Genomic DNA, 114,453 nt, shown 5'->3' with positions numbered 1-114,453 from the left:
CCCGCTGCTGGATCTTCGGTAGCTTTCACGCCATGACTCGTTGGGGCATCCTCGCCACCGGCCACATCGCCGCCCGCTTCGCCGAGGACCTCCGGCTGGTGCCGGGGGCCGAACTGGTCGCGGTCGGCTCGCGCACCGCCGAGAGCGCGGAGCGCTTCGCGGAACGGCACGGCGCACTTAGGGCGTACGCCTCCTGGGCGGAACTGGCCGCGGACACCGACCTGGACGTGATCTACGTCGCCACCCCGCACGCCGCCCATCACGAGGCGGCCCTGACCTGCCTGAGCGCCGGCAAGCCGGTGTTGCTGGAGAAGCCGTTCACCCTCGACCTGGCGACCAGCACCGAGTTGATCGACACCGCCCGCGCTGCCGGGGTCTTCCTCATGGAGGCGATGTGGATGCGGTGCAACCCCCTCATCCAGCGGGTCTGCCAACTGATCGCCGACGGCGCGATCGGCACGTTGACCGGTGTCCGGGCCGACTTCGGTGTGGCCGGGCCGTTCCCGCCCGAGCACCGGATGCGCGCCCGGGCGTTGGGTGGCGGCGCCCTGCTGGATCTCGGCGTCTATCCGGTCAGCCTGGCCCATCTGCTGCTGGGCGTGCCACAGCACGTGCGGTCCTGGGCGAAGCTGGGCCCGGAGGGCACGGACGAGAACACCGGGTTGGTCTTCGGGTACGACTCGGGAGCCGTGGCCACGTTGAGCTGCGGGATGGTCGGTGCCACCGGGCTGACCGCCTCGATCACCGGCACCGACGGACGGATCGACCTGCCCGAGCCGTTCTTCCGGCCGGGCGGTTTCACCCTGTACCGCGCCGGTGCGGAACCGGAGACGATCAACGATGAGCTGGTGGGCTCGGGCTATCAGTACGAGGCCATGGAGGTGCAGCGTTGCCTGGCCGAGGGGCTGACCGAGAGCCCGCTGGTGCCGCACTCGGCCACTCTGGAGATCATGGGCCTGCTGGACGACATCCGCGCCCAGATCGGCGTCTCCTACATCTGAGATTTTGTTAAGAAGGGCCCCCTGTACCACGCCAGGCGTTAACAGGGGGCCCTTCCTTACACCTCAGCTGAAGATCGGCCGGACCAGGAAGTACATCAGGGCACCGATCGAGCCGGCGGCCGGGAAGGTCAGCACCCAGGCGCCGATGATGTTGCCGGCCACGCCCCACCGCACGGCGGAGAGCCGCTTGGTGGCGCCGACGCCCATGATCGCCGAGGTGATCGTGTGCGTGGTCGAGATCGGTGCGCCGAGCACCAGGGCGTTGAAGTAGAGGACGCTGCTGGCCACGGTCTCGGCCGCGAAGCCCTCCGGCGGGCGCAGGTCGATGATCTTCCGTCCGAGGGTCCGGATGATCCGCCAACCGCCGGCGTACGTACCGGCCGCCAGCACGGCCGCGGAGGTCCAGAACGCCCACTCGGGGATGTAGGTGGCGTCGTCCTGGTAGCCGCCGACGAACAGGGCGAGCACCACGATGCCGATGGTCTTGGCGGCGTCCTGCATGCCGTGACCGACGGACATGGCCGCCGCCGAGGCGGTCTGGGCCCACCGGAAGCCCCGGTTCAGCTTGCCCGGGTGCCCGTGTCGGAAGATCCACTGCACGGCGATCATCACGATGTAGCCGAGGATGAAGCCCACCATCGGCGACAGGATCATCGGGATGATGACGCTCTCGCCGATGCCGGTCCAGAGCACGGTGCCGGAGGCGGCGACGGTCGAGCCGACCAGGCCACCGATCAGGGCGTGCGAGGACGACGAGGGCAGGCCGAAGTACCAGGTGATGATGTTCCAGGTGATCGCGCCGATCACCCCGGCGAAGACGATGCCGAGGCTGGACACGCCGGTGGGCAGCTCGACCAGACCACTGCCGACGGTCTTGGCGACCTCGGCGCCGAAGTGGGCGCCGATGAAGTTGCCGACCGCCGCCATGGCCAGGGCCACCCGTGGTGTCAGCGCCCGGGTGGAGATGCTGGTCGCGATCGCGTTGGCAGCGTCGTGGAAGCCGTTGGTGTAGTCGAACACCAGGGCCACCCCGATCACCGCCAGCACCGCGATGAGCTCGGGACTCACAGGATCAGGACTCCTTGACCGCGATGGTCTCGACGGTGTTGGCGACGTGCTCGAAGGCGTCGCAGGCGGCCTCCAACTCGTCGGCCACCTCCTTCATCTTCAGCACGGTCAACGCGTCGTACTCACCGGAGAAGAGGCGTACCAGCAGCATCCGGTAGGCCTGGTCGCCGTCGTTCTCCAGCCGGTTGATCTCGATCCAGTAGTCCTCGAGGTCCTTCATCGACTTCAGCCGGGGCATCGCGTCGGCGGTCAGCTTCGCCTGCTGGTCCAGCACGTGGACCAGCTCGTGCATCTCCCGGGGCAGCGACGGCAGCTTGGTCAGCCCGTAGAGGTAGAGCAGGTTGCCCACCGCCTCCAGGTGGTCCATCACGTCGTCGAGCAGCGAGCCGAGGCGGTAGATGTCCTCGCGGTCGAAGGGGGTGACGAAGGTGGAGTTGATCTTCTTGTACAGCTCGTGGGTGATCTGGTCGCTGTCGTGCTCCACCTCGGTGAGCCGCTCACTCACCGACTGCACCTCGACATCGGGCAGGGCCAGCTCGTTGAGCAGCTCGGTACCCCGGACCAGGTTCTGCGCTGCCCTGGTGAAGAGCTCGTAGAAAGCGCCCTCGTTGGGGCGGAAGGAAAACCTCACAGCACGGACCTCGTCGTGTCGGGTGGTAGGGGTGGCAGCCGCCGCTCCGGCGCCCTGCTGAGGGAATGCTAGGGAACCGTCAGATCGGCGATTCTCCGGCCCACCCCTGGCCAGATGTCATTCACCGCCCGTTCAACTTCCGTTCACCTTCAGCGGCCCCGTGGTTCCCAGCAGCCGCTCCCGTTCCCGCTCGACGTCGAAGTCGGCTGGCGGATACCCCAGATCAAGGGTGTCGAACGTCTCACGCAGCAGGTGTGCGACCGCCCAGTCCCGGTACCACTTGCGGTCCGCCGGCACCACGTACCACGGCGTGACGTCGGTGGCGCACCGGCCGATCACCTCGGCGTACGCGGCCTGGTAGTCGTCCCAACGGGCCCGGGCATCGACGTCGGAGGGGTGGTACTTCCAGTGCTTGGTCGGATCGTCCAGGCGGGCCAGCAGCCGCCGCTTCTGCTCCGCGTTGGAGATGTGCAGGAAGACCTTGACCACGATCACCCCGTCGTCGGTCAACTCCCGCTCGAACTCGTCGATCTCGGCGTACCTCGGTCGCCAGACGTGCTCCGGAGCCCGCTCCTGGACCCGGGGAACCAACACGTCCTCGTAGTGCGAGCGGTTGAAGACACCCAGGTGTCCCGGTGGTGGCAGGGCCCGGCGGATCCGCCACAGGAAGTGGTGCCGCAGTTCCTCGGCGGTCGGTGGCCCGAACGCCCGAATGTGCACGCCGAGCGGATTCATCGCTCCGACCACCCGCTTGACCGTGCCGTCCTTGCCGCCACAGTCCATCGCCTGGAGCACCAGCAACACCCGCCGCCCGGCGCCGGGGTCGGCCTTCGCGCCGGCGAACAGCATCTCCTGCTGGCGGGCCAGCCCAGTGCCCACCAGGGCGACCTGTCGGCGGGCCCAGCCCTTGCCGTCCAGCCCGGTCACCTCCGGGCCGGGCAGCCCGGGTGCCGAGCGGGGATCGATCTCCCCGAGATCGACAGGTCCACCGGGCCGCACCCGGAGGAGATCGCGTACCGCGCCGCCGACGGGCGCCACCACCTCAGAGCCACCATCGTCCACCATCGGAGCATCATCACCCGCCCGCCGCCGTTCCGCGCGACGGCCGGGCGGTGGTGGGAGACGGGGACGCCTGGCAGCGGTCAGACCACCAGGGCCAACCACTTGCGGTACGAGGTGGCGAACGGCTCGGTGCCGTCGCCGAGCGCGCCGAGCAGCCAACGCGCCGCCGCCTCGGCCTCCACGACCAGTTCGTCCGGATAGCCGAACCGGGCCCGGTGCTCGGCGAACTCGTCCTCGTCGCGCAGCTCGACCAGGCCGGTCTCCCGACGCCGGACCACGTCCAGGTCAAGATCGACCAGGTGCACGGTGTCCTCGCCCTCCCAGCGGGCCGGGCTGGCGATGTCGCAGTAGACCTCGCTGGTCCGGGGCGGCGGGTTGAACATGCCCGTCCACCACGCGTGATGGGGCACCAGCAGCACGAAGGGAATCTGCTCGACCGAGGGCCGGCCGTGGTAGACCGAGCTGGTGCCGGCCGCCACGCCGAGCCAGATGCCGAGGTCGTCCTCGGCCAGTCGACGGGCCGGGTAGTCGCGGTGGGCGCTGCCGTCGTACTTGCGGTAGATCACGCGGACCACGTCGCTCGGCATGAGTCGCACCCTAGCCGATTCCGCCCACGCGTAGCCGTCGGGAAGTTACCGGACAGCCGGGTGGTATTCCGTCCCGTGACGTCGCGACACGGGCGTTCGGTACGGACCGCGTCCGCCCCGGCGGGTACCGTGCCACGGTGACTCCGCCCCGCACCGCCATCGGCACCGGCACCACCCGCGACAAGGCACGCCGGCGTGGCGATCGGCCGGGCGGGGCCGAGTTGCTGGCCGCCGCCGTCGGCGCGGTGCCCGGCGGGGCGGCCCGCCCCGGGCAGCAGCGGATGGCCACGGCGATCGAGGAATGCGTCGCCGCCGGCGAGCATCTGCTGGTGCAGGCCGGTACCGGCACCGGCAAGTCCCTGGCGTACCTCGCTCCGGCGTTGACCGTGGACGGTCCCGTGGTGGTCTCCACCGCCACCCTGGCGTTGCAGTCCCAGCTGGTGGAGCACGACCTGCCCCGGTTGGCCGACGCCGTCGAGCCGCTGCTCGGGCGACGTCCGACGTTCGCCGTGCTCAAGGGCCGGCACCACTACCTCTGCCTGGCCCGGCTGGAGAACTCCACGGAGGACGAACCGGAGGACACCCTCTTCGACGCTCCGGTCGAGCGTCCCGGCGGCACCCGCTGGCTCGGCGAGGCCGGCCGGCTCGGCAAGCAGATCCAGCGGCTGCGGGACTGGGCCCTGGAGACCGACACCGGTGACCGCGACGAGCTGGACCCGGGCGTCGACGACCAGGCGTGGCGGCTGGCCTCCATGCCCGCCCGGGAGTGCGTCGGCGCCAGCCGCTGCCCGTACGGCGCGGAGTGCTTCGCGGAGGCGTCCCGGGCCCGGGCCCGGGAGGCCGACATCGTGGTCACCAACCACAGCCTGCTCGCGGTCGACATGCTCGCCGGGCGACACATCGTCCCGCCGCACCGGCTGCTCGTCGTCGACGAGGCCCACGAACTGGCCGACCGGGTCTCCTCGGCGGCACAGGCGGAGCTGACCCCGGAGCTGATCGACCGGTCCGCCCGCCGGGCCCGCCCGCTGCTGCGCCCGGAGACGGCCGAGGCGCTGACCGCGTCCGGTGACGCCCTCGCGATCGGGCTGGCCGAGGCACCCGCCGGACGGATCACCAGCGGGCTGCCCGACCCGTTGCGGGAGGCCTGCACGCTGCTGGACGCCGCGACCCGCGCGGCCCTGGACGCCATCGGCGACGTCAAGGCCGACGACCCCGACCCGGTACGCAAGCAGCAGGCCAAGGCCGTCCTCGACGAGCTGTCCACCACCGCCCAGCGGTTGCTGGAGGAAGCCGAGCACGACGTGGCATGGGTGGAGCGCAACGACGTCACCGGGCGGCGGGCGCTGGTGGTGGCACCGCTCTCGGTCGCCGGCACCCTGGCCACCCACCTCTACGACGAGCGGACCGTGGTGGCCACCTCGGCCACGCTCGCACTGGGCGGTCGGTTCGATACCGTCGCCCGGGCCCTGGGGCTCGACTCGCCCCCGCCCGACCCGCCGACGCCGGCAGCCGCAGCGCTCGCCGACGCCACCCGGCGACCGAGCGCGCCGGGTCAGGCGGCGGCCGGCGGTGCGCCGCCCCGAACGGATGACGCCGACGGGCCGACCGACTCCGGCCTCGGGTGGCGTTCGCTGGATGTCGGCTCGCCGTTCGACTACCCCCGGCAGGGCATCCTCTACGTGGCCGCGCACCTGCCCCGCCCCGGGGCCTCCGGGCTGCCCGACGCCGCCGGGGAGGAACTGCTCGCGCTGGTCAGCGCGCTCGGTGGGCGTACGCTCGGGCTCTTCTCCTCCCGGCGGGCCGCGCAGCAGGCGGCGGAGCTGCTGCGTGCGCGGACCGACCTGCCGGTGCTGCTCCAGGGCGAGGAGGCGCTGCCGCTGCTGGTACGGCGGTTCCGGGAGGAGCGGTCGAGCTGCCTGTTCGGCGTGATGTCGCTGTGGCAGGGGGTGGACGTGCCGGGTGACTCATGCCAGCTGGTGGTGATCGACCGGCTGCCCTTTCCCCGACCCGACGAACCGCTCGCCGCGGCTCGGGCGGCGGCGGTCGACGCGCAGGGCGGATCCGGCTTCGCGGCGGTCAGCGTGCCGATCGCGGCGGTCCGGCTCGCGCAGGGCGTGGGCCGGTTGATTCGCGCCACCGGTGACCGGGGCGTGGTGGCGGTGCTCGACTCCCGGCTGGAGACGGCCCGCAGCTACGGCTCGTTCCTGCGCCGTTCGCTGCCCCCGTTCTGGTACACGACCCGGCCGGAGGTGGCCCGGGGCGCCCTGACCCGCCTCGCCGCGAACTGAGCCGGCCCACGGTGCGCCTGGGCCCCGCACCCCGTGCGGGGCCGACGGATCAGGGCGCGCGCGAGGCGACGACGACGGCGTCGGGTGGGGTGTCGGGCACCCGCCGAGCGGCGAGGCGGCGTACCGCCGTGTTGAGCACCGCGATGACGGGCACCGCGACCAGCGCGCCGGTGATCCCGGCGAGCACCACGCCAGCCGCCAGACCGATGATCACTGCGAGCGGGTGGATGGCGACCGCCCGGCCCATGATCAATGGCTGGAGGATGTGCCCCTCCACCTGCTGCACCCCGATCACCACGCCAAGGATGATCAACGCGGTCACCGGACCGCTGTCGACCAGTGCGACCAGCACCGCCACGCCGCCGGAGAGCGTCGCACCGACGATCGGAATGAACGCGCCCAGGAAGACCAGTGCGGCCAGCGGGAAGGCGAACGGGATGTCGAAGATGACCAGGAAGATGCCGATGCCGACGGCGTCGATGAAGGCCACCAGCACCGTCGCCCGCACGTAGGCGACCAGGGTCGCCCAGGACGCCCGGCCCGCGTCGTCGACCTTCCAGCGCGCGGCGACCGGCAGGAGCCGGACCAGGAAACGCCAGATGATGGTGCCGTCACGCAGGAAGAAGAACGTGGCGAAGAGGACCAGCACCGTGCCGGTCAGTACCTCGGCGAGGGTGGCCGCCGTGGAGAGCGCGCCGCTGGTGAACCGCTCGGTGTTGTTGTTGACCCACTGCTGGGTCTCCTCGATGTACCGGTCGAGGTCGTTGTCCGACAGATGCAGCGGGCCGGTCTTGAGCCACTCCTGGATCTGCTGGAGCCCCTGGGTCGACTTCGCGGTCAGTTCCGGCACGCCCTTGATGAACTCGTTGACCACCAGGGTGAGCGTGCCGATCACCGCGGCCAGCCCGGCCACCAGCACCACCGCGGTCGCCAGCGACCTCGGCAGGCGGGCTCTCAGCAGCCAACCGACGGCGGGGGCCAGTAGCGCCGAGAGCAGCAGCGCCACGGCCAACGGGATGATCACGATGCTGATCGTGCCGACGAGCTTCAGCAGCGCCCAGAAGACGATCCCGATGACGATCAGACGCCACGACCAGGCGGCGGAGATCCGCAGCGCGTGTGGCACGTCGGCGTCGTCCCGGCTGGAGGTGGAGTTGTGCAGCGGGGCGGACGGTTCGGCACCGACCACGGTCGCGGCCGGCGGTGCCGCCGGTCCGGGGCTCGACGGCGAGGCCGCCCTGGCCGGCTCGGGAACGTCGGGCGGGGTTTCCCGGCCGGCGCGGATCGATTCCCGACCTGACTCGTACGCGCGACGCAGCCGTCCGCGTATCCGCTCGAAGCGGCTCAAGCGCACCTCCCGACACTCCTCGGCCTGGCGCACCGCGTCAGGTCGGACAGGATACGCCCGACCAGCCAACGGTAGGGCGAATTCGCCACCCACAGTGCCCCGCCGGCCAGCTCGCTAACCGGTGACCACCGGCGGCGCGCCGCAGACGACACGGTAGCGTCTCCGGCGTGACCGCCGACCCGAACATCGACTCCGGCCTGCCCATCCGGCTGCTGCACGATCGCGTGCTGGTGCGGATGGAGGGCAGCGACGGCGAGCGGCGTTCCAGCGCCGGCATCGTGATCCCCGCCACCGCGGCCGTGGGCAAGCGCCTGGCCTGGGCCACCGCGGTCGGCGTCGGCCCCAACGTGCGCTCCATCGTCTCCGGTGACCGGGTGCTCTTCGACCCCGACGACCGCTCCGAGGTCGAGCTGCACGGCCGCGGCTACGTGCTGCTGCGGGAACGCGACGTGCACGCGGTCGCCGCCGAGCGGATCGAGGAGAACGCGACCGGCCTCTACCTCTGAGCCCTCTGGCGAGCGAGGCGGAACCCAGGGCGGCGGTCGCGCCGCCACCCTCCACCCGTCCACGCGTCGTTTGCCGCGCTCCCCGGCGGGAAGCCAGCCGCACCACCGGCCTGGGGAGGGACGATGCCGGTATTCGTGAAGAAGGTGCTGGCCTGGGGAAGTCTCGCGTTTCTGATCTACTTCATGGCGTTCCGGCCGGAGGGCGCCGCACAGCTGTTCAAGGCCATCGGAGCGGCTCTGATGATGATGGCCCAGGGACTCGGAGACTTTCTCACCAGCCTGATGACCTGAGCGTCGCCCGGCCGGGCGGCGACCGTCAACGGTGGCCGGGCGGCCAGGGCGCGGCGGGACGTGGACCGTACCAGCCGGGCCGGCCGTAGCCGGCGGGGAACGTCGGCGGCGGAGGCGGCGGGGCGAGCACCACCGGGATCGGGACGACCGGCTCCTCGGGTGCCGCCACCGCCCGCTGCGAGCCGTCAGGGAACCGCAGGTGGTAGCGGTGCCCGTCCCAGACGCCGACCGGTGACTGCGGGTCCCGGCCGACGAAGTACGACCGGTACGCGGCGATCGCGTCCAGCAGCTCCCGTTCCTCCCTCGCCGTCCGCTCCCGGTCCACGGGACGGCGGTCCAGGCCCCGCATCGTGCCGTCGCGCAGCAGCGCCAACCGGGTCGCCGCGAACTGGTACCCGCGCATCGCCCGTAGTCCGGCGTCACCGGCCACCCGCCGGGCCCACACCCGGGCCGCGTGTCGTCGGCCGAGGCTGCTCAACGCCGCCACCTCCGGCGGCGTGAGCCAGCCGGCTCGGACGTAGTCCGGCAGTACCCGCTCGGTGAGCCGCCCCTCCCAGGCCCGCAGCCACACCGCCAGGCCGACCATGCCGAAGAAGATCGGCACCATCACGCCGACGAAGCCGAAGAGCGAGATCAGCACCTCGCCGGTGGCCTGGGTCAGCGTCGGCAGCAGGTTCCACGCCCCGTGCAGCATCATCGCCAGCAGCAGGCCGGCGACCGGGGCGAAGAACCGGACCCGCCGGTCCGCCGACCGGGCCGCGATGCCGAGGCCGACGCCGGTCATCGAGGTGAAGAGCGGATGGGCGAACCCGAAGAGCAGGATCCGGACGATGAAGATGGCGATGACCTGTTGCGCCCCGGTGGCCGGACCGTACTGCTCGACGCCCGAGGCGTACCCGTACCCGCCCAGGTAGAGGATGTTCTCCACCATCGCGAAGCCGATCGCGGAGAGCCCGCAGTAGACCAGGCCGTCGGTGATGCCCGACCACTCCCGCCGACGGAAGACCAGCAGCAGGATCGGCCCGAGCGCCTTGGTCAGTTCCTCGATGAAGGGCGCGACCAGCACGGCGGTGAGGGCGACGGGCAGGCCCTGGTCCTCGAACCAGCCGGCCGCCGTCTCGTTGACCGTCAGCGACGCCGCGGTGGAGACGAACGCCCCCCAGGCGAAACAGAAGATCAGGTACTTGAGCGGTTCGGGTTCGTAGCGGTCGAGCCAGAGGAAGCAGGCGACCAGCACCGGAACCGGCAGGACCGCCGCCGCCGTACCGACCAGCAGCGCCTCCGGGCCGAGGCTGGTGCCGAGCGTGAAGAGCATGAAGATCGCACAGGCCGCGATCAACATGATCACTCCGGCCAGCACCAGCGCCCGCCGCCAACTGAGTCGGCGTCGTGGCATTCCGGGTACGCCGGCACCCGCGCCTGGCGCGGCGGGCACGGACGGCGACGGCGGCAGTGATCCGCCGGACGGGGTGTCGGCCATGCGGTCAGCGTAGTCATGCCCGGCCCGTCGGGCCGGGCGCATGGCCACCCGGAGAACTCAGCCGACCGGAGGCGCGGTGGGACGCTGCACGGCGGGTTCCGGCCCGGCCGGCGCGCCCGGCCGATCCAGTTCACCGAAGGAGCGCCGCACCAGCCGGTTCGCCTCCTCCTGGCTGATGCCGGAGGCCACCAGCAGGTCGCTGGCGGTGGTACGCACCTGGGCCACCACCACGCTGCCGGAGAACCCCACCCCCGCGCCGTACGCCCGGCCGGCCTCGCTGACCGCGCGCAGCGACCGCTCCCGGGCCTGTTCGGGCTCCTCGCCCTGGGCGAACTCCTTCTGCAGCAGGCGTACCGCCTCGGCCAGGTGGCCGACCGCGTCCGGCATCGGCTCCGGGACCGGCTCCTCGTCCTCGATCAGGGTCACCGCCCGGCGGATCAGGGTGCCGCTGTTGCGCATCGCGCGGTCGATCGGGTCGGCCGCCTCCGCGTAGTGGGTCAGTTCGCTGCGCCGGTGCCACCGCGCCGGAGAGAGCAGCGCGGTCTCCTTGGCCCCCTCGATCGCCTCGGAGAGGGTGGTCAGCTCCTGCTTGTTGTCGCGCAGCCGGTCCAGCGCGCTCTGGATCTTGTCCCGGTCCCGCTCCCGCAGACCGTCGGCGGCGATGTCGAGCTGCCCGGCGAGCAGATCCAGGGCCGGCCGGGCCGCCCGGTTGAGCACCCGTAACGGGTTGAGGGGTAGCAGGATGGCGGTGACCAGCAGTGCGATGCTGCCGCCGACCAGCGCGTCGATGAACCGGGGTATCTCCAGATGCTCCACCGACGGGCTGAGCGTCACGATCAGCACCGCGGTCGCCGCGGCCTGGATGACGATGGCGACGCTGCCCCCGGCGAAGACGGTCAGCACGATGGCGGCGGTGACCACGATTCCCAGCTGCCAGGGCCCGGTGCCGAGGAAGTAGATCAGCAGGTCACCCACGGCCACCCCGACACCCACTCCGATGATCAGCTCCACGGTCCGCCGGAAGCGTTGCCCCACCGAGACGGCCAGGGTGCCGACGGCGGAGATCGGGGCGAAGACCGGTTGCGGATTGCCCAGCAGTTCGTGCGCGGCCAGCCAGGACAGCCCGGCCGCAAGGCCTGCCTGGGCGGCCAGGCCGAGCGACATCCGCACCCGGTGCAGGCGGTCGTGCAGGGTGGCCTTGCCACGATTATGCAGCTGCGCCACCGTGTCGGCGATCCGGGCCGTGTCCACCTCGGACACGCCCTCGCGCACGCCGTCACGCCGCAGCAGCCGAGAAAGTCCGTTCCGGGCCGCCGACATGGCCGGGACTACCCACCTGACGCTCGGACATTCCCGCCGAAGCGGCACACCTCTCCGATCGGGCGACGCCGGATGGGGCAGACTCGGCCCGGTGACGGGGCTCATCGCACGATGGCGCGCGGCCGCCATGACCGCCGGCGCGGACGACCCGGGAGCGGTTGACGCCGCCGGTGCCGAGTTGCTCGACCGATGGCGGGAGCCGCACCGGCACTACCACACGGTCACCCACCTGACCGCCGTGCTCGATGTGATCGACAGGTACGCCTCCACCGCGTCGCGACCCGACCTGGTGCGACTCGCCGCGTGGAGCCATGACGCGGTGTACGACCCACGCGCGCCAGGCGACCGGAACGAACGGGACAGCGCGGCGCTCGCCGACGCCCTGCTCACCCCCCTGGGGCTGCCCGCCGCCGAGGTGACCGAGGTCTCCCGGCTGGTCCTGCTCACCGCCGGTCACGTGGTGGACCCGGGGGACGCCGACGGTGGACTGCTCTGCGACGCCGACCTGGCCGTGCTGGCCGCACCGGCGGCCGAGTACGACAGTTACTCCGCCGCGATCCGCCGGGAGTACGCCCACGTGCCCGAGTCGGACTATCGGACCGGTCGCGCCCGAGTGCTCTCCGCCCTGCTGGCCCAGCCCACCCTGTACCACCACCCCACGCTCGCAGCCCGCTGGACCCGGCCCGCCCACACCAACCTCACCCGCGAACTGACTCGCCTCACCTCCTGACCACCGCGATCTTGCACTTTTCGTCGGGGTATAACGGCGTCAAAGCCGCGAACCGGGGACCGAAAGTGCAAGATCGCGGGAGTCCGGGCGGGGGCGGGCGGAGAGGTGTTTGGGGCGGCGGAGGTTGGCGGCGCGGAGCAGGCGTACGAGGTCGCGGCTGGGGACGAGCTGGGCGCCGAGCCAGACGGCCATCGGGAAGCGCTCCGCGGGGATGTCGTAGTGGTCCCGGTCGAAGCCGCGCCGGGGCGCGCCCAGCATCTCGGCGAAGGCGTGCAGCTCGGCGAAGGAGACGTCGCTGATCAGGTGCGACCAGAGCCGGCCGCGCCCCGGCCAGGACGGCCGGTCCACGTAGATCACGACAGCCACCGTACCGGGCGTCGGCCCAGGTTGATGATCACCAGTTGCCGGTCGTAGCCTCGCCGCATGGCCACCTCCCCGCTCCTCGACGACCTGCGTGCCGCCCTCGGGCCGGAGGCGGTGCTCACCGATCCTGATCTGCTCCGCGGCCACGAGCGCGACGAGGCCGACCTGTGCGCGTCCGCGACGCCGCTGGTGGTGACCCGGCCCCGGAGCACCGAGGAGGTCGTCGCGGTGGTCCGGGCGGCCGGACGGTACGGCGTACCGGTGGTGCCGCAGGGTGCGCGTACCGGGCTGGCGGGCGCCGCGAACGCCGTGGACGGCGCGGTGGTGATCAGCACCACCGCGATGGACGCGATCCTGGAGATCGACCCGGTGAGCCGGATCGCGGTGGTCCAGCCCGGAGTGGTCAACGCGGCGCTCACCGCCGCGGTGGGCGAGCGGGGCCTGTGGTACCCGCCGGACCCCGGCTCCTGGGAGTCCTCCACCATCGGCGGCAACGTCGCCACCAACGCGGGCGGCATGTGCTGCGTCAAGTACGGCGTGACCACCGAGTACGTGCTCGGCCTGGAGGTGGTGCTCGCCTCCGGTGAGGTGTTGCGTACCGGCCGGCGGACCGCCAAGGGCGTGGCCGGCTACGACCTGACCCGGCTCTTCGTCGGCTCGGAGGGCACCCTCGGCGTGATCACCGAGGTCACCGTGGCGCTGCGGCCCGCGCCGGGAGAGTCACTGACCCTGGTGGCCGTGTTCGGTTCGACCGCCGCGGCCGGCGAGGCGGTGGCCCGGATCGCCGCCCAGGGACTCTCCCCCAGCCTGCTGGAACTGCTCGACCGCACCCACCTGACCGCGATCGAGGCGTACCGGCCGATGGGGCTGCGCACCGACGCCGAGGCGCTGCTGCTGGCCGCCGCCGACACCGGCCCCCGGGCGGCGGCGGACCTGGCCGAACTGGCGGCGGCCTGCGAGGCGGCCGGTGCCGAGGAGGTGTACGCGGCCACCGACGCCGTCGAGGCGGCCGGGCTGTTGCAGGCCCGCCGGCTGGCCCACCCGGCCATGGAGAAGTACGCGGCGGACGCGTACCCGGGCGGCAACGGCGGTCTCATCATCGACGACCTGGCGGTGCCCCGGGGTGCGCTCGCCGCGCTGCTCGACGGGGTGGCCAGGATCGCGACCGAGTGCCAGGTGCCGATCGGGGTGGTGGGGCACGCCGGTGACGGCAACATGCACCCCAACATCGTCGTCGACCGGGCCGATCCGGCAAGCCTGGAACGCGGCCGGCGGGCCTTCGACGAGATCATGCGGCTGGGGTTGGACCTTGGTGGCACCTGTACCGGCGAACACGGCGTCGGCCTGCTCAAGCGGGAATGGCTGGCCCGGGAGATCGGCCCGGTGGGCGTACGCGTGCACCAGGCGATCAAGGCGGCGCTCGACCCGGCCGGCCTGCTCAACCCGGGAAAGGTGCTCTGACCCGCGCCGACGCGGCGGTTCAGCCAACCATTTCGGCGGGCGTGTTCTGGGTGAGCAGCAGCAGGATCTCCTCGGCCACCGGCGGTCGTTCCTCCCCCGGACAGTCCTGCGAGGTGATCAGACCGACGGCGGTCAGCAGGGTGGAGGTGAGCGCGCCGATGCAGCTGACCCGGTATCCGCGCGCCTCGTCGGTCTCCCTGGCCAGATCCGGTTCGGCCAGGAGCTGCTGCAGACGTTCGCGGTGCTCCTCGCTGAGCGCGCCGGTCGAGGTGACCCCGTCGCCGGCGCAGTCGATGCACTCCCAACGCCCGTCCGGCTCCACGTTCAGGGTGCGTAGCGGGCCGTCCGGTCCGTGATTCTGCAACAGGCTGACCCGCCCCTTTCCGGTGGTGGCGGCCCCTGCGCCCCCGGGTTGCCCCGCGACCGGTTCACTCGCCTGCACAGGCGGTTGATCGCGATCACCGAACGGCGCGCAGCCGCTGAGGACGACCGCCAGCAGGGCGGTGACGGACAGGAAGGCCAACCGTGACCGGGAAAGCGCCATCACGCGCGGAACTTACCCTACCGTAGGTAGCGAGCGTAACCCGCCGGATGGATATCCATGGGTCACGATCTCCAGAATGGAGTGCGTCAGCGGGCCAGACCAGCAGCGCCGTCGTCGGCGCCCCGGTCGGCGGCATAACCGCGCACGTCCGGCGCACCAAGTCGGGCGGCGTCGGCGGTCGCGTCGTCCGGCATCAGCTGAGACTGCCGCTCGGCCTCCACCCGGGCCCGGTAGTGGGTCACCTCCCGGGCCCGCCGGGCGGCGTCCCAGCCCAACACGGTGCCCATCAGCTCGGCCGCGTGCTCGGCCGACTCCAGGCCCCGGTGGGCCGTCTCGATCGAGATCCGGGTACGCCGGGTCAGCACGTCCTCCAGGTGCAACGCGCCCTCGGCACGGGCCGCGTACGTCACCTCGGCGGCGAGGTACTCGGGCGCACCCGCCAGCGGGGAGGCCAGCAGCGGATCGACGTCGATCAGGGCGAGCAGGTCGAGGGTCAGGCTGCCGTAGCGCTCCAGGAGGTGTTCCACCACTCCCACGGGCACCCCGTGCCGGCGGGCCACGTCCGCCCGGTCCCGCCACATGGCCGCGTACCCGTCCGCGCCGAGCAGCGGCAGATCGGCGGTACGCGACGTCCGATCGCCGCCGAGCCGGCGTACCGCCCGGTCGACGACGTCGGCGGCCATCACCCGGTACGTCGTGTACTTGCCGCCGGCCACCAGCAGCAGCCCGAGCATCGGCTCGATGACGGCGTGCTCCCGGGACAGTTTGGAGGTGGAGTCCGCCTCGCCGGCCAGCAGGGGACGCAGCCCGGCGTAGACGCCTTCGATGTCGGCGGTGGTCAGCGGGCGGTCCAGCACGCTGTTGACCTGCCGGAGCAGATAGTCGATGTCGCTGGCCGAGGCCGCCGGGTGCGAGCGGTCCAACCGCCAGTCGGTGTCCGTGGTGCCGATGATCCAGTGCCCACCCCACGGAATCACGAACAGGACACTGGTGGCGGTACGCAGGATCAGCCCGGCCTCACCGGTGATCGCCGACCGGGGCACCACCAGGTGCACGCCCTTGGAGGCCCGGACCCGGATGCCGGGCCGCAGCCCGACGTCGTCGAGCATCCGGGACATGTCGTCGGTCCAGACGCCGGTGGCGGCGATCACCGTACGGGCGCGTACCTCGAACTCGGCCTCGGGTGAGCTGGCGGGCGCCTCCAGGTCGCGGACGCGGACCCCGGTGACCTCCCGGGCCTGCCGGATCAGCCCAACCGCCCGGGCGCTGCTCACCACGGTCGCCCCCAGGCTGGCCGCGGTGCGGGCCAGGGTGATCACCAAACGGGCGTCGTCGACCTGCCCGTCGTGGTAGCGGATCGCGCCGGCCAGGCCGTCGGACCGCAGGCTCGGAAAGACCCGGCGAGCGCCCTCACGGCTCAGGTGCCGGTGCAGCGGCATGCCCCGCCCGCCGCCGAAGAGGCCGGCGAAAGCGTCGTACGCGGCCACCCCGGCACCGTAGTAGGCCCGGCGCAGCAGCCGGGCCGGCAGGTGGCGGACCCCGTGCCCGGCCGGCAGCGGCACCAGGAACGGCACCGGGCGCACCAGGTGCGGCGCCAGCCGGGTGGCCAGCAGTCCGCGCTCGGTCAGCGCCTCGTGCACCAGGTTGAACTCCAGCTGCTCCAGGTAACGCAGGCCACCATGGATCAGCTTGCTGGACCGGCTGGAGGTGCCGGCGGCGAAGTCGCGCGCCTCCACCAGGGCCACCTTCAGGCCCCGGGAGGCGGCGTCGACCGCCGCTCCGGCGCCGGTCACACCTCCGCCGATCACCAGCACGTCGAACCGCTCGGCGCGCAACCGACGCAGGTCGGCGGCGCGGCGGGCGGGCGAGAGCTGCCCGGCAACGGACCGCGAAACGTTCGGATCACGCACCCGTCCACGTTAGCCGTCCCGGCGCTCCGCCGGCACGTGCCGGCACCACCGCCCGGCCCACCCGGAATCTGCGTCGTACTGTGTGCGGATGCGGGCGGACCAGACCACACCCGGCAGGATCGGCAGCCCCTGGGCGATCGTCGCGGCCGTGTTCACCGGCTGCTGGACGGTCGCGGTCACCGTGGTGGCGCAGACCGGCGGCTGGGCCGTCGACCAGGTGGTGCTGATCGGCGGCCTGGATCGACTGGTACCGCTCTGGCCGGTGGTCTGCCTGCTCGTGGTGCTGCTGATCGCCGCGGCGGCGCTGCCGCTGGCCCTCGTGCCCCGCTCGGCGGCGGTCCGAGTCGCCGGTCGGCTCTGGCTGGCCGGCGCGCTCGCGCTCGGCGTGCTCGGGCTGCTCCGGACGATTCCGCCGGTGCACCACGAGGCGTACCTCGCCGCGTTGGCCGGCACGGCCGTGCTGCTGACGGTGGTGACGACCCGGCTGCCGCCGTACGTCCTCGGCCCCGGCCGGTGGGCCGACGGGATCCGGCGGCTCGGCCAGCGAGCCGACCCCGTTCCCGGCGAGCCCACCGACCACCCGGCGGCAGGCGCTGGGCCCGGGGACGCCCCGGACGCGGGGCCCACCGGGCCCGGGGACCCACCGGGCGCGCGGACGGGTGGTCCGGCCGGGCAACCGACGGTGGTGACGTTGCTCGCGGTGACCGCCGGGCTCGCCCTGTTGCTGCCCTGGGTCTGGTTGGGCGCGCTCGGTGGACTCTCGGAGACCGTGCTCGCCGGACTGGCCGCGGCGGCGGTCGGCGCGCTGGCCGCGGCGCTGCTCGACGCCCGGTTCTGGGAGCGCTTCGAGACCGGCGAGGCACCCCGACCCGCCCGCCTGGTGCTGGTGGGCGGGCTCGTCGCCGGGGTGGTGCTGCTGCTGGTGGGTGCCGGTGCGGGTCACTCCGGTGCCCAACTGCCGCTGCTGGTGACGCTGCCGCCGGTCGGCTTCGCGTTGGCCGCGTTGCGCGCCCTGACCCACCGCCCGGCCGTCGGACGCGGCGTGACCCATCCGGGCGCGGAACACGACCCGACGCTCCTCGCGGTCGCCGGTCGCGTCGTCGGCGCCGTTCCGTCCAGGGCGGGCGGCCGGGCACCGACCGCCTGGCTGGTGGGGCTCGGCGTGTTCGGGCCGCTGGCGTTCACCGATCCGGAGGAGGTCAGCCTGCTCCTGGTCGGCACCCGCGACGTCCCCTTCTGGGTGGCGGCCGCCACCGGTGCCGGGCTCGCCGTCGGGCTGGTGCTGGCGATCGCGTACGGCCTGCTGTGGGCGCGGCGCTCGGCCCGCGCGCCCCGCCGGGTGGTGGCTGCGGCGAGCGCCCTGACCCTGCTGGTCACGGTCGCGGTGGTCGGCGGGACCGTCGGCCAGCCGGGGCTGCACGGGGAGCGATTGTTCGTACTGTTGCGGGAACAGGCGGACCTGACCGGCGTGACCGGCGGGCCGGGTAGGGCCGGCCGGGACGCCCGGGCCGGGGAGGTCTACCGACGGCTGGTGGACACCGCCGAGCGGACCCAGGCCGACCTGCGCCGGGATCTGCGGCGGGTACGGCTGCCCCACACCCCCTACTACCTGGTCAACGCGATCGAGGTGGACGGCGGGCCGGCGGTACGGGCCTGGCTGTCCGGCCGGCCCGAGGTGGCTCGGGTACTGATCAGCCAGCGGCTGCGTCCGTTGCCGGCACCCGCCGACAACACCACTGGCAACGCCGCGCCGCCGTCCGGCCCGCCGTGGAACATCACCATGATCGGTGCGGATCGGGTCTGGTCCGAACTCGGTGTCACCGGTGCCGGGGTGACCGTGGGCAGTTCCGACTCGGGGGTGGACGGGCGGCATCCGACCCTGGCCCAGGGGTTCCGGGGCGGCGACGACTCGTGGTTCGACCCATGGAACGACACCCGGACACCGAGCGACCGCAGCGGGCACGGCACCCACACGGTGGGCAGCGCCGTCGGGCGGGGCGGCATCGGTGTGGCCCCCGGGGCGCAGTGGGTCGGCTGCGTCAACCTCGACCGCAACCTCGGTAACCCGGCCGCCTACCTCGACTGCCTCCAGTTCATGCTGGCCCCCTTCCCGCCGGGCGGCGACCCGTTCACCCAGGGGCGGCCCGCCCGAGCACCGGAGATCCTGACCAACTCGTGGGGCTGCCCGCCGATTGAGGGTTGCGATCCACAGGCGCTCGGGCCAGCCACGGCGGCGCTGGAGGCGGCCGGGATCCTCGTCGTCGCGGCGGCCGGCAACACCGGCCCGTTCTGCGGCTCGGTGCAGGACCCTCCGGCACCGTACGCGGACGTGCTGACCGTCGGCGCGGTGGACGACCGGCGGCGGGTCGCCGCCTTCTCGTCCCGTGGGCCGGCGGCCGGAGTCACGAAGCCGGACCTGATGGCGCCGGGTGCCGACGTCATCTCCGCGATGCCCGGTGGCGGGTACGCGGTACTCGACGGCACGTCGATGGCGACACCCCAGGTGGCGGGGGTGGCCGCGTTGATGTGGTCGGCGAACCCCGAACTCGTCGGGGACCTGGACCGCACCCGGCGGATCCTCCGCGAGACGGCCGACCCGATCGAGGCGAGCCAGCGGTCCCGGGAGCGGTCCGACGAGTGCGGCGGGGCGGCGAACGTCGTCGGCGCCGGCCTGGTCAACGCGTACGCGGCCGTCTCGGCGGCGCGTGGTTGATCACCCACTACTGATCTCACCCAACGTGAGCAGGTCTCGCCCCGGGGTTATCCGACCGCTGCTGACCTGCTATCTTCCGGCCTCATGCACGGTCGTTCTCCCCGGGGCGGCAGCCCCCTTACCGCCGCCGTCGGCAGGCCGGTGGCGGGGCATGGCCCTGCTGATCCTGTTGGGCGTACCGGCCCTGGTGGTGGCGCTCTGCTGCGGGATCGTCCACCTGGCCACCAAGTCCGGCATGGACGACCCGTTCGGGCACCGCGGCGGCGTCACCGGACCACCCTGACCTCCGGACGCGGCCATGCGTCCGGCCGCACGCCGGTGACCGAATTCGCCCGCGATCGACCGGCTCCTCTTGTGCTACCGGGGCGAGCGTCCGTAACGAATGCGCCTTTCTTGCTGTAGCGCAGGTCGCCGCGCAGCAGTTTAGCGGCTAACGGCGGATAGACCCCGATAATGCCAATTGCCCGCCTTGCTGCTCGACGGACCCTACCGTTTCGGTAGAGGAGGCAGCGATGACCATGGACGACGATCAGAGCCGGGCCGCCCCGCCGGTCACCCTGGCCCCGGTCCACGAACTCCCAGGCCAACTGCCGGTCGACCGGCTCGACTACGGCGACGCCGAGCAACTGGCGGAAATGACCGGGGCGAGCGGGACACCCGAGGAACCGCCCATCGTGGTGGACGAGCCGGTTCCACCCGGCCCACCGTACGACCGGGCGGACGAGCGACGGAACCAGCGACCCCTGCCGACATAGCGGAAGGGGCGGACCGCTGACGCGGCCCGCCCCTTCCGGCGTTGGAGCTGGACTCAGAAGTCCATGTCCCCGCCGCCGGGGCCAGCCGGGGCGGCCGGGGTCTTCTCCGGCTTGTCCGCCACGACGGCCTCGGTGGTGAGGAACAGCGCGGCGATCGACGAGGCGTTCTGCAGCGCCGAACGGGTGACCTTGGCCGGGTCGATGATGCCCGCGGCCAGCAGGTCGACGTACTCGCCGGTCGCGGCGTTGAGGCCGTGACCCGAGTCGAGGTTGCGGACCCGCTCCACCACGACGCCGCCCTCGAGGCCGGCGTTGACGGCGATCTGCCGCAGCGGGGCGTCCAGCGCGATCTTGACGATCTGCGCACCGGTCGCCTCGTCGCCGGCCAGGTCGAGCTTGTCGAAGGCGGTCTTGCCGGCCTGCACCAGCGCGACACCACCACCCGGGACGATGCCCTCCTCGACGGCGGCCTTGGCGTTGCGCACCGCGTCCTCGATGCGGTGCTTGCGCTCCTTGAGCTCGACCTCGGTGGCCGCGCCGACCTTGATCACCGCAACGCCGCCGGCCAGCTTGGCCAGCCGCTCCTGCAGCTTCTCCCGGTCGTAGTCGGAGTCGCTCTTGTCGATCTCGGCCCGGATCTGGTTGACCCGACCCTGGATCTGCTCGGCATCGCCGGCACCGTCGACGATGGTGGTCTCGTCCTTGGTCACCACGACCTTGCGGGCACGACCGAGCATGTCGAGGCCGACGGCGTCCAGCTTGAGGCCGACCTCCTCGCTGATGACCTGACCACCGGTGAGGATGGCGATGTCGGTCAGCATGGCCTTGCGGCGGTCACCGAAGCCCGGCGCCTTGACGGCGACCGACTTGAAGGTGCCCCGGACCTTGTTGACCACCAGCGTGGCCAGAGCCTCGCCCTCCAGGTCCTCGGCGATGATCAGCAGCGGCTTGCCCGACTGCATGACCTTCTCCAGGATCGGGAGCAGGTCCTTGACCGACGAGATCTTGCTGTTCGCGATCAGGATGTACGGGTCGTCGAAGACGGCCTCCATACGCTCCGGGTCGGTCATGAAGTAGGCGGAGATGTAGCCCTTGTCGAAGCGCATGCCCTCGGTGAGCTCCAGCTCCAGCCCGAAGGTGTTGCTCTCCTCGACGGTGATGACGCCTTCCTTGCCCACCTTGTCCATCGCCTCGGCGATGATCTCGCCGACGCTGGTGTCACCGGCGGAGATGGAGGCGGTGGAGGCGATCTGCTCCTTGGTCTCGACGTCCTTGGCGAGCTTCAGCAGCTCCTCCGAGACGTTGGCGACCGCAGCCTCGATGCCCCGCTTCAGGGCCATCGGGTTGGCACCGGCGGCCACGTTGCGCAGGCCCTCGCGGACGAGTGCCTGGGCGAGGACGGTCGCCGTCGTCGTGCCGTCACCGGCGACGTCGTCGGTCTTCTTGGCGACCTCCTTGACCAGCTCGGCGCCGATCTTCTCGTAGGGGTCCTCGAGCTCGATCTCCTTGGCGATGCTCACACCATCGTTGGTGATGGTGGGGGCACCCCACTTCTTCTCGAGCACGACGTTGCGGCCCTTGGGGCCGAGGGTCACCTTCACGGCGTCGGCGAGCTGGTTCATGCCCCGCTCGAGGCCGCGGCGCGCCTCTTCGTCGAACGCGATCATCTTGGCCATACGGCGTTGTCCTCCTGGACACTCACGGGCCACCCGAGTGTGTGCCCCGGATGGGCCGTCTGGTGTACGCACCTTGGGACGTCGCCACCTGGCGACGACGACGTCTCCTCGGCCGGGCCGGATAGCCCGCGACGACCGGCCACGTGCCCCACCCGTGGTTATGCCACGAGCGCGACCGCAGCCCCACCGTCCCGACCAGTTGGCACTCACGCCATGCGAGTGCCAATGACTTGTTTAGCACTCTGCCCTGCCGAGTGCAAGCGTGATGGCGCGGGTCAGCCGAGTTCGGCAGCCAGTTGCGCGCCGTTCACCGGGCCCTCGTGCGCCCGCTGCTCGGCGTAGGTGACGACGAGCCCGACCAGTTGCGCGAGGTGCGCCGGCAGCGCCAGCAGCGCGACCACCGCAATCGTCAGCACCACGCCGACCGCCGTGCCCGGCGAGTCCAGCGGGGTGGTGCCGAACGGCAGGATCGCCACCGACTCGATCACGCCCGCGACGAGCGAGACCCCGATCACGGCCGCGGCCACCAGCGCCACCCGGCCGAGCAGCAGTCCCAGCCGGTCGCGCAGCATGCGGTGCGACCGGCTGAGCGGGTCGTGCCGCTCGAACAGGTAGACCGGGCCGGCCATCGCGAGTGCGAACGCCGCGTACACGCCGGGCAGGAAACAGAGACAGAAGCCGATGGTGACGGTCACGGTGATGAGCAGCGTCCAGCCCCACAGGCCCAACGCCCGCCGCAGCCCGTAGCGCAGGGCGGCGCCGAGACCGGCCGGCTCGCCGGCCGCCTGGCGGGCGATCACCCAGGTGCCGGCGGCCCAGCCGACACACTGCACCAGACCGAAGAGCAGACTTCCGCCCACCAGGACGACCAGCAGTGTCGACAGGTCGGTCCAGAAGGTGGCGGGTAGCGCCGCGGAGTCGCTGCCGAGCTGGGCCTCCCAGCGGGCCGAGGGATCCACGCCCAGGGCCAGCACGGAGAGCACCGCAGCCGGCAGCACCTGGGTGAGCACGAGGATCGGCAGCAGCTGCCGCCACCCTCGACGGGCAGCGCCGCCGCAGCGCGCGAACCAGCCACCCAGCCCCGCGCCGGGTGGGGTGACCAGGGCGTCAGCCGGGTCGAGACCGTAGCCTCCGGGGTGATACCAGCCATAGGTCGGCTGACCCGGATATCCCGGCTGACCGGGGTACGGCATCGGGCCGGGATACGGCGGCTGACCCGGATACGGCGTCGGGCCGACGTAGGGCGGCAGGACGGGGTGACCCTGCTGCGCGCCGTACGGCGGCTGGCCGGCACCGGGCGGCGGGCCGAGTGGTCCGGTCGGTTCCGGCTCGCCCGGAGGCGAGGAGGACGGACCTGTCGGGGGCGGCTGGTCGGACATGAACCCTCCTCAGCGACGGCTGGATCGGCTCATGATCTTCCCTTGTGGGGCGTCCGCACCGCAGCCCCCTCCGGCGACGATCACGCCACCCCGACGACGATCGGTCTGCGGGGGTGGTCGGTCCGCGCTCAGGCGATGAGGCGTACCCGCTCGGCCTGCGGACCCTTCTGGCCCTGGGCGATCTCGAACTCCACCCGCTGACCGTCGTCCAGCGCCTTGTAGCCGTCCATCTCGATTGCGGAGAAGTGGACGAAGACGTCCTGCCCGCCGTCGACGGCGATGAAGCCGTAGCCCTTTTCGGCGTTGAACCACTTCACGGTGCCCTGTGCCACGGTGTTTTCCTCACTCTGCACGGCGTTCCACTACCCCGGGTCGTCGACGCACCGAGGACCCGGAAACCACCGGTTCGACGATCCGCGACGACCGCTGAAACGGGTGACCGAAATCGCACGCTACACGAGGAGTGACGACCGCGCACGACCACAAATCGGGCGTATTACAGTCACCCGCATCGTCGTACGTCATTGTGATAAGCATGCGGACATGACGACCGTGACCGACGGAACCGGCGTCCGCCGGGCCGTCATCCGGCGGGTCGAGCCGGCCGACGCCGCTCGGATGCGCGCGCTGCGGCTGGAGATGCTCGCGGACGCGCCCCTGGCCTTCCTGGAGACGATCGCCGAGGCCGCGGCCCGCCCGCACGCCGAGTACGCCGCCCGGATCGCCCAGGTATCCGCCGGCTCGGACACGGCTCAGTTCGTGGCGGATCCGGGTGGTCGGCTGGTGGGGCACGCCGGAGGGGTGCTGCACCCGACCGAGCCTCGGGTGACCGTCCTCTACGCCGTCTACATCACCCCGGCCTGGCGTGGCACCGGGCTGCTCGCCGACCTGGTGACCGGGGTGGCGGCCTGGTCACGGGCCTGCGGACGGAACGAGCTGATGCTCGAGGTGGTGGTCGGCAACGACCGGGCCTACCGGGCCTACCAGCGGCTGGGCTTCGTCGACACGGGTGTACGCGTGCCGCACCCAAACATTCCCGCCCTGCGCGAACTGCAGATGCGCCGCCCGGCCTGAGACCGCGTGGTGGGGTTTCCAGGGCCGGAAACCCCACCCAGCAAGATCCGTTACGCGTGCCGGCGGCTCTGCACGATGCGGAACCGGTTGGCCACGTACGCCCCGTCGGTCAACGCGGAGTTGGCCGCCGCGTTCGCCCCGCTGCCGTGGAAGTCGGAGAAGGCCGCCGACTGGTTCACGAAGACACCGCCGGTGAGGTTGGCCGACAGGTGCACCCCGACATCGATCGCGGCGGCCTCGGTGGCGTCCAGCACCGCGTCGTCGGTGGAGTAGACGGCCGCGGTGAGGGCGCCGTTCTCGCCCACGGTCGAGCGCAGGATCTCCAGGCTGTGCGCGGTGGAGTCGGTGGCGATGGCGAACGAGATCGGCCCGAACCACTCCCGCGAGTAGGTCGCCGTGTCGCCGGCGTCGAGCTTGACGATGGTCGGCGTACGCACGACGGCGTGCGGGAACGACGGGTGCTCGACGGTCCGCGACTCCAGCACCGGCTCGCCGACCTTGGCGACCTCGTCGAGGCGCTCCAGCACGCCGTCGTTGACGATCGCCCCGGTCAGCTCGACCCCCCGGGCCGGATCACCGGTGAGCTTGCCGACCGCCGTCGCGATCCCGGCGGCCACCTCGTCGAAGCTCTTGTGACCCTGGTCGGTCTCGATGCCGTCGCGCGGGATGAGGATGTTCTGCGAGGTGGTGCACATCTGGCCGCTGTAGAGCGTCAGCGTGAAGCCCAGGTTGCGGCACATTCCCGCGAAGTCGTCCGTGGAGTCGACCACGACCGTGTTGAGTCCGGCCTTCTCGGTATAGACCGCCGCCTGCCGGGCGTTGGCCTCCAACCAGTCGCCGTACTCGGTGGATCCGGTGAAGTCGACGATTCTGACCGCCGGATGCAGGGCGAGGGTCGAGGCGAGCTTCTCGTCGGGAGCCTCGGGGGCCAGCAGCACCAGGTTCGGGTCGAAGCCGGCCTCGGCGAGCACCTCGCGGGCGTACCGGACGGTGATCGCCAGCGGCAGCACGGCGCGCGGATGCGGCTTCACCACCACCGGGTTGCCGGTGACCAGCGAGGCGAACAGACCGGGGTAGGAGTTCCAGGTCGGGAAGGTGTTGCAGCCGATCACCAGGGCCACGCCCCGGGGCACGACGTGGAAGGTCTTGGTCATCCGCAGCGGGTCGCCCTTGCCAGCGGCCTTCTCCCAACCGGCGGTGCCCGGGTGCCGGGTCATCTCCGCGTACGCGTAGGCCAGCGCCTCCAGCGCACGGTCCAGCGCGTGCGCGCCGCCGGCCTGGAAGGCCATCACGAAGGCCTGACCACTGGTGAACTGCACCGCGTTGGCCAGCTCGAAGATGTTCCTGTGCAGCCGGTCGAGGATCTCCAGGCAGACCCCGACCCGGGTCTGCGGGCCGGCGTCCCGCCACGCGGGCAGCGCCGCGGACGCGGCGGAGACCAACTGGTCGGCGGCGGCGTGCGGGTAGCGGACGTTCAACGCGACACCGAAGGGGCTCGTCTCGGTGGCCACCCGGTCACCGTCGCCCGGCTGGTCGAGCGGGAAGTCCCCGCCCAGGTACGCCTCGAAGGCGGCCTTGCCGTCGGCGGCGGCGGTCTCGCCGTACACCCTGGGGCTGGGGGATTCCGGGTAGGCGGACCAGTACCCCCGCTCCGTGATCGCGGTCAGCGCACGGTTGAGGGTCTCGGCGTGCCTGTCGTAGAGGGGGTGCGGGGTCTCCGTCATGCCCGCCATCATGCAACACGAACCCCTCAGATCAGTAGGGGCGTGTCACAACTTCAGATGGTGAGCTGCCAGTCCGCACAGGCTTCCGCCGGCCGGAAGCCGAGCTGCTCGTTGATGCCGACCATGTGGTCGTTCACCGCCGCGTTCCAGGTGTCGATCGCCCGCAGTTCCGGCTCGTGGGCCAGCACCTGCCGCAGGTTCTCGATCTTCACCAGCAGGCCGAGGCGGTGCCCCCGGTGCGCCGGGTCGACGATGGTGATCTCCTGCCAGGCGTGCCAGGCCGTCACCGGGCCTGTCTGGATCATCGTCCAGGCCACCAGCCGGCCGGTCTGCTCGTGCACCGCCCCCAGGTGGTACCGCCGCCGGCCGCGCAGCGCCTGGAGCCGCTCGGTCTCCCGGATCCGCGCGGCGTCGACCTTCTCCGCCTCGACCACGAGGTCGCCCATCGGCGCGTCGGTGAGCAACCGGCCCTCCAGCCGGGCGACGTCGGCCACGTACTCCTCGGGGGCCGCGCCGCGCCACGCCACCGTCCGGTAACCGACGGCCCGCGACCGGGCCTCCTCGTGCAGCGCGGTCAGCGCCGCCTCGTCCAGCCGGGTGGTGTCCAGCCGGCTGCGCACCATCGGCAACGCGGCCTGCGCACCGACCGCCGCCGCGAAGGCCGCGCCGGGGGCCGGCCGGGCGGCCTCACCGGGCGGTGTCCCGCCGACCTCCGCGATCAGCCGCTTGCGCCCGTGCTCGGCGGCCACCCGCCGGGCGTACGCGAGCAGCGCCCGACCCACGCCGCGCCGCCGGTGGGCCGGGTCGACGAACAACTCGACGCTGGCGTTGTCGGTGTTGTCCAGTTGCCGCAGGCGCAGCCACAGGTAGCCGACGGCCTCGCCGCCGCGCCGGGCCAGCGCGCGGTGGATCAGGCTGCCGTGCGGCGGATGGGCGGCGACCAGTCCGAACTCGACGCGCTCGCCGACCGGCACGTCGGGCGAGTCGACCGCCTGGGCTGCCGCGAGGATCCGGTACGCGTCGTCCAGCGCGGCTTCGTCGGACGGCTCGAACGCGGTGACGGCGATGTCCATGGCCATGAGCGTGCCGGGCAGCACCCGGGCAGAGCCACCCGTTTTCCGTGCGTCACACCGAGAGCTGCCAGTTGCTCCACCGGTCCATCACCCGGAAACCGAGCTGCTCGTTGATGGCGATCATGTGGTCGTTGCTCTCCGCGTTGAAGGTGTCGATCACCCGGACGCCCGGCTCGTGGGCGAGCAGGTGCCGCAGATTATCGATCTTGGCGAGCAGGCCCAGCCGATGCCCACGGTGCTCCGGGTCGACGATGGTGATCTGCTGGAACGAGTGCCAGTCCGCCGACGCTCCGACGTCCAGCAGCGTCCACGCGACCAACCGACCGGACGCCTGGTGGCGTACGCCGACGTGGTAGCGCCGCCGGCCACGCGCCTCCAGGGCCAGCTCGGTGGCGCGTAGGCGGTCGGCGTCGACCTGCTCCGGCTCCCACGCCAGATCGCCCATTGGCGCGTCCGCCAGCAGCCGTCCGTCGAGGTACGCCACGTCGGCGGCCAGGTCGTCCGGAGTGTGCCCACGCCAGCGCAGCAGCTCGTAGCCGGCCGCCCGGGACCGGGCGTCGGCCAGCAGCGAGTCCAGCTTCGCCTGCTCCAGGTCAGCGACGTGCAGGCGACGCCGCACGTCGGGCAGGGCGTCGACCGCGCCGAAGCCGGCGGCGAAGGCGGCGCCCACCGAGGGACGGTCGGGCTCGCCGGGAGGGTGCGCCATGCTCATTCCGCTGACCCGTTTACGGCCGTGCTCGCGCAACACGCCGAGGCCGTGCTCGAACAGTGCCCGGCCCACGCCCCGGCGGCGGTACGCCGGATGCACGACCAGATCGGCCGAGGCGTTCTCGGTGTTGTCCAACTGCGGCAGATCGAGCACGAGGTGGCCGGCGGGTTCGCCGTCGAGGTGTGCCAGCAGGTTGACCGGCGCGTTGCCCGGCATCGGATGGCGCACCATCGCGGTGAACCGTTGCCGGCAGAAGGGCGGGAAGTCGGGCAGATCGGCGGCCACGTACGCCACGCCGATCCGGTACGCCTGGTCGATCGCCTGCTCGTCGGCGGGACCGAAGGGGGTGACGGTGATGGTCATGCCGGCAGCCTGCGGGAGAGACAGACGAACGGGCCAGCGAATTTTCGCTGGCCCGTTCGGACGTTGGTCGGGAGGGACGGTCGCACAACGCCTCCGGCGCTGGGTCGTAAAGACTGAAAGTCTACGGCGAAACGCCCTCCCGCACGGAGCATCTTGCGCCGTCCGTTTGCGGTCGTCAAGTCCCTGGCGGCGTGTTTCGCTCACTCCCTGCGAAAAGCCGCTTACGGAACCGCACGTACGTCAGCTCAGCAGGCCGGCGTCACGGGCGGCGCGCAGCGAGGGCTTGATCCGGTGGGTGGGGCCCACCTCACCGGCGACCGCGTCGAGCGTCTTGAGCCCCTCGCCGGTGTTGAACACCACGGTCTCAGCGGTCGGGTCGAGCCGACCGGCCTCCACCAGCTTGCGCAGCACCGCCACGGTCACCCCGCCGGCCGTCTCCGCGAAGACGCCGGTCGTCCGCGCCAGCAGCCGCACGCCCGCCCGGATCTCGTCGTCGTCGGCGTGATCCATCCAGCCACCGGTGCGGCGGACCGCCTCCAGGGCGTACAACCCGGCCGCCGGGTCGCCGATGTTCAGCGACTTGGCGATCCCGGTCGGCTTGACCGGGGTGATGGTGTCGCTCTCGGCGTGCAGGGCGATGGCGATCGGGTTGCAGCCGGTCGACTGCGCGCCGAAGACCTTCCAGCCGTCGGCCGGCGCGTCGACCAGGCCGACCTCGACCAGCTCGCTGAACGCCTTGTCGATCTTGGTGAGCAGCTCCCCCGAGGCCATCGGGATGACCACCTGGGCGGGGATCCGCCAGCCGAGCTGCTCGGCCACCTCGTAGCCGAGCGTCTTGGAACCCTCCGCGTAGTACGGACGCACGTTGACGTTGACGAAGGCGGTGTCCTCGAACTCGTCGGTCTCGACGAGTTCTCCGCAGAGCCGGTTGACGTCGTCGTACGAGCCGTCGATGGCGACCAGGTCGCCGCCGTACACGGCGGTCGTGACGACCTTGCCCTGCTCCAGGTCGCTGGGGATGAAGACCACCGACGGCGCGCCCACCCGGGCGGCGTGCGCGGCGACGGAGTTGGCCAGGTTGCCGGTCGAGGCGCAGGCGAACCGGGAGAAGCCCAGCGCGCGGGCCGCGGTCAGCGCCACCGACACCACCCGGTCCTTGAAGGAGTGGGTGGGATTGGCGCTGTCGTCCTTGACCCACAGCGGAGCGGTGAAGCCCAGCTCGGCGGCGAGCCGGTCGGCCGCCACCAGCGGGGTGAACCCGGGATCCACCGTCACCCGGCTCGCCGGATCCTGGCCGGCGGGAAGCAGGGCGGCGTAGCGCCAGAGATTGCGCGGGCCCGCTTCGATCTGCTCCCGGGTGACCCGGGCGAGCGCGGCCGGGTCGTAGTCGACCTCCAGCGGGCCGAAACACTCGTAGCAGGCGTGCTGTGCGGCGAGCGGATACCGGGCCGAACAGGCACGACAGACCAGGGCACGGGCGGGGCTGGTGGTGGTGTCAATGCCGGACGGGGCGAGCGTCGACGTCATGTCGAAGTCCTCTCATCTTTCCCCGCATCGCGCCCTGCGGCGGGGACGGAATTGGCACCTGCCCCGCCGGACGCTCAACGGTGAGCGCGCGGGGTGGTTGCCGGGGCGTCGTCGGGCCGTATCCCTCAGCCCCTCTGGATGAGGTATGCAGTTGTGTCAGCGAGTCTAGGCAATCCGGCGCCGGGCGTCGCCGGTCAATCCCAGCTTGTGAGCGAATCCTCAGCGGCGCCGTCGCGTGCCCCGGCGCCGCTGAGCACCGCCGTCAGGCCGGCACGGATCGCGGTTCGGCCTGCTCCAGGGCGACCGTCGTCGATCCGCGCCGCCACAGGTTGTCCAGCGCCCAGGTGCCCGGGCCGAGCACCGCCACCAGGAAGAACGACCAGCAGAAGAGCACGGACAGCTCGCCGTGGTTGCGCAGCGGCAGCAGCGCCTCGGGCTGGTGGACGACGAAGTACGCGTAGGCCATCGAGCCCGACGCCAGCAGCGCCGCGGGACGGGTGAACAGCCCCAGGAGCACGAGGCCGCCGCAGACCAGCTGGATCAACGCGGCGTACCAGCCCGGCCACTGGCCGAGCGGCACCGCCTCGCCGGTGCCACGGTTGCCGCCGAAGATGCCGAACAGCGACGACGCACCGTGAATGAGGAACAACAGTCCGATCACCATGCGGAACAGGGACAGAGCCGGCCCGCCGAACCGGTCAGCACGCATTGGTACCTCCTTGCGGATGGGGTGGTGGGTACCAGCATGCGAGATTAATTGACGAGTGTCGATTCCATCCCTCTTCGTGGGAACGCTCCCACACCGATGCTACCGGCTGCAACTTCCGGAAGTGACCCACCCGCCCCCGCCGACCCAGCCCGACCTGGCGAAACGACAGGACCTCGCCCCACCCGGACCACGGCCCGCGGCCGCCGGTGCGACGATGACGCGATGCCAGAAAGCAGGGTTCGCCGCCGGACCTCCGGCGTACGGCGGCGAACCGCGACACCGGTCACGCTTGCCGCGACACTCGTACTGCTCGGCGGCTGTGCGCCGGCCGACGACGCCGTGGGCGTACCGCATCGCTCAGTGCCGCCCAGCGCGTCCGGCAACCCGTCGAACGACGGCGCTCCCGCGACCGGCGACGATCCGACGTCCGGCTGCCCCGACTCCGGGGTGCGGATCAGCCAGCTCGGCGTCAGCGCCGCGATGGGGCTGCGGGCGATGGGGTTGGAACTCGTCAACTGCGGCGAGCGTCCCTATCCGCTGCGCGGGTATCCGGCGCCGCAGCTGCGGGACGCGGAGGGGAACGTCATCGGGGTCCGGGTGATCCACGGCGCCCGGGGCATCACCTCCGGCTTCGACGACCCGCCCCGGCCGCTGCTGCTGGCCCCCGGTGAGGCGGCCGGGGCCGCCCTCCTCTGGCGCAACCTGGTCGACGACCCGACCGTCGTCGCCACCAACGCCGAGCACCTGGCGGTCGCCCCGTTGGCCGGTCGACCGGCGCAACAGGTGGTCATGGACGGGCGGATCGACCTGGGCAACACCGACCGGCTCGGGGTCAGCGCCTGGAAGAAGCGCGAGCCGAGTGCCGCCACGCCGACCCCCGGTAGGCCGAGCCCGCCGCCCACCACACCGGTTCCCCTGCTGTGACCGTGCGCCGGAGCTTCAGCTGGTGACGTCCTTGCGGGTGAAACGCCAGTAGGCCAGACCCCAGAACACCGTGGCGTAGCAGATCGCCGAGATGGTGCCCCGGACGATGTCGTCGGTCTGCACGGGTGTGGAGAGCAGCCCAAGCCACGCGGTGCTGTAGTGGGTCGGCAGGAACGAGCGGATCGTGCCGAGCGCCGTGATCTGGTCCAGGATGCTGGAGAGGATCCACAGCAGCACCGCGCCACCCACCGCGCCCAGCGCCGCGTCGGTGGTCACCGAGAGCAGGAACGCCAGGCCGGCCACGACCAGCAGGACGATCGCCAGGTAGCCCAGCACGCCGAGCAGCCGCAGCAGTCCCTCGCCCGGATCCAATTGCGCGGCGACCGTGCTGCGCAGGGGTGACCACCCGTAGCGCAGGGTGCCGATGGTCAGTGCGGTGCCGGCCAGCAGCACCAGCGCCAGCGCCGAGTACGCGAGCGCGACCAGCAGCTTCACCGTGAGCAGCCGGGCCCGGGGCACCGGAATCGCCAGCAGGTAGCGCAGGCTCCCCCAGCTCGCCTCGCTGGCCACCGTGTCACCGCAGAACAGCGCCACCACCACGACCAGCAGGAACGAGGCCGAGACGAAGATGGTGAACAGGGTGAAGTTGAGCCCGCCGGAGGTGGCGAGATCGATCAGGCTGCCGAACTCGCCCCCGCCGTTGTCGTCGTCGTTGGGATCGAACTGGAACGCGATCAGGATGATCAGCGGCAGCAGCACCATGAAACCGAGGGCCAGCTGGGTACGCCGCCGCGACGCCTGCCGGCGGAACTCAGCGCTGAACGGCAGCGTCCGCGAGGGTCGGTAGCCGGCTGCCGCCCCCGAGGCGGCGACGCCGGTCGTGTCCCGCGTCGGCTCGACAGTCGATCCCGCCATCACCGGTCCCCGCTTCCCCGAGAGTTCTCGCCCACCAGGGCGAGGAAGGCGTCCTCCAGGCGGCGGCGCGGCACCACCCGGTCCACTCCGATCCCGGCCCGGACCAGCTCGGCAACCACCTCGCTGCGGGCGGTCCCGTTGGTGTCGACCACCAGCTGACCGTCGACATCGTCCAGGACCCGTACGCCACCGAGGCCGTCGAGCACATCCCGGGCGGCCGTCGGGTCGCTCACCTCGAACAGCACGCTGGGCGAGTCGCCGACGATCTCCTCGACCGGTCCGGAGGCCACGATGCGGCCCTTGTTGACCACCACCGCGTGGGTGCAGGTCTGCTCCACCTCGGCGAGCAGGTGACTGGAGACCAGCACCGCCCTGCCGTCGGTGGCGTACCGCTGGAGCACCCGGCGCATCTCGGCGATCTGCGGCGGATCCAGCCCGTCCGTCGGTTCGTCGAGCACCAGTAGCTCCGGCAGGCCGAGCATGGCCTGGGCGATGGCCAGCCGCTGCTTCATGCCGTGGCTGTACTTGCGCACCCGTCGGTGCACCGAGGAGCCCAGGCCGGCGATCTCCAGCGCCTGGTCGAACTGAGCGTCGGCCTCCGGCCGACCGGTCGCCCGCCAGTACGCCTTCAGGTTTTCCAGTCCGGACAGGTGCGGCAGGAAGCCGGGCCCCTCGACCAGCGAGCCGATCCGCGACAGTACGGGTGAGCCGGGCACCAGCCGGTGCCCGAAGACGTAGATCTCCCCGGCGGTCGGCTGCGTCAGCCCCATCAGCACCCGTAGCGTGGTGGTCTTGCCGGCGCCGTTGGGTCCGAGCAGGCCGACCACCTGACCGGGGTGCACCTCGAAGTCCACCTCGGAGACGGCGACGAAGCCGTCGGCGTACTCCTTGCGCAGCCGGCGCACGGCCAACGGGGTGTCCGCGTACTCCGGGTGCACGGAGGTGTCCTGGCGACGGTGCCGCACCCGCAGCACGGCCACCAGCACGACGAGCCCGGCCACGATCGCGGCGAGCAGTCCCACCAGGACCCAGCGCCAGAGCACCGCCTCGGTCGGGATGGGGTCGCTGTCGACCTCGGGCAGGCTCAGCGGCCCGTCCCCGAGTGCCACGGTGTGCACGTTCGGTGCGACCGGGGTGGTGTACGCCTGGTCGGAGGTGGCCACGACCAGGCGGAGCCGGTGCCCCGCCTCGACCCGGTGCACGATCGCGGGCAGGGTGACGGTGACCGGCTGGGCGGCGTCGATCGTCGCCGGCAGGCCGGTCAGCCGCACCGGAGCGATCAGCCCACTGGGGAGGGTCGCCGCGCCCTCCTGGTCGACGACGTAGAGCTTGACGAAGAGGACCACCTCGCCGACGGCCGACGCGGCGCGGATCCGCACCGTCGGCGACCCGACGATGTCGACCGCCTCGGCCAGCGGCTCGGACTCGAACCGGGCGTGCTGTCCGGGGATGTCCCCGGCCACTCCGCTGAGCAGCGAACTCAACGAGCCGGCGAACGGCACCGACGAGATCGCGGCCGGATTCCCGGCCGGCGGGTTCGCCACCCGCTGCGCCGGCCCGGCCAGCGTCACCTCGCGCCGGGACTCCCCGTCCAGCCCGGGGTAGTCGGCCGTCCGGTAGCCGGTGGCGACCAGTCCACGGTCCATTGCGTCGAAGCCGGCGATCCGGGAGAAGGTGAAGGTGTCGCCAGGTTCGTCACCGTCGCCCGCGACGTAGTGGTCGAGCCACTGCGCGGTCAGGAACTTCACCCGGTCGGAGTCGGTCTGGGGGCCCGCGCCGCCGTCGTGTCCGCCGGTGAACCAGGCGACCCGGACCGGGGTGCCGTTGGCGGCGATGCCGCGGGCGTTGGCGTCGGCCTCGGCGAGCGGGAAGAGGGTGTCCGCCGCGCCCTGTACCAGCAGTGTCGGCGCAGTGATCCGGTCCAGCACCCCGGCCGGGCTGGAGCGCCGCAGCAGGTCGACGGCGGCCTGGTCGGCCTGCCCGGTGGCGGCGATGCGCAGGTAGGCCATGCAGACGTCGGCCGCGAAACGACCGCAGGCGGGATCGGCGGCCCCGCCACCGGTCGGTGCGCCCGGTGCCGTTCCCGGCCCCTGTCCCGGTGCCGGGCTCGGCGGGCCGGGGGCGGGTGCCCCTTCGGGCGCCTCGGCGGTGCTGCCGGAGATCCCGGCCGGGCCGGAGCCGACGTTTCCGCCACCACCGAAGAAGATGCCCGCCCAGCCGGACTTGAACACGCCTCCGGTCGGCTCGGCACCGGTGCTCTCCGGCAGGAAGGCGCGGGACAGGTCGTTCCAGGTGATCATGGGAACGATGGCGTCGACCCGCTGATCCTGGGCGGCGAGCAGCAGTGCCAGCGCTCCGCCGTAGGAGCCACCGACGACGCCCACCCGGGGGTCACCCGGAGCGTCGGTACGGATCTCCGGACGCTCGGCGAGCCAGTCCAGCAGCCGCTGGGCGTCGCGCACCTCGTGATCGGGACTGTCCAGGTGGATCTGACCTCCGCTGCGTCCGAAGCCGCGGGCGGTCCAGGTCAGGACGGCGTACCCCCGGTCGGCCAGGTCCTCGGCGTCGGTACGGACCGACTCCTTGGTGCCACCGAAGCCGTGGGCGAGCAACACCGCCGGCACCTCGCGGCCGACGGCGGCGTCACGCGGAAGGTACAGCGTGGTGTCCAGGTCCACCGGCTCGTTCCCGTCCGGCCCGGACCGCACGGTGAGCATCGCGGACTCGGTGCGGAAGGCCGGTCGATCCGGCCAGACCGCCCACACCACGGCCGCCGCCAGCAGGGTGACGGCCGCCGTGGCGGCGACGGCCCGGCGACCGGTGGGCAGGGCACGTCGGAGCCGTGCGGCCGACAGCGGCGATCTCATTGGGCACACGGTACGGCCCGAAACCTGAGTATTAGCTGAGATCCGCCGTACGTCCGTTCTGGTAGGCCGATCGTCATCCCTCGAAGGTCATCCGCACACCGTCCAGTCGGCGAAACTTTGGGACGACTTCGCATCACGTGAATTCCTGCCTTTCATCGGAATCCATACTCAAGCACGCCTATCTCCCCACCGAACGGCACGGAACGTGAGCGAATTGATCGCCGTAAGTCACATCGCTCGAAGTGACGCAAAGCTGACGCTCGCAGACGGATACCAGACCATCCGGCTTCGATTAGTTTTCCGGTCCGGCGCACGGGACCGGCTCGTCGACGCCGTCGGACAACCTGCGCCACGCCGGAGGAGACAACCATGACCGTTCCCGCTCCGCGGGTCCGTCGCCGGCCCCGGAAACCGGGCCGGCTGTTACCGCTGCTACTCGCCACCGCGCTGCTGCTGCCGGTGGCGTTCCTCGTCGTACAGGCCCACCGGCTCATCGACACCGACCGCGACGTCATCGCGCGGGAACGACTCGGCGTCGAGTACCTTCGCGCTCTCGGGCCGGTGACCGACGCGCTGGTCGACGCGCAGAGCGCCGCCGTGGCCGGCCGGTCGCTGCGTCGGGACACCCTCGACCAGGCGGTCGAGCAGGCTGCGGCCGTCGACGCCCGCATCGGTGGGGAGTTGAGCACCAGCGAACGGTGGGCCGGGCTCCGCGCGAAGCTGGAGGCGCTGCCCGAGCGCTCCCTGAGCGACCCGGAGACCGCCTTCACCGTGTACGGCGAGATCACCGACCTGCTGCTCGCCCTGCACGGCAAGGTCCGGGAGACCTCCGGCCTGGTCCGGGACGCCGGGGCCGACTCGTACTTCCTCCAGGACGGCGTCGGGGAGGAGATGCCGGAGGCGGTGGTGGCCGCAGGCCGGCTCACCGACCTGGCCGTCCTGATGAACCGCCGACCCGCCGCCGAACGGCTCCAGTCGCTCAGCCAGCTCGCCACCCTCCGCGGCGCCGCCCTGCAACCCGCCAACGACCTGGCCAACAACCTGCGGGCGGTGGTGGAGAACACCGAGAGCGCCGACCTGGGCGCGACCGTGCTCACCCCCTTCGACGCCTATCAACGGGCCGTCGAGAAGCTGGGGATGTTCTCCCAGCCGGTCGACCGGGCGGGCACGGTCGACACGACCCGGCTCATCGCGGCCCGCAACGAGGCGCAACAGGCCGCGAAGCAGCTCCAGCCGGTCCTCCTCGACGAGATCGACCGGCTGCTGGTGGAGCGCCTCGACGGGTTGGACCGCGACCGCCTGCTGACCCTCGGCGCCGGCGGGCTCGCCGGCCTGCTGCTGATCCTCCTCGCGGTGAGCGGCTGGGTGTCCCGTCCACGAGACACAATCGCCGCTCCTCCCAGCGACGTCACGGCGGGGCCGCCGGTCGGCTCCCGGTGGGAATCGGCGGTACCGCGTCCGGTCGGTGAACACCCACCGGCGCTGCAACCGGCCGGGCGGCTCCACGAAGCGGACCGGTGGAGGCCCTTCGATGCTGCTCGGTAGGCTCCGGATCCGGGGCAAGCTCACCCTGCTGGTGACCATTCCCCTGCTCTGCATGCTGGGGTTGACCCTGCCGGTGGTCCTGGAACGGGCCGGCGTCGCCCAGCGCGCCGGCGACATCGACAGCACCGTTCAGCTGGCCAGCCGGGTCGGCACCCTGCTCCAGCACCTGCAGCGGGAACGCATGCTCGCCATCGGACTCCTGCTCGGGCAGGTCGAGCGCACCGAGCTGGTGCAGGAGATCGCGGAGGTGGACGACCGGATCGTCGACCTGCGGGGCGAGTTCGACGACGCCCTGCCCGCGGAGGTGGGCGCAGCGCTAGACGGCGTCAAGAAACTGGCCGAGGTCCGCACGGCCGTGCTGGCCGGACAGGCGGTGCCGCCGCAGGTGGTCGGCGCGTACGGGCCGGTCCACCTCGCCCTGATCGACTCGTTGCGGCTGGCGCACGACGTGGACACCCGTACTCCGGCCGGACGGCAGACCCTGGCCCTGGACAGCATTCTGCGCAAGAGCGAGGGACTCAGCGGCGGCGGTGCCCTGATCGTGCTGGTCGCGGCCACGCCGGACCCGCAGTTCGCCACCGCCTTCGTGGCCAACATGGCCACCCTCCAGGCGGAGAGCAACAGAATGCTCGGCCTGCTCACCCCGGAGCAGCAGGCGTTGGTGAACATCGAGCAGACCGCGGTGGATGCCCGCACCAGCCCCGAGTTCCTCCAGCAGAGCGCTCGGGACCCGGTGACCGCGGTGGCGGACATTCCCATCCAGGCCCTCTTCCCGACCGTCTCCTCGCTGATCACGCTGGGACAGTTCGTCGAGAAGAAGCTGGTCGCCGACGTGACCGCCGAGGTACGCGCGCAACGGCAGGAGGCGCTGTCCGGGGCGTACTGGGTGAGCGGACTGGTCGCGGTGATCCTGGTCTGTGTGGTGCTGCTCGCCCTGGCCATCGGTCGTACCGTGACCGGGCCGCTGACCCGGCTCACCCGCTCCGCCGACCGGGTCGCCCGGGTCGCCGAGTCCGAACTGGTCCGGGTGGCCGACGACGAGACGGACAACGCCCAACCCGTCCGCCTCGATCCGGTCGACGTCCGCGCCCGGGACGAGGTCGGCGACCTGGCCCGCGCCTTCGAACGGGTGCAGAACACCGCCGCGAGGCTGGTGGAACGGCAGGCGGCGAGCCGCCGCAACGTCGCGCAGATGTTCGGCCACGTCGGCCGGCGTACCCAGAACCTGGTCGGTCGTCAGATCGCCCTGATCGACCGGTTGGAGCAGCAGGAGACCGATCCGGGTCGGCTGGAGAACCTGTACCGGCTGGACCACATCTCCAGCCGGCTGCGGCGCAGCGCGGGCAACCTCGTGGTGCTCTCCGGCGCGGTGGGCGACGTCGCGCACGTCGCACCGGTTCCGTTGGCCGACGTGGTCCGCCTCGCCCTCGGTGAGATCGAGGACTACACCCGGGTGGACGTCCAGGTGCCGACCGAGGTGGCGGCGGCACCGGCGATCGTCGGCGACCTGGTGCTGGCCCTCGCCGAACTGATGGAGAACGCCACCGTCTTCTCCCCGCCGCACACCCGGGTCATGGTCGGCGGCGAACTCACCGAGCACGGCGTGCAGCTGACCGTGGTGGACCACGGCATCGGCATGACCGAGGCGCGGCTGACCGACGAGAACGCCCGCCTCACCCGACGGGAACGGCTGGACCTCGCCCCCACCGAGGTGCTGGGGCTGTTCGTGGTGGGCCGGCTGGCCCGACGGCACCACTGGGCGGTCGGCCTCTCCGCCACCCCCGGCGGCGGCGTCACCGCGACCGTCCAGATTCCGCGCACGTCGTTGGTCGTCGGTACGCCCGAGCCGGCCGGCCTTCCGGTTCCGCCGGTGGGCCGGGCCGCGCCGGTGGCCGCGCTGCCGACCCGGCACCAGTCCGAGCCGGTCTCACCGACCCGGGACACGCTGGTGGCGGTCGACCCGGACCGACCGGTGACGGAACCGGCGGCGCTGGCCGGGTTCAACCCGACGCTGCTGACCCGGGCCACCGAGAGCATCGAGTTGACCGAGTCCTGGGACGCCTTCGCCACCGGCCCGGACGCCCCCGGGACGGCCGGCGCGGAACCGACCAGTCCGGCCGGGATCGACCCGGCGACGGTGACGCTGCCGCAGGTCACGTCCGCGTCCACGGCCCCGCCGACCCCGGTGCCCGGCATCCGGCAACGGGTGCCGGGAGCGAGCCTGCCGCGAAATGCGCCGAAGGTGGGTCCGGTGGACGCCACCGGCGTCGACCCACTCGCCGCCCGCGCCGCCGTCGAGGCGTTCGAGTCGGGGGTACGCCGGGCCGAGCAGAGCCAGGACGCCCTACCGCAGCCGGTCGAGCCGCCGACCCCCGTGGGGCTGTCGCAGCTGTCCCGTCGGGTGCCGGGCGCAAACCTGATCGCACAGCTACCGCAGCAACCGCTCACCCAGGACCCGGGCGACCCGGCCGAGGTCCGCGATCGCATCAACGCGTTCGAGACGGGCGTCGCCCGGGCTCTGCGCGATGTCCGTACCGACCGCAGCGACGACGAAGGAACGCCACGGTGACCAGCCCGCACGTACACGAGAACCTCGACCACCAGAGCCATCCGGCCGGTGACCTCAGCCCCGAGGCCCGCACCTTCAACTGGCTGCTGGACTCCTTCACCTCGGGAACCGCCGGGGTGCTGGAGGCGATCGCGGTGTCGTCGGACGGCCTGCTGATGGCCATGTCCGCGATCAAGGACAGGTCCAACGCGGAGCGTCTCGCCGCGGTCGTCTCCGGCATGACCAGCCTGGCCGGCGGGGCCGCCAGCTGGTACGCGCTGGGCGGCCTGAACCGGGTGGTGGTGGACATGGCCGAGGGTTACCTCCTGATCAGCGCGATCAGCAGCGGTTCGGTGCTCGGGGTGGTCGCCGACCGGTCGGCGAACCTGGGCACCGTCGCCTACGAGATGACGCTCTTCGCCGGTCGGGCCGGTGGTGCGCTCACCCCGCGCCTGATCGCCGAGCTCAAGAACTCCGTACAGCAATGAATCCCGACGCCGCCGGTGCCGAACAGGAGCCGGTGATCCGCATCCGGCCCTACCTGCGCGAGTCCTCCCCGGCCGGCTCCGCCGGCCCGGCAGGCGCACCGGCGGCGGTCGGACCGGAGCCCGAGGAGGCCGGGCCCACCGGACCTCGCCCCTTCGTGCTGACCGCCGGCCGGGTGGCCGGCGCCGACCCCACGATCGGCCTGGAGACCCAGGTGACCGTCCGACCGACCAGCGAACCGTGGAACGTCGCGGCCACCCGACTGGCCCCGGAACTCCAGGCGATCGTGGCGCTCTGCGGTGAGCCGATCTCGGTAGCCGAGATCTCCGCCAAGACCCGGTTGCACTTCGGCGTGACCCGGGTGCTGGTGGGCGACCTGCGCGCCGCCGGCCATCTGGACGTACACGTGACCGACGCCGACGACGCCCTCGACCCCGACGTCATCCTGCGAGTGATTGATGGACTCCGTGCAATCTCCTGACTGGCCCGCCGCCCCGCCGGGCGCGCTCGCCGCCAACAGCGCCGCGGCCCGCTACGGCGGCCCCGTGCCGACCCCGCCGACCGTCGGCCGGGCGACCGCGCCACCACCGCCGCCGCCGGTCCACTCCGCCGCGGCACCGCCGCCGTACCGGCCGCCGGCCGCCGCGCCCGCGGCCACCGGTACGCCTCGAACGACGCCGCCGATCCCGGTGAAGATCCTGGTGGCCGGCGGCTTCGGGGTCGGCAAGACCACCACCGTGGGCTCGATCTCGGAGATCGCTCCGCTGACCACCGAGGCGGAGATGACCACCGCCGGGATCGGGGTCGACGACCCCGGTCAGCGCTCCGGCAAGACCACCACCACGGTTGCGATGGATTTTGGTTGTGTCACCATCGATCGCAGCCTGAAGCTCTACCTGTTCGGCACACCGGGTCAGGCCCGATTCGGGTTCATGTGGGACGACCTGGCCCGGGGTGCGCTCGGCGCGCTGGTGGTGGTGGACAGCGCCCGGCTCGACGACTGCTACCCGGCGATCGACTTCTTCGAGCGGGCGGGACTGCCGTTCGTGGTCGGGGTGAACGCCTTCGACGGGCGGCTGGCGCACGACCTCGGTGCGATCCGGTGGGCCCTGGCGATCGGCGAACATGTACCTCTGGTGCAGTTCGACGCCCGGGACCGGCTCTCGGTGCGGGACGCCCTGCTGGTCGTCCTGGACCGAGCGCTGGACCGGGCCACCCGGGAGAAGCGGGCCTGAGCCGACCGGCTCGCGGGCCCCTCGTGGGAAGGGGTGAGGCGGATGAGAGGCGGACTGGACGAGACCCTGGCCAGGATGCGGCGGCGCGAGGAGGCGTTGCGCCGGCGGGCCACGGACCCGACCGAGACGGCTGACGACCAGCCCGGTCCGGAACCGGGCCAGGGGTCCGGGTTGACCCGGGCCGAGAGCCGCAACGCGGGACCCGGCTGGGCGGGCGTCCGCGAACCGGCCCCCGAGGTGCCGTCACGGCATCCGGTCGAGGACGTGGCCGAGGCGCTGCGCGCCGCCGTCGCGGCCCACCCGGGGGCGTCCGTCGCCGCCCGGGTCGAGCACGACGGGCAGGCGTACGACCTGCGGGTGACCTGGACCGACCAGGAGGTGACGGTCAGTGGGCAGCCCGCCGCACCACCCCCCTCCTGGCCGCTGTCGGTCAAGACCGTGCCCGGCTGGTCAACCGCACAGGACGGGCTGAGCGCGGACCCGGCAGCCCGCCTGGCCGAGCTGATCCGCCGTGACCCGTCACTGCTCACCGGGGAGGAGCCGACGGGCTGACGACGCCGGCCAGCGCTTGCGCCGACGTCGTCGGCCGAGCCCGGGTGGCGTCCGAGCGCAGGCCGGCCAAGGACTTCGACACACGCGTTAGGGTCGGGCGGTGGGCGAACCCGAGCTGACCCTGATCGCGAGCCTGCGGCCGGCCGCACTGGACGCCCGCCGGGGCATCGTCCGGGTGCATCCGGAGGCGCTCACCGCTCTCGCGCTGCGCCCGGGTGACCCGGTCCGGCTGACCGGGCGGCGGGTGACCGCCGGCCTGGTCGCGGCGGCCGAGCGCACGGCCGGCGCGGCCCTGCTGCACGCCGACGACCTGATGCTGGGCAACCTCGGCGTACGCGACGGTGGGCAGGTGCGGTTGAGCCCGGCCCCGGTCACCCCGGCCCGTCGGGTGCTGCTCGCCGGGCCGGCCGAGATCGTCGCGGTGGTCTCCCCTGAGATGCTGCGGCTGGCGCTGCTCGGCAAGGTGGTCACCGCCGGGGACGACGTCTCCCTGCTCCCCCAGGACGTGCTGCCGGACGCCTCGACCCGCACCCTGGTCGAGGCGGCCCGACGCAGCCTCTCCACCCGGGTCGGCTACGCGTGGACCAGCACCCTGCTGCGGATCGTGGCTGCGGAGCCGGATCCGGGCGCGCTGGTCACCATGGACACGCTCGTCGCCTGGGAGCACGGCCCGGCCACCCACGGCGGCACCGGGACCGCCTCGGCTGTCCCCCCGGTGCCCGGGACCCGCGGCTCGTCGCCGGGCGGCGGGACGGTCCGGGCTGGCGCTGCCGGCGGCTGGCCGGCGAGCGGCGGAACCGCGGGCGGCTGGCCGGACGGCGGGTCGATGACGAACGGAGCCGGTGCCGGCAGTGCGTGGGCGTCGGGTCGGTACGCCCAGACCCCCGGGACCGGCGTCGGGCCGGACACCGGTGGCACCGAACAGACCGGGACCGACGAGGCGGGCGAACTGGACGTGCCGTCGGTGGACGAGCTGCCCGGCCTGCGGGCCCAGGCCGAGGAGCTGACCGAACTGCTCGACCTGGGCTTCCACCACCGGGAGGTGCTCAGCCGGCTGGGCACCACCGTGGCGCTGGGGGTGCTGGTCAGCGGACCGGCCGGCTCGGGCAAGGCGGCGCTGGTCCGGGCGGTCGCCGCCCAGGTCGGTGCCCGGGTGCATCAACTCTGGGCGCCGGAGGTCGCGGCGTTGACCAACGATTCGGCCGCCGCCCGGCTCCGGGCGGTGACCGCCGAGGCACTGGCCGCCGGGCCGGCCGTGCTGCTGGTCAGCGACGTGGAGGCGCTGGTCCCGGCGGACACCCCCGGCCCGGTGACCACCGTGTTCCGCCAGTGCGTCACGCAACTGGTCCGGGCCGGAACGGCGGTGGTCGGGACCACCAGCCGACCGGAGGCGGTGGACCCGGGCCTGCGCGCCCCGGACCTGCTGTCGCTGCGGATCGACGTACCGCTGCCCGACGCCGCCCTGCGCCGGGAACAGCTCACCGTGCTGACCCGCCCGGTACCGCTCGCCGACGACGTACGGCTGGACGAGGTCGCCGCGCGTACCCCCGGTTTCGTCGCCGCCGACCTGGCCGCGCTGGTCCGCGAGGCCGGGGTACGCGCGGCCCTGCGGCAGAAGTCGGCGCAGACGCCCACGGTGCTGATGGCGGACTTCACCGCCGCCCTGGAGGTGGTGCGCCCGACCACCATGGCAGCCAGCAGCCTCGAACTGGCCCGGGTGACCCTCGACGACGTCGGTGACCTGGTGGAGGTCAAGCAGACGCTGACCGAGTCGGTGCTGTGGCCGCTGACCTACCCGGACACCTTCGCCCGGCTCGGGGTGCAACCGCCCCGGGGGGTGCTGCTCTACGGCCCGCCGGGCTGCGGCAAGACCTACCTGGTGACGGCGTTAGCCGGGACCGGGCGGGCGAACGTGCTGTCGGTCAAGGGCGCGGAGCTGCTGTCGAAGTGGGTGGGCGAGAGCGAACGCGCGGTACGCGAACTGTTCCGCCGGGCCCGGGAGGCCGCCCCGACGCTGATCTTCCTCGACGAGGTGGACGCCCTGGCCCCGGTACGCGGCCAGGCCACCGACGGCGGCACCACCGACCGGGTGGTCGCCGCCCTGCTCACCGAGCTGGACGGGGTGGAGGCGCTGCGCAACGTCGTGGTGATCGGCGCGACGAACCGCCCCGACCTGGTCGACCCGGCGCTGCTGCGCCCCGGACGGCTGGAACGCCTGGTCTACGTGCCGCCACCGGACGCCGAGGCCCGAGCGGAGATCCTGCGGGCCGCCGCGCGCAACGTGCCGCTCGCCGAGGACGTCGACATCCCCGCGCTCGGCGCGGAGCTGGACCGGTTCTCGGCCGCCGACTGTGCCGCCCTGATCCGCGAGGCCGCGCTGGCCGCGATGCGCGAGTCGCTGACCGCCACCACGGTCACCGCCGAGCACGTCGCGACGGCCCGCTCCCGGGTCCGCCCGTCCCTGGACCCGGCCCAGGTCGCCTGGCTCGCCGCGTACGCCGAGCAACGCGGGTGACCGAGCGCGTCGGCGGTATCGGTCGCCGCAGCTACGGCATTGGGAACGTCACCGTAGCGCACACCAGGGGCCTTATCCGGACAGAAAACGCCTCCCGAGCAGCAGCAACGCCAAAGCTAAACAAAAGAGAAAAATAATGTCAAAGGACGGGAGGAGGGGTGTCCAGGCAGATTTCTGCGCGCACCTTGCCGTCGTCCTCACGCAATTCTGCGCCACATTTCACCAGCAGCGAGACGGCACCACGGTTACTGGCGGTCGTTTCGGCCACGACCCGCCGCATTCCGGCTGCGGCCGCGACGTCGAGCAGCTCACGCAAGGCAGCCGGACCGATCCCCTGGCCCCGGGCCGATCGGCCGAGCCACATGCCGGTCTCGACCGTGCCCGGTTCGTCGACGCGGGTCATCCGGATCATCCCGACCACCTCGCCGCCGGCCAGGATGACGTACCTCTGCGTACGCCCCGGGCCGTTCAGACCGTCGAAGCTGGCCCGGTGGAACTCCCGGAACGCCTCCCGCCGGGCGTGTGACCAGCCGGCCGGCGCCTCCACCGGCGGCATCACATCGGCGGGTTCCGCCTCGGCCACCGCCACGGAGAGCAACGGTTCGAGGTTCTGCTCGTCCACCGGTTCCAACCGGACCGCACCAGTCACGTGCCGCAGTCTTCCGCGCTCGGCGGCACGCGTCCACCCGGTTGGAGACGACCGGGCCCTCCGGCGGATCGGACCGGCCGGTCGGATCGAATCGCCTTCCCGAGTCACGCTCCGCGATCGTCCGGGCGGGGGAACTCGCAGAGGACGGCGGAGGCGTCGTCGGCCGCCTTGTGCCGGCGGCGCCGCTCGGGATGGTCCCGTTCGGCGGCCCGGACCCGGTCGATCAGCGCGCCCGGACCGTCGGTGGCCACCACGTCCAGCAGGTCGGCCCAGTCGAACAGCCCGAACTCCTCGACCGCGGCGGACGCACCGTCGGAGAGCAGCACCGCCCGGCGCAGCGCATCCGGCCCGTGCCGCGGCACCGTACCGACCACCGCGTGGTAGGCCGCGTCGGGATCGGCGGCGGCGACCCAGTAGCCGTGCGTACGGTTCATCCGCTCCCGCTGCACGGTGACGGCGCGCCGGAACCGGGTGGTCCAGTCCGTCGACGCGGGCAGTATCTCGGCGGTCTCGCGCAGGTCGGCCGCCGAGGTGGCCAACCGGTCGTCGACCACCACGTCGACGCGGCCACCGGTGTCGAGCACCAGCGGGCTGTCGCAGAGCACGAGATAGTCGACCTGGTCGCCGCCGTCACGCAGCAGGCACACGGTGCTCGACGGGGTGCCCGGGTGGTCGAGGTCGCACTGCTCGCCGTGATCGGAACGAACCGCGAGGATCGCCGCCGCCAGGTTGCTCACCAGCGTCGCGGCAGGACGGGCGGCCTCGGCCAGGCCCAGTCGGGCGGCGAGATGCCGGACGTACCACTGCGGTCCGTGTATGCAGCCGGTGTCGAAGCCCTCCGGTACGGTGACGCCGTCGAGCACCCCGACCAGCGGCCCGAACCGGAACACCAGGTCCTCGTTGACCGCCCGGCCGGGTGGCGGGGCGGAAGCGGACCGTACCCCCATGGTGGGTGCCGTCCCGACCGCCACACCCCGCCGACGCTCCTGCGGAGCAGCCTCGGGCAACCCCGCTGTCCGGCCCGGTCGCGCGGGTCCGCCTCCGGTCATCGCCGCCACCTCCGCGCCCCGGCTACCCGCCGAGCGTTTCGACATGCGCCCGACCTCAGCGGCGTCGGTTGCGGGCGCGGGAGGCGCGCAGCCGTACCAGCCGGCCCACCAGCACCGGATCGGCCGCCAGTGCTGCCGGATTGTCCAACAGCGCGTTCAGCAACTGGTAGTAGCGGGTGGCGGAAAGTCCGAACCGGTCCCGGATCGCCTGCTCCTTGGCGCCGGCGTGGCGCCACCACTGCCGCTCGAAGGCGAGAATCTCCCGTTCCCGCTCACCGAGCCCGTCAGCGGACGGAGTGGCCGTCTCCTCGGTCTCGACTGCGGCCGGCGGGTCCCCCTGGGCCGGAGTCGACTCCACCTCGGGGGCGGACCTCGGTGGTGGCACCGTGACGGCGTCCGGACCGGTCTGCGCTGCCGGGGTGGCGTCGGCGGGCTGCATGTGGCTCCTCACGCGGGGGCGGCCGGCTCGGGCGACGCCAACCGGGCTCACCAGCGTAACCAGGGCCACCACCTGGCGCATCCGGCCACGCGTCCGACCGTCCCCGTGCACGGTCGGACGCGGACGCGGTCGGTGGGCGCGACCGGCGGGCGGTCGCGCCCACCGTCGGCTCAGGTGATGTCGCGCCGCCGCATCGTCCACAGCGCCGCACCCAGGAATAGGGCGATTCCGACGGCAAACAGCACCGACGAATGCTGCCAGGTGATGTCCAGGGTGGCCGGCTTGCACTCGCCGGTGTAGGTGGCGTTGCACGCCTGCCAGTCCTCAAGGGTGACCGTCTTGGTCATCCAGGCGTAGGCGTAGGTGGGGAGCAGCCACGCCTCGGCGAAGCGCACCTGCGCCATGGACAGCAGGATGCCGAGGCCGATCTGGCCGACCACCATGACCGCGATCGCCCCGCCGAGCGCCATCGCGGTGTGCCGGCCGAGCGAGGCCAGGGCGAAGCCCACCGTCGCCGCGACCAGCGCCAGCACGATGCCGCGCAGCCCGGTGATCAGGAACGACTGCCAGGCGCCGGAGGTCATCCCCTCGGTGGTGCCCCGCCAGTTGGCGATCAGCCACATGCTGCCGAACCAGGCCGCGGTGGCGGGCAGGGCCAGCGCGAGCAGCCCGGTGAGCAGCGCGCCCAGCTTGGTCAGCAGGACGGTCAACCGTTTCGGTCGCCAGAGCAGCAGGTTCATCATGCCGCCGGTGTTCCACTCGGCACCGACGAAGGAGGCACCGACCACGAACCCGACCATGGCCAGGATCGCGGCGAGCGGGATCAGCATCTCCCCGAAGCTCTTCCGGAAGTCGAAGGTCGAGGGCAGGAACCACTGCTCCTCGATCGATTCGCGAGGCGGCGGAGTGATCTCGGCGCAGTCGGCCGGGTAGTAGTCGACGGTCTCACCCGCCGCCTTGGCGCGCTCGCAGTTCGCGCGCTCCTGCTCGGCCCAGCGCACCTGATCCTGATGCTGCTGGTCGGCGGACCGCCGCGCCTCGGCCCACTGGTCGGGGCCGATCTTCTGGTTGCTGAGGAACATGCCCGCCGCCACCAGGACCAGCACCAGCAGGCCACCGGCGGTCATCCAGCGGGTGAAGCGCCGCTTGGCCAGTCGGCGCAGTTCGGTACGGAAGAGACTCACGCGCCCCAACCTCCCCCGGCGGGCGCGGACGATGCCGCCCCGTCGACTCGTACGGACTGATCGACCTGCCGGTGCTGACCGGGTACCGGCGCGGTGGCGGTCAGTTCGAGGAAGACGCTCTCCAGGTCGACCGCGATCGGCGCGAGTTCGCTGACGTAGAGGCCCTGCTCGGCCAGGATCCGGGTGACCGTGGCCGGCTTGTCCACCCCGCCGAGCATCAGGTGGTCGTCGTTGGTGGTGACCCGTACGCCAGCCCGGGTCAGCGCGGTGGCGGCGACCGGAAGGTCGGTGACCGCCTCCAGCCGCACCCGGACCGCGCCGGACGAGTGCTGCGCCAGCACCTCGTCGACCGGGCCGAAGGCGACCCGCCGGCCCAGCGAGATGATGGTGACCGAGTCGCAGATCAGCTGGATCTCGCCGAGGATGTGGCTGGACAGCACCACCGTCATCCCGGACTCGGCGAGGGTGCGCATCAGGGTGCGCATCTCCCGGATGCCGCCCGGGTCGAGACCGTTGGCCGGCTCGTCCAGGATCAGCAGTCGCGGGTTCTTGAGCAGCGCCGAGGCGACCGCCAACCGCTGCTTCATGCCGAGCGAGTACGTCTTGACCCGCTCGCCGGCCCGGTCACGCAGGCCGACCAGCTCAAGCACCTCGTCGACCCGCTGCTCGGGCAGGTCACCGGCACCGGCCAGCAGCGACAGCGTGTCCCGCGCGGTGAAGTGCGGGAAGAACTGCGGGCTCTCCACGATCGCGCCGACCTGCGGAGCGACCTGGTCCAGCGTGTCGGGCACCTCGTGCCCGAGGATCGCCATCCGGCCGCCGTCCGGCCGGATCAGGCCGAGCAGCGTACGCAGCGTGGTGGTCTTGCCCGACCCGTTGGGGCCGAGGAAGCCGTGCACCTGTCCCGCCTCGACCCGCATGTCGAAGCCGTCCAGGGCGTTGCGGGTGCCTCGGCGTCGACTCCGGTACGTCTTTCGTAGACCTTCTATTTCCAGGACAGCTGGCAAGCTGCACCTCCCCCGTTGGTGTGTGGGCGACGACGACACCATACGCGGTATGCAACGGAAGGCAATACCCGGTATGCAGCGCCACGCCGGAACGGGGAATTTCGATACCGCGAGCGTCGACGGCGCGACGCCTGGTGAGCGGTCAGGCGCAGATGACGTGGACCCCGGCGGCACGGAAGGCGTCGACCACCTCGGGCGCGGCGCCGGAGTCGGTGACCAGGGTTTCGACCCGGTCGACCGGACAGATCCGGGCGAAGGCGTGACCGCCCAGTTTGGACGAGTCCGCGATGATCACCACGCGCTTGGCCCGCGCCACCATCAGGTTGTTCATCGCCGCCTCGCCCTCGTGGTGAGCGGCGGCACCGAGCAGCGGATCGATCGCGTCGACCCCGAGCAGCGCCACGTCGAGGGTGACCTCACGCAGCAGCGCTCCCCCGAGCGGACCGACCAGCTCGAAGGACTTCGGCCGCACCACGCCACCGGCCACCACGACCTTCATCCGCGACCGGACGAGCAGCTCGTTGGCGATGTTCAGCGCGTTGGTGACCACGGTCAACTGGGCGCCCTCGGCGTTGGTGTTGAGATCCGGGCGGACGGCCAGCGCCCGGGCCACCTCGGTACTGGTGGTGCCGCCGTTGAGTCCGACCACCGTGCCCGGCGAGACGAGCGCCGCCGCGGCCGCGCCGATGCGCTGCTTCTCCGCCGAGTGCTTGGCCGTCTTGTAGCGCAGCGGCAGATCGTAGGAGACCCCGTTGGCGACCGCCCCACCCCGGGTACGCGTGATCATCTGCTGCTGGGCGAGTTGGTCGAAGTCGCGGCGGATGGTCGCCTGGGAGACGTCCAGCCGCTCGGCGGCCTCCTCGACGGTGACCCGACCCGAGTCGGTCAGCATTTCGAGCAGGGCGTTCCATCTCGCGTAGCGGTCCACCCCGGGCCTCCCGTGTCTGCACGATCGGTGCTTGGTTGCGTGCACACTAGTGCTCGAAACTACGATGTGGCAAAACCCAGCGCTGCGCGATCGCTCCTGCGGTTGCCATTTCCACCGGGTTTCACGCAGAATGGCGCGCGAAAGACGGGATTAACGAGCCGTAATGCGCAAGGCTCCGCCTGCGAGGAGTTCTCATGGCGTACGTAGACGCGGAGATCGCGAGCCAGCCGGACTGCTGGCGCCAGGCGAGCGAGCTGGCCCCCGCGGCGCTCGACAAGCTCCCGCGCCCCGGAGAGCGGGTCGCCGTCGTCGGTTGCGGCACGTCGTGGTTCATGGCCATGGCGTACGCGGCCCGGCGCGAGGCCGCCGGCCAGGGCGAGACCGATTCCTTCCAGGCCAGCGAGTTCCCCGCCGGCCGCCGCTACGACCGCCTCGTGGCGATCACCCGCTCCGGCACCACCACGGAGGTGCTGGACCTGCTCGGCGCGCTGCGCGGCCGGACACCTACCACGGTGCTGGTGGGCGACCCCGGTTCACCGGCGGTGCAGATCGCGGACGCCGCCGTCACCATGCCGTTCGCCGACGAACGCTCGGTGGTGCAGACCCGCTTCGCCACCACCGCGCTGGCCCTGCTCCGCGCCCACCTCGGCGACAACATGACCGCGCTGGTCGCCGACGCAGAGGTGGCCGTCCGGGCCCCCCTGCCGATCGACCCGAGCCTGATCGAGCAGGTCACCTTCCTCGGTCGCGGATGGACGGTCGGCCTGGCTCAGGAGGCCGCGCTGAAGTGCCGCGAGGCGGCCACCTTCTGGGCCGAGGCGTACCCCGCGATGGACTACCGGCACGGCCCCATCTCGGTGGCCGCCCCCGGCCGGCTGGTCTGGGCCTTCGGCGAGCTCCCCGACGGGCTGCCGGAGGACGTCGCAGCCACCGGCGCGTCCTTCGCGCACAGTCGCACCCACGGCTACCACAGCGTGCTCGGGCGATGGGCGGCCGGGCGTACCCCGGTCGACCCGATGGCCGACCTGATCCTGGCCCAGCGCTTCGCCGTCGCCCTGGCCACCAGTCGCGGCCTCGACCCCGACGCGCCCCGACACCTGAGCCGCTCGGTGGTGCTCACGTGACTCCCCCGCCAGCAGATCTTGGCACCGAACCGCCCGCGACGGGGCGCCTTCGCACCAGGATCCGGGTGACGTGGTGGGGGTGAGGCGCGAAGAGGTTGCCATCGCGGTGGACGTGGGTGGCACCGGGATGAAGTGCGCCCTGGTCGGCGCGGACGGCGCCGTCCGGCACACCGAACGGCACCCCACCGATGCCCGGCGTGGTCCCGACGCCGTGGTCGAGACGATCCTGACGGTGGCCGAAGGGCTGGCCGGGAAGGCACACGCGGACGAGCTCACCCCGACCGCGCTCGGCATCGTGGTGCCGGGCGTCGTGGACGAGGCGCGCGGCGTCGCGGTCTGGTCGGCGAACGTCGGCTTCCGGGACGTACCCCTGCGCGAACTGGCGTCCACGCGGCTCGGCCTGCCCACCGCGCTCGGCCACGACGTGCGCGCCGGCGGCCTCGCCGAGGCGCGGTTGGGCGCCGGCCGCGACGCCGGGCACGTGCTCTTCGTCGCCATCGGCACCGGCATCGCCGCCGCGCACGTGGTGGGCGGCTCGGCCGCCACCGGCGCGCACGGCGCCGCCGGGGAACTCGGTCACATCCTGGTCCGCCCGGCCGGTCCGGTCTGCGGCTGCGGACGGCCGGGCTGCCTGGAGGCGGTCGCCTCCGCCTCTGCCGTGGCCCGCCGCTACACCGAACTCACCGGCATGACATCGGACGCCGGGTCCGCCGCCGGGGTCGGCCCGATGCCGACGATGGTGACCGCCGCCGAGGTGGCCGCCCGGGCGGCGGCCGGCGAGGAACTGGCCACCCGGGTCTGGCAGGAGGCGGTCGAGGCACTGGCCGACGGCCTCGCCACCGGCCAGGCCCTCTTCGACGTGGAGACCATCGTCCTGGGCGGTGGCCTCGCCCAGGCCGGTCCCGGGCTGTTCGACCCGCTGCGTGCCGCCCTGCGGGACCGACTCACCTTCCACCGGGAGCCACGACTGGTCCCGGCCGTCCTCGGCGACGAGGCTGGCTGCCTCGGTGCCGCCCTGCTCGCCCTCGACCAGTTGGAGACGCCATGACCGTACGGGTGAACGGCAAGGTGGTGACCCCCAGCGGGGTGATCCGACAGGGCTGCGTCGAGGTCAGAGGAGACCGGATCAGCGCGGTCGCCGAGTACCCGTCGGTACGCGACGGACACTGGATCGTGCCGGGCTTCGTGGACATCCACAGCCACGGCGGCGGCGGGCACACCTTCACCACCGGCGACGCCGGCCAGGCGCGTGCCGCCGCCGCGTTCCACCTGGGACACGGCACCACCACCCTGATGGCCAGCCTGGTCAGCTCGCCGTTCGAGCTGATGCGCTCGGCCACCGCCGCCTTCGCCCCGCTGGTCCGCGACGGCGTGCTGGCCGGCATCCACTTCGAGGGGCCGTACCTCTCCGCCGCCCGCTGCGGCGCGCAGAACCCGGAGTTCCTGCGGGACCCGTCGACCGACGAACTGACCGAACTGATCAAGCTCGGTGACGGTGCGGTCCGGATGGTCACCGTCGCTCCGGAGCGCCCGGGCACGCTGGAGGCCGTGGAACTGCTCACCCGGCACGGGGTGGTCGCCGCCGTCGGTCACACCGACGCCACCTACGAGCAGACCCGCGCCGCCCTGTCCGCCGGCGCGAGCGTCGGCACCCACCTGTTCAACGGCATGCGACCGGTGCACCACCGCGAGCCCGGTCCCGTGGTGGCGCTGTTGGCCGCACCGAACGTGATCTGCGAGTTGGTCGCCGACGGGGTCCACCTGCACGAGGGGACGCTCACCTTCGCCACCGCGACCGCCGGACCGGAACGGTGCGCGCTGGTCACCGACGCGATGGCCGCCGCCGGCATGCCCGACGGCGAGTACGAACTGGGTGGTCAGGCGGTCACCGTGACCGACGGCGTGGCCCGGCTCTCCCGCGACGGAGCCATCGCGGGCAGCACGCTGACCATGGACGCGGCGCTGCGCCGTGCGGTGTCCGCCGGGGTCGCGGTTCCCGACGCGGTACGCATGGCCTCCACCACCCCGGCCCTCGCCGTCGGGCTCGGTGACCAGGTCGGCGCCCTCCAGGTCGGGCTCCGCGCCGACCTGGTGGTGCTCGACGACGACCTGGAGGTCGTCCGGGTGATGCGGGGCGGTGCCTGGGTCGAGTGAACCGGCGGTTCAGCCCGACGTCGGGATCTCCACGCCGAGGACGGCCTGCTCGTCCGGACGGTGCACCAGCACGTCCGACAGGAACGACTGCACCGCGTGGCGCATCCCGACGTCCCGGCCGGCCCGCTCGGAGAGCAACCACTTGTGCTCGATGATCTGGGCGAACAGCTCCTGCGGCTCCAGCTTGCGTCGCAGGTGCGCGGGTACCGCCCGGACCACCGGCTCGAAGACCTCGGTCAGCCAGCGGTGCGCCGCCTGCTGCTCGTCGGTCAGGTCGCTCTCCGCCCGGTACGCGTCGAGGTCGTTGAGCAGCTTGCGGGCCTGGTTCTCCTCGGCGTCCAGCCCGGTGAGCCGGAGCAACCGGCGGTGGTGGTAGCCGGCGTCGACCACCTTCGGCCGGATCAGGTAGCGGCCGTTGTCGATGGTCGACATGGCCACCTCCGCCACGTCGAAGCCCAGCTCGTTGAGACGGCGGATCCGCCCCTCGATGTCGTGCCGGGCCTGCCGCTCGACCTGCTGCTCGTAGGTGATCTCGTGCCAGAGCCGCTCGTAGCGCTGCACCACCTCCTCGCAGACCACCTCCGGGTCGATCGAGTCGTGCAGCAGGCCGGCGGCCTGAAGGTCGAGCGCCTCCCCGAAGATGTTGACCCGGGCGATCTCCAGGTCCTCGCCCCGTTGGCCGTTGGAGAGCACGCTGCGCAGCGCGCCGGTCTCGGCGTCGACCAGGTACGCGGCGAAGGCACCCGCGTCCCGCCGGAACAGCGTGTTCGACAGCGAGCAGTCGCCCCAGAAAAAGCCGGTCAGGTGCATCCGGACCAGCAGCGCGGCGAGCGCGTCGAGCAGTCGGCCCATCGTTCCCGGCCGCAGCGTGTGCGAGAACAGCGCCCGGTAGGGCAGGGAGAACTGAAGGTGCCGGGTGATCAGTACGGGATCCAGCGGCTCACCGGCGTCGGACTCCCGGTCGGCGACGATCGCCACCGCCTTCACCGACGGGAAGTCGATCCGTTCCAGGGCACGCAGCAGGTCGTACTCCCGCTCGGCCACCCGCTCGCCGGTCTCCTTGACCGCGTAGACGTGCCCGCCCAGCTGCACGAAGCGCACCACGTGCCGGGAGATGCCCTGGGGCAACGCCACCAGGTGTTCGGCCGGCCACTGCTCCAGCGGTGTCGACCAGGGCAGGTCGAGCAACGCCGGGTCGACGAGGGCCGAGGTGATCCGCACGGCGTCAAGTTTGACGCCTCACCCGCCGGAACGCCTCCCCGCGTGGCTCGGCCCACACTCGCCGCACGCCGTGGGCACCGCGCGGGCCGGTAGCGTGAGCGGGGTGCGGAAGACGACACCGGTACGCCGGAGCATCCGCCTGACGCCGGTACGCCCGGCCGGCTGGTGGTTCGACGCCCTGCTGCTGGCCGCCCTCGTCGGACTCACCGCGGCACTCGCCGCCGGCTGGTTCTTCGACCTCGACCGGGCGGTGGCCGACTGGGCCGACGCACACCGCCCCACCGCCGCCCGGTGGATCGCCGTCGTCCTCAACTTCCTCGGTCAGGGCACCCCGCTGACACTGATCGCGGCCGGCCTCGCCCTGCTGCTCGCGATCCGGCTGCGCTCGGTGCGCCCCCTGCTCGTTCCGGTCGCCGCCTTCGTGCTGACGAATCTCACCATCGGCCCGCTGAAGGTGTGGACCGCCCGCCCGGCGCCGAGCGCGAGCGTCAAGGAACCGTTCCTGCCGCCGGAGCGGACCCTCCCGCTGTTCCAGGACGACCTGCCGGTCCGGTTCGCCCAGTCGTACCCGTCCGGGCACGTCGCCAACGCGATCGTCTGGTACGGCGTACTCGCGCTGCTGCTCGCTCCGCTGCTCGCCGACCTCGGCCGGGCCCTGCCGCGCCGGCTGGTGCCCGCGATCCGGCTCGTGCCGCCGACCGTGGTGCTGTGCACCACCACCTACCTGGGGTGGCACTGGCTGACCGACTCGGTGGCCGGGCTGCTGCTGGGACTGCTGCTGGACCGGCTGCTGCACCGGGTGCCCTGGGACGACCTGCCGCTGCCCGGCCGGCTACGGCGCTGGGACCGGCCGTTCACCCGACCTGTCTAGGCTGCGGCCGTGGATCAACTCGCGCGTCGGCTGGGCGTACCGGACGCCGTGGTCATCGGTCTGGGGTCGATGCTCGGCGCGGGCGTCTTCGTGGTCTTCGCCCCCGCCGCAGCGGCGGCCGGCGGCATCGGCCTGCTGGTAGCGCTGGCCCTGGCCGGCTTCATCGCGTACTGCAACGCGACAAGTTCCGCCCGGCTGGCCGCCCGCTATCCCGAGTCCGGCGGCACCTACGTCTACGGGCGGGAGCGGCTGAACCCGTTCGCCGGTTTCCTCGCCGGCTGGGGCTTCGTGGTCGGCAAGACGGCAAGTTGCGCGGCGATGGCGCTGACCATCGGCGCGTACCTCTGGCCGGGGCAGGCCCGGTTGGTCGCGGTCGCCGCCGTCGTCGCGGTGACCGCCGTCAACCTGCGCGGCGTGGCGAAGACCGCGACCGCCACCCGGGTGCTGGTGCTGGTCGTGCTGGCGGTACTGACGCTGGTGGCGGTGGCCGGCGCGACCGACGTGTCGATCGGCCGGATCGATCAGCCCGGCGGCTCCGCCCGGGGCATCCTCACCGCCGCCGGCCTGCTCTTCTTCGCCTTCGCCGGGTACGCGCGGATCGCCACCCTCGGTGAGGAGGTACGCGACCCGGAGCGGACCATCCCCCGGGCGGTGCCGCTCGCACTCGGCGTGGTGCTGGTGATCTACCTGGTGCTGGCCGTGATCGCCCTCGGGGTGCTCGGGCCGGACCGACTCGCCGGGTCGGCCGCACCACTGGCCGACGTGGTGAGCGCGGCCGGGCTGCCCGGCCTGGCGTGGGTGGTCCGCGTCGGGGCGGCCGTCGCGGTGACCGGGGTGCTGCTCTCCCTGCTGGCCGGCGTCGGCCGCACCACCCTCGCGATGGCCCGCCGCAGGGACCTGCCCGCCGCGCTGGCCGCCGTGCACCCGGTCCACCGGGTGCCGCACCGCGCCGAACTGGCGGTCGCCGCCCTGGTGATCCTGGTGGTCACGCTCGGCGACGTCCGCGCCGCGATCGGCTTCTCCAGCGTCACCGTGCTGGTCTACTACGCCATCACCAACGCGGCGGCGCTGACCCTGGGACGGGAGCCGGCGCGGAAACTGCCGGTGCAGGCGCTCGCTCTCCTCGGGCTGCTCGGCTGCATCCTGCTCGCGGTCAACCTGCCGCTGGCCAGCGTGCTCGCCGGCTTCGGCGTACTAGCCCTCGGCGCCGCCTGGTACGCCCTGCGCTACCGCTGACGCGCTGTCGTGGACGGGTCAGTGCCGACCGTCGCGCGGTGCCGGCGCCACCGTCGGGTCCGGTTCCGGTGGCGGCGGTGCCGTCTCGCGGAGCAGGGCGTTCAGGCCGGCGCGCCGGGCCACCACGGTCAGCCGGTCACCCGCCATGATCACGAGGCGCCGGTCCGGTGACCAGTCGTAGCGTTGGCCGACGCGGGCGTGTGCGAGCAGGCGTACGCTGCCGGGCCGTCCGACGGTGGCGAGGGTACGACCGTCGAGGGCCGACCCGGCCGCCACCGCGACCTCGGTGACCAGCAGGGCGTGCCGGCCCACGGGGATGGTGGCGATCACCGCCCGGTCCAGCAGCGCGGCGGCGAACGACGGCGCTGCCAGGTAGGAGACGCTGCGCGAGGTACCGATGCCGAACGCCTGCTGCACGCGTTCGGCGAAGTCACCGTCGAAGAGGCGCAGCACCACCCGGAGCCGGTCGTCGAGGGCGCGCGCGTTCAGCGCCGCCCGCAGGTTGGCCCCGTCGTCGGTGGAGACCACCACCAACGCCTGGCAGGTCGCCACCGAGGCGGCCCGCAGCGTCTCCTCCTCGGCCGCGTCACCCACCACCAGCGGCACGCCGAGCCGTCGGGCGAGCCCCGCACCGCGCGCGTCGACGTTCTTGTCGATGGCCACCACCTCGACGCCGAAGTCGTTGAGCTGGGCCATCACCCGGGTGCCGATGTTGCCGAGCCCAACCACCACCACGTGCCCGGAGCGTTCGGGCAGGATCCGCCCGGTGTGCAGGGCCAGCCGGGCCCGGACCACCCCGTCGACCACGACCGCCGTGATCAGCGGGATCAGCGCCAGTCCGGCGAGGTTGAGCACCACCTGCATGACCTGCTCGGCGGCCGACTTGGCGGTGTCCGGATCCTGCCCGGTGAGGGTGGTGACCAGGGTCAGGTACAACGCGTCGGCCCAACCGACGTGTGCGGTGGCGGCGTACAGGCCGCCCAGCGCCGCGACGATGGCCAGCAGCACCAGCACCGCGACCCCGATCTTCCGGGTGGCGAAGCTGCGGATCGCGCGCAGCACCATCGCCACCGGTCGCCGTCGCCGCCGCGCCCGACGTAGCCGCCGGGCGGCCAGTTCGGTGCCGGCCGGACGGCCGACGGCCTCGGCGAGCACCACGTCGGCGTCCCGGTCGTCGGCGGGCAGCACCAGTTCCTGCTGCGGGTCACGGGTGTCGGCCACCCCGCAGACGATCTCGCTCGGTCGTACGTCGTCACGGCGGGCCACGTAGAGGGTGCGTCCGCCGTGCCGGAAGTGCGTCGGGGCGACCTCCCCGAGCGCGGCGGCCACGAAGGCCGGCGCGGCCATCGAGGCGTCCGAGAGCACCGCCGAGTCGGGGAAGATCTGCCGTACGCCGTTGGCCAGGCCGGTGTTGAACATCCGCACCACCAGGCGCAGCCGAGGCTCCACCTCCTGCGCGCAGAGCGCGGCGTGCATGTTGCCCACGTCGTCCTGGTGCAGCAGGGCCAGCCCGGCGGCGTCGACCAGCCCCGCCCGGCGGAAGGTGACCTCGTCCAGCCGGTCGGCCCGGATCACCTCGATGCCCGGCAGGTCACGGCCGTCCGGGCCGGGAGAGCGCCGCCGGTCCGGCACGATCAGGGTGATCCGCACCCGGCCGGCCTGCGTCTCGCCGGCGAGCATCGCCCGCACCACCCAGTAGGCGAGCGGATCCTGCCCGCAGACCACGTAGTGTGCCCGGGACTCCCCGTTGACCCGCAACCGGCGGCCGGCCCGCCGGGCCCGGTCGAGCAGCGGCTCCGCCATGCCCCGCATGGTAGTCAGCCGGTCGCAGCCCGCGCAGCCCGTCATGATCGTGGTGGTCCTCGTCCGGCATGTCCCGGCCGACGACGGGTAGGGCAGCAGCATGCAGACCTTCCTGCCGTATCCGGACTTTCTGGCCAGCGCCCGTGCGCTGGACCAGCGACGGCTCGGCAAGCAGCGGGTGGAGGCGATCCAGGTGCTGCGCGGGCTGACCCGGGCCACGTACGGCTGGCGCAACCACCCGGCCGTGAAGATGTGGGCCGGGTACGAGGAGGCCCTGACCCGGTACGGGCTGGACGTCTGCACGGTCTGGTGTGCGGCCGGGCGGGCCGACACCTGCGCCACCACGTTGACCGTCGACCTGGCTGCCGCCTGTGGCGTCGAGCAGGTCCGCACCCAGCAGGAACTCGCCCTCGCCGGGGAGCTGCCGCCGTGGCTCGGCCGGACGGAGGTGCACCTGAGCCACCGTTCGTCACTGCTGCGCAAGGATCCGGCGCACTACCGCCCCATCTTCGGCGACGACGTCCCCGACGACCTGGACTACGTCTGGCCCGCCTCCGACCGCCCCCGCCGCTGCCTGCGGTGAAAGGAAGGGCCCCCTGTTAACGCCTCGTGAGGTACTCGGGCCCCTTGTTAACACGGGACTGTTAAAAAGGGGCCCTTCCTTACACCTCGGGCAGACTGGGCAGAGTCGATCGGGAGGTTCGCGGATGGCGCTGTCGCAGCTGGTCGGACGGGTCATCGGCGTACGCCGGCACACGGTCGACCCGGGCGGTGGTGGCGCCCCCCGCGTGCCGCACCCGGTCACCGCGGTGGTCGTGGGCGGCGGCATCGCCGGCATGTCCGCGGCGGTGGTGCTCGCCGAGCGCGGCGTCGAGGTGACCCTGCTGGAGGCCGCGCCGACCCTGGGCGGGCGGCTCGGCGCCTGGCCGGAAACCCTCGCCGACGGGACCGGCCAGGTCAATGAGCACGGCTTCCACGCCTTCTTCCGGCAGTACTACAACTGGCGGAACATCCTGCGCCGGGTCGACCCGGCCCTGCGTTTCCTGCGGGCCGTGCCCGGCTATCCGGTGCTCAGCGCGCGCTGGCCGACCGAGGAGTTCGGGCGGCTGCCGCCCGCACCACCGGCGAACCTGCTCACCCTGCTCGCCCGCAGCCCCAGCCTGCGCCTGCGTGACCTACGCGGGATGGACCGGGACGCCGCACTGCCGCTGTTGGCGTACGACCCGGTGCGCACCTACGCCGAATTCGACCACACCACCGCCGACGAGCTGCTCGACTCGTTGCGGCTGCCCGACCGGGCCCGGGCGATGCTCTTCGAGGTCTTCTCCCACTCGTTCTTCAATCACGAGGCGGAGATGTCAGCCGCCGAGATGATCGCCCAGTTCCACTTCTACCTGCTCGGCAACCCCGAAGGGCTAGCCTTCGACTGCCCTGACGAGGACTACGCCACGTCGATCTGGGGTCCGCTGGCCCGTCACGTGGAGCGGCACGGCGGCCGGATCCGCACCGCTGAGCCGGTGACCCGCCTGCACCGCGGCCCGGACGGCTGGCAGGTACACAGCGCCGAAGGCACGTACCGGGCCGGGCACGTCGTGCTCGCCGTCGACCCGCCCGCCCTCGCCGCCCTGGTCGCGGACTCGCCCTCGCTGGCCGAGCGGGCCCCGGCGCTGGCGGCGGCGATGCCCGCTTACGGTAGGCCCGGTCCTCCGTACGCGGTCGCCCGCTACTGGTGCGACGGGGACGTCGACCCGGAGCGGGCGATCTTCAGCGGGGTGTCCCGACAGGCCACGCTGGACTCGGTGACGCTGTACCACCGGCTGGAGAACGAGTCCCGCCGCTGGGCCGAGCGCACCGGCGGGTCGGTGATCGAGCTGCACGCGTACGCCTGCGAGCCGGACGTGCCCGCCGGCGAGCTGGCCGAACGGATGCGCGCCGAACTGGCCGTGCTCTGGCCGGAGACGGGTCGGCTGCGGGTACGGGAGCTGCGTGCCCGGGTCGAGGCGAAGGCACCGGCGTTCGCGCCGGGCGGCCAGGCCGGGCGGCCGGGGGTGCGCACCGACGCCGCCGGTCTCTATCTGGCCGGCGACGGTGTCCGCACCGACTTCCCCAGTGCGCTGATGGAACGCGCGGCGGCCACCGGAATCCTCGCGGCGAACCACATCCTGCGGGCCGAGGGCGGTACGGCCGAGCCGGTCCACTCGGTCCGGCCGCGTGGTCTGCTCGCCCGGCGCTGACGGTCGGTCGTCGGCCCGCCCGGCGCTCGTGGTCGACCCGGCCATCGAAATGCGTTGCCGCCTCACCTCGGCCGCACCTACCGTGATCGCGCAAGGTCAACCGCCGTTCCGGGAGCCCGTCATGTCGATGCCGCACGTCACCACCGCCGTGCCGGCGTGCCGTGCCGGCCTGCGGATGCCGGGCGGTTGGCGCCTCGAACACCCCCAGGGTGGCAGCCCCGGCTGACGCGTACCGCCACACGCCGAGCCGCCCACCCGCACCCGGGTCGGGCGGCTCGTCGCCGTTCCGCCCGCAGATCCGCCACCGTCATGGAGGGAGACACCGGTGGACGCCGTCCTCGTCATCAACGCCGACCTCGGCCCGCTGCACCGGGTCACCGTCCAGCACGCGATCCGGATGCTCTGCCGCCGGGTCGCCGAGATCCACGAGGCCGTACCGGACCGGGTCATCGGGGTGTTCCCGGTGCCCCGGGTGGTCCGGCTGGTGCGGTACGTGGTGACCCGCTGGCGGTTCCGCTCCGCGCCGGCCTGGTCCCGGGCCGGGGTGTTACGCCGGGACGGCCGGTGCTGCGCGTACTGCGACGGACCGGCCGACACCATCGACCACGTCCTGCCCCGCTCGCGCGGCGGCCGGAACACCTGGAACAACACGACGGCCGCCTGCTACGCCTGCAACCAGCGCAAGGGCAACCGTACGCCGGCCGAGGCGGGCATGCCGCTGCGGCGCGTACCGGTCGTGCCGAGCTGGGCGGCGCTGGCCGGGCGGTGACGGGCCGGGCCGGCGGGCACAGGGGGCGGCGTCGGGCACCTTCCGGCGCGGCGCCCGCCGGCCCCCGACCCGTCAACCGGGGCGCTGCTGTCACCGCCAAGGGACGGGCCCGACGCCCGCCGGCCCCGAGGCTGACCTCCGCGTGGCGGCTCAGCCTCGGGCCGGCGGCGTCCAACCGAAACGCGTGGGAGCTCAGCCTCGGGCCGGCGGCGTCCAACCGAAACGCGTGGGAGCTCAGCCTCGGGCCGGCGGCGTCCAACCAAAGCGCGGCGCGCGGCGCTCGTGGAAGGCCGCCACGCCCTCCCGGGCCTCGCCGCTGGCCCGCACCTGACCGTGCCACCAGGCCACCCGGGCCTCGTCCGCCCGGCCGTCGACGATCTCCTTGGCGGCGGCGACACTGAGCTGCGACCGCTCGACGATCGCGGCGGTGAGCCCATCGACCCGGGCGGCCAGCTCAGGGCCGGGCAGCACCTCGTCGACCAGGCCGATCCGCAGCGCCCGGTCGGCGGCCACCAACTCGGCGGTGAAGAGCAGGTGCTTGGCCGCCGCCGGGCCGACCAGCCGGGCCAGCCGGTGGGTGGTGGGAGCCGGGTAGACCAGTCCCAGCCGGGCCGGTGGTACCCCGAAACGCGCGTCGGTCGCGGCTATCCGCAGGTCGCAGGCGACCGCCAGCTGGCAACCGCCACCGACGCAGGCACCCTGTACGGCGGCCACGGTCGGCTTGGCGAAGGCGGCCAGCCGCTCCTCCGCCGCGACGGCGATGCTGCCGTCACCGGCCGCCAGCAGCTCGTCCAGGTCACCCAGATCGGCGCCGGCGCAGAAGGTGCCGTCCGCGCCGGTGAGCACCACCACGCGTACCGCCGGGTCGGTCTCCAAGCCGTCGAGCAGCACCGGCAGCCGCCGCCACATGGCCGGCGTCATCGCGTTGCGCCGGCCCGGATTGCGGATCACCACCGTGGCCACCGCACCCGCGACCTCGACGACCAGGTCCGCGTCCGCCACCGCCCACCATCCCTCCGCACCACGCCGTACGTCACCTGCGGCGACCCTAGTGCGGGTGGCTACCGCGCCGGGCGGGTGGGCCGGGTCCGGTCGCCCCATCCGACGACCGCCGCTGTACGCCTGATCGCCGCTCGGCATTCACCTCGGGGCCGTTCACGGCACCTAACGTCACCGTGCGCGCACGTCGTAGCCGGCACGAGTGAGCAGGTGGTCATGCCATCCACACCCGAGGTCAGCGTGGTCATCCCCACCTTCGCCCGTCCGGCGCTGGTGACCCGCGCGGTCCGCAGCGCTCTCGCGCAGACCGTCACCGACATCGAGGTGATCGTCGTGGTCGACGGTCCGGACGAGGAGACCGGTAGGGCCCTCGCCGGGATCGGTGACCCCCGGCTACGGGTGGTGGAGCTGCCCGGCAAGGGTGGCGCGCCCAACGCCCGCAACGAGGGCGTACGCGCGGCACGCGCCCCCTGGACCGCCCTGCTCGACGACGACGACGAGTGGCTTCCCACCAAACTGGCCGTCCAGCTGGACCTGGCCCGCGGCGCCGCGGTCGGCAGCCCGATCGTCGGCAGCCGGCTGGTCAACAGGACGCCCCGGGCGCAGTTCGTGATGCCCCGGCGGCTGCCGGAGCCGGGCGAGCCGGTCTGCGAGTACCTCACCGTCCGGCGCGGGCTGTTCCACGGCGACGGGTTCATCCAGACCTCGACCATCATGGCCCCGACCGAGCTGCTGCGCCGGGTGCCGTTCACCGTCGGGCTGCGCCGGCAGCAGGAACTCGACTGGACCGTGCGCGCGATCAGCCACCCGGACGTCGAACTGCTGATCGCCGACGAGCCGCTCGTGCTCTGGCACCAGGACGAGGACCGGCCCCGGATCAGCCTCAGCTCGCCGTGGGAGGCGCAGCTGGAGTGGCTGCGCGGGATCCGGCCACTGATCACCCCACGGGCGTACGCGGCGATCACGATGAGCATCATCGCCTCGATGGCCGCTCCCACGCGCAGTTTCCGGGTCTTCCGCCTGCTGCTCGCCGAGGCCCGCCGGCATGGGCGACCGAGCGTCCTGGACCACCTGACGTTCCTGCAGATCTGGCTGCTTCCGCCGCAGCTACGGCACCGGGTACGCGACCGGATCCTCGGCCGTGGCCGGCGCGGTGGCGGGACATCGGGCGCCCCGTCCGGAGCTGCTGACCCGACCGGCGCTGCTGACCCGAGCATGGCCGTCGCCGGGACCGGAGCCGCCGGCGGGACCGTCGCCGGTGCGCAGGTGCCCGCCGCCGGGTCGGCCGTGGCCGAGCAACGGGCCGGGAGCGCGGAGATCGGGGCCGATGTCCGGCGATAGGGTCGCCGTGATCTGGCGGAGCTGTCTGTTGCCCGGGTCGGAGACGTTCATCCGCCACCAGGGTGACGCGCTGGCGGCCTGGCACCCGGTCTACCTTGGCGCCGTCCGGGTGACCTCACCACTGTCCCGGGACAGTGACGTGGTGCTGTGCCCGGACACGTCACGCGGCCGGCGCGAGTGGCTGCGGTTGCGGCTGACCGGAGGCTCGCCCCGACTGCGGCGGCTGCTGGCCCGGCTGCGGCCCGACCTGGTGCACGCCCACTTCGGCGGGGACGGCTGGCTGGTCAGCCGTACCGCCGAGCAGCTGGGCATCCCGCTGGTGGTCACCCTGCACGGTCTCGACGTCACCCGGCAGGCGGCGGTACCCGGGCCGCGTGGCGTCCGGCATCGGCGGAACCTGCGGACCGTGTTCGACCGGGCCGCGCTGATCCTGGCCGTCTCCGGGGCGATCCGGGACCGGGCGGTGGAGCTGGGCGCGGATCCGGCGAAGGTGCGCGTACACCACACCGGGGTGCCGGTGCCGCCGGAGCCGGCGAGCGGGCCGAAGCGGTGGGACATGGTGTTCGTCGGCCGGTTCGTCGAGAAGAAGGGGATCGAGGACCTCGTCGAGGCGCTGGGCATGCTGCCGGACCTGCGCCCCCGCGTGCTGCTGGTCGGCACCGGGCCGCTGCACGACCGGGTACGCGTCCGCGCCGTCGAGTTGGGCGTGGACGCCACGTTCCCCGGTGCGCTGGCACCCACCGAGGTGATGCGGCACATCGCCGAGGCCCGGATCCTCGCGGCACCGTCACGAACCGCGTCGGACGGCGACACCGAGGGTCTGCCCACCACGATCCTGGAGGCGTTCAGCCTCGGCGTGCCGGTCGTCTCGACGTACCACAGCGGCATCCCGGAGGCGGTCACCCACGAGTCGAACGGCCTGCTCGGCGCGGAGGGAGACCGGACCGCCCTGGCGGCCAACCTCCGCCGCCTGCTGACCGACGCTCCGCTCCGCGACCACCTCGGCAAGGCGGCCCGCCACCGCGCCGAAACCGACTTCGACCTCCACCAGCAGACCCGCCGCCTGGAAGCCCTCTACGACTCCCTGCCCCTCCCCCGCTGACCCATCCTTGCCGATCATGCAGTCATGGCGCCCGTAGGGTACCCTTTGACACCTTTTGCCAGGTGCCACAACTGCATGATCGACGTGGCGGGGTCGGGTGTTCAGTCGGTGGGGCGGAGGCGGCGGACGGCGGAGCGGGCGGTGCGGCGGGCGGTACGGGCACCGGCGAGCAGCAGGCGGCCGGCGCGTGCGGTGGGGGTGCCGTGCAGCAGCGAGACGATCCGGCGCAGCCGTTTCAGCTCCTCGTCACGCTCGGTCAGCGTTTGTTCGTACCACGCGTGCAGGGCACGGGCCTCCGACAGTTCGCGGGCCAGCCGGTCCCGGTCCGCCAGCAGTTCCCGCCAGCCGCCGGCAGCGGCGCCACCGACGTCGTCGGCCAACGGCCCCGGCTCCCGACCGGCCAGCACGGTCAGGGTGGTCGCCAGCTCACCGGCCGGCCAGAGGTGGGCGAGGCCGGCGTCGATCAGCCGGGACGCCAGCCGCCGCAGCGCCACCGCCGGCTCGACGGCCCCGGCCAGGCCGTGCCAGGCGCCGGCCGGCGTGACCACCACCCCGTCCGCGGGTACCCCCGCCTCCGTACCGGACTGCCAGGCGGTGAGCAGCGCCCGCACCGCCGGCAGGTCCCGCCGCAACGACGCGGCCACCAGCAGATCCTCGACGGTACGCCCCGACGGCACCGCCTCGCCGTCGGCGAACCGCCAGCCCCCCGCCGGATCCGGGCGCACCTCCCGGAGCCGGCCGTCCCGCCCGACCAGTGCCGCGGCCGGTGCCGACCCGACCTGGCCGGTCGGTACCTCGTCGGCGTGCGCGTCGTGAGTGGCCTGGGTGCCATGAGCGACCCGGGCTGCGTGGTCGCCGTAAGTACCCTGAGCGGCCTGGCCGCCGTGAACGGCATGGTCGTGTGGAGCGGCCTGGACGCCGTGAGCGGGGTGGCGATCCGCTCGGGTTTCCGGGGCGGGCAGGCGCTCGGCGACCAGGATCCATCCGGGGGCGAGTTCACCCGCGACCCCGTTCCTGATGGCGGCGCAGGCAAGCCGAGCCGGGTCGGCCGGCAGCGGCGCGGCCGAGGCCGTCCCGTCGCCGTCAGGGGCCAACCCAACGCCCTCCGGGACCGGGCCGATGCCCGCCCACTCCGGACCGCCGCCCTCGGGGACCGGGCCGACGGCGCCGCGGTCGCCGTCGGTGAGCACGGCCTGGAGGAAACCGGTCAGCTCCGGGTCGGCGAGCAGGTCCGTGCCGAGCAGGGTGGCGGGTGCGAGTGGGGACGGGAAGGCCGCCCAGGTGCCGCCGACCCGCAGCCCGGAAGCCGCGAACCGGGCCCGCAGGCGGGGCGGACCGGCCGGCCGGGTGTCGTCGTACTCGCCGAGGGTCGCCCAGTCGGAGTCGGTGCTCGGCGGCGACGCCAGCAGTCGGTGCAGCCCGAGTGGATTGTCGACCCCGAGCAGCAGCCGGCCGCCGGGCTGTAGCACCGACACGAGCAGGTCGAACGCCTCACCCCAGGACAGTTGCGGCCCCTCGACGGAGCTGAGCCGGGCCAGCCCGTCCAGGGCGACCACGGTGTCGTACCGGGCCGTGCCGGCGAGCTTCTCCGGGCCGCCGCAGTACACCCGCACGCCGGGACGGTCGGCGTAGCGCGCGGCCAGCGTCTCGGCGTCCGGTAGCCCCCGCACCAGCACGGTCAGGTCGGCCGGAGGCAGCGCATCGAGCAACCCGGGATCGTGCGGCCCCGCCACCAGGGTGCGGCCCGAAGCGACGGAGAGCAGGGCGGCCAGCACCGACCCGCGTACCGGACCCGGACCGTGCGCGCCGTCGAGATCCGACCAGGCGAGCATCTCGCCGCCGATCAGGTGAACGGCTGCCTCGCTCATCGCCCCACCTCGCTACGCTCGGCACCGCAACAACGCGCCAGCCGAGTGCTTCGCCGGCTGCGCTCACTCATCGGCCGACCGCCGCGCCGTACCGACCATCCGCCGTGCCCGGCGGCGTCGCCTCGTCCCGTGCCGTGCCGCCCTGGTCGGCCCGGCTCTCTCGCCACCCGCCGGGCCCGGTCGGAACGGCCCGGTGCGCAGCACCGCCGCAGGTGGGCTCGGGCCAGCGGAACAGCCGGCGCAGCTCGGCCGGCGGCAGCAGGCGGTCGGCGCCCAACTCGGAGACAGCCATTTCGCGGGCGGCGTCCGGGTCCACCCGGGAGCCGTGCAGGACCGCCCACTGCCGGCGGATCCGTGGCTGGCCGCCCCAGATCGGTGCCTCACCGTCGAGCTGCATCGGGTCGCCGTAGACGGCCGGTTCGCAACCGGCGAGGATGCCGTAGAAGACCGCGCTGCACAGCCGGTTGGAGGCGACCCGGCGGTGCCGGCGCAGCTCGGCCAGCTGTCGGTGCAGGAAACCGGGATCGAGGTCGCGCCACCGGCCGCCCCGGTAGCCGTGGCAGACGACCCGGAAACCGGCGCGCTCGTAATGCTGGCGCACCCGCGTCGATCGGTACTCCTGCCAGTAGAGGCAGACCGTCACGGGCCCCGACTCGACCGCATGGATCTCGTCGATCAGCCGGCCGTGGTCGCCGACCACCCGCTGCCCCTCCCAGCCGTGGAAGGGGTACCAGATCGTCCCCTCCCGCTGTCGCGGGCCGTCCGGTTCCATCGCCAGCAGGTACGCCCACGGGGCGCCGACCACGTACGTCTGCCGGCGGCCGAGGGACCACGCCCGCCGGCGGGTCCGCTCCGACCAGAGGAACAGCGGCACGCCCGGCACGAACTCGTGGTCGTAGGCCATGCCGTCGCCGATGTTCCAGCCGTGCTGGAGGTAACCGTGAATGCGGGGCGGATCCCGGTCGTCGAGCCCGCAGTAGCGGGCCAGCACGTGGGAGTGCCCGTAGTAGTGGTTGGCGTGGTGCACGGTGGCGGACGCCCCTGGTCGTGATGACGGCGTGACGGGTGGAGGCGGAGCCTAACGGTCCCGTCTGAACACCCGGCCACGCCGAGGTGTCCGCCCGGTGCGCCGAAGGGTGATACCGATGGAGCCCCCGGCCGGGATCGAACCGGCGACATCCCGCTTACAAGGCGGGTGCTCTGGCCAGCTGAGCTACAGGGGCGTTGTGTCGTGGCCAGCATAGCGACCGACGTCCGGTTTTCCTGCTCGGCAGGGCTCCCGAGCATGGGAAACGTCAACATCCCGACCCGCGAGCGTCGATTCATGTCCGACCGTGCCCGACTGACCGGAATGCGAATGCTTCGGAAGTACCGGCCACCGGTGGACCTTGGCATCGCGACGAAAGCCGTTTACCGTGCAGTGACACGGCCGACACGGGCTCGTCCCGCGCCGGCCGTGGCGCCGGTACGGGCATCCGTGCCGGTCGCTCCCTTACTCGGATCGTCCGGCACGTTCCTGCCGGTGAGAGGAAGCGTTTCTTCATGGCTACGGTCACCTACGCGAAGGCGTCCCGGATCTACCCGGGCACCGAACGCCCCGCGGTCAACCAGCTCGACCTCCAGATCGGCGACGGCGAGTTCCTCGTCCTCGTCGGCCCCTCCGGCTGCGGTAAGTCCACCAGCCTGCGCATGCTCGCCGGCCTGGAGGACGTCGACGACGGCGCGATCTTCATCGACGACCGGGACGTCACCCACCTGCCGCCGAAGGCCCGCGACATCGCCATGGTCTTCCAGAACTACGCCCTCTACCCGCACATGACGGTGTACGAGAACATGGCGTTCGCGCTCAAGCTGCGCAAGACCTCCAAGTCCGAGATCGATCGGCGGGTCAAGGAGGCGGCGGCGCTGCTCCAGCTGGAGGAGTACCTCAGCCGTAAGCCGAAGGCGCTCTCCGGCGGTCAGCGCCAGCGGGTCGCGATGGGCCGGGCCATCGTCCGGGAGCCGCAGGTCTTCCTGATGGACGAGCCGCTGTCGAACCTCGACGCCAAGCTGCGGGTGCAGACCCGTACGCAGATCGCCTCGCTCCAGGCCAAGCTCGGCATCACCACCGTCTACGTGACCCACGACCAGGTCGAGGCCATGACCATGGGTCACCGGGTGGCGGTCATGCTCGACGGTGTGCTCCAGCAGGTCGACACCCCCCGGACGCTCTACGACACCCCGGCGAACGTCTTCGTCGCCGGCTTCATCGGCTCGCCCGCCATGAACATCAAGACCGTGCCGTTCAGCGAGCAGGGCGCGGCCTTCGCCGAGATGTTCGTCCCGCTCACCCGCGAGCAGGCCGAGGCGGCCAACGCCGAGGGCGGTAACGGCAAGGTGACCGTTGGCTTCCGTCCGGAGGACTGCGACATCGTCAGCCCGACCGAGGGTGGCATGCCGGTCGTGGTCGAGCTGGTCGAGGACCTCGGCTCGGACGCCAACGTCTACGGCCACGCCGCGCTCGACGGCGCCTCCGAGCGGTTCGTCGTCCGGACCGACCGGCGGACCATGCCGAACATGGGCGACACGATCTTCGTGAAGCCGCGTACCGGTCAGAGCCACGTCTTCCACGCCGCCACCGGGCAGCGCATCTGAGGTAGCAACCGCGAAGGGGCGGTCCGCCGATGGCGGGCCGCCCCTTCCGCGTACGCTCCGGTTCTCAGTGACCGGCGGCCCGGCGGCGCGCCACCTCGGCCAGGGTGACGGCGGCGGCCACGCTCGCGTTGAGCGACTCCACCTCCGAGATCATCGGAATGCTGACGGTGAGGTCGCAGGTCTGCCCGACCAGCCGGGACAGCCCTCGTCCCTCCGAGCCGACCACCACGACCAGCGGACCGACCGCCGCCTCCAGGTCGTACAGATCCATCTCCCCGTCGGCGTCCAGGCCGACCACCACGAACCCGGCGTCCTGGCAGGCCTTGAGCGACCGGGTCAGGTTGGTCACCTGGGCCACCGGCACCCGGGCCGCCGCACCGGCGCTGGTCCGCCAGGCGGTCGCGGTGATTCCGGCCGCCCGCCGCTCCGGTACGAAGACACCCTGCGCGCCGAAGGCGGCGGCGGACCGGATCACCGCGCCGAGGTTGCGCGGATCGGTGACCCCGTCCAGCGCCACCAGCAACGGCGCCGAGTGCTCCAGCGCCGCGGCGATCAGATCGTCAAACGGCTCGTACGCGAACGGCGGCACCTGCAGACCGACGCCCTGGTGCAGCACACCACCGGTCATCCGGTCCAGCTCGGCGCGGCTGACCTCCAGGATCGCGACGCCCCGGTCGGCGGCGGTACGGATGATCTCCTTGACCCGGTCGTCGACGTCGATGCCCTGCGCCGTGTAGAGCGCGGTCGCGGGAACCTGCGTGCGCAGCGCCTCCAGCACCGGGTTGCGACCGACCAGCAGTTCGGGCGAGTCCTTCGCCGGGTTCGACTTGCGCCCCGGCGCGACCCGGGGGCCGCTGCGCCCGGCGGGCTGCTTGCCGCGGGCCGGCTTGGCGGCGGCCACGCCCCGACCCCCACCCTTGCCCCAGGTGGTGTCCTTGGTGCCGGGCTTGCCGATCTTCGGTGCCCGCCCTTCCTCGGCCGCCGCCCGGCGCTCCTTCTCCTGCTTCCAGGCGGTGCGCTGCGGCAGCTTCTCGGTGCCGGAGTACGCCTTGTGCCAGGGCCGCTCGTCGGCCGGTAGGGTCCGCCCCCGGCCGGCGAGGGAGTCCCGGTTCTTACCGCCGGACCCCTTGGGGGCGTTGGCCTTCGACGTCACCCGCCGGCCACGGCGCTGCGAATTGCCGGCCATCAGTCATGCTCTCCAATAGTCCAACGCGGTCCCTGTGGGGTGTCCTCGACAACCACTCCGGCCCGCTTGAGTTGATCCCGCAACGCGTCGGCGGCGGCCCAGTCCTTGCGGACCCGGGCCTGCGCGCGCTGTTCCAGCGCCAGGGCGACCAGCGAGTCCACCACGCCACGGAGGTCGCTCGCCCGGGCGCCGCCGGTCCACGCCGGGTCGAGAGGGTCGACTCCGAGGATATCCAGCATCGCCCGGACATCGGCGAGTGTGGTGCGGACGGTCACATCGTCCCCGCCGGCCAGCGCGTTGTTGCCGTCGCGCAGCACGTCGTGCAGCACGGCCAGCGCGGCCGAGGTGTTCAGGTCGTCGTTCATCGCGGCGGCGAAGGCGGCGGGCAGCCCACCGAGACCGCCGGCACCGACCCGCTCCGCGGCCCGCTGCACGAAACCCTCGATCCGCCGGTAGGCGACGGCGGCCTCGCGCAGCGCCTCCTCCGAGTAGTCGATCCGGGAGCGGTAGTGCGCGGCCACGTAGTAGTAGCGCAGCTCGACCGGGCGTACCCCGAGGGAGGCGACGTAGTCCAGGTCGAGGGCGTTCCCCAGGGACTTGCCCATCTTCGTCCCACCGATGCCGAGCAGGCCGTGGTGCACCCAGTACCGGGCGAAGGGCAGGCCGGCGGCCTGCGACTGGGCCAGCTCGTTCTCGTGGTGCGGGAAGGTCAGGTCGAGCCCGCCGCCGTGGATGTCGAACTCCGCGCCGAGGTAGCGCCGGCACATGGCCGAGCACTCGATGTGCCAGCCGGGCCGGCCCGGACCCCACGGCGACGGCCAGTAGGCGTCCGCCGGCTCATCCGGCTTGGCACCCTTCCAGAGGGCGAAGTCACGGGGGTCGCGCTTGCCCCGGTCCGGTGCGTCACCGGCGGACTGCATGTCGTCCGGCGACTGGTTGGACAACGCGCCGTACGACGGCCAGGAGCACACGTCGAAGTAGACGTCACCCGAGCCGTCGGTGGCCGGGTAGGCGTGGCCCCGCTCGATCAGCTGCGCGATCAGTTCGTGCATCTCCGGGACGTGCCCGGTGGCGCGCGGCTCGTAGGTCGGTGGCAGCACGTTCAACGCCCGGTACGCCGCGGCGAGCTTCAGCTCGTTGGCGTACGCGATCGACCAGAACGGGCGTCCCTGCTCCTGCGCCTTGACCAGGATCTTGTCGTCGATGTCGGTCACGTTGCGGATGAAGGTGACCTGGAGGCCGGCGGCCAGCAACCAGCGCCGCAGCACGTCGTAGTTGACGCCGGAGCGAAGGTGACCGATGTGCGGCGGCGCCTGGAGGGTGAGACCACACAGGTAGACCCCCACCTTGCCGGCTTCCCGCGGAACGAAGTCCCGCACCGATCTGGCGGCGGTGTCATACAGGCGTAGCGTCACCGTACAAGGGTAGCCGTCCGCCGTTGCCCGGTCGCCTGAGCCTGGCCGTACCCTGCTGGTCGTGAGCACCGCAGCGACACCCGGCACCGATCCGCCACCCCCCGTCACCGGTGGCGAGGCGTCGCTGACCCTGGACCGGGGCCTGCGGCTGCTGCACCTGGTGGCGGAGGTCCCGGGCGGGCTGACCGTCACCGAGGCGGCGAACCGGCTGGGCATCGGTCGGGCCGCCGTCTACCGGCTGATCGGCCCGCTGGCCGGGCACGGAATGCTGCGCCGGGACGCCGACGGTCGGCTGCGCCTCGGCGCCGGCGTGCTGCACCTGGCCCGACGGGCCCAACCGCTGCTCGCCGAGGGGGCGCTGCCCGCGCTGCGGCGGCTCGCCGAACAGGCCGGAGCCACCGCCCACCTGACGGTGGTGGAGGGCGGCGAGGGGGTCGCGCTCGCGGTGGTGGAGCCGAGCTGGACGTCGTTCCACGTCGCGTACCGGACCGGGGCACGGCATCCACTGGAACGCGGTGCCGCCGGGCGGGCCATCCTCGCCGGCCGGTCGGGCGACGCCGGCCCGGTGAGCACCGCCGGTGAACTGCAACCCGGCGCGTACGGGGTGGCCGCGCCGGTGCTCGGAGTGCCCGGCCTGGAGGCGAGCGTCGGGGTGGTGGCACTGGCTCCGCTGGACGCCGAGGCGGTGGGCGCCCAGGTGCTGGCCGCCGCCACCGCCATCGCCACCGCCCTGACCTGACCCCGCCCCGCCATTCCTGCCGCGTCACGACTTGCGGCAAGTCGGGCCCAAAATCCGGCTCGAAGGCCCAGGATGCCGCAAGTCGTGACCAACCTCTTCGCGGGTGGCCGGGGCCCGCGGGTCAGGGCATAGCACATTCGGCGGTGCCGGGGAGGGTTGTCCACAGGTGAGCGCCGCCGCCCTGTCCGCGGTTATCCACAGGGGCTGCCGTAGCGGTCTCCCGGCACGCAGGCTTTCGTCCATGCCAGTTCAAGCAAACCGACCGGGAGTTCTGGCGTGGCAGGTCTTCCGTGGCTCGGACGCCGTCCACCGGGGCCTGCTCACCGCCCACCAGCTCCGCAGTTCCGCCTGGCTGCGGTTACGGCGCGACATCTACGCCGATTCCCGGCTCGATCGCGATCACGCCCTGGCCTGCCGCGCGGTCGCGTTGCAACTGCCGGTCGGGGCGGCGTTCGCCGGCCCGTCGGCGGCGTACCTGCACGGAGTCGAGCACGCCGCAGGTTTCGCCGACCACGTGCATGTCCTGACTCCGGCTCCCGCCGGGGTGCGCAGCCAACGCGGCCTGCAGGTGCACACGATGTCTCGGGAGCCGTTGGTCGGGCAAGCCCGACCGGGCATCCTGCCCCGCACCGACCCGGCTCGGGCGGCCTGGGAGAGTGCCGTCTGGCTGGAGCCGACCAGGGCGATCGGAATAGTTGACACGCTGCTCGGCAAAGGGCTCACCACTCGGGCGGCGCTCGCGGAGGTCGCGGCCCTGAACGAGAGTCGCCCCGGCGTACGTCGGGCGAGTTGGCTGTTCGATCTGGCCGAGCCGGCGGCTCAGTCACCGGCTGAGTCGCACCTGCGCATCCGGCTGGTGCTGGCCGGTCTGCCCCGACCGGTGGTGCAACATCCGGTGCGGGTGTCCGGCGGCCTGGTGCTGCATCCCGACCTCGCCTGGCCCGACTTCCGCGTGGCGGTGGAGTACGACGGGCAGTGGCATTCGGACCCTGAGCAGTTGCATCGGGACCGACAGCGCCTCAACCGCCTCGTCAACGCGGGCTGGCTGGTGCTGCACGTGACCGCTCGCCGTCTCTACCGAGACTTTCCGGGCATCATCCGAGAGGTCCGCGCCGCGCTCCTCAACCGCGGGTGGCGCCGGTGACAGCCGGTGGCTGGGCGGAAGAACTCCCGCCCAGCCACACTGCCGTTCATCGGAACGAGCGCTTCGCGGCCCGGTTACCGACGCTTGAGCGGGGTGGTCACCGCCGCATACGCGTCGACGATGCCGTACCCGTAGAAGCCGTTGAAGTTGAGCCCACCCGCACAGTACGCGTCGTAGGTCTCGTCGAGGCCCTCGTCGCGGTACTGCTGGAGCCTCGGCTCCGGGCAGGGGCGTTCCGCGGCCGTCCGGTACAGGTGCTGCTCGACCAGGTCCGGGTTCATGCCGTAGCCGGCTCGGCCCTGCTGCTTGCCGTAACGGCTGACGATCAGCGCGGCAACGCCCGAGGCGTGCGGCGCCGCCATCGAGGTGCCCTGGAGGTAGCGGTAGTAGCCGCATTCACCGTCGGGCTTGCAGTCCTTGAAGACCCGGTCGGCGACCCGCGGATCGATGTTGCCGTCCGCGTCGACCAGCGGGTCCGGGATCGTGGACGAGATCGGCAGCCGCTGGAGCACGTGCTTGGGGTAGGTCGAGAGGATCCGGTTGGACTGGGCACCGAAGGTCGGCGTACCGAATCCGTCCAGCGAGAAGCCACCCGGCGCGGCCACCGAGATCTGTTCCGTGCCGTAGTTCGAGAAGTGCGCCTTGCGACCCGACGGACCGACGGACGACACCCCGATCACGTGCGGGCCCTCGACCGGCAGGTCCCAGCAGCTGTCGTTGTCGATCTCCCGGGGATACGCGGGGATCGGCCCGTAGTCGGGGCTGGACGTGTCGGTCCGCGGCACGCCGAGATCCTCGTGGTTGTTGCCCAGTGCGCCGACCAGCGTCACGCCCCGGTTGTGCGCGAACGTCAACGCCCGCTTCATCGCCTTGATGATGGCCCGCTGCTCGGCCTGGGCCTCCGGAGAGTCGGCCGGGTTGGCCGTGCAGTTGTAGAGCCACGGGTCGACGTAGAAGGACATGTTCACCACGTCGAGGCCCGCCTTGCCGGCGTGCAACAACGAGTTGACCACCGGCTCCAGGAAGAAGTACCCGGAGTCCTGCCCGCCCTTGAGCTGGACGATCGAGACCTTGGGAGCGACACCGGACACACCGAAGCCGTTCGCCGCCGCGCCGATCGTGCCCGCGACGTGGGTGCCGTGTCCGTTGTCGTCGGTGCCCACCGGGTCGAGACAGCCGGGCACCTCGCAGGGACCGTCGATATCGGTCATGTCCGGCGCGAAGTTGCGGGACAGGCGCCAGTCGAAGTTCGGTGCGAGATCCGGGTGGCTGGCGTCGACGCCGGTGTCCAGCACACCGACGAGCACCCGCCGGTCGCCGGGTTCGATCTTGCGGGAGTCGTCGGCCCGGATCATGTCCAGGCCCCACAGCTTCTCGTCTAGCGGATCCATCCTCTTCCCCCGCGCGTGGCTAGTCGCGGGGCCGCCAGCCTTGGCAGCGGAGGCTCGGGCCGCAGCGGCCGGGACCGGACCTTCCTGCTCGACCGGGTCCACCTTCGGCTTTCGGCCGATGGCCCGCTGCTCGGCGGCGCCGACCAGTGGTCCGGCGGCGAGGACCTGACGCGCGAAATCGGTCCGGTCGCTGACCACCCGGTAGACCCCGACCTCGTCGGCCCGGGCTACCACCGTGCCGCCCGCAGCATGGATGGCGGCGAGGGCGGTGTCGGCGTCGACCCCGTCCTCGGCCACGACCGTGAAGGTCACCGTCGCGGCGGTTCCGGCGGTCGCCGGCTTCCCGGGGCCGGTCACCGCCGACAGGGTCAGCGCCACTGCGACAGCGACGGCACCGGCGGTGAAACGCTTGCTCACCACATCGAATCCTCTCGTTGAGGGACGTGGCGTCATCGAACAACACCCGGCCGGTTTACGCCAGCCAGCTACCCGACAGCTCGCGGAGCACCTGCCTCGTCCGCGAGAGCCGTCAACACTCCGGGCAGCAGGGTCAACGTGGACACTTCGGCGTCCGGCCGGATCTCCGGCGGGCAGGGCAGGCCCTTGCGGTTGAGCCACACTCCGCACAGCCCTGCCCGCTGCGGCCCGACCACGTCGTGCGTGACCGAGTCGCCGACGTACGCCACTTGCTCGGGCGGCACCCCGGCGGCCGCGACCACCGCCGCGTAGAACGCCGGATCCGGCTTCTTGGGTAGGCCGTTCTCGTGCGCGTACACCTCGAAGGTGAACTCGCCCGCGAGCCCGCAGCGCCCGGCGCGGCTGTTGCCGTTGGTGGCGAAGCCCAGCATCCAGCGTTCGCGCAGCGCGGCGAGCGCCGGCAGCACGTCCGGATAGGGCCGGGTCAGCGCGAACCGCCGGGCGAAGAAGAGCGCCGTCACGTCCTCCAGGTACCCGTCGAGCCCGGCCCGGGCCAACGACCGGGCGAGCGCCGCCCGCCGAATTTCCTGCACCGGCGCTGCAGCGTTAATGCCGAAGGCGAGGTGCCAGTCCGACTCCAGGTCGGCGAGCGAAACCCGGGCCGCCGGGTTCAGTCTGCCCATCTCATCGAGTACGGCCATCAGCCCACCGGTCACCGCGGGGCGCAGGTCGAGCAGGGTCTCGTCGGCGTCGAACACCACAGTGGTCACCACCGGAGCATCGTCCCAGCCGACGTCCGGGGCCGCCGTTCCCCGTACCTGTTCGCCGATACGTATCAACTGAACGTGTCATTGCCACTGCATGATGCAACTTCTATGGTTGCAGCAGCTTGACGTTCTCCTCGACACGGGGGCTGGAGGACATGTGGGAGCTGTTCCGTTCGGATGCCCGGACGTCCGGTGGGCGAGGTGAGGATTCGCCTGCTCGGCCCGCTCACCGTGCACGGCGAGGAGGGCGCGAGACGGCCCGATGGTAAACGGGCACGGTCGTTGCTGGCACTGCTCCTGCTCCACGCCAACGCGCTGGTCCCGGTGAACCAGATCGTGGACGAGGTCTGGGGCGTCGATCCGCCGCGGACGGTCCGCACCCAGGTGCACGGGCAGATCTCGCTGCTACGGCGCTTCCTTCGGGCGGTGCCCGGCGTCGAGTTGCACACGCTCGCGACCGGCTACCTGCTCCGGGCCGACGTGACCGACATCGACGTCACGGAGTTCCGGCAGCGCGTCCAACGAGGACGGGCACTGGTCGCCCTGGGGCGACCGCAGGCCGCGGCGGAGGTTTTTCGGGAAGCGCTTCGGCTGCACACCGGGCCTCCTCTCGGTGACGTCGACGCACCGTTCGTTCCGGCGGCGGCCGCCCGGCTCGAGGAGGAGCGGTTCACGGTGTTGACCGAGCTGATCGGGCTTGAGCTGCACGAGGGACGGCACCATGAGCTGATCCCGAAGCTCACCGCACTCGTGGAACAGCACCCGCTGCGCGAGTCGATGTGGCGGCACCTGGTGATCGCCCTGCACGCCGCAGGCCGGCGCGGCGAGGCGATGGCGGCCTTTCATCGCGCCCGGATGCTTCTCCGCGAGGAACTGGGGCTGGACCCGGGGGCGGAGCTGACCTCGGCGTACCAGAACCTTCTCCACGCCGATCCGGTGACGGGTGGGCAGGACGCCGGCCTCTCGGATGCCCTGGTCCGGCTCAACGAGGTCGAGCAGGCGCTCCAGGACATCCGCCGGCTTCTCCTGGGGTGGACGACGCCGGCGGCGCGGTCGAAGGGCCCGACCACGCCGCCAATCGCGCACCTCAGGTCAGACGGTGGAGCACCGAACCCCGAGATCGCGGCGTGAGCCGTCGCGGAGCAGCACCGTGAAGGTCCAGGTCTGTCCCGCACAGGACTTCGGCACCGAGACGGCGATCTCGTACCGGCCGTTCGCGAAGGTGACGGCGCCCGCCGTGGCGGGTCGTCCGTTCCACGAGGCACCCACGACGGCCCCAGGATCGGTAACCGGAGCGCTGCCGGCGGTCAGCTTGAACCCGACCGTGAACGACGACGGCGCGGCGGCGTCCGGGATCGACGTGCCCACCTTCGCGCCGTTCTCGTAGAAGCCGTCGAACGTGTACGAGGCGGTCGGGCGAAGGACGCTGGCGGTGACGTGGTTCGCCAACGCGGTGCCGGACGAGAGTCCGCTGTCCGCGTCGAACTGGTAGTGGACGCCGAGCCAGATGCGACTGCGCGCGTTCTCGGTCGCCGCGGCGCTGAAGGTGGAGAAGTTGCGGACTACACCGACCGCGTGCGGATCCTCGGTGGTGGCGGCGAAGTTGAAGGTGTCCGCGCCGAAGAAGCCTCTCATCGCGCCCGCCCACGCGGCACCGAAGGTGGCGTGTCCGGACGTGTAGGCGGGGAATGGCGGCGAGAACCGCACATTGTTCCGGTCGGCCGACAGGGGCAGCCAGGCCGCGTCGGCGACCGTGTCGCTCCGACTGTCCTCGTTGGCCCGCTGGATCGCGGTCTCCGGCCGCCACAGGTCCACGTCGGTCTGGTACTTCGCGTCCCACGCCACGATCGCCGCGTCTCCCATGGCGATGCCGACCAGGCCGAAGAGCCGCGCGTTACCGGCCTGCGTGAGCTTGGCCGCCTTCGCGACGATCTGGGTGTGGGCGAACAACTGGCCCGGCGGCTTGTAGGTCCCGTCAAGGTCGTTGGCCCAGAACCAGGCGGCCTGGGTCTGATCGGTGGTCCGGGTGGTGCTGTTGTAGCGGCCCAGTCCCTTCACCTCGTTGAGCTGGTCCGCGTACGCCTGGCTGGCGAGCAGGGTGGCGTAGCTGGAGTGACCGGCCGGCGGCCCGGGCCGGAACTGGGTGTTAGAGGTCATGGCGAACGGCCTGACCAGTCCCCAGCTCGGCGTGGCCGGCGCGCCGGAGCCGGTGCGGCGCCACTGACCCGGAACGGTCCCGTCGGCGTAGGTCGAGATGTCCGGGGCACCGTCGTTGGCGCGGAAGCTGATCATCGCCTGGGCGCTGGCCGAGCCGATGCGCTGCCCGTCGGTTCGGGCCGGGGAACTGGCGATGCCATCCTGGGCAGCGGCCAGGTCGGCGCTGAAGTTCCGCTGCGGATAAATGCTGCGCAGCGTGTCGTACGCCGCGTAGTCGATCGCGGTTGCCAGATCCGGTGTCACGCCCGGCGTGGGCGTGACCGTGATCCGGTACTGCCGGCCCAGGCACCGGTCGGTACCCGTTGCGCAGAGCGCCGAGTTCGCGGCGTCGTAGATGGCGCCGTGCACCATCGCGCCGGCCCTGGCCAGCGGCCCGGGTGCCCCGCCCTCCTGCCGATAGGTCCGGAGCAGGACGTCGTTCCAGTAGAGGACGTGGTCGGCGGGCCCGGCGGCCGATGCGGGCACGGCGGGTGCCACCGCAGCGACGGTGCCGAGACTGACGGCCGTGAGCGCCAATGCGCTCCATCGGCGAGGGGACGTACGCAGCCAGCCCAATGAGACTCCTCGGTCAGCGAACTGATCGACCGTGGGTGATGTCCACGGTCACCGAGATCCTGGGTGGGACGGCTACGACACCACTACGCCGCCGCTACCGCAACGGAGGTGGTGCGGTAGCGGCGGCTGTGGTGCTCGGTCGTCGAGCCCGGGGCGTCACCGGTTCACGGTCAGCACGGGCTCCCCGGCGATGGGCGGCGCGGCGGCTCCGCGCAGCTCGTCGAGGCGGACCAGCGCCACGCCCGCGACGATCAGCAACCCGCCGAACAGTTGGACGATCGTGGGCAGCTCGCCCAGTACCAACCAGGCGATCAGCACCGCGAACATCACCTCGGTCAGCCCGACGAACGAGGCCAACCGGGAACCGAGCAACCGCACCGCCGCGATCCCGGCCAGGTAGGCGACCACCGCGGCCACCAGCGTCAGGCCGGCGATCGGTACCAGCCAGCTGGTCTGTCCGCCGGCGAACTGCACGGTGTCGAAGGTGGCCCGCAGCGGCAGCGCGCCGGACAGGCCGAGCAGCAACAGCACGCCGGCACCGGCGGCCATCCCGCCACTGGCCATGACCACCGACGGCAGGGCGGGATCGACCCGGCCGGCCAGCACGAAGTAACCCGCCAGGCCGACCGCGGCACCCAGCCCCCAGAGCACGCCGACCGGGTCGAGTCGGCCGGCCCCGGTCAGGTCGAGCACGAAGACCAGGCCGACCATGGCCGCCGCCGAGCCGGCGACGGTCAGCCGGTGGGGCCGCTGACCCTGCACCAGCCAGGTCCACCCCACGACCAGGATGATGCCGAGATACTCCAGCAGCAGCGCGACACCGACCGGCAGGTAACGCACGGCGTTGAAGAAACACGCCTGGGCGACCGCGACCCCGAGCAGCCCGAACACGCCGATCGACGCGAGATTACGGCGCAGCACCGACCACCGTCCCCGCAGGACGAGCATGGCGGGTACGGCCAGCACCAAGGCGGCGATGCCGACCCGGGCGATGACGACCGCCTCGGCCGACCAGCCGGCGTCGATCAGCGACCGGGCGAAGGTGCCGGAGGTGGCAAAGGTGATCGCGGAGAGCAGTGCCAGTGCGAGGCCGGCACCCGCGGCGGGCGGTTGACGCATGGACTCTCCTTGGCACGGTGGCCCGCCATGGGCAAAATAGGTTACGCCGATGACGCTAGACGGGGCCAGGACAGGAGTCAAGTTGCTTTTCGCCCATGACACCGAGTGCTCGTTGATCGCCGCCGCCGCGCTGGTGAACACCGCCGGCTCCGACGGCGAAGGGCTCCCGGACGTCCCCGCCCTGGACGCCTTCTTCACCGCCCACTCCTACAGCGGGCGGCACGAGCACACCGAGGCCGAGCTGCGGGCGGTGCGGGCGCTGCGGCCCCGCCTGCGCCGGATCTGGTACGCCGAGGTCGACGAGGTCGTGTCGATCGTCAACGCCCTGCTGCGTGAGCACCGCGCGCTGCCTCAGCTCATCACGCACGACGCCGAGCCGTACCACCTGCACGCCGTACCCCGGGACGCCCCGCTGGCCACCCGGATGGCGGTCGAGGCGGCGATGGCGATCGCGGACGTGGTACGCGGCGGCGAACTGCGGCGGCTGCGTCTCTGCGACCACCCCGACTGCGACAACGTGCTGGTCGACCTGTCGAAGAACCGCTCCCGCCGGTTCTGTGAGGCCGGCTGCGGCAACCGGGCCGCGGTCAGCGCATACCGCGCCCGCAAGGCCGCCGCCCGCTCCTGACCCCGGTCGCCGGAGACGTCACCTGCGCCGATCGGTCCGGTCAGTGGGCGCGGCCGGCCATCAACCAGCGGGTCACCGCGATCCGGAGCAGCACGTAGCGGCCGTCCGGGCCGTCCACCGTGACGTCCCACCCGTCGTACCGGCGGCGGAGCCCCTCGACCACGTACGGCGGGAAAGGCTGCCGGACGATGCTCGCCGTGCCCTCCGCGACGACCGGCGCGTTCCCGTCGGGCAGCGCCAGCGACACCCGTGGATCGGCGGCGATGTTGCGAACCTTCCGGTTGCGTTCGCCGGTGCCGATCCACCATTCATTCTGGACGTAGAGGAACCAGACCGGCGTCAGGTGCGGCGAGCCGTCCGGCCGCAGCGTGCAGAGCCAGACGACCTGATCCCGCTCCAGTCGCTCCCGCACCTCCGCCGTGGGCGAGGTGGTCACGCCCGTCGCGGCGGTGCCGCGACAAAGACCCGCCAGGCGTACGCCTCGAAGTTCAGCACCGGCCCCGCCGGATCCTTACTGTCCCGCACCCCCACCACCCGCAGATCCGTCGCCACCTCAACGCAGTCGTTGGACTGTGAGCTTTGGCTGCTCTTGCGCCAGCACCACCCGTTCAGACCCACGATTCGGCCATCTCCCTTGTCAACCTGATCGACTCCTGCGGAGGCAGTGCCACGCCCAACGTAGCTTCCCAGACGGCATGCAGTCGTTCGAGAGCTGTCGACTCCTGCAACTCGTGTGTCTTAACCTGGCCGCCGAGACAGCCCAGCTCGCTGCCGTCCGGAAGGGTCGCGATCACGAAGCCACCGCCGAGGGCGGGGTATTCCTCGGTGGAGTTCGGAACGACGAGCACGGTCACCCGACCCGACCGGATCTCGCTCAGCATCTACCTCTGTGCGGTGCTGCACGAGGCTGCCGCCGACCTGTACCGCCTGAACCCGCAGGACGCTCCCGATCCGGCCACGCTCTTCGCCCCCTTCCTCGGCTGGGCGCCCAGGTGCCGACCGGTTGACGGCTGATCGACTCCGGATGCGGCATCCTGCGGTATCCGGGCAGTCGGATGGCCACAACATGCCGCATCTGGAGTCGATCAAGCCGGGCCGACAGGACGGGTCGGCGGGCCGGATCAGGGGTGGGTCATGCGGAGCAGGTCGAGCGCCTCCTCCAACTGGGTCTCCGAGAGCTTGCCGGAGTCGACGTGGCCCCGCGAGATCACCACCTCCTTGATGGAGATCTGCTTCGCCAGTGCCTCCTTGGCGATCGAGGCGGCCTCGTCGTAGCCGAGGTGACGGTTGAGCGGGGTGACGATCGACGGCGAGCCCTCGGCGTACGAGAGGCAGACCTCGGCGTCCGCGACCAGACCGACCACGCAACGGTCGGCGAGCAGGCGGCTCGATGCGGAGATCAGCCGGATCGACTCCAGGATGTTGCGGCCCATCACCGGCAGCATGACGTTCAGCTCGAAGTCGCCCTGCGACCCGGCGAAGGCCACGGTCGCGTCGTTCCCGACCACCTGCGCACAGACCTGGCGGACGGCCTCGCAGACCACCGGATTGACCTTGCCGGGCATGATCGACGAGCCCGGCTGGAGGTCCGGGATGCGCAGCTCGCGCAGGCCGGCGCGGGGGCCGGAACCCATCCAGCGGATGTCGTTGGCGATCTTGTACAGGCCGACCGCGACGGTCCGCAGCTGCCCCGAGGTCTCCACCAGGGCGTCCCGGGCACCCTGCGCCTCGAAGTGGTTGCGCGCCTCGGTCAACGGCAGGCCGGTCGAGGCGCGCAGCTTGTCGATCACGCGGGCGGCGAAACCGAGCGGGGTGTTGATGCCGGTGCCCACCGCCGTGCCACCCAGGGGCAGTTCCGCCAGGCGGGGCAGCACTCCCTCCAGCCGCTCGATGCCGTAGCGGACCTGGGCGGCGTATCCACCGAACTCCTGCCCGAGGGTCACCGGGGTGGCGTCCATCAGGTGCGTGCGCCCGGCCTTGACCACGGTCTCGAACTCCTCGGCCTTCGCCTCCAGCGCGCCAGCCAGGTGGGAAAGTGCCGGGAGCAGGTCTCGCGACACGGCCTCCGTGGCGGCCAGGTGGATCGAGGACGGGAAGACGTCGTTGCTGGACTGCGACGCGTTCACGTCGTCGTTCGGGTGGACGTCCCGGCCCAGCTCACGGCCGGCCAGCGTGGCGATCACCTCGTTGGTGTTCATGTTGGACGACGTGCCCGAGCCGGTCTGGAACACGTCCACCGGGAACTGGTCGTCGTACCCGCCGTCGGCCACGTGCGCGGCGGCGGCGGCGATCGCCGCGGCCACGTTCGCGTCGATCACCCCCAGGTCGCCGTTGACCTCGGCGGCAGCGCCCTTGATCTGGGCCAGCGCCCGGATCTGGGCCGGTTCGATGCCGCGGCCCGAGATCGGGAAGTTCTGCACCGCCCGCTGTGTCTGCGCCCGCCACAACGCCTCGGCGGGCACCTCCACCTCGCCCATCGAGTCGCGTTCGATCCGATAACCCGTGCCCTCTGGAGTCGTCACGCGTACCATCCTGCCCCGCCCGGCACCGACTCGCAGATGATCGCGAGAGTCAGTCGTCCAGCTCGGCGAGCAAACTCCGCACCGTCTCCTGCTCCGGTACGTCGAGCTGCTGGAACAGGGCCAGTGCCCGAGCCCAGTGCGAGCGGGCCGCTGCCGGATCGGTGGAACGCAGGCAGCGGGCGATGCCGTCGAGTGCTCGTGCCTGCTCGTAGCGGTGGTTGATCCGGGCGGCGTCGAGCAGCACCCGACCGAAGAGGTCCTGAGCGCTGCGTACGTCACCCTGGTCGAGGATGGCGAGGGCCAGCAGGTTGCGGGAACCGCACTGGCCGACGAGATCGCCGGCCTCGCTCATCGCGATGAACGCCTGGCGGTGCAACGTCGCCGCCTCGTCAGTGCGGCCGGCCTCGCGCTCCATCACCCCCAACTCGTTGAGCAACTCGCCCTCGTCGAACCGGTTCTTGGCCGCACTGTGCGCGAGAAGCGCCGCTCGCAGCAGTCGACGGGCCGGTCCGACGTCGCCCATCCGGTGCCGGATGATGCCGACGTGCCCCATGGCGTTCGCCAACTGCCGACGGTCACCGACCTCGCGGGCCAGCAGCAGGTGCTGGCGGCCGAGTCGTAGCGCCTCGTGGTAGCGGCCCCAGGTGCACATGAGATGCGTCATGTTGTTGAGCAGAGCGCTGCGGGCGGCCAATTGGTTACCACCCCGTGGGACCGCCGCCGCCTCCTGAAAGTATTCAAGACCACGGCGAGGGCCACCCTCGGCGTAGTTGTTGCTACCAAGGTTCCACAGCACGCTTCTCAGCAGGTCGGGTGGACCGCTGCTGCGGCACAACTCGAGGGCCTGCTGCAGCAGGGCGATGGCATGCGCGAACCGGGCACGCCGGAAGTGGGCCGACGCCAGGTAGTTCAACATCAGCGCCTGCGCGGACTCGTCACCGACCGCCTGCGCCGACCGGAGGCCCACCTGATGTGTCTCGATCAACTCGTCCAGGTGCCCGCCGTTGTAGAACAGCCGCCAGCTCGCCCGGGCGAGCTGCCAGGCGCGCTCCGGGTACTCCGTGTCGGCCAGCGCGGGCATGGCGACCAGCGCGGACCGGTTGTCGTCGAACCAGGCCAGCCCCCGCGCCACATCAACCCTGACCAGGTCAGGGCGGGACGGGTCGGACAGGCGGAGCGTACGCCTGGTGCCGGGTGACTCGGTCTCGCGGCCGAGCGCCGCCGCCACGTACAGATGGTGCTCCAGCAGCCGGCCGAGCGCCTCACGCCGCTCCGGCGAGTGGGCGGGGTCGGCCAGCAGCGTCCGGGAGTACTCGCGGACCAGGTCGTGCAGTCGGTAGCGGCCCGGCTCGGGCTCGTCAACCAGGTGGGCGTCGACCAGCTCGTCCAGCACGTCCTGTGCCTCGGCCAGTGGCAGGTCGGCCAGGGCGGCGGCGGTGGTGGCGTCCAGGCGTATCCCCGGATGCAGCCCGAGCAGTCGGAAGACGCGCTGGGCCGGCGGCGACACCTGGGCGAACGACAACGCGAATGCGTCACCGACCGAGCGTTGCCCGGCGACCAGCTCGGCCAGCGTGTCCCGGGCACCGCCGAGCCGGTCGGCCAGGTCGACGACCCGCCACCGCGGACGGTGCACCAGTCGCGCGCCGGCCAGGCGAATCGCCAGCGGCAGATATCCGCAGCGGCGTACCACCTCGGCGGCCGCGGCACGCTCCGCCGCGATCCGCTCCTCGCCGGCCACCCGACCGAGCAGCTCGATCGCCTCGTCGGGATCGAGCACCGGCAGTGAGGAGGGTCGTCCCTCGTCGAGGCCGACCAGTCGACGTCGGCTGGTGATCAGCGTGAGGCAGCCGGCACCGCTGGGCAACAGCGGCGCCACCTGCGCGGCGGAGGCGGCGTTGTCCAGTAGCACCAGGGCTCGCCGGTCGGCCAGTTCGGTCCGCCAGATGGCCAACCGGTCATCCAGGTAGACCGGGATCCGCTCGGCCGGAACCCCGAGTTGCCGCAGCAACGTGGCAAGTGCCGCCGACGGACTCAGTGGTGTCCGCTCGCTGTGCCCGTGCAGATCGATGAAGAGATGCGCGTCGGGGTAGCGTTCCGCGATCCGGTTGGCCACGTGTACCGCCAGGGTGGTCTTGCCGCTGCCCGCCATGCCGTCGATCAGCTGGATCCGGGTCTCACCCTCCTCGATCTCCTTGACCAACCGGGCGATCGTCTCCGCCCGTCCGGTGAAGTCACTGATCGCGTGGGGCAGGGCGCGGACGGGGACGGTGGCCCGCCGCTCGGACCCGGCGATCGCGAGGTCCCCGGCAAGCACCCGCTGGTGCAGTTCCTGTAGCGCCGCGCCCGGCTCGATGCCGAGTTCCTCCGCGTACAGGCCCCGCCCTTCCCGGTAGAGCCTGAGGGCATCAGCCTGCCGACCCACCGCGGCCAGGGCCAGCATGAGTTGCCCCCGGAGGCGTTCCCGCAGCGGATGCCGGTCCAGGTTCTCGGCCAGTTCGTCGAGCAGCGCCGCCGCGTGACCGAGACGTAGTTCGACGTCCACACACTCCTCGAGCGCTGTGAGACGCTGCTCGTCGAGTGCCTGGGCACGCCGCCGAACGCTTGCGTTCCGGATGCCGCTCAGCGCCGCGCCGCGCCACAACCGCAACGCCGCGCGGAACTGGCCACGCGCGTCGACCAGCCGGCCACGGGCGAGCATCCCCCGGGCGACCTCGATGCTCTGAGCGAAGACCTCGCTGTCCAGCTCACCCGGGGCGGTCCGCACGGCGTACCCGACGGGATCGGTGACGATGAGCTCCGGTGACAGGCCGAGTCGAGCGAATCGCTGCCGCAGTCGTGAGACGCACGTCTGCAACTGGGCGCGGGCGGTGGCCGGCGGGTCGTCCTCCCAGAGCGCGTCGATCAGTTCCTCGGCCGGCACGACACGATTGGCTCTGAGCAGCAGAACCGCGAGTACGGCCCGGTCCCTACCCGCGGTGACGGTGGCTTCGCCGTCTCCCACCCGCAGCGGACCCAGGATCCGAAACCGCATTCGCTCTCCCACCGGAATGACGCAACGCCCAGCAGAGTAGCCCGACCGTCACAGTACGCCCATTAATTTGATAGCGCTCTGAGAGACGTTCGACAGCGCCGGGGCGGAGACTCCTGCCGGTTGTCGATCTCGACATCCGACGGGGGCGGTGCGCCTGTCCGGCGAATGCGGACAGGCGCACCGATGTTCGCTCAGCGACGGCCGATGGTGAGGACCGGCTTGGTGACCTCGGCGAAGAAGTCGTTGCCCTTGTCGTCGACGACGATGAAGGCCGGGAAGTCCTCCACCTCGATCTTCCAGACCGCCTCCATGCCCAGCTCCGCGTACTCCAGAACCTCGACGTGCTTGATGCAGTCCTGGGCCAGGCGGGCGGCGGGACCGCCGATCGAACCGAGGTAGAAGCCGCCGTGCTGCTCGCAGGAGCGGGTCACCTGGGCCGACCGGTTGCCCTTGGCCAGCATCACCATCGACCCGCCGGCGGCCTGGAACTTCTCCACATAGGCGTCCATCCGACCGGCGGTGGTGGGGCCGAACGAGCCCGAGGCGTAGCCCTCCGGGGTCTTCGCCGGGCCGGCGTAGTAGACCGCGTGGTCGCGCAGGTACTGCGGCATCGGCTCGCCCGCGTCCAGCCGCTCGGCGATCTTCGCGTGGGCGATGTCCCGGGCCACCACCAGCGGGCCGCTCAGCGACAGCCGGGTCTTGACCGGGTACTTGGACAGCTCGGCGCGGATCTCGTCCATCGGCCGGTTCAGGTCGACGCGGACCACCTCGGTGGCGTCCAGCTGCGCCTCGGTGACCTCGGGCAGGAAGCGGGCCGGGTCGGTTTCGAGTCGCTCCAGCCACACGCCCGACGGGGTGATCTTCGCGACCGCCTGCCGGTCGGCCGAGCAGGAGACGGCGATCGCCACCGGGCAGGAGGCACCGTGCCGGGGCAGCCGCACCACCCGTACGTCGTGGCAGAAGTAGCGCCCGCCGAACTGCGCGCCGATGCCGAAGTTGCGGGTCAACTCCAGCACCTCGGCCTCAAGTTCCAGGTCCCGGAAGCCGTGCGCGGTCATCGAGCCGGAGGTGGGCAGCGCGTCGAGGTACTTCGCGGAGGCGTACTTGGCGGTCTTGAGGGCGTACTCGGCGCTGGTGCCGCCGATCACCACGGCCAGGTGGTACGGCGGGCAGGCGGAGGTGCCGATCAGCCGCAGCTTCTCCTCCAGGAACTGCATCATCCGCGTCGGGTTCAGCAGCGCCTTGGTCTCCTGGTAGAGGTACGACTTGTTGGCCGAGCCGCCGCCCTTGGCCATGAAGAGGAACTTGTACGCGTCCGGGTGGCCGTCCGGGTCCTCGGCGTACAGCTCGACCTGAGCGGGCAGGTTGCTGCCGGTGTTGCGCTCCTCCCACATGGTCAGCGGGGCGAGCTGTGAGTAGCGCAGGTTCAACCGGGTGTACGCCTGCCACACGCCGCGCGAGATCGCCTCGGCGTCGGTGCCGTCGGTGAGCACGTGCCGGCCCCGCTTGCCCATCACGATCGCGGTGCCGGTGTCCTGGCACATCGGGAGCACCCCGCCGGCGGCGATGTTGGCGTTACGCAGGAGGTCCAGCGCGACGAACCGGTCGTTCGGGGAGGCCGCCGGGTCATCGATGATCGACCGCAGCTGGGCGAGGTGCGCGGGACGCAGGAAGTGCGCGATGTCGTGCATCGCCTCGGCGGTCAGCGCGGTGAGAGCGGCCGGCTCCACCGTCAGGAACCGGCGACCGCCCGGACCGTTGACCACGTCGACGCCCTCGTCGGTGATCAGGCGGTACTCCGTCTGGTCCGGACCGGTCGGCAGCAGGGGGGCGTACGAGAAGTCGGCACCGCTCACGACGGCACTCCGCTTCGCTCCGTGCCGCCGTGAGGCACCACCGCACTGCGCTGATGATTCGCTCGCTGCCGCTCGCTCATGACGGCAAAGCCTAGGGCAGAAGGTTCGATCAGTCCCACCCGCCGGGGGGCGCGATCATTTGCCGGGGTCGGGGGCGGCACACAGCTCGTTCTTCGGGCCGCAGCTCTCCTGCGGCTGTGGGACGGTGCCGGTGCCGGCGGGCCCCGGGTTCACCCCGTCGGCGTCTCGCGGCGCTCCGCCCGCCGTCGCGCCGAAGCGGACGTACCCGATCTCCCGCCCCTCTCCGATGATCATGCCGGCGGGTCCGACGGCGAGGGCGTTCGCCGAGGTACGCAACGCGACGAGTTCCCGCCCGGTACGCGGGTCGAGCGCGACCAGCCGGTTGGGCTTCTCCTCGGTGACGATCGCCGCGTACGGGGTGAGCGCGGCACCCGCCTTCTCGCCGGCCGGGCGGTTCCAGCGGGTCCGGCCGGAACCGAGTTCCCGGGCCGAGATCCCGCCGCTGTCGGCGGTGCGCACCAGCGCGTACCGGTCGTCGACGGCGAGCACCCGTTCGGAGTCGGCGGTGACCAGCAGCAGCCGCCCGTCGTACCCGTCGAGCACCGCCTCCCGGCCGTCGGGCGAGACACCGAGCAGCACGTTGCGGGCACCGTACGGGTCCTCCCGCTGCACGCAACCGGCGCTGTCGGCGGTGCGCAGGTTGAGCCCGGACTGCCGCCACGCCTCCTGACCGGTGACCGAGTCCCGACCGGAGATCGCGAAGTAACAGTTGCCGTCCTGGGAGCGGGCCGCGATGCGCAGCAGTCGCCCACCGATCACGGCGAGCCGTTCGTCCCGGCCGGGCTCGACGTTCTGGAGCACCCGGCCGGTCGCGGTGTCGACCACGTGCACCCGGCCGTCGACCGGGAAGCCGAGCAGCGGCGGTACGGCCTCCGGGCCGGCCACCTCGCCGTCGATGCGGGCACTGCTGAGCCGGCGGGTGTCGAGCAGATTCGGATTGTCGGCGAGCAGACCGGTGCTGACCCCGGGCAGGAAGGCGGTCCACAGCGGAGCGGTCCCGCGCGGATCCCACGCGCTCAGCGTGCAGTCGGTGGCCTCCACGCAACGCGCGTCCAGCAGCAGGTTGCGGTAGGTCCAGACGGCGACGGCGTCGTCGTCGCGCCGGCGGGTCACCCCGGTGGTGGGGTCGAGCACCTCGTACCCCTTGACCAGCAGCTTGCCCACGACGACCACGGCTTCCTGACCGGCGCCCGCCACCGCGCTCCAGTCCGCCTTGCGTTCCCAGAGCTGGGTGCCGGCGGCCAGGCTGCGGGCCTCGACCCGGGTACGTTGCTCGACCACCACGGTCTCACCGGCGATGGTGACGCTGCGCGGCGTCCCGCCGATGCGCTGCTGCCAGACCACGTCCGGCTGGGAGATCGGCTGACGCCGGTTGACCCAGTCCCACATGGTCGGGAACGGGTTCCAGACTCCGGTGGCGGCGAGCACCACCACCGTGATCAGGCCGAGCAGTAGCCAGCCACGTACGCCGAGGCCGCTGCCCTTCGCCACCGGAACACGGTAGCCAGCCATGCCCGCCACCGCCCGCACCGCCCCGCGTGTCGCGTCGGTCGGTCGTGTCGGTCGGTCGTGTCGGCGGAGCCCTGACTCAGCGGTCAGCCGGCAGCACCGGAGCCGCCGATGCCGGCGTGCGGTCCACCGGAGGGGCCGGCTGACGCCTGCCGTCGGGAGTGAGGACGGGCCACAGGAGCAACGTCGCGACGACCGACGCGGCCCCGGCACCCGCCATCACGACCCCCGGCGCGAGCACCTCGCTCAACGCGCCGGCCGCTGCGGCGGAGAGTCCCTGTGCCGCCATCATTCCCGTGCTGACCAGTCCGAACGCCTGCCCCCGCCGCGCCTCGGGGACCGCGTCGAGGAACCGCCGGGCCAGCCCGAGCTGGTAGGCGAAGCCGGCGGTCGCCACCGTGAACAGGGCCGCCGCCGGCAGCAGCGCCGGCCGGACCACGAAGGCCAGCATCGGCACGCCCAGCAGCAGGGCGAGCCACGGCGTCCAGCGCTCCCGCCGGGCCGGTGCCATGAACCGTCCCACCAGCAGGTCACCGACGAGCATGCCGCCCGCACCGGCCATCAGCAGGACGCCGGCGCTGGCGCCCTGCCCCAGTTCGGCCGCGTACGGCACCGCCACCCCCTCGGCGCCGACCAGCAGCGATCCGGGCAGCCACTGGGCGAGCAGCAGCCCACGGATCCGGCGGTCGGCCAGCAACCGCCGGTTCACCCGCAGGGTCTCCCGGACCGCCCCCGCTCGTGGGCCGCGACCGGCCCGCGCGGCACCGGCGGCGCTGGCTCGGACGGCGCCGGCTCGGGCGGGGCGGCGGGTCAGACCCAGCCGCACCAGCAACGCGGAGAGGGCACAGGTCGCCGCGGTCAGCCAGAGAGCGCCGTACGGTCCGACCAGTCCGAGCAGCAGGCCACCGAGGGCGAAACCGGCCACCTGGGTGCCGCCGGCCGCCACGGTGAGCAGCGACCGCCCCAGCACGTACGCGTCGCCGCGCAGCACCTCGGGCAGCAGCGCGCTGCGCGAGGCGCTGCTCACCGGCCCGAAGAGGGCCACAACGGCGACCAGGCCGAGCATCGCCGTCGGGGACAGCACGCCCGTGGCGAGCACCACCACCATGACGAGCCGCAGCAGGTCGTAGCCGACGATCAGAGCGCGGGGCGGCCACCGGTCGGCCAGCGCCAGCAGGAACAGCCCGCCCAGGGCGTGCGGCAGGAATCCGGTCACGTACGCGAGCGCGGCCAGCAGGCCGGAGCCGGTGCGCTCGTACACCAGGACGGAGAGGGCGAGCATCTTCACCGTCTCGCCGATCATGTAGATCCCGAAGCCACCGAAGATCACCCGGAACTCGGCGACGGCGAAGACGTCCCGGAAGGTGGCCGGCCGGTCGGCCACCGGCGGCACACTCATGCTGCTGGTGTTGTTCACGCAAGCCAGCGTGGTGGCCCCGTACCGGCCGCTCTATCCTTTCGCTGGAGAGCGAAAGGTCGAGCGATGCGGATCGAGGTCACCCCGGCGGACGTGGCGGCCAGCCGGTACGCCATCTCGCCGCTGGGCGAGGCGGTCTGGGCACTGCGCGTCCACGCCGGCCAGCACGCCGTACCGGGGCTGTCGCCCTGGGTGGCCCGCACCCGATCGGTGTTCGAGCGGCTGCGCCGGGACCAGCCGGCGGTGGGTGCGTTGATGGCGTTGCTGCGCCGGGGTGGCTACAACGCCGACTTCATCCAGCCGCCGCCCGACGGCATCGGCCGTACCTTCGCCGACGAGCTGGCCGTGGTACGGGCCACGCCACTCGGGCAGGCTCGCGACGAACTGTCCCGCAACCTCGCCGGACTGCGCACCCCGCCGGCGTACGCCCGCCGGATCTACGACTCGCCCGACGTGGTGGACCGACTGGCCGACGCGATCGAGGCGTCCTGGGTGACGCTGGTGCAGCCGGACTGGCCGCGACTGCGGGCGGTGCTGGAACGGGACCTGGTGCACCGCGCGGGCCGCCTGCTGGCGTACGGCTGGGGGGCCGCCGTGGCGGACCTGGACCCGCGGCTGCGCTGGGTCTCCGGCGGTGGCCTCGGCGCGATCGAGGTGGCCGATCGCGATCCCCGCAGCTACTCGCTCGATGGCCGGGGTCTGCTCTTCATCCCCACGGTCTTCGGCGTGATGATCAACTACGTCGAGCCGCCGTGGCCGTTCGCCATCGTCTACCGGGCCTCCGGGGTGGCCGAACTGCTCGGGCCGCCCGACCCGGGGCGTCCCGAGGACGCGCTGGACCGGCTGGTCGGACGGTCCCGGGCGGCGGTGCTGCGCGCGCTCGCCCTGCCCGCCACCACCACCCAACTCGTCGTGCAACTCGGAATGAGCCTGGGCGGCGTCGGCGACCACCTGACCGTGCTACGCGACGCCGGCCTGGTCGACCGGGTCCGCTCCGGTCGGTCCGTCCGCTACCGCCGCACCCCGCTGGGCAACGCCCTCGCGGAGAACTGATCAGGCGTTTGGCGTTAACAAGGGGCCCTTCCTCTACCGGAGGCGTTAACAGGGGGCCCTTCCTTTCACCCAACCGCCGAGCGCAGCAGGGGGAGGACGCGGTAGGGAATCTGCTCGGCGAGGGCGATGATCGTGGAGGCACGGGTGATCCCCTCGTACGCCACGATCTGGTCGATCACCCGCTGGAGGTCCGTGTTCGAGCGGGCCACGATCCGGCAGAGCAGATCTCCCGAGCCGGTGATGGTGTGCGCCTCCAGCACCTCGGGGATGGCCGCCAGGTGGCGGGTCACCGGGTCGTGTCCGTGCCGTTGGCTGATCTCCAGGGTGACGAAACTCGTCACCGTGAAGCCGAGCGCGGCCGGACCGAGATCCGGCCCGAACCCGGCGATGACCCCCCGCCCGACCAGCTTGTCGAGCCGCGCCTGCACGGTGCCCCGGGCGACGTGGAGCCGGCGTGAGCACTCCAGCACCCCGATCCGGGGCTCCTCGGCGAGCAGCTCGATGAGGCGCACGTCCAGCTCGTCGAGCTGGGCAATCTGACCAGTGTTCATGCGTGAACACCATACCGTTTGTGCAACCTGACCAGCGTAGGCGGAGAGTGTTGCTCAGTGCGCCCGGTCACCGCGATGCTCGGCACAGCAGCACACGATCCCCGTCGGCCCACGAGGCCGGCCGGTACGCGAGGGAGGCCACCATGACCCAGGCGATCGACCGACCCCAGTCGACCGAGGAGGTGGACGTCGACGCCCTGATCGGCGCCGTCGACCACGACACCAGCGGCGACCCGTTCCCGGTGAAGGGCCTCGACCACGTCCGGTTCCTGGTGGGCAACGCCAAGCAGGCCGCGCACTACTACTCCACCGCGTTCGGGATGACCTGTGTCGCGTACCGGGGGCCGGAGCAGGGCTACCGCGACCACGCCGAATACGTGCTGACCAGCGGGTCGGCCCGGTTCGTGCTGACCGGCGCGGTGCGACCCGACGCCGAGGGCGCCGACCACGTCGCCCGACACAGCGACGGCGTCAGCGACATCGCGCTGGAGGTGCCCGACGTCGACGCCGGGTACGCGCACGCCATCGCCCAGGGCGCGACCGGCCTGGTGGAACCGCACGACGTGACCGACGAGCACGGCACCGTCCGGCTGGCCGCCATCGCCACGTACGGCGACACCCGGCACACCCTGGTCGACCGGTCCCGCTACCAGGGACCGTTCCTGCCCGGCTTCGCCGCGCGGGGCCCGATCGTGGACCGGCAGCCGATGATCGACGCCGGGGTTCAGCCGAAGCGCTTCTTCCAGGCGGTCGACCACGTGGTCGGCAACGTCGAGCTGGGCCGGATGGACGAGTGGGTCGAGTTCTACCGCCGGGTCATGGGCTTCACCAACATGGCGGAATTCATCGGCGACGACATCGCCACCGACTACTCGGCGCTGATGAGCAAGGTCGTCGCGAACGGCACCCGCAAGGTGAAGTTCCCGCTCAACGAGCCGGCCATCGCCAAGAAGAAGTCGCAGATCGACGAGTACCTGGAGTTCTACCAGGGCCCCGGCGCCCAGCACATCGCCGTGGCCACCAACGACATCCTGGCCAGCGTGGACGCGATGCGGGCGGCCGGCGTCGACTTCCTGGACACTCCCGACTCGTACTACGACGACCCGGAGCTGCGCGCCCGCATCGGCGAGGTACGCGTACCGATCGAGGAGCTCAAGGCCCGCAAGATCCTGGTAGACCGGGACGAGGACGGCTACCTGTTGCAGATCTTCACCAAGCCGGTGCAGGACCGGCCGACCGTCTTCTTCGAACTGATCGAGCGGCACGGCTCGCTCGGCTTCGGCAAGGGCAACTTCAAGGCGCTCTTCGAGGCCATCGAGCGGGAGCAGGAGAAGCGCGGCAACCTGTGAGCTGCCGGGCCGCCACGAACGCCCGCCGGAGCAGTCGTCGTTAAGGTGTCGAGGTGACTGAGCGCAGCGAGGACGCGTCGTGAGCGTGGCACCCGGTTGGTACGTCGACCCCGCCGACCCGGAGACCCGCAGGTACTGGGACGGCGAGGGTTGGCTCGGCGCACCCATCCCGGTCGACGCGACACCGCCCGACGGCCCACCGCCTCCCGAGCCGGAGCCGGCACCGGAGCCGACATCTCCGGCGGCCACCTCGGCACCTCCCGCGCCCGGCCAACCCGCCGGCGGGTCCCAGGGCCCGTCGTCCGGCTGGCCGGGCGGCGAGGCACCGCCGCCGGGTCCACCGCAGGGTTGGCCCGGTGGCGGGGCACCGCCGCAGGGTTGGCCGGGCGGCGGGACGCCGCCACCGGGTGGGGTGCCCACCTGGCCGGCGGGGGACGCGCCGCAGGGGCCGCCACCCGGCTGGCCGTACCCGACCTGGCCGGGGCGCCCGCCGGCGCCGCGGCCGCACGGGATGCCGTTGGCCTCGTTCGGCGCCCGGCTCGGTGCCCGGCTGATTGACTTCGGCGTCGTCTTCGCGCTCAACGCCCTGGTGAACGGCTGGTTCGTCTGGCGCTACCTCCAGGAACTCTCCGCGCCGCTGAACGAGTTCTGGCGTCGGATGCAGGCCCAGGACCGCAGCACCGACCCGCTGCCCGCCGCCGGCGACCAGGCCGGCGCGCTGGTCGTGGTGATCCTGCTCATCGCCACCTCGCTCTGGCTGGCGTACGAGGTGCCGTCGATGGCCGCCAGCGGGCAGACCTTCGGCAAGCGGCTGCTGCGAGTCAGGGCGGTGCCGATCGAGGCGGACGCTCCACTGGGCTTCGGCCGGGCGCTGCGCCGCTGGAACACCCTCGGCCTGCCCACCCTGCTCTGGTACTGCTGCGGCTTTGGTCTGCTGCTCCAGCTGATCGACGCGCTCTCCCCGCTCTTCGACCACCCGCTGCGGCAGGCGCTGCACGACAAGCGGGCGCAGACCGTGGTGGTCCAGCTTCCCCGTACCCCCGACGACCGCGCCAACCCCCCGGGAGAGACCTCATGACCGACGACGGACGACACCAGCCGACGGTGCGGCTGACCCGCGCCGACCTGGACGCGCTGCCCAACTACGTGCCCGGCCGCAGCCCGGCCGACCTGGCCCGGGAGCTGGGTCTGCCGGAGGCCATCAAGCTGGCCAGCAACGAGGTGCCGTACGGCCCGCTGCCCGGAGTGGTGGAGGCGGTCGCCGAGGCCACCGCCGGGGTGCACCGCTATCCGGACATGGGCGTCGTCGCGCTCCGCCAGGCGCTCGCCGAGCGGTACGGGGTGGACGTCGACCGGGTGGCCACCGGCTGCGGGTCGGTGGCGTTGGCCGAGCACCTGGTGCGGGCCACCTGCCTGCCCGGCGACGAGCTCGTCTACTCGTGGCGCTCGTTCGAGGCGTACCCGATCATCGCGGCGACCAGCGGCGCGACCAGCGTGCAGGTGTCCAACGACGCCGGGCACGGGCACGACCTGACGGCGATGGCCGCGGCGGTGACCGACCGCACCCGCATGATCCTGGTCTGCAACCCCAACAACCCGACCGGCACCGCCGTGCGCCGCGCCGAACTGGACCGCTTCCTCGACGCCGTACCGGACGACGTGCTGGTGGTGATCGACGAGGCGTACCGGGAGTTCGTCACCGACCCGGAGGTGCCGGACGGGCTCAGCTACGCCGACCGGCCCAACGTGGCGGTGCTACGCACGCTCTCCAAGGCGTGGGGCCTGGCTGGTCTGCGGATCGGCTTCCTGGTCGCACAGCCACGCGTGGCGGCGGCGGTCCGCAAGGTCGTCACGCCGTTCTCCACGAGCATGGCTGCCCAGGCGGGCGCGTTGGCCGCGCTCGCCCAGGCCGACGAGGTACGGCGGCGGTGTGCGCTCGTGGTGGCCGAACGCGAACGCGTCAGCGAGGCTGTCAGCAAGCTCGTCGCCGGCGTCCCGGCCAGCCAGTCGAACTTCGTCTGGCTGCCGCTGGGCGACCGGTCGGTGGAGTTCGGCAAGGCGTGCGAGTCGCGGGGCGTGATCGTGCGTCCGTTCCCCGGCGACGGGGTGCGGGTCACCATCGGCACCCCGGCCGAGAACGACGCCTTCCTGGCGGCGGCCGAGGCCGCGCTGGGCTGAGCCGTCCCGTCGAGCCGTACCGGGCCGGTCCGCCATCCCCCAGCGGACCGGCCCGGAGTCTGCTACCCCTCCGGCACCGGCTCCCGGTGCCGGGCCCGCCGCCGGTAGGCGAAGCCGACCAGCAGCGCCAGCACCAGCCCCGAGGCGACCAGTCCGCCGGTCAGCACCGCGCTGGACCGGTCGGTGTCGACCGCCGCCGGGACGGTCGTGCCGCCGAAGCTGACCGTGCCGCTGGCGCTGCGCTTGGTCCAGCCGCTGGCCAGGTCGAGCTGCGCGGACCAGGGCCCGTCCGGCAGGCGGCGGTCCAGCGCGACCCGGAAGGTGGTGCTGCCGCCGAGGGGCAGCGTCCTGGCCTCGACCCGGACGGGTTCGCTGGACAGGCCACCCGGTCCGTCGGTGAGCCGGAGTTCACCGCCCAGGTCGAGGGCCCGTTGACCGGTGTTGCGCACCTCCGTCGTCACCACCGGCGTACCGTCGGCCTCCCGCAGGCCGGTCAGCGGCCCGATCTCGAAGCCGGAGGGTGGTTCCCCGCCCGGACCCACCGAGAGGTAGACGCGGATGCCGGCCCGCCCCACGTTGCGGACCTGCTGGCCGTCCGTGCCGGAGATCTCGGCCCAGATGACGGCGTACCGCTCCCCGGCTTCGGCGTCGCGCGGCACCCGGAGGGTGACCAACGCCTCCGCCTCCTCACCGGCGGCGAGTGCCTCCTCACCGGGCTCCACCCGGATCCAGCTGCTCAGCTCGTTCTCGGTCCGGTCCGGCGCGAGGACGAAGCCGTTCTGGTCGACGGCGGCGGCCGCCGCGTAGAGGGACACCTTCCGCTGGATCTCCGAGGTGTTCTCGACCATGATGCGTCGCTTGATCGTGGTGCCGGGCTTGACGTGGTCGACGATGTACTTGTGCGCCCGGGTGTCGTCGCGGCGGTTCACCGGCGCGTCGAGCAGACGTACCCCGACGGAGACGGTCGGGCCGCTGGGAGCCGGTGTCTGGCTCGGCTTCGGCGGCCTGGACCGCTCGGCCGGCAGGTCGACGACGTCGGGCGGAGCCGGTTCGACGCGCGCGGCCGCCCGGGGGCCCGGCACCGCACCGGGCGCGGCCGACGCCGGTGCCCCGGCCGTGACGAGGACGGTCACGGCCAGGGCGAGGGCGCTGGCGCGGTCATGCCACCGAATGGGTGATCACCCCCGTGTAGGTGCCGCCCACCGCACCCCCCGGAATGGTGATCCGGATGTCCGGTGCCCAGGTCGCGGTGTTGTTGCCGCTGCCGGAGGTCTTCGAGAACGCCACCCGGGGCAGGTTCAGGGTCACCGCGTCGCTCTGGGTGGGCTGGCCGGGCACGAAGGTGCCGTCGCCGGTGGTCGAGATCGCGCCACCGGACCAGTACTCCGCCAGGTTCGGCAGGATCGTCTCCGGCCCGGTGCCCGAACCGGTGGTGAAGGCGCTGCTGGTCACCGTGGCCGTCCAGGTGGCGTTGAGCGCCGATCGGCTGTCGGTGACCGTGACGTTGCCGATCTCACCGGTGATGGTGGAGCCGGCGAACGCCGCGCCGAGGTTCACCGACGGCGGGACGGAGATGTCCAGGTTGGCGGTGGAGACCGTGAAGGTCACGATCGTGTCGCCGGACGGCGCGGCGGCGGCGGGGGCCGCCAGGGCCACCACGGTGGCCGCGGCGGCGGTCAGGGTAAGAAGTGGCTTCCTCATGGCGATGACGCTAGAGCGGACACTCGGCACAAGCGCGGCCACTTCGGACAAAATCACTCATCAGGCGACGGAGTGCGTGATCCTGCCGCTGTACGTGCCGGCGACGATCCCGCTCGGCACCACGATCCGGACGCTCGGGTTCCAGGCGACCCGGTTGTTGCCGTTGCCGGAGGTCTTCCGGAACGCCTCCCTGGTCACGTTCAACGCCACCGCCTGGGCCTGGGTGGGCTGACCGGGCACCAGCGTGCCACCACCGGTGCTCTGCACGGTCGGCCCGGACCAGTAGAAGACCGAGGCGTTGGAGATGGTCCGCTGCGCTCCACCAGCACCGGTGATGAAGACGGTGGCGGAGACGGTCGCCACCCAGGCGTTCGGGTTGACCGGGCCACGGACGTCCGTCACCTCGACCCGCCCCAGCGGGCCGGTCAGCACCCCGCCGGTGAAGGCGGTGCCGAGGTTGACCGCCGCCGGCACGGTGATGTCCACCCCTTCGGTCTTGGCCAACCGGACGGTCCGACCGGTCGGGGCGGTGGCCTCCGCCGGGGAGGCGACGACGAGGACGACGATCACGCCCACCAGGGCTGCCAGGAGTCGCACAGTGGGACTATAAGTAACTTATGTCCGTTTTGTCGAGCCGACGGTCTGGCGGGTCGCGTCCCTCAGGTCGCGGCGATGACCAGCGTCTCGGCGGTCAGGTAGTACCGCTGGTCGTCCCCGTCCGGATCGACCGGGCGGCGCAGTCGCTCGACCACCACGTACCCGTCCGCCGCGTACGCGGCACCCGGTGCCCACCCGGTGCCGTCGGAGCCGACGTTGAGCACGAACCGGGACAGCTGCGCACCGGTGCCCGGGTCGAACGTGACGAGTTCGTTCTCCTCGGTCAGGACGTGCACCCGGCCGGGCTGCCCGGCAAGCAGGCGGCCGGGGCCGACGACGACCCGCCACCGTTGCGCGCCGTCCGGGACGGAGCGTCCGGTCAGCACCCCGTCCACCAGGCTCACCGCAGTCCCGTCCACCAGTTCGACACCGGGACCGTCCAAAGCCGGTGCCGGCACCGGCTCCCCCGGGCCGAGCAGCCAACCCAGAGCCGAATCGCCCCCGGCCGGCACGGTCCGCAGCGCGGCGCAGCCGGCACCGTCCGAGCCGCAGCCGACCAACGTCGCCGCCAGCTCGTCCGCGCCGCCGGGCGGCCGCCACCGCGTATCCACCACGCCGGTCGCGGCGTCGCGGAACTCGATCACCGCCGGCCCGTCGCAGTCGTCCACGGTGAGCAGGTGGCCCCCGGTGCTGACGCCGATCGGCTCGCGGCAGCCGGCACCCACCGGCACGCCCCACAACCGTCGGCCGTCGGCCAGGTCGACCGCCCGGACCTCACCGTCACCGGAGGTGACCACCACGTCACGGCCGTCGGCGACCCGGCTCACCGAGAGTCCACCGGGCCGCCAGACAACCGCCGCGCCGGTACGCCGGGTCACGCGCTCCCGCTCCGGCTCCGGCCCCTCCGCCCGCCACACCACCCGACCGGTACGCGCGTCGAGCGCCACCAACCGGCCGTCCGACCACCGGGTCACCACGGTCGTCCCGCTCGCCACCACCGCGTCCAGGCTCGCCGGCCAACGCCGGTAGGACCAGTAGGGCGTGCTGCGGTACCGCCCGTCGGCGGGCTGGTCGGCGTACACCTGTCGAGGTGCGGCGTAGACCCGCAGCCGGCCGTCCACGATGAGCGGCGCGACCGGCAGCCGACCGACCACGCCCGCCTCCGGGGCGGGCAACGCCGGATAGTCACCACGGGCGGTGGTGCTGACCTCGGCAGGGGCCAGGACGCGGTACCCGACGACCGCGACCGTCACCGCGACGGTCGCCGCCGTCAGCGCCGCCACGATCCGCCGCCGGCCCGTCGCCCACCCCATGCCGCACCTCCGCACGGCACCCTACCCACCGGCCACGGGCGTCGCGCCGGGCGGGCGAGCATCGGAGGGTACGGGCGGCTGCTCAGGCGACCTCGGGGTGACGGCCGCTGGCCGCAGCGGCCAGGGCCGCGATGTCCTGCCGCAGGACCTTCTCCGCGGCGCGTACGGCCAGCCCGCCCAGCAGCAACGCGAGCGCCCGCCCGGAGGTCGCCGCCGGTTGCGCCCGCACCGTCACCGTCACGGCGGCGTAGCGGCGGCGACGGCGGCGCACGTCACGCAGGGTCCAGGTGATCCGGTAGTCGACGCCGTCACCGGAAGAGCCGAGCACCAGCCGCCGAGGCGGCTCCACCACCAGCACGACGTACTCCTCGGCCAGCGTGTCGCCGTCCGGGCGGGTACGCACCTCGCGCCAGGACGTGCCCGGGCCGAACGGCCCCGGCGTCAGCAACTGCACCGGACCACCGCCGGGGGTACGCCGGGGCAGCTCGGTGAGCACGCGCCAGAGGTCGGCCGCAGGCGCCGCGACCAGTCCGTGGACCGCAACAGTCGACATGCCACCTCCCGTGGCACAGACGGTACGCGGCGTGAGCGCGGCTCGGGGTCCCCGAGCGGAGAATCCTCCCCCGGAGACCCCACGGGCGTCAGCCGGAGAACCGCCCCGCCCGGATCGCATCCACGAACGCGGTCCAGCCCGGCGGGCTCACCACCAGCACCGGCCCGGCCTGGTCCTTGGAGTCGCGTACGCCCACCACACCGTGGACCCGGGCCAGATTGTCGGCCACCTCCACGCAGAGGCCCTGGTCGTTGGAGCGGCTGCTGGTGCGCCAGACCGCGCCCACGAGATCGTGCATCGTCGTCATCTCCCTCGGTTTTCGACGTGCCGCCGCCCGGCGCCGGGCCGACCGGAACGGGGGGCACCGGGCGGCCCGGCGCGGCGTGGCGACGGAATTCCGAGGCGATCAACGAAGACGGTGACGGTCCTTGATCGCACAGCGGGTGCGATCAAGGACCGGTGTCGGGTTCAGGTCAGTACGCAGGCAGAACGGTGCCCGTCACCTCGCCCAACGTGAGGGTGGTGCCGTCCGGCCCCGGCGCGGTGGCGGTGATCGTCACGGTGTCGCCGTCGGCGAGGAAGCTGCGTTCCACCCCGCCCACGGTGACCGGCTCGGTGCCGCCCCAGCTGAGTTCCAGGAACGAGCCGACCTGGTCCCGCCGGGGTCCCGAGACGGTGCCGGAGGCGTAGAGGTCGCCGGTGCGCAGCGAGGCGCCGTTGACGGTCAGGTGCGCCAGTTGCTGGGCCGGTGTCCAGTACATGCCGGCGAAGGGCGGCTCGCTGACCGCCTCCCCGTTCCAGAGCACCCGCAGTCGCAGGTCCAGCCCCAGGTGCGGCTCGTCCCGCAGGTAGTCGGCCACCGGCGGATCCTGGGCCGGGGCGGCCACGAACGCGTGCCGCAGCGCGTCCAGCGGGGTGATCCAGGCGGCGACCGAGGTGGCGAACGACTTGCCCAGGAACGGCCCGAGTGGCTGGTACTCCCATGCCTGGATGTCCCGTGCCGACCAGTCGTTGACCAGCACGACACCGAAGACGTGGTCGGCGAAGTCGGCGGCGGCGACCCGGCGGCCCAACGGACTCGGTACGCCGACCACGAAGCCGACCTCGGCCTCGATGTCCAGGCGCGCGGAGGGGCCGAACACCGGACCCTCGGGGCTGGGTCGCTGTCCCTGCGGACGCACCACCGGGGTGCCGGAGACCACCACCGTGCCGGCCCGACCGTGGTAGCCGATCGGCAGGTGCTTCCAGTTCGGCAGCAGCGGTGGCTGGCCGGGCCGGAAGATCAGGCCGACGTTCGACGCGTGATGTTCCGAGGAGTAGAAGTCGACGTAGTCGGCCACCTCGAAGGGAAGCTCCATCCGCACCTCGTCGACGGGCACCAGCAGCGGCTCCACCGCGGCCCGGTGCGTCGGGTCGGTGAGCAGCTCGGTGATCCGTTCGCGTACCGAGATCCACTGCGGACGACCCAGCGCCAGGAACGCGTTGAGCGTCGACCGGCACAGCGCCCCACCGGCCAGCACCAGCTCGGCTGCCTCCGCACCGGCCAGGTCCAGCACAAGATCACCGATCCGTACGCCGATGCGCGGCTCGCCGTCGCCCACCCGGAACACCCCGTACGGCAGGTGGTGCACGCCGTAGCCGGAATCCTCCGCGCCGCTCACCCAGCTCGCTGGCTGACGCTCGCTCATGCCTCGAAGCCTCCGTTCACCAGCCCAAGCCGGATCAGATCGGTCAGTGGTTCCACGATGCTGCACGATCCGAACCCCACCCAGAGCGGACGCTCCGCCTGGTGCCGGCCGTCGACCGCCTGCACCAGCGGCCGTTCGTCGCGTACGGTGAGCAACTCGGCGACGGCACCGACGGTCGCGCCGTCGGCGGCGGCCAGGGTCGCGGCGAGCACGTTGCCGAACCCGTGGTGGGTGAAGCCGGTCTCCGGGTCCACGTGCCGCACCGCGTGGTGCAGCCCGGCGGTCAGCTTGAACGGCAGCTCCCGGTCCCGGCAGGCGCAGATCACGGCGGCCAGCTCGGCCGGCGTCGGGAACAGTTCGGCGGCCAGCCCGCCGGTACGGAACTTGGCGGCGACCGGCACCCCACGGGCCCGCGCGTCGGCGAGCGCGTCCAGCGCGCCCATCAGCCCGAAGGTCAGCGGAATCTCCGCGTAGACGGGGACCCCGTCCAGCCGCTCGGCGAACTTCACCAGCTCGGCCAGTCCCGGTTGCGGATCCTCGCCACGGCGGGCGACCGGCGCCTCGACCTGCCGCGCCGTCACCCCGAGCGGAGGCAGGAACGACAGCGCGAGGGGCAGCCGGTCGAGCCCGGTGTCGCCGATCAGCCCGATGGCGAGGTGCTCGTCGGGGTCGACCAGGCCGCTCAGCCCACCCGCCGTGATCGCCGACGCGGGCAGCAGCAGCGGGCCGACCAGGTCGGCGTACCAGGCGGCGCGGTGCCGCCGATGAGCGGCGACGGCATCGGGCAACGGCGCGCTGCCCGGCGGAAAGACTGCGGCGTCGTCGACCAGACCGGCGACGAGTGTGGGCGGCTGCGTTGACACGAGACAAGAATGTACGGGACGCTTCAAGAAGCGGACAACAGCGTCCGATTATCGGACGCGGAGCGGACCGGGAGGCGACATGCCGTACTACCGCAGCGTCGGCGAGCTGCCACGCAAGCGCCACACCCAGTTCCGGCAGCCGGACGGCAGCCTCTACACCGAGGAGCTGATGGGCCAGGAGGGCTTCTCGTCCGACTCGTCCCTGCTCTACCACCGGTACGCCCCCACCGCGATCGTCGCCGCCGAGGAGTTCACCCCGCCGGCCCTGACCCGGGTGCCCAACCTGCCGCTCAAGCCCCGGCACCTGCGTACCCACAAGCTCGACGGGACCGGTGCCGACCCGGTCCTCGGCCGGCGGTACCTGCTCGCCAACGACGACGTGCGGATCGCCTACGTGCTGGCGGACCGCCCGTCCCCGCTCTTCCGCGACGCCACCGGCGACCACTGCCTCTACGTCGAGGCGGGCACCCTGCGGGTCGAGTCGACGTTCGGCGTACTCGACGCGGTGCCCGGCGACTACGTGATCATCCCGACCTCGACGGTGCACCGCCTGGTGCCCACCGGCGACGCCCCGACACGGCTGCTCGCCGTCGAGGCGTCCGGGCACATCGGCCCGCCCAAGCGCTACCTCTCCGTACGCGGCCAGTTCCTGGAGCACTCGCCGTACTGCGAGCGCGACGTCCGGGGACCCGACGCACCGCTGCTCGTCGACGGCACCGACGTCGAGGTGCTGGTGCGCCACCGGCGCGGCTGGACCCGCCACGTGTACGCCAACCACCCGTTCGATGTGGTCGGCTGGGACGGGCACCTCTACCCGTGGGCGTTCTCCATCCACGACTTCGAGCCGATCACCGGCCGGATCCACCAGCCGCCACCGGTGCACCAGACCTTCGCCGGCCCGAACTTCGTGATCTGCTCGTTCGTGCCGCGCAAGGTCGACTACCACCCGGACGCCATCCCGGTGCCGTACCACCACCACAACGTGGACTCCGACGAGATGCTCTTCTACACCGGGGGCAACTACGAGGCCCGGCGCGGCTCCGGCATCGAGCAGGGCTCGATCTCGCTGCACCCGTCCGGCTTCACACACGGCCCGCAGCCCGGCGCGGCGGAACGCTCCATCGGGGTGGACTTCTTCGACGAGCTGGCGGTCATGGTCGACACCTTCCGCCCCCTCGATCTCTGCGACGCGGCGAGCGAATGCGAGGACGACGCGTACGCCTGGACCTGGGCCCGCCGTCCCTGAGCCGCGGACGCCCCGACAACGGGCGGCTCAGGCAACCGGCCGGCCGACGATCGCCAGCTGGGCGGCCGTGGCGACCGCGATGGCCAGGACCAGCGGCCACGCGGTGCCGAGCAGGGCGTAGAGCAGGATCAGCGCGGGTGCGGCCGTGGCGGCGTACACGGCCAGGGCGAGCGGGCGGTCGGTACGTCGCAGGACGGGCAGGACGGTGCGGTTCAACCCGGGCAGCCGGGACGCGTGCTGCCAGAGCACGATGCCACCGCCAACGGCCGCCACCACCGCCAGCAGCCGGGATAGTCCGGCGCCGGTGGCGGCCGAACAGGCGACCACGATGGCGGCGACGATGGACCAGCCGGTACCCCACAGCACGAACTGCCGAAGTGCCGCCGGCACCGGCTGACGTGCGACGACCGGACCGGTGCCGGCCTGTTCCGGACCGGCCGGCCAGGTCTCGTCGGACCCTGACCGCTGCCGCCCCCGGACGTGTTCGGGCGGCTGCCCGCCGGTGGGCAGGTCCGCTCCCTGAGCCGGCCAGCCCGGACGCTCCTCCCCGGGGCCGGCCGCGGGCCGGCCGGGGTCGAAAGGGCCCGCCGACGGGCGCTCCGGCTCGTCCTGGGCCCCGTCCGGTCGGCTCGACTCGTCACTGCTCTCGTCGCGTCGGTCCGACCCGTCCCGACCCTCATCGGGCCGACGCGGATCCGACGGGGGAAGGCCCGCCACCGCCGCTTCGGCCAGGCGCTCCAGCGCCGCGGTCCACCGCCGCTGCTCCAGCCGCAGCACCCCGACGTCGTCGCCCGCCTCCGCCAGCCGTGGATCCAGCCGCAACGCCTCCCGGTAGGCCCGCTCGGCCAGGTCGTACATCTGCATGTTCGCCGCGACCAGGCCCAGCACCAGGTGGCCCTGCGGATCCTCGGGCGCCAGCTCCACCCCGTGCCAGGCCGCGTTCAACGCCGGCTGGCCGTTGCGGGAACCGGCCAGGATCGCCGCCCCGCTGCGCTGGGCGTACGGGTCCTGCGGCCCGAGGGCCAGGATCTCGTCGGCGGTACGGGCGGCCTCGGCGTACCGTTCCAGGTCGCCGAGGGCCAACCCACGGGCGACCAGCGGCGGCACCTGCCCCGGCGCGGCGGCCACCGCGGCCTCGGCAGCGGCGAGCGCCTCGGCGGGGCGGCCGGCGGCCAGTTGGACCCGGGCCAGCATGGTCGACACCTCGACGGCGGACGGGTCCAGGGCCAACGCGAAGCCCAGCTCGGCCACGGCCTCGTCGTAGCGGCCCAACTCGGCGAGGAGCGTGGCGCGTTCGAGGTAGCCGTCGGCGGCGGGCGGGTCGGTGGGGACGTCGGCGGACATCGCGGCGAGCCTAGGCGCTCGGCTGCTCGTACACCAGGGCGACCGCGACCCCGGCGAGCCCCTCGCCGCGCCCGGTGAAGCCCAGGCCGTCGGTGGTGGCGGCGGAGACGGTGACCGGCGCGCCGACGGCCTCCGACAGCACCTGCTCTGCCTCCTCCCGACGCGGGCCGATCTTCGGGCGAAGCCCCACCACCTGCACCGACACGTTGCCGATGGCGAAGCCGGCGGAACGTACCCGGCGGGCCGTCTCGACCAGCAGGGCGACCCCGCTCGCCCCGGCCCACTCGGGCTGACCCACCCCGAAATTCGCCCCGAGGTCGCCGAGACCGGCGGCGGAGAGCAGCGCGTTGCAGGCGGCGTGCGCGGCCACGTCCGCGTCCGAGTGCCCGGCCAGGCCGTCCTGATCCGGCCAGTGCAGACCCGCCACCCAGCACGGCCGGCCGGGTTCGAAGGCGTGCACGTCGGTCCCGATGGCCACCCGAGGAACGATCATGATCCGAGGGTACGCGCTACCGCCCGGCAGCCAGCAGGTGCTCGGCCAGCGCCAGGTCGAACGGTCTGGTGATCTTCAGGGCGTGTTCCGAGCCCGGTACGCAGTGCACCGGCACGCCCAGCTTCTCCACCAGCCCGGCGTCGTCGGTGAGAGCGTCGGCGGCAGCGGCGTGCGCGGCCGTCAGCACCGACCGCCGGAAGCCCTGCGGAGTCTGCACGGCGCGCAACGCGGCCCGGTCGACGGTGCCGAGCACCATCTCCTCGGCGTCGACCTCCTTGATCGTGTCCACGACCGGCAGGACCGGGATCACCGCGTCGTGACCCGCCCGGACCGCGGCGGCCACCGACTCCACCAGCGCGGGCGGGGTCAACGCGCGGGCCGCGTCGTGCACCAGGATGATCTCCGGACCGGCGGGTACCGCCGCGAGCGCTGCGGCCACCGATGCCTGACGTTCCGCCCCGCCGGGCACCACCGTCACCGGGGCGATCGGCGCCAGCAGCTCACGCACGGCCGGGACCTCGGCGACCGGGGCGGCCACCACGATGCTCTGCACCGGTGCGGCGGCGGCCAACCGACGGACCGCGTGCACCAGCAGCGGCTCACCCGCCAGCAGCCGCAGGGCCTTGGGTCGGCCGGGCCCGAGGCGTACGCCGGCACCGGCCGCAGGCACGAGGACCGCGACGTCACCGCGCGGATTGAGCTGCGCGGTCACGTCGCGGTCCTCGGGTTTGTTCGCTACGAATCGGGTACGACGATGCTGTGCGGACTAGGCCTCGGTCAGCACCTTGTCGAGCAGCGTCTCCGCTTCGTCCTTGGTGCTCTTCTCCGCCAGCGCCACCTCGCCGACGAGAATGTCGCGGGCCTTGGCGAGCATCCGCTTCTCGCCCGCGGACAGCCCCCGCTCCCGCTCGCGACGCCACAGGTCACGAACGACCTCTGCCACCTTCAGCGGGTTGCCGGAGGCCAACTTCTCCAGATTCGCCTTGTAACGCCGCGACCAGTTGGTCGGCTCCTCGGTGTGCGGAGCCCGGAGAACGTCGAAGACCTTGCCGAGGCCCTCTTCGCCAACCACCTCGCGCACACCCACGATCTCGGCGTTCTCAGCCGGTACCCGGACCGTCAGGTCACCCTGCGCGACCCTCAGGACGAGGTACTGCTTGGGCTCGCCCTTGATGACCCGAGTCTCGATTGCCTCGATGAGTGCGGCCCCGTGGTGGGGGTAAACAACGGTCTCGCCGACACTGAAAACCATAGGTTCGAAACCCCTTTCGCTGTGTCTAGGGTAACACGCTCAGGCACCGATGTCTCACCGCTGTCCTGACCGTTGGCGCAGCTCAGGGGCCCTGTGAGAGGTATTTCTTCGGCTTGACAGACCACCCAGTCGATGATTTGAACACGCTCGGTAACCTAGGGATGACCCCCGGACACCACCGCCGTGGACGTGAAGATCCGGAAGCACACGCACCGAGGCCCCGTAACGCACATGCTGGAGATCAGGGGCTACGCACCCGTCCCATGGTATCCCGCCGCAGCCCGACGCGGGCAGCGGTAGCGGTACCCGGCCAGGTGCGAGACGCTGGAGGGGTGCCCCGTCCGCGCACCCGTGAAGTTCCAGGGGGTCGTAATGGGCAAGGCTGACGCCGACGGCCCCGGGCTGCCAGACCTGCCTCCCGAGTGGGGCCGGGTGGTCATCCCGGACGACATCTCGGCCCTGGCCGACGAGGTCGAACAGATCCGTCGCGAGTTGCGGCGACCACGGACCGCCGGCCACCGTCGTTGGCGCCCGCCTGCCGGACCGGTGATCGTGCTGATCGTCGCCGTCCTGACCACCATCGCCGGCCTGGCCGCCGTCACCTGGCCCAGGGCCGGCCGGACCGGACCGTCCCCCGGCACACCCGATCCGGCACCGGCCCAGCTGACCGGACGCCCGTTGCCCGCGCTGGACCTGGTCGACGGCGGGCAGGCCCCGGTGCCGCTGCGCGGACTGCTGCCGGTCGTGGTGCTGCTGGTGGACGGCTGCGCCTGCCCCGAGCAGGTCATCGAGGCGGCGACGACGGTACCGGCCGGGGTGACCGTGGCCACGGTCAGCGGCACCCGACCACGGGCCGCGCCGGCCGGCACCCAGGTCCGCGCCCTCGCCGACCCCGCCGGCGGCCTGCGCACGTTCCTGCACCTGCCACCCAGCCAGGACGGGGTGACCGCCCTGCTCGCCGACCGCTCCGGCCGGATCACCCTGGTGGTACCCAAGGTCGTTTCGATCGCCGACCACCACGCCGAACTCGCCCGACTGGCCGACTGAACCACCCGTGCGAGACACCCGGCGACGCCGAGGGACGCGACGTCGGCAGGCCGGGTGGGGACGACGGTACGACTCAGCGCAGGGCGATCAGCCGGGCCTCGACCTGGACCGGCTGTGACCCGGCCGGCGAGAACGACAACCGCGCCGGCCCGCCGGTGCCGGTGATCTCCATCAGCACCAGCCCGCCGTCGCAGCCCACCGTCATCGGGGCCGCCGAGCGGGCACCGCTGACGGCCACCAGCAGCTCACCGGGACCGGTACAGCTGAGGCGCAGCAGGTGCCGTTCGCCGTGCCCGATCCGGGTCTGCCGGACGACGGCTCCACCGGAACTGAGCCTCGCCGACTCGGTCCAGACCACCTCGGCCCCGCTCACTCGCCACCCCCCGGGTGCGGTGGCCCCGGTGACCGCGGGTTCCACGGGCCCCCCGCCTGGGATCACCGCGCCGGTGCGGGCGTCGACCAGGACGGAGGAGGAGGCACTGGGAAGCTCCGGCACCCACTCGCCGGTGACCGGGTTCTCCCGCCAGTAGGCGGCGACCGACGACCCCTCCGAGGCGGTGCCGGTCGGTGCCGTCGGAGTGGGTGCCTGCGCCCGCCACCACCAACCGCCGAGAGCCAGCGCCGCCACACCCACGGCAGCCAACAGCGCCCCCCGTAGCCGATGGCTGGCATCGACATCCATCCCTCAAGGGTAGCTCGGTCGGCTGCTCAGACCTCGCGTTCCAGCAGTGCGGCGTAGAGCGTCAGACCAGGACCGAAGGCCAGCATCACCACCCGGCGCGGGGTCGGTGCCGACCGGAACAGGCGGTCGAGGATCAGCAGCACCGTCGGGGAGGAACAGTTGCCGTTCTCGTTCAGCGTCTCCCGGGACGCGGCCAATGCCGCAGGTGCCAAGCCGAGCTCACGCTCCACCACGTTGAGGATGCGGGGCCCGCCCGGATGGACGGCCCAGCCGTCCACCTCGGAGAGGCGGGTGCCGTGCCGGGCCAGCACCTCGTCGACCAGACCCCGGACGTGGGCCGACAGCACCTGCGGCACCTTCGGCGACAGTCCCATCCGGAACCCGGTGTCGGTCACCTCCCAGGTCATGTGATCGGCGGTCGAGGTGTCCGTCACCGAAGCCACCTCACGCACCGCGTACCCCCGGCCGCCCGGTACGACCACCGCGGCGACCGCGGCGTCGGAGAAGAGCGCATGGGAGACGATCTGCTGGGTGTCCATCCGCGCCGAGGACGGTTGCAGGTGCAGGCTGGTCAGCTCGGCGCAGAGCAGCAGCGCCGGACGCCCTCGTGCGGTGACGAAGTCACCCACCGCGCCCAGCCCGGGCAGGGCCGCGTAGCAACCCATGTGGCCGACGAACATCCGCTGGGTCGCCGGCGCCATGCCCAGGTCCCGGGCGAGCAGGATGTCCAGCCCCGGTGTGGCGTACCCGGTGCACGAGCAGACGACGAAGAGCCCGACGTCACGGGCGTCCAGCCCGGCCGCGGTCAACGCCCGGCCGACCGCCTCCTTGCCCAGCGGCAGCGCCTCGACCTGGTAGCGGAGCATCCGCCGCTCGGTCGGCCAGTCGGAGACGTCCTCGAGCAGCGGATTCACCGCCGCCTGCCGCCTGGTCACCCCCGAATTCGCGAAGATCCGCTCGGCCAGCGCCCGGGTGGAGCCGGAGAAATGGTGGGAGAAGAACCTCTCCCACAGCTCCCGCTGGTCAGCCGAGGGCGGATGTGCCGTGCCCAGGCCCGCGATCACCGGTACGGACACGGTCCCACCTTCCTCTCGCAAGCTCACTCCTCACGCTCACCCGTCCCGCCCTCGTTCACGACTGCGGGGCTCGCAAGCTCACTCCTCACGCTCACCAACGAGGAGCCGTTCCGTCACGGTCCGGGTCGCCACCGAGCGCGGCGATGCCGAGCCAGTCGGCGCAGACATCCGAGGTCGCCGGATGCAGCGACCCGCACCGAGCGTCCCGGTAGAGGCGTTCCAGCGGGTGGCCCCGCCGGGTGGCGGAGGTGCCGGCCGCCTCCAGCATGGACGCGGCCACCTCCGCCGCCGTCGTGCCGGCCAGCAGCTTGGCCCGCCACACCCACCGGTTGGTTTCCTCATCCCCCGGCGCTTCGTCCACCCGTCGGGCCGCCTCGGCGACCACCAGCTCCGACGCCGCCACGGCGGCGTCGGCGCGGCCCAGTCGGGCGCGTACCGCCGGCAGCCGGGCGAGGTCGCGAGCGTTCAGCTCCGCCGCGGCCGTGTCGATCGCCGCCCTGGCCACTCCCACGTAGACGGCGGCGTAGCTGGCCACCAGCCAGTGCGGCATCAGCTGGGCCACCACCAGGGCCAGCCCCTCGACCCCGCCGAGCAGCCGGTCCGTCCCGACGGTCACGTCGATGTGCAGGTCGTGCGAGGCGGTGGCACGCATACCGAGGGCGTCCCAGGTCGGCTCGACGGTGAGACCCTCGCCGGCCGGGACCAGGAACTGCGAGACCAGCGACGGATCGGCGGCGCTGCGGGCGGCCACCAGGTACCCGTCGGCGTGGCCGGCACCGGAGCAGAAGGTCTTACTGCCCTTGATCCGCCAGCCGCCTTCCACCGATCCGTAGACCGTGGTGAGCTGGGAAAGCCGGGCCCCGGCGCCCCGCTCGCTCATCGCGACCGCGTACCACGCCCCGTCGGCCGCCGCCCGCAGCAACCGGTCACGGGCGGCCAACGCCTCCGCCGGTACGCCGAGCGTCTCGGCCAGTTCCTCGGTGACCGCGCCGAGCGCCCCGGTGACCGAGGCGTGCATGTTGAACACCAGCGCGGTGGCACCGTTGCCCCGGGCCAGCTCGCTGGCGACGGCCGCGTACGCCGCGAAGCTGGCACCGGTACCGCCCAGCTCGGCGGGGACCATCAGCCCGAGCAGCCCCGCTTGCCGCAGATCGGTGAAGTCGTCGACGGGGAACGAACCGTCCCGGTCGTGGGTGGCGGCGCGGGCCGCGAGTCGGGGCGCCAGCCGACGCGCAGCCGCCACCACGTCGCCGCGCTCGGTCATGGCTGGACCCCCCTCTTCGACCTTCCCCATACCCCCACCGGGCATCGGCTACCCGCCGCGTACCCCGTGACCCTGGTAGAGCACGGCGGTCGAACCGGTCGGCACGATGCGTGGCTCCTGACCGACAGGCGTCCTGGCACCCGTCGCCTGCCGCAGCAGCCACCGCAGCAGCCCCGGTACGCCCGGGCGGACCCCACGGACCCGCAGTTCGACACCGTGCCGGGCGCACTCGGCGACCAGCTCGCGGTCGTCCACGAACAACCGCGGGTCGTGGATGCCGCGGGGCACGGTGGGCAACCGCTCGGCGATCCGGACCGCGACCAGCCGGGCCAACGCGGTGTCGTTGAGGGTGTCCAGCACCAGCAGGCCTCCGGGGCGCAGCAGGCGACACGCCTCGGCCACCGCCGCACGCCAGTCCGGCACGTGCTCCAGCAGCTCGCCCGCGGCGACCACGTCGGCGCAGCCGTCCGCGAGCGGCACCGCCGTGGCGTCGCCGTTGACCGCCGTCACGCCGTGCGCGGCCGCCTGGTTCAGCGCCGAGCGGGTGAGGTCCACTCCGACGTGTCGGTAGCCCTTGCCGGCCAGGTGCGGGGCGAGCAGCCCGGCCCCGCAGCCCAGATCGACCAGGAGCGCACCCGGTCGCTTCGCCGGGGGCACCAACGCGGCCCGCGCCCGGGCCAGCCAGTGCAGCATCGCGAACACGCCATCCGGCCGCCACCACTCGTCGGCCAGGACGTCGTACTGGCGCGGATCGTTGCGGGGCAGCACGAGGCCGACATCACGCATGGCAACGAGCGTGGCACGACTCCCCGGTAACGACCAGACTTCCGTTATGTCGTCGACGGTGTTAGGGCTGGTCAGAGCGAGCCATCCAGAGCCGACCGCGGCGGTCACCACAGTGGCCGGTCTGCTCGCCGTCGGGGTCGAACATCCTCCCGGCGGCGTCCTCACGGTGGTGCTCACCGTGGCTGCCAGCCAGTTCGCGGTCGGGTGGACCAACGACCTGCTCGACGCGGATCGGGACGCCACGGTCGGGCGTACCGACAAACCGGTGGCCTCCGGAGCGGTGCGCCGGCGTACGGTCGCGGTGGCCGCCGCCCTGGCCGCGGCCGCCACCATCGCCCTGGCCCTGACCACCAACCCGACCGCGGCGCTCTGCGCCACCGTCGCCCTGGTGTCGGCCCTGCTCTACGACTGGCCGCTGAAGTCCACCCCGGTCTCGGTGCTGCCGTACGCGATCTCCTTCGGTGCCCTGCCCGCCTTCGTGGTGCTGGCGCTGCCCGACGCTCCGCCGCCCCCGGTCTGGCTGATCGCCGCAGCGGCGCTGCTCGGCGCGGGCGCGCACTTCGCCAACGTGCTGCCCGATTTCGCCGACGACGCCCGGACCGGGGTCCGGGGGCTGCCGCACCGGCTCGGCCCGACGGGCAGTCGGGCCGCCGCCGTCGGGCTGCTGATCGCGGCGACCGTCACGCTGGTGCTCGGACCGCCCGGACCGCCGTCGGGCGTGGGCCTCGCGGCGGTCGTCGCCGCCGTCGTGATCTTCATCCTGGCGTGGTACGCGGGCCGGACCGACGATCGCGCCGGGGCCCGCCCGGTGGCCGCGTTCCGGGCGGTGCTGCTGGTCGCCCTGATCGACGTCGTCCTGCTGGTCACCAGCGGTCGGCTGGTCTGAGTCTCACCCCGGCAGGTGGCCGGACCGGGTCGGCGTGCGGGCCACGATCAGCTCCAACTACCCTGGAGCCCGGTCTGCGCGGGCATGGCCAGCGGTTCCGGCGGGCAAGCCGGTGTGATCGTGACGAGGAGGACCGACGTGACGCGCTCGATCAGGGGTTCCCGGCGGGCTGCCGTGCTGCTGCCCGGGATCGCGGTGGCAGCCGGGCTGCTGCTGTCCGGGTGCGGCACCGGCCAGATCTCCGAGACCGCCAACAAGGTCCCGTCGATCCAGGGCGTCAACGTCCAGGCCGGTGGCGGCGCGTACGGCGTACGCAGCGCCCTGGTCGCCTACCCGGGTGTCGAGGGCTACCAGGCCGGCGACGACGCCGTGCTCAACGTCGTCCTCTACAACGACTCACGGGATCCGGTCACCGTGACCGTCACCTCCCCCGACGCCCGCGAGGTGGTGCTCACCACGGTCGCCGCCGCGACCAGCCCGTCGCCCACCGGATCGCCGTCGCCGACCACCTCCCCGTCGCCGGAGCAGTCCCCGGAGGGTTCGCCCGCTCCGGACGAGTCGCCGTCGCCCTCCCCGGACGAGTCGCCCACGGCGGGGCCGGCCCGGATCGAGGTTCCGCCGCTGAGCTACGTGCAGCTGAACACCGAGGGTGAGCAGGTGCTCCAGCTCGTCGGGCTGAACGAGGCCGTGCTCGCCGGCCAGAACATCACGCTGACCTTCGACTTCGGTGGCGGCGACACGGTCACCACTCCCGCGCCGATCGCCGTGCCGCTCTCCCCGGCACCGCAGCCGTCGCCGATCATCGAGCGGCACACCGAGTACGAGGGCGAAGGCGGTCACTGAGCCGTCCGCACCACGAACGGCCCGGCACCCGCTCACCCCGACCGAGCCGATCCGTAACCACCGGCGCCGCCGGCGTGGCCAGACCATGCCGGCGGCGCCGTCGTCGTACCCGGGGGCTAGCGTCGGTCGGGTGAGCATCTCCCGATCGACATCGCCCCGGGCGACGACCGGCGGGCGCGGCCGGGCGGCCGGACGCGAGCCCCGACCGGCGTACGAATGCGACGCCTGCGGTCACCAGCCACCGAAGTGGGTGGGACGCTGCCCCGAGTGCGGTGAGTGGGGCTCCGTGGTCGAGTGCACCGTCACCGGTCCAACCGTCTCGGGTCGCGTGGTCAGTTCCCGCATGCCCGCCGAGCCGGCCCGGCCCATCGCCACCATCAGCGCGGCGCCGGCCCGGGCCCGGCCCACCGGCGTCAGCGAACTCGACCGCGTCCTCGGCGGCGGTCTGGTGCCCGGCGCGGTGGTGCTGCTCGCCGGGGAGCCGGGCGTCGGCAAGTCCACCCTGCTGCTCGATGTCGCCCAGCAGTGGGCCGCCGGTGCGGGCAGCCCGTCACTGGTGGTCAGCGGTGAGGAGTCGGTCAGCCAGGTGCGGCTGCGCGCGGAGCGCATGGGCACCCTGCACGACCAGCTCTTCCTCGCCGCCGAGAGCGACCTCGCGGCGGTGCTCGGTCATCTCGACGCGGTCAAGCCGGGCCTGCTCGTGCTCGACTCGGTGCAGACCATCTCCACCACCGGCACCGAGGGCGTGCCCGGTGGGGTGACCCAGGTCCGAGCGGTCACCGCCGCCCTCGTCGCGGTGGCCAAGGAGCGCGGGGTCGCCACCGTGCTGGTCGGTCACGTCACCAAGGACGGCCAGGTCGCCGGTCCTCGGGTGCTCGAGCACCTGGTCGACGTGGTGCTGCACTTCGAAGGCGACAAGCACTCCTCGCTGCGGATGGTGCGGGGCGTCAAGAACCGGTTCGGGGCCGCCGACGAGGTCGGCTGCTTCGAGATGCACGAGGGCGGCATCAGCAGTCTCGCCGACCCCTCCGGGCTGTTCCTGACCCGCTACTCCGAACCGGTGCCGGGCACCTGCGTGACGGTGGCGATGGAGGGGCGCCGGGCGCTGGTCACCGAGGTTCAGGCGCTGATCGGTGCCACGGTGGCAGGCTCGCCCCGGCGTACGGTCTCCGGGCTGGACTCGGCCCGGCTGGCGATGGTGCT

104 protein-coding genes, 1 tRNA gene, 1 pseudogene and 1 riboswitch (1 of these 107 cut by a window edge) are annotated in these 114,453 nt (G+C 72.5%); of the genes and pseudogenes, 43 read left to right on the top strand and 63 right to left on the bottom strand.

Going from position 1 to position 114,453, the window contains the following annotated elements; genetic code table 11:
* The first annotated feature begins 32 nt into the window (after window positions 1–32).
* Window positions 33–1,001 carry a Gfo/Idh/MocA family protein gene (locus SM447_RS10735; RefSeq protein ID WP_474572600.1) on the top strand — a complete coding sequence of 323 codons (969 nt, stop codon included), beginning with the start codon at window positions 33–35 and terminating at the stop codon, window positions 999–1,001.
* A 63-nt stretch (window positions 1,002–1,064) separates the two neighbouring features.
* Here SM447_RS10735 and SM447_RS10730 read toward each other — a convergent pair whose 3' ends face one another.
* The 4 genes from SM447_RS10730 to SM447_RS10715 form a co-directional block, all read right to left on the bottom strand.
* Window positions 1,065–2,069: an inorganic phosphate transporter gene (locus SM447_RS10730; RefSeq protein ID WP_474572599.1), complete on the bottom strand. Its 1,005-nt coding sequence runs from the start codon at window positions 2,067–2,069 to the stop codon at window positions 1,065–1,067.
* Window positions 2,070–2,073: 4 nt separating this feature from the next.
* Complete coding sequence (locus SM447_RS10725; protein ID WP_099849257.1) at window positions 2,074–2,700, bottom strand: DUF47 domain-containing protein; 627 nt, start codon at window positions 2,698–2,700, stop codon at window positions 2,074–2,076.
* 132 nt (window positions 2,701–2,832) lie between these two features.
* Window positions 2,833–3,765 carry a PPK2 family polyphosphate kinase gene (locus SM447_RS10720; protein WP_474572598.1) on the bottom strand — a complete coding sequence of 311 codons (933 nt, stop codon included), beginning with the start codon at window positions 3,763–3,765 and terminating at the stop codon, window positions 2,833–2,835.
* 77 nt (window positions 3,766–3,842) lie between these two features.
* Window positions 3,843–4,349 carry a DUF402 domain-containing protein gene (locus SM447_RS10715; RefSeq protein WP_474572597.1) on the bottom strand — a complete coding sequence of 169 codons (507 nt, stop codon included), beginning with the start codon at window positions 4,347–4,349 and terminating at the stop codon, window positions 3,843–3,845.
* A 65-nt stretch (window positions 4,350–4,414) separates the two neighbouring features.
* Between SM447_RS10715 and SM447_RS10710 the strand changes: the two genes are divergently transcribed.
* Entirely contained in the window at window positions 4,415–6,637 is a 2,223-nt protein-coding gene (locus SM447_RS10710) for an ATP-dependent DNA helicase (RefSeq protein ID WP_474572812.1), read from the top strand.
* 49 nt (window positions 6,638–6,686) lie between these two features.
* On the opposite strand, the gene SM447_RS10705 is transcribed toward SM447_RS10710, so the two are convergent.
* Window positions 6,687–7,985 (bottom strand): AI-2E family transporter, encoded by a 1,299-nt coding sequence (locus tag SM447_RS10705; RefSeq protein ID WP_474572596.1) that lies wholly within the window; start codon window positions 7,983–7,985, stop codon window positions 6,687–6,689.
* Between the two features lie 167 nt (window positions 7,986–8,152).
* Here SM447_RS10705 and SM447_RS10700 point away from each other — a divergent pair, with 167 nt between their 5' ends.
* Both SM447_RS10700 and SM447_RS10695 read left to right on the top strand, forming a co-directional pair.
* Window positions 8,153–8,491: a GroES family chaperonin gene (locus SM447_RS10700; RefSeq protein WP_474572595.1), complete on the top strand. Its 339-nt coding sequence runs from the start codon at window positions 8,153–8,155 to the stop codon at window positions 8,489–8,491.
* 123 nt (window positions 8,492–8,614) lie between these two features.
* Entirely contained in the window at window positions 8,615–8,782 is a 168-nt protein-coding gene (locus tag SM447_RS10695; RefSeq protein WP_474572594.1) for a hypothetical protein, read from the top strand.
* Window positions 8,783–8,807: 25 nt separating this feature from the next.
* Here the strand turns inward: SM447_RS10695 and SM447_RS10690 are convergent, their stop codons facing one another.
* Together SM447_RS10690 and SM447_RS10685 are read right to left on the bottom strand one after the other, a co-directional pair.
* Window positions 8,808–10,304 (bottom strand): PrsW family intramembrane metalloprotease, encoded by a 1,497-nt coding sequence (locus SM447_RS10690; RefSeq protein ID WP_474572811.1) that lies wholly within the window; start codon window positions 10,302–10,304, stop codon window positions 8,808–8,810.
* Window positions 10,305–10,319: 15 nt separating this feature from the next.
* Entirely contained in the window at window positions 10,320–11,582 is a 1,263-nt protein-coding gene (locus tag SM447_RS10685; RefSeq protein WP_474572593.1) for an FUSC family protein, read from the bottom strand.
* 91 nt (window positions 11,583–11,673) lie between these two features.
* Here SM447_RS10685 and SM447_RS10680 point away from each other — a divergent pair, with 91 nt between their 5' ends.
* Window positions 11,674–12,312, top strand: coding sequence for an HD domain-containing protein (locus SM447_RS10680; RefSeq protein WP_474572592.1), 639 nt, complete (start codon window positions 11,674–11,676; stop codon window positions 12,310–12,312).
* Window positions 12,313–12,351: 39 nt separating this feature from the next.
* Here the strand turns inward: SM447_RS10680 and SM447_RS10675 are convergent, their stop codons facing one another.
* Entirely contained in the window at window positions 12,352–12,669 is a 318-nt protein-coding gene (locus SM447_RS10675) for a DUF4031 domain-containing protein (protein ID WP_474572591.1), read from the bottom strand.
* A 66-nt stretch (window positions 12,670–12,735) separates the two neighbouring features.
* On the opposite strand from SM447_RS10675, the gene SM447_RS10670 reads away from it, so the two are divergent.
* Complete coding sequence (locus tag SM447_RS10670; protein ID WP_474572590.1) at window positions 12,736–14,136, top strand: FAD-binding oxidoreductase; 1,401 nt, start codon at window positions 12,736–12,738, stop codon at window positions 14,134–14,136.
* A 19-nt stretch (window positions 14,137–14,155) separates the two neighbouring features.
* Here the strand turns inward: SM447_RS10670 and SM447_RS10665 are convergent, their stop codons facing one another.
* Together SM447_RS10665 and SM447_RS10660 are read right to left on the bottom strand one after the other, a co-directional pair.
* Entirely contained in the window at window positions 14,156–14,680 is a 525-nt protein-coding gene (locus SM447_RS10665) for a hypothetical protein (protein WP_474572810.1), read from the bottom strand.
* An 86-nt stretch (window positions 14,681–14,766) separates the two neighbouring features.
* A complete protein-coding gene (locus tag SM447_RS10660) occupies window positions 14,767–16,590 on the bottom strand; it encodes a glycerol-3-phosphate dehydrogenase/oxidase (RefSeq protein ID WP_474572589.1) in 1,824 nt (607 codons plus the stop codon).
* 88 nt (window positions 16,591–16,678) lie between these two features.
* Between SM447_RS10660 and SM447_RS10655 the strand changes: the two genes are divergently transcribed.
* The 3 genes from SM447_RS10655 (at window position 16,679) to SM447_RS10645 (ending at window position 20,058) form a co-directional block, all read left to right on the top strand.
* A complete protein-coding gene (locus SM447_RS10655; RefSeq protein WP_474572588.1) occupies window positions 16,679–19,303 on the top strand; it encodes a S8 family serine peptidase in 2,625 nt (874 codons plus the stop codon).
* Between the two features lie 151 nt (window positions 19,304–19,454).
* Window positions 19,455–19,586 (top strand): hypothetical protein, encoded by a 132-nt coding sequence (locus tag SM447_RS10650; RefSeq protein ID WP_474572587.1) that lies wholly within the window; start codon window positions 19,455–19,457, stop codon window positions 19,584–19,586.
* Between the two features lie 229 nt (window positions 19,587–19,815).
* Complete coding sequence (locus tag SM447_RS10645) at window positions 19,816–20,058, top strand: hypothetical protein (RefSeq protein ID WP_474572586.1); 243 nt, start codon at window positions 19,816–19,818, stop codon at window positions 20,056–20,058.
* Window positions 20,059–20,111: 53 nt separating this feature from the next.
* On the opposite strand, the gene groL is transcribed toward SM447_RS10645, so the two are convergent.
* From groL to SM447_RS10630, 3 genes are all read right to left on the bottom strand, one after another.
* Window positions 20,112–21,734, bottom strand: coding sequence for a chaperonin GroEL (groL, locus tag SM447_RS10640; RefSeq protein ID WP_155214441.1), 1,623 nt, complete (start codon window positions 21,732–21,734; stop codon window positions 20,112–20,114).
* A 275-nt stretch (window positions 21,735–22,009) separates the two neighbouring features.
* Window positions 22,010–23,113 (bottom strand): hypothetical protein, encoded by a 1,104-nt coding sequence (locus tag SM447_RS10635; protein ID WP_474572585.1) that lies wholly within the window; start codon window positions 23,111–23,113, stop codon window positions 22,010–22,012.
* Between the two features lie 128 nt (window positions 23,114–23,241).
* A complete protein-coding gene (locus tag SM447_RS10630; RefSeq protein ID WP_018787966.1) occupies window positions 23,242–23,445 on the bottom strand; it encodes a cold-shock protein in 204 nt (67 codons plus the stop codon).
* Window positions 23,446–23,656: 211 nt separating this feature from the next.
* On the opposite strand from SM447_RS10630, the gene SM447_RS10625 reads away from it, so the two are divergent.
* Window positions 23,657–24,187 carry an N-acetyltransferase family protein gene (locus SM447_RS10625; RefSeq protein ID WP_474572584.1) on the top strand — a complete coding sequence of 177 codons (531 nt, stop codon included), beginning with the start codon at window positions 23,657–23,659 and terminating at the stop codon, window positions 24,185–24,187.
* A 50-nt stretch (window positions 24,188–24,237) separates the two neighbouring features.
* On the opposite strand, the gene paaN is transcribed toward SM447_RS10625, so the two are convergent.
* From paaN to SM447_RS10600, 5 genes are all read right to left on the bottom strand, one after another.
* Window positions 24,238–25,911 carry a phenylacetic acid degradation protein PaaN gene (gene paaN, locus SM447_RS10620; RefSeq protein WP_474572583.1) on the bottom strand — a complete coding sequence of 558 codons (1,674 nt, stop codon included), beginning with the start codon at window positions 25,909–25,911 and terminating at the stop codon, window positions 24,238–24,240.
* A gap of 53 nt (window positions 25,912–25,964) precedes the next feature.
* On the bottom strand, window positions 25,965–26,984 hold the full coding sequence (locus tag SM447_RS10615; RefSeq protein ID WP_474572582.1) for an N-acetyltransferase family protein: 1,020 nt from the start codon (window positions 26,982–26,984) through the stop codon (window positions 25,965–25,967).
* Between the two features lie 52 nt (window positions 26,985–27,036).
* Window positions 27,037–28,056 carry a GNAT family N-acetyltransferase gene (locus SM447_RS10610; protein WP_474572581.1) on the bottom strand — a complete coding sequence of 340 codons (1,020 nt, stop codon included), beginning with the start codon at window positions 28,054–28,056 and terminating at the stop codon, window positions 27,037–27,039.
* 240 nt (window positions 28,057–28,296) lie between these two features.
* On the bottom strand, window positions 28,297–29,583 hold the full coding sequence (thrC, locus tag SM447_RS10605; protein WP_474572580.1) for a threonine synthase: 1,287 nt from the start codon (window positions 29,581–29,583) through the stop codon (window positions 28,297–28,299).
* Window positions 29,584–29,592: 9 nt separating this feature from the next.
* Window positions 29,593–29,728: riboswitch (SAM riboswitch) on the bottom strand.
* 117 nt (window positions 29,729–29,845) lie between these two features.
* Window positions 29,846–30,292: a DoxX family protein gene (locus SM447_RS10600; protein WP_474572579.1), complete on the bottom strand. Its 447-nt coding sequence runs from the start codon at window positions 30,290–30,292 to the stop codon at window positions 29,846–29,848.
* A 222-nt stretch (window positions 30,293–30,514) separates the two neighbouring features.
* Between SM447_RS10600 and SM447_RS10595 the strand changes: the two genes are divergently transcribed.
* Complete coding sequence (locus tag SM447_RS10595) at window positions 30,515–31,216, top strand: DUF4232 domain-containing protein (RefSeq protein WP_474572578.1); 702 nt, start codon at window positions 30,515–30,517, stop codon at window positions 31,214–31,216.
* A gap of 15 nt (window positions 31,217–31,231) precedes the next feature.
* Here SM447_RS10595 and SM447_RS10590 read toward each other — a convergent pair whose 3' ends face one another.
* Both SM447_RS10590 and SM447_RS10585 read right to left on the bottom strand, forming a co-directional pair.
* The gene (locus SM447_RS10590) at window positions 31,232–32,131 is read right to left on the bottom strand and encodes an ABC transporter permease (RefSeq protein WP_474572577.1); all 900 of its coding nucleotides are present in this window, start codon (window positions 32,129–32,131) and stop codon (window positions 31,232–31,234) included.
* Window positions 32,131–34,998, bottom strand: a complete 2,868-nt coding sequence (locus SM447_RS10585) for an alpha/beta fold hydrolase (protein ID WP_474572576.1) — start codon at window positions 34,996–34,998, stop codon at window positions 32,131–32,133. The genes SM447_RS10590 and SM447_RS10585 overlap by 1 nt, the downstream gene beginning before the upstream one ends.
* Before the next feature lie 369 nt (window positions 34,999–35,367).
* On the opposite strand from SM447_RS10585, the gene SM447_RS10580 reads away from it, so the two are divergent.
* From SM447_RS10580 to SM447_RS10550, 7 genes are all read left to right on the top strand, one after another.
* Window positions 35,368–36,543, top strand: a complete 1,176-nt coding sequence (locus SM447_RS10580) for a hypothetical protein (RefSeq protein WP_474572575.1) — start codon at window positions 35,368–35,370, stop codon at window positions 36,541–36,543.
* The gene (locus SM447_RS10575; RefSeq protein ID WP_474572574.1) at window positions 36,530–39,112 is read left to right on the top strand and encodes a sensor histidine kinase; all 2,583 of its coding nucleotides are present in this window, start codon (window positions 36,530–36,532) and stop codon (window positions 39,110–39,112) included. Before SM447_RS10580 ends, SM447_RS10575 begins: the two co-directional genes overlap by 14 nt.
* Window positions 39,109–39,579, top strand: a complete 471-nt coding sequence (locus tag SM447_RS10570) for a roadblock/LC7 domain-containing protein (RefSeq protein ID WP_093403345.1) — start codon at window positions 39,109–39,111, stop codon at window positions 39,577–39,579. Before SM447_RS10575 ends, SM447_RS10570 begins: the two co-directional genes overlap by 4 nt.
* Window positions 39,576–40,058 carry a DUF742 domain-containing protein gene (locus SM447_RS10565; RefSeq protein WP_474572573.1) on the top strand — a complete coding sequence of 161 codons (483 nt, stop codon included), beginning with the start codon at window positions 39,576–39,578 and terminating at the stop codon, window positions 40,056–40,058. The genes SM447_RS10570 and SM447_RS10565 overlap by 4 nt, the downstream gene beginning before the upstream one ends.
* Window positions 40,036–40,812, top strand: a complete 777-nt coding sequence (locus SM447_RS10560; RefSeq protein WP_474572572.1) for a GTP-binding protein — start codon at window positions 40,036–40,038, stop codon at window positions 40,810–40,812. Before SM447_RS10565 ends, SM447_RS10560 begins: the two co-directional genes overlap by 23 nt.
* Window positions 40,813–40,854: 42 nt before the next feature.
* Entirely contained in the window at window positions 40,855–41,364 is a 510-nt protein-coding gene (locus SM447_RS10555) for a hypothetical protein (protein ID WP_474572571.1), read from the top strand.
* A gap of 100 nt (window positions 41,365–41,464) precedes the next feature.
* On the top strand, window positions 41,465–43,879 hold the full coding sequence (locus SM447_RS10550) for an AAA family ATPase (RefSeq protein ID WP_474572570.1): 2,415 nt from the start codon (window positions 41,465–41,467) through the stop codon (window positions 43,877–43,879).
* Between the two features lie 139 nt (window positions 43,880–44,018).
* Here SM447_RS10550 and SM447_RS10545 read toward each other — a convergent pair whose 3' ends face one another.
* The 6 genes from SM447_RS10545 to SM447_RS10520 all read right to left on the bottom strand — a co-directional run bounded on the left by SM447_RS10545 (window position 44,019) and on the right by SM447_RS10520 (window position 49,135).
* Complete coding sequence (locus tag SM447_RS10545) at window positions 44,019–44,528, bottom strand: GNAT family N-acetyltransferase (RefSeq protein WP_474572569.1); 510 nt, start codon at window positions 44,526–44,528, stop codon at window positions 44,019–44,021.
* Window positions 44,529–44,632: 104 nt separating this feature from the next.
* Window positions 44,633–45,622, bottom strand: coding sequence for a hypothetical protein (locus SM447_RS10540; protein WP_474572568.1), 990 nt, complete (start codon window positions 45,620–45,622; stop codon window positions 44,633–44,635).
* Window positions 45,623–45,632: 10 nt separating this feature from the next.
* Window positions 45,633–46,016 carry a DUF3263 domain-containing protein gene (locus tag SM447_RS10535; RefSeq protein ID WP_474572567.1) on the bottom strand — a complete coding sequence of 128 codons (384 nt, stop codon included), beginning with the start codon at window positions 46,014–46,016 and terminating at the stop codon, window positions 45,633–45,635.
* A 170-nt stretch (window positions 46,017–46,186) separates the two neighbouring features.
* Window positions 46,187–47,200, bottom strand: a complete 1,014-nt coding sequence (locus tag SM447_RS10530) for an ABC transporter permease subunit (RefSeq protein ID WP_474572566.1) — start codon at window positions 47,198–47,200, stop codon at window positions 46,187–46,189.
* A complete protein-coding gene (locus SM447_RS10525; protein ID WP_474572565.1) occupies window positions 47,197–48,207 on the bottom strand; it encodes an ATP-binding cassette domain-containing protein in 1,011 nt (336 codons plus the stop codon). Before SM447_RS10525 ends, SM447_RS10530 begins: the two co-directional genes overlap by 4 nt.
* 142 nt (window positions 48,208–48,349) lie before the next feature.
* Entirely contained in the window at window positions 48,350–49,135 is a 786-nt protein-coding gene (locus SM447_RS10520) for a DeoR/GlpR family DNA-binding transcription regulator (protein ID WP_093403331.1), read from the bottom strand.
* 194 nt (window positions 49,136–49,329) lie between these two features.
* Between SM447_RS10520 and SM447_RS10515 the strand changes: the two genes are divergently transcribed.
* The 3 genes from SM447_RS10515 to nagA all read left to right on the top strand — a co-directional run bounded on the left by SM447_RS10515 (window position 49,330) and on the right by nagA (window position 52,413).
* Window positions 49,330–50,259, top strand: a complete 930-nt coding sequence (locus tag SM447_RS10515; protein ID WP_474572564.1) for an SIS domain-containing protein — start codon at window positions 49,330–49,332, stop codon at window positions 50,257–50,259.
* 79 nt (window positions 50,260–50,338) lie between these two features.
* Window positions 50,339–51,307, top strand: coding sequence for an ROK family protein (locus SM447_RS10510; RefSeq protein WP_474572563.1), 969 nt, complete (start codon window positions 50,339–50,341; stop codon window positions 51,305–51,307).
* Window positions 51,304–52,413, top strand: coding sequence for an N-acetylglucosamine-6-phosphate deacetylase (gene nagA, locus SM447_RS10505; RefSeq protein ID WP_474572562.1), 1,110 nt, complete (start codon window positions 51,304–51,306; stop codon window positions 52,411–52,413). Before SM447_RS10510 ends, nagA begins: the two co-directional genes overlap by 4 nt.
* 9 nt (window positions 52,414–52,422) lie before the next feature.
* Here nagA and SM447_RS10500 read toward each other — a convergent pair whose 3' ends face one another.
* The gene (locus tag SM447_RS10500) at window positions 52,423–53,634 is read right to left on the bottom strand and encodes a DUF4032 domain-containing protein (protein ID WP_474572561.1); all 1,212 of its coding nucleotides are present in this window, start codon (window positions 53,632–53,634) and stop codon (window positions 52,423–52,425) included.
* A 133-nt stretch (window positions 53,635–53,767) separates the two neighbouring features.
* Between SM447_RS10500 and SM447_RS10495 the strand changes: the two genes are divergently transcribed.
* Both SM447_RS10495 and SM447_RS10490 read left to right on the top strand, forming a co-directional pair.
* Entirely contained in the window at window positions 53,768–54,505 is a 738-nt protein-coding gene (locus tag SM447_RS10495; RefSeq protein WP_474572809.1) for a phosphatase PAP2 family protein, read from the top strand.
* Between the two features lie 9 nt (window positions 54,506–54,514).
* Window positions 54,515–55,741, top strand: coding sequence for an APC family permease (locus tag SM447_RS10490; protein WP_474572560.1), 1,227 nt, complete (start codon window positions 54,515–54,517; stop codon window positions 55,739–55,741).
* 18 nt (window positions 55,742–55,759) lie between these two features.
* Here the strand turns inward: SM447_RS10490 and SM447_RS10485 are convergent, their stop codons facing one another.
* Window positions 55,760–57,544 carry a potassium channel family protein gene (locus SM447_RS10485; RefSeq protein WP_474572559.1) on the bottom strand — a complete coding sequence of 595 codons (1,785 nt, stop codon included), beginning with the start codon at window positions 57,542–57,544 and terminating at the stop codon, window positions 55,760–55,762.
* A gap of 100 nt (window positions 57,545–57,644) precedes the next feature.
* On the opposite strand from SM447_RS10485, the gene SM447_RS10480 reads away from it, so the two are divergent.
* The 3 genes from SM447_RS10480 to SM447_RS10470 all read left to right on the top strand — a co-directional run bounded on the left by SM447_RS10480 (window position 57,645) and on the right by SM447_RS10470 (window position 60,547).
* Window positions 57,645–58,127, top strand: a complete 483-nt coding sequence (locus SM447_RS10480; protein WP_474572558.1) for an MSMEG_6728 family protein — start codon at window positions 57,645–57,647, stop codon at window positions 58,125–58,127.
* 124 nt (window positions 58,128–58,251) lie between these two features.
* Window positions 58,252–59,778 (top strand): hydroxysqualene dehydroxylase, encoded by a 1,527-nt coding sequence (locus SM447_RS10475; protein WP_474572557.1) that lies wholly within the window; start codon window positions 58,252–58,254, stop codon window positions 59,776–59,778.
* Between the two features lie 325 nt (window positions 59,779–60,103).
* On the top strand, window positions 60,104–60,547 hold the full coding sequence (locus SM447_RS10470; RefSeq protein WP_474572556.1) for an HNH endonuclease: 444 nt from the start codon (window positions 60,104–60,106) through the stop codon (window positions 60,545–60,547).
* 234 nt (window positions 60,548–60,781) lie between these two features.
* On the opposite strand, the gene SM447_RS10465 is transcribed toward SM447_RS10470, so the two are convergent.
* Window positions 60,782–61,549, bottom strand: coding sequence for an enoyl-CoA hydratase/isomerase family protein (locus tag SM447_RS10465; protein WP_474572555.1), 768 nt, complete (start codon window positions 61,547–61,549; stop codon window positions 60,782–60,784).
* Window positions 61,550–61,762: 213 nt separating this feature from the next.
* Here SM447_RS10465 and SM447_RS10460 point away from each other — a divergent pair, with 213 nt between their 5' ends.
* Entirely contained in the window at window positions 61,763–62,887 is a 1,125-nt protein-coding gene (locus tag SM447_RS10460) for a glycosyltransferase family 2 protein (protein ID WP_474572554.1), read from the top strand.
* Window positions 62,874–63,989 (top strand): glycosyltransferase, encoded by a 1,116-nt coding sequence (locus SM447_RS10455; protein ID WP_474572553.1) that lies wholly within the window; start codon window positions 62,874–62,876, stop codon window positions 63,987–63,989. Before SM447_RS10460 ends, SM447_RS10455 begins: the two co-directional genes overlap by 14 nt.
* A gap of 101 nt (window positions 63,990–64,090) precedes the next feature.
* Here the strand turns inward: SM447_RS10455 and SM447_RS10450 are convergent, their stop codons facing one another.
* From SM447_RS10450 to SM447_RS10440, 3 genes are all read right to left on the bottom strand, one after another.
* Entirely contained in the window at window positions 64,091–65,857 is a 1,767-nt protein-coding gene (locus SM447_RS10450; protein ID WP_474572552.1) for a hypothetical protein, read from the bottom strand.
* Window positions 65,858–65,924: 67 nt separating this feature from the next.
* Window positions 65,925–66,884: a hypothetical protein gene (locus SM447_RS10445; protein ID WP_474572551.1), complete on the bottom strand. Its 960-nt coding sequence runs from the start codon at window positions 66,882–66,884 to the stop codon at window positions 65,925–65,927.
* A gap of 119 nt (window positions 66,885–67,003) precedes the next feature.
* Window positions 67,004–67,080, bottom strand: a tRNA-Thr gene (locus tag SM447_RS10440).
* 319 nt (window positions 67,081–67,399) lie between these two features.
* Here SM447_RS10440 and SM447_RS10435 point away from each other — a divergent pair.
* Window positions 67,400–68,491, top strand: a complete 1,092-nt coding sequence (locus SM447_RS10435) for an ABC transporter ATP-binding protein (RefSeq protein WP_474572550.1) — start codon at window positions 67,400–67,402, stop codon at window positions 68,489–68,491.
* Window positions 68,492–68,555: 64 nt separating this feature from the next.
* On the opposite strand, the gene rlmB is transcribed toward SM447_RS10435, so the two are convergent.
* A complete protein-coding gene (gene rlmB / locus SM447_RS10430) occupies window positions 68,556–69,677 on the bottom strand; it encodes a 23S rRNA (guanosine(2251)-2'-O)-methyltransferase RlmB (RefSeq protein WP_474572549.1) in 1,122 nt (373 codons plus the stop codon).
* The gene (gene cysS / locus SM447_RS10425; protein WP_474572548.1) at window positions 69,677–71,092 is read right to left on the bottom strand and encodes a cysteine--tRNA ligase; all 1,416 of its coding nucleotides are present in this window, start codon (window positions 71,090–71,092) and stop codon (window positions 69,677–69,679) included. Before cysS ends, rlmB begins: the two co-directional genes overlap by 1 nt.
* 61 nt (window positions 71,093–71,153) lie before the next feature.
* On the opposite strand from cysS, the gene SM447_RS10420 reads away from it, so the two are divergent.
* Both SM447_RS10420 and SM447_RS10415 read left to right on the top strand, forming a co-directional pair.
* Window positions 71,154–71,831, top strand: coding sequence for an IclR family transcriptional regulator (locus tag SM447_RS10420; protein WP_474572547.1), 678 nt, complete (start codon window positions 71,154–71,156; stop codon window positions 71,829–71,831).
* A 241-nt stretch (window positions 71,832–72,072) separates the two neighbouring features.
* Window positions 72,073–72,975 (top strand): endonuclease domain-containing protein, encoded by a 903-nt coding sequence (locus tag SM447_RS10415; protein ID WP_474572546.1) that lies wholly within the window; start codon window positions 72,073–72,075, stop codon window positions 72,973–72,975.
* A gap of 74 nt (window positions 72,976–73,049) precedes the next feature.
* Here SM447_RS10415 and SM447_RS10410 read toward each other — a convergent pair whose 3' ends face one another.
* Together SM447_RS10410 and SM447_RS10405 are read right to left on the bottom strand one after the other, a co-directional pair.
* On the bottom strand, window positions 73,050–74,783 hold the full coding sequence (locus SM447_RS10410; protein ID WP_474572545.1) for a S8 family peptidase: 1,734 nt from the start codon (window positions 74,781–74,783) through the stop codon (window positions 73,050–73,052).
* Window positions 74,784–74,851: 68 nt separating this feature from the next.
* A complete protein-coding gene (locus SM447_RS10405; protein WP_474572544.1) occupies window positions 74,852–75,556 on the bottom strand; it encodes an HAD family hydrolase in 705 nt (234 codons plus the stop codon).
* 195 nt (window positions 75,557–75,751) lie between these two features.
* Here SM447_RS10405 and SM447_RS10400 point away from each other — a divergent pair, with 195 nt between their 5' ends.
* Window positions 75,752–76,681 (top strand): AfsR/SARP family transcriptional regulator, encoded by a 930-nt coding sequence (locus tag SM447_RS10400; protein ID WP_474572543.1) that lies wholly within the window; start codon window positions 75,752–75,754, stop codon window positions 76,679–76,681.
* On the opposite strand, the gene SM447_RS10395 is transcribed toward SM447_RS10400, so the two are convergent.
* Both SM447_RS10395 and SM447_RS10390 read right to left on the bottom strand, forming a co-directional pair.
* Window positions 76,643–78,283 carry a vanadium-dependent haloperoxidase gene (locus SM447_RS10395; RefSeq protein WP_474572542.1) on the bottom strand — a complete coding sequence of 547 codons (1,641 nt, stop codon included), beginning with the start codon at window positions 78,281–78,283 and terminating at the stop codon, window positions 76,643–76,645. The two genes, SM447_RS10400 and SM447_RS10395, sit on opposite strands and share 39 nt — an antisense overlap.
* Window positions 78,284–78,478: 195 nt before the next feature.
* Window positions 78,479–79,441, bottom strand: a complete 963-nt coding sequence (locus SM447_RS10390; RefSeq protein ID WP_474572541.1) for an EamA family transporter — start codon at window positions 79,439–79,441, stop codon at window positions 78,479–78,481.
* Window positions 79,442–79,523: 82 nt separating this feature from the next.
* Between SM447_RS10390 and SM447_RS10385 the strand changes: the two genes are divergently transcribed.
* The gene (locus SM447_RS10385; protein WP_474572540.1) at window positions 79,524–80,069 is read left to right on the top strand and encodes a CGNR zinc finger domain-containing protein; all 546 of its coding nucleotides are present in this window, start codon (window positions 79,524–79,526) and stop codon (window positions 80,067–80,069) included.
* 40 nt (window positions 80,070–80,109) lie between these two features.
* Here SM447_RS10385 and SM447_RS10380 read toward each other — a convergent pair whose 3' ends face one another.
* From SM447_RS10380 to SM447_RS10370, 3 genes are read right to left on the bottom strand one after another with little or no spacing between them, the layout of a single operon-like run.
* Entirely contained in the window at window positions 80,110–80,505 is a 396-nt protein-coding gene (locus tag SM447_RS10380; RefSeq protein WP_474572539.1) for a pyridoxamine 5'-phosphate oxidase family protein, read from the bottom strand.
* The gene (locus SM447_RS10375) at window positions 80,502–80,687 is read right to left on the bottom strand and encodes a DUF397 domain-containing protein (protein ID WP_474572538.1); all 186 of its coding nucleotides are present in this window, start codon (window positions 80,685–80,687) and stop codon (window positions 80,502–80,504) included. The genes SM447_RS10380 and SM447_RS10375 overlap by 4 nt, the downstream gene beginning before the upstream one ends.
* The gene (locus SM447_RS10370) at window positions 80,678–80,950 is read right to left on the bottom strand and encodes a Scr1 family TA system antitoxin-like transcriptional regulator (RefSeq protein ID WP_474572537.1); all 273 of its coding nucleotides are present in this window, start codon (window positions 80,948–80,950) and stop codon (window positions 80,678–80,680) included. The genes SM447_RS10375 and SM447_RS10370 overlap by 10 nt, the downstream gene beginning before the upstream one ends.
* Here SM447_RS10370 and SM447_RS10365 point away from each other — a divergent pair.
* Window positions 80,895–81,083, top strand: coding sequence for a hypothetical protein (locus SM447_RS10365; RefSeq protein ID WP_474572828.1), 189 nt, complete (start codon window positions 80,895–80,897; stop codon window positions 81,081–81,083). The genes SM447_RS10370 and SM447_RS10365 overlap by 56 nt on opposite strands.
* 107 nt (window positions 81,084–81,190) lie before the next feature.
* Here SM447_RS10365 and SM447_RS10360 read toward each other — a convergent pair whose 3' ends face one another.
* The 5 genes from SM447_RS10360 to SM447_RS10340 all read right to left on the bottom strand — a co-directional run bounded on the left by SM447_RS10360 (window position 81,191) and on the right by SM447_RS10340 (window position 90,467).
* Entirely contained in the window at window positions 81,191–82,600 is a 1,410-nt protein-coding gene (locus SM447_RS10360) for a class II fumarate hydratase (protein ID WP_474572536.1), read from the bottom strand.
* Window positions 82,601–82,640: 40 nt separating this feature from the next.
* Window positions 82,641–85,622 (bottom strand): AfsR/SARP family transcriptional regulator, encoded by a 2,982-nt coding sequence (locus SM447_RS10355; RefSeq protein ID WP_474572535.1) that lies wholly within the window; start codon window positions 85,620–85,622, stop codon window positions 82,641–82,643.
* Between the two features lie 191 nt (window positions 85,623–85,813).
* A complete protein-coding gene (locus SM447_RS10350; protein WP_474572534.1) occupies window positions 85,814–87,478 on the bottom strand; it encodes a fumarate hydratase in 1,665 nt (554 codons plus the stop codon).
* Between the two features lie 135 nt (window positions 87,479–87,613).
* Window positions 87,614–89,071 carry an outer membrane protein assembly factor BamB family protein gene (locus SM447_RS10345; protein ID WP_474572533.1) on the bottom strand — a complete coding sequence of 486 codons (1,458 nt, stop codon included), beginning with the start codon at window positions 89,069–89,071 and terminating at the stop codon, window positions 87,614–87,616.
* A gap of 76 nt (window positions 89,072–89,147) precedes the next feature.
* The gene (locus SM447_RS10340) at window positions 89,148–90,467 is read right to left on the bottom strand and encodes an MFS transporter (protein ID WP_474572808.1); all 1,320 of its coding nucleotides are present in this window, start codon (window positions 90,465–90,467) and stop codon (window positions 89,148–89,150) included.
* 84 nt (window positions 90,468–90,551) lie between these two features.
* Between SM447_RS10340 and SM447_RS10335 the strand changes: the two genes are divergently transcribed.
* Window positions 90,552–91,538, top strand: a complete 987-nt coding sequence (locus SM447_RS10335) for an ArsR/SmtB family transcription factor (protein WP_474572532.1) — start codon at window positions 90,552–90,554, stop codon at window positions 91,536–91,538.
* Window positions 91,539–91,603: 65 nt separating this feature from the next.
* On the opposite strand, the gene SM447_RS10330 is transcribed toward SM447_RS10335, so the two are convergent.
* Complete coding sequence (locus tag SM447_RS10330) at window positions 91,604–92,089, bottom strand: Lrp/AsnC family transcriptional regulator (protein WP_474572531.1); 486 nt, start codon at window positions 92,087–92,089, stop codon at window positions 91,604–91,606.
* A 143-nt stretch (window positions 92,090–92,232) separates the two neighbouring features.
* Here SM447_RS10330 and hppD point away from each other — a divergent pair, with 143 nt between their 5' ends.
* The 3 genes from hppD (at window position 92,233) to hisC (ending at window position 95,616) form a co-directional block, all read left to right on the top strand.
* Entirely contained in the window at window positions 92,233–93,438 is a 1,206-nt protein-coding gene (hppD, locus tag SM447_RS10325; RefSeq protein WP_474572530.1) for a 4-hydroxyphenylpyruvate dioxygenase, read from the top strand.
* 79 nt (window positions 93,439–93,517) lie between these two features.
* Window positions 93,518–94,516, top strand: a complete 999-nt coding sequence (locus tag SM447_RS10320; protein ID WP_474572529.1) for an RDD family protein — start codon at window positions 93,518–93,520, stop codon at window positions 94,514–94,516.
* Window positions 94,513–95,616 (top strand): histidinol-phosphate transaminase, encoded by a 1,104-nt coding sequence (gene hisC, locus SM447_RS10315; protein ID WP_474572528.1) that lies wholly within the window; start codon window positions 94,513–94,515, stop codon window positions 95,614–95,616. The genes SM447_RS10320 and hisC overlap by 4 nt, the downstream gene beginning before the upstream one ends.
* A 62-nt stretch (window positions 95,617–95,678) precedes the next feature.
* Here the strand turns inward: hisC and SM447_RS10310 are convergent, their stop codons facing one another.
* From SM447_RS10310 to SM447_RS10275, 8 genes are all read right to left on the bottom strand, one after another.
* Entirely contained in the window at window positions 95,679–96,749 is a 1,071-nt protein-coding gene (locus SM447_RS10310; protein ID WP_474572527.1) for a hypothetical protein, read from the bottom strand.
* A gap of 25 nt (window positions 96,750–96,774) precedes the next feature.
* The gene (locus SM447_RS10305; RefSeq protein ID WP_474572526.1) at window positions 96,775–97,317 is read right to left on the bottom strand and encodes a hypothetical protein; all 543 of its coding nucleotides are present in this window, start codon (window positions 97,315–97,317) and stop codon (window positions 96,775–96,777) included.
* A 60-nt stretch (window positions 97,318–97,377) separates the two neighbouring features.
* The gene (locus tag SM447_RS10300) at window positions 97,378–97,914 is read right to left on the bottom strand and encodes a WxL domain-containing protein (RefSeq protein WP_474572525.1); all 537 of its coding nucleotides are present in this window, start codon (window positions 97,912–97,914) and stop codon (window positions 97,378–97,380) included.
* 62 nt (window positions 97,915–97,976) lie between these two features.
* Entirely contained in the window at window positions 97,977–99,227 is a 1,251-nt protein-coding gene (locus SM447_RS10295; RefSeq protein ID WP_474572524.1) for an outer membrane protein assembly factor BamB family protein, read from the bottom strand.
* A gap of 82 nt (window positions 99,228–99,309) precedes the next feature.
* On the bottom strand, window positions 99,310–99,780 hold the full coding sequence (locus tag SM447_RS10290; RefSeq protein WP_474572523.1) for an SRPBCC family protein: 471 nt from the start codon (window positions 99,778–99,780) through the stop codon (window positions 99,310–99,312).
* Between the two features lie 88 nt (window positions 99,781–99,868).
* On the bottom strand, window positions 99,869–100,078 hold the full coding sequence (locus SM447_RS10285; RefSeq protein ID WP_474572522.1) for a DUF397 domain-containing protein: 210 nt from the start codon (window positions 100,076–100,078) through the stop codon (window positions 99,869–99,871).
* Between the two features lie 175 nt (window positions 100,079–100,253).
* Window positions 100,254–101,468, bottom strand: coding sequence for a fumarylacetoacetase (fahA, locus tag SM447_RS10280; protein ID WP_474572521.1), 1,215 nt, complete (start codon window positions 101,466–101,468; stop codon window positions 100,254–100,256).
* Window positions 101,465–102,331 carry a hypothetical protein gene (locus SM447_RS10275; protein WP_474572520.1) on the bottom strand — a complete coding sequence of 289 codons (867 nt, stop codon included), beginning with the start codon at window positions 102,329–102,331 and terminating at the stop codon, window positions 101,465–101,467. Before SM447_RS10275 ends, fahA begins: the two co-directional genes overlap by 4 nt.
* Before the next feature lie 79 nt (window positions 102,332–102,410).
* Here SM447_RS10275 and SM447_RS10270 point away from each other — a divergent pair, with 79 nt between their 5' ends.
* Window positions 102,411–103,577 (top strand): homogentisate 1,2-dioxygenase domain-containing protein, encoded by a 1,167-nt coding sequence (locus tag SM447_RS10270; RefSeq protein ID WP_474572519.1) that lies wholly within the window; start codon window positions 102,411–102,413, stop codon window positions 103,575–103,577.
* A 717-nt stretch (window positions 103,578–104,294) separates the two neighbouring features.
* Here SM447_RS10270 and SM447_RS10265 read toward each other — a convergent pair.
* The 4 genes and pseudogenes from SM447_RS10265 to SM447_RS10250 form a co-directional block, all read right to left on the bottom strand.
* Window positions 104,295–104,921, bottom strand: a pseudogene (locus tag SM447_RS10265) (tetratricopeptide repeat protein); the annotation flags it as partial.
* 10 nt (window positions 104,922–104,931) lie between these two features.
* The gene (ispF, locus tag SM447_RS10260; protein WP_474572807.1) at window positions 104,932–105,417 is read right to left on the bottom strand and encodes a 2-C-methyl-D-erythritol 2,4-cyclodiphosphate synthase; all 486 of its coding nucleotides are present in this window, start codon (window positions 105,415–105,417) and stop codon (window positions 104,932–104,934) included.
* 13 nt (window positions 105,418–105,430) lie between these two features.
* The gene (gene ispD, locus SM447_RS10255; protein ID WP_474572518.1) at window positions 105,431–106,126 is read right to left on the bottom strand and encodes a 2-C-methyl-D-erythritol 4-phosphate cytidylyltransferase; all 696 of its coding nucleotides are present in this window, start codon (window positions 106,124–106,126) and stop codon (window positions 105,431–105,433) included.
* 54 nt (window positions 106,127–106,180) lie between these two features.
* A complete protein-coding gene (locus SM447_RS10250) occupies window positions 106,181–106,666 on the bottom strand; it encodes a CarD family transcriptional regulator (RefSeq protein ID WP_007073334.1) in 486 nt (161 codons plus the stop codon).
* Between the two features lie 372 nt (window positions 106,667–107,038).
* Between SM447_RS10250 and SM447_RS10245 the strand changes: the two genes are divergently transcribed.
* On the top strand, window positions 107,039–107,713 hold the full coding sequence (locus SM447_RS10245; RefSeq protein WP_474572517.1) for a hypothetical protein: 675 nt from the start codon (window positions 107,039–107,041) through the stop codon (window positions 107,711–107,713).
* A 73-nt stretch (window positions 107,714–107,786) separates the two neighbouring features.
* Here SM447_RS10245 and SM447_RS10240 read toward each other — a convergent pair whose 3' ends face one another.
* The 4 genes from SM447_RS10240 to SM447_RS10225 form a co-directional block, all read right to left on the bottom strand.
* Entirely contained in the window at window positions 107,787–108,395 is a 609-nt protein-coding gene (locus SM447_RS10240; protein WP_474572516.1) for a hypothetical protein, read from the bottom strand.
* A gap of 26 nt (window positions 108,396–108,421) precedes the next feature.
* Window positions 108,422–109,471 carry a type III polyketide synthase gene (locus tag SM447_RS10235; protein ID WP_474572515.1) on the bottom strand — a complete coding sequence of 350 codons (1,050 nt, stop codon included), beginning with the start codon at window positions 109,469–109,471 and terminating at the stop codon, window positions 108,422–108,424.
* Between the two features lie 91 nt (window positions 109,472–109,562).
* The gene (locus tag SM447_RS10230) at window positions 109,563–110,735 is read right to left on the bottom strand and encodes an acyl-CoA dehydrogenase family protein (RefSeq protein WP_474572514.1); all 1,173 of its coding nucleotides are present in this window, start codon (window positions 110,733–110,735) and stop codon (window positions 109,563–109,565) included.
* A gap of 48 nt (window positions 110,736–110,783) precedes the next feature.
* Window positions 110,784–111,521 carry a methyltransferase domain-containing protein gene (locus SM447_RS10225; RefSeq protein WP_474572513.1) on the bottom strand — a complete coding sequence of 246 codons (738 nt, stop codon included), beginning with the start codon at window positions 111,519–111,521 and terminating at the stop codon, window positions 110,784–110,786.
* A 46-nt stretch (window positions 111,522–111,567) separates the two neighbouring features.
* Here SM447_RS10225 and SM447_RS10220 point away from each other — a divergent pair, with 46 nt between their 5' ends.
* The 3 genes from SM447_RS10220 to radA form a co-directional block, all read left to right on the top strand.
* On the top strand, window positions 111,568–112,407 hold the full coding sequence (locus SM447_RS10220; protein ID WP_474572512.1) for a UbiA family prenyltransferase: 840 nt from the start codon (window positions 111,568–111,570) through the stop codon (window positions 112,405–112,407).
* 138 nt (window positions 112,408–112,545) lie between these two features.
* Window positions 112,546–113,250 carry a hypothetical protein gene (locus SM447_RS10215; protein ID WP_474572511.1) on the top strand — a complete coding sequence of 235 codons (705 nt, stop codon included), beginning with the start codon at window positions 112,546–112,548 and terminating at the stop codon, window positions 113,248–113,250.
* A gap of 136 nt (window positions 113,251–113,386) precedes the next feature.
* Window positions 113,387–114,453, top strand: the 5' portion of a protein-coding gene (gene radA, locus SM447_RS10210; protein WP_474572806.1) for a DNA repair protein RadA. Its footprint extends 379 nt past the window's final position; 1,067 of the gene's 1,446 nt are visible here — the first part of the coding sequence; the start codon lies at window positions 113,387–113,389; its stop codon lies beyond the right edge, outside the window.

It is taken from the genome of Micromonospora aridisoli (genome assembly GCF_056150025.1).
The sequence above is the reverse complement of the archived record's forward strand: the minus strand, read 5'-3'. Positions and strand labels throughout refer to the sequence as shown.

Coding starts and splice junctions, on each gene's coding strand:
- SM447_RS10435 (WP_474572550.1), top strand. CDS start 67,400: ATGGCTACGGTCACCTACGCGAAGGCGTCCCGGATCTACCCGGGCACC.
- SM447_RS10665 (WP_474572810.1), bottom strand. CDS start 14,680: ATGGCGCTTTCCCGGTCACGGTTGGCCTTCCTGTCCGTCACCGCCCTG.
- SM447_RS10240 (WP_474572516.1), bottom strand. CDS start 108,395: ATGGATGTCGATGCCAGCCATCGGCTACGGGGGGCGCTGTTGGCTGCC.
- SM447_RS10305 (WP_474572526.1), bottom strand. CDS start 97,317: ATGAGGAAGCCACTTCTTACCCTGACCGCCGCCGCGGCCACCGTGGTG.
- fahA (WP_474572521.1), bottom strand. CDS start 101,468: ATGAGCGAGCGTCAGCCAGCGAGCTGGGTGAGCGGCGCGGAGGATTCC.
- SM447_RS10480 (WP_474572558.1), top strand. CDS start 57,645: ATGCAGACCTTCCTGCCGTATCCGGACTTTCTGGCCAGCGCCCGTGCG.
- SM447_RS10370 (WP_474572537.1), bottom strand. CDS start 80,950: ATGCTGAGCGAGATCCGGTCGGGTCGGGTGACCGTGCTCGTCGTTCCG.
- nagA (WP_474572562.1), top strand. CDS start 51,304: ATGACCGTACGGGTGAACGGCAAGGTGGTGACCCCCAGCGGGGTGATC.
- SM447_RS10295 (WP_474572524.1), bottom strand. CDS start 99,227: ATGGGGTGGGCGACGGGCCGGCGGCGGATCGTGGCGGCGCTGACGGCG.
- SM447_RS10540 (WP_474572568.1), bottom strand. CDS start 45,622: ATGTCGAAACGCTCGGCGGGTAGCCGGGGCGCGGAGGTGGCGGCGATG.
- SM447_RS10615 (WP_474572582.1), bottom strand. CDS start 26,984: ATGGACATCGCCGTCACCGCGTTCGAGCCGTCCGACGAAGCCGCGCTG.
- SM447_RS10610 (WP_474572581.1), bottom strand. CDS start 28,056: ATGACCATCACCGTCACCCCCTTCGGTCCCGCCGACGAGCAGGCGATC.
- SM447_RS10670 (WP_474572590.1), top strand. CDS start 12,736: ATGGCCACCTCCCCGCTCCTCGACGACCTGCGTGCCGCCCTCGGGCCG.
- SM447_RS10330 (WP_474572531.1), bottom strand. CDS start 92,089: ATGAACACTGGTCAGATTGCCCAGCTCGACGAGCTGGACGTGCGCCTC.
- SM447_RS10695 (WP_474572594.1), top strand. CDS start 8,615: ATGCCGGTATTCGTGAAGAAGGTGCTGGCCTGGGGAAGTCTCGCGTTT.
- SM447_RS10515 (WP_474572564.1), top strand. CDS start 49,330: ATGGCGTACGTAGACGCGGAGATCGCGAGCCAGCCGGACTGCTGGCGC.
- SM447_RS10585 (WP_474572576.1), bottom strand. CDS start 34,998: ATGAGATCGCCGCTGTCGGCCGCACGGCTCCGACGTGCCCTGCCCACC.
- SM447_RS10225 (WP_474572513.1), bottom strand. CDS start 111,521: ATGCGTGATGTCGGCCTCGTGCTGCCCCGCAACGATCCGCGCCAGTAC.
- SM447_RS10335 (WP_474572532.1), top strand. CDS start 90,552: ATGCGGATCGAGGTCACCCCGGCGGACGTGGCGGCCAGCCGGTACGCC.
- SM447_RS10360 (WP_474572536.1), bottom strand. CDS start 82,600: ATGGTACGCGTGACGACTCCAGAGGGCACGGGTTATCGGATCGAACGC.
- SM447_RS10580 (WP_474572575.1), top strand. CDS start 35,368: ATGACCGTTCCCGCTCCGCGGGTCCGTCGCCGGCCCCGGAAACCGGGC.
- SM447_RS10485 (WP_474572559.1), bottom strand. CDS start 57,544: ATGGCGGAGCCGCTGCTCGACCGGGCCCGGCGGGCCGGCCGCCGGTTG.
- SM447_RS10735 (WP_474572600.1), top strand. CDS start 33: ATGACTCGTTGGGGCATCCTCGCCACCGGCCACATCGCCGCCCGCTTC.
- hisC (WP_474572528.1), top strand. CDS start 94,513: ATGACCGACGACGGACGACACCAGCCGACGGTGCGGCTGACCCGCGCC.
- SM447_RS10390 (WP_474572541.1), bottom strand. CDS start 79,441: ATGCGTCAACCGCCCGCCGCGGGTGCCGGCCTCGCACTGGCACTGCTC.
- SM447_RS10565 (WP_474572573.1), top strand. CDS start 39,576: ATGAATCCCGACGCCGCCGGTGCCGAACAGGAGCCGGTGATCCGCATC.
- SM447_RS10250 (WP_007073334.1), bottom strand. CDS start 106,666: ATGGTTTTCAGTGTCGGCGAGACCGTTGTTTACCCCCACCACGGGGCC.
- SM447_RS10345 (WP_474572533.1), bottom strand. CDS start 89,071: ATGGCTGGCTACCGTGTTCCGGTGGCGAAGGGCAGCGGCCTCGGCGTA.
- SM447_RS10285 (WP_474572522.1), bottom strand. CDS start 100,078: ATGCACGATCTCGTGGGCGCGGTCTGGCGCACCAGCAGCCGCTCCAAC.
- SM447_RS10455 (WP_474572553.1), top strand. CDS start 62,874: ATGTCCGGCGATAGGGTCGCCGTGATCTGGCGGAGCTGTCTGTTGCCC.
- hppD (WP_474572530.1), top strand. CDS start 92,233: ATGACCCAGGCGATCGACCGACCCCAGTCGACCGAGGAGGTGGACGTC.
- SM447_RS10555 (WP_474572571.1), top strand. CDS start 40,855: ATGAGAGGCGGACTGGACGAGACCCTGGCCAGGATGCGGCGGCGCGAG.
- SM447_RS10230 (WP_474572514.1), bottom strand. CDS start 110,735: ATGACCGAGCGCGGCGACGTGGTGGCGGCTGCGCGTCGGCTGGCGCCC.
- SM447_RS10460 (WP_474572554.1), top strand. CDS start 61,763: ATGCCATCCACACCCGAGGTCAGCGTGGTCATCCCCACCTTCGCCCGT.
- SM447_RS10600 (WP_474572579.1), bottom strand. CDS start 30,292: ATGCGTGCTGACCGGTTCGGCGGGCCGGCTCTGTCCCTGTTCCGCATG.
- SM447_RS10220 (WP_474572512.1), top strand. CDS start 111,568: ATGTCGTCGACGGTGTTAGGGCTGGTCAGAGCGAGCCATCCAGAGCCG.
- SM447_RS10560 (WP_474572572.1), top strand. CDS start 40,036: ATGGACTCCGTGCAATCTCCTGACTGGCCCGCCGCCCCGCCGGGCGCG.
- SM447_RS10450 (WP_474572552.1), bottom strand. CDS start 65,857: ATGAGCGAGGCAGCCGTTCACCTGATCGGCGGCGAGATGCTCGCCTGG.
- SM447_RS10595 (WP_474572578.1), top strand. CDS start 30,515: ATGCCAGAAAGCAGGGTTCGCCGCCGGACCTCCGGCGTACGGCGGCGA.
- SM447_RS10355 (WP_474572535.1), bottom strand. CDS start 85,622: ATGCGGTTTCGGATCCTGGGTCCGCTGCGGGTGGGAGACGGCGAAGCC.
- groL (WP_155214441.1), bottom strand. CDS start 21,734: ATGGCCAAGATGATCGCGTTCGACGAAGAGGCGCGCCGCGGCCTCGAG.
- SM447_RS10690 (WP_474572811.1), bottom strand. CDS start 10,304: ATGCGCCCGGCCCGACGGGCCGGGCATGACTACGCTGACCGCATGGCC.
- SM447_RS10290 (WP_474572523.1), bottom strand. CDS start 99,780: ATGTCGACTGTTGCGGTCCACGGACTGGTCGCGGCGCCTGCGGCCGAC.
- SM447_RS10575 (WP_474572574.1), top strand. CDS start 36,530: ATGCTGCTCGGTAGGCTCCGGATCCGGGGCAAGCTCACCCTGCTGGTG.
- paaN (WP_474572583.1), bottom strand. CDS start 25,911: ATGACGGAGACCCCGCACCCCCTCTACGACAGGCACGCCGAGACCCTC.
- SM447_RS10650 (WP_474572587.1), top strand. CDS start 19,455: ATGGCCCTGCTGATCCTGTTGGGCGTACCGGCCCTGGTGGTGGCGCTC.
- SM447_RS10535 (WP_474572567.1), bottom strand. CDS start 46,016: ATGCAGCCCGCCGACGCCACCCCGGCAGCGCAGACCGGTCCGGACGCC.
- SM447_RS10685 (WP_474572593.1), bottom strand. CDS start 11,582: ATGTCGGCGGCCCGGAACGGACTTTCTCGGCTGCTGCGGCGTGACGGC.
- SM447_RS10475 (WP_474572557.1), top strand. CDS start 58,252: ATGGCGCTGTCGCAGCTGGTCGGACGGGTCATCGGCGTACGCCGGCAC.
- rlmB (WP_474572549.1), bottom strand. CDS start 69,677: ATGGCCGGCAATTCGCAGCGCCGTGGCCGGCGGGTGACGTCGAAGGCC.
- SM447_RS10415 (WP_474572546.1), top strand. CDS start 72,073: ATGCCAGTTCAAGCAAACCGACCGGGAGTTCTGGCGTGGCAGGTCTTC.
- SM447_RS10715 (WP_474572597.1), bottom strand. CDS start 4,349: ATGCCGAGCGACGTGGTCCGCGTGATCTACCGCAAGTACGACGGCAGC.
- SM447_RS10635 (WP_474572585.1), bottom strand. CDS start 23,113: ATGTCCGACCAGCCGCCCCCGACAGGTCCGTCCTCCTCGCCTCCGGGC.
- SM447_RS10245 (WP_474572517.1), top strand. CDS start 107,039: ATGGGCAAGGCTGACGCCGACGGCCCCGGGCTGCCAGACCTGCCTCCC.
- SM447_RS10655 (WP_474572588.1), top strand. CDS start 16,679: ATGCGGGCGGACCAGACCACACCCGGCAGGATCGGCAGCCCCTGGGCG.
- thrC (WP_474572580.1), bottom strand. CDS start 29,583: ATGACGTCGACGCTCGCCCCGTCCGGCATTGACACCACCACCAGCCCC.
- SM447_RS10645 (WP_474572586.1), top strand. CDS start 19,816: ATGACCATGGACGACGATCAGAGCCGGGCCGCCCCGCCGGTCACCCTG.
- SM447_RS10720 (WP_474572598.1), bottom strand. CDS start 3,765: ATGGTGGACGATGGTGGCTCTGAGGTGGTGGCGCCCGTCGGCGGCGCG.
- SM447_RS10625 (WP_474572584.1), top strand. CDS start 23,657: ATGACGACCGTGACCGACGGAACCGGCGTCCGCCGGGCCGTCATCCGG.
- SM447_RS10270 (WP_474572519.1), top strand. CDS start 102,411: ATGCCGTACTACCGCAGCGTCGGCGAGCTGCCACGCAAGCGCCACACC.
- SM447_RS10340 (WP_474572808.1), bottom strand. CDS start 90,467: ATGAGTGTGCCGCCGGTGGCCGACCGGCCGGCCACCTTCCGGGACGTC.
- SM447_RS10590 (WP_474572577.1), bottom strand. CDS start 32,131: ATGGCGGGATCGACTGTCGAGCCGACGCGGGACACGACCGGCGTCGCC.